The 112,749-nt window shown below is 65.7% G+C and carries 113 protein-coding genes (1 of these 113 only partly in view); 56 read left to right on the top strand and 57 right to left on the bottom strand.

All coding sequences use genetic code 11. The features are described 5' to 3' along the window. On the top strand, positions 1-968 hold the 3' portion of the coding sequence (locus ACWEO2_RS25665; RefSeq protein WP_452407635.1) for a lysylphosphatidylglycerol synthase transmembrane domain-containing protein. 148 nt of this gene lie to the left of the window's left edge; 968 of the gene's 1,116 nt are visible here — the last part of the coding sequence; its start codon lies off the left edge, out of view; the stop codon is at positions 966-968. Between the two features lie 23 nt (positions 969-991). Continuing rightward, positions 992-1,372, top strand: coding sequence for a DUF3054 domain-containing protein (locus ACWEO2_RS25670; protein WP_452407636.1), 381 nt, complete (start codon positions 992-994; stop codon positions 1,370-1,372). Between the two features lie 4 nt (positions 1,373-1,376). Here the strand turns inward: ACWEO2_RS25670 and ACWEO2_RS25675 are convergent, their stop codons facing one another. Further along, positions 1,377-3,056 (bottom strand): NTF2-like N-terminal transpeptidase domain-containing protein, encoded by a 1,680-nt coding sequence (locus ACWEO2_RS25675; RefSeq protein ID WP_452407637.1) that lies wholly within the window; start codon positions 3,054-3,056, stop codon positions 1,377-1,379. Positions 3,057-3,453: 397 nt separating this feature from the next. On the opposite strand from ACWEO2_RS25675, the gene ACWEO2_RS25680 reads away from it, so the two are divergent. Both ACWEO2_RS25680 and aroQ read left to right on the top strand, forming a co-directional pair. Next, entirely contained in the window at positions 3,454-4,059 is a 606-nt protein-coding gene (locus tag ACWEO2_RS25680) for a hypothetical protein (protein WP_452407638.1), read from the top strand. A gap of 51 nt (positions 4,060-4,110) precedes the next feature. Continuing rightward, positions 4,111-4,548, top strand: coding sequence for a type II 3-dehydroquinate dehydratase (aroQ, locus tag ACWEO2_RS25685; protein ID WP_452407639.1), 438 nt, complete (start codon positions 4,111-4,113; stop codon positions 4,546-4,548). 128 nt (positions 4,549-4,676) lie between these two features. Here the strand turns inward: aroQ and ACWEO2_RS25690 are convergent, their stop codons facing one another. Next, a complete protein-coding gene (locus ACWEO2_RS25690; protein WP_452407640.1) occupies positions 4,677-5,123 on the bottom strand; it encodes a nitroreductase/quinone reductase family protein in 447 nt (148 codons plus the stop codon). A gap of 410 nt (positions 5,124-5,533) precedes the next feature. Between ACWEO2_RS25690 and ACWEO2_RS25695 the strand changes: the two genes are divergently transcribed. From ACWEO2_RS25695 to ACWEO2_RS25705, 3 genes are read left to right on the top strand one after another with little or no spacing between them, the layout of a single operon-like run. Next, positions 5,534-6,460, top strand: a complete 927-nt coding sequence (locus ACWEO2_RS25695; RefSeq protein WP_452407641.1) for an ABC transporter ATP-binding protein — start codon at positions 5,534-5,536, stop codon at positions 6,458-6,460. Further along, the gene (locus ACWEO2_RS25700; protein WP_452407642.1) at positions 6,457-7,308 is read left to right on the top strand and encodes an ABC transporter permease; all 852 of its coding nucleotides are present in this window, start codon (positions 6,457-6,459) and stop codon (positions 7,306-7,308) included. The genes ACWEO2_RS25695 and ACWEO2_RS25700 overlap by 4 nt, the downstream gene beginning before the upstream one ends. Next, entirely contained in the window at positions 7,298-7,555 is a 258-nt protein-coding gene (locus tag ACWEO2_RS25705) for a helix-turn-helix transcriptional regulator (protein WP_354961959.1), read from the top strand. The genes ACWEO2_RS25700 and ACWEO2_RS25705 overlap by 11 nt, the downstream gene beginning before the upstream one ends. A gap of 38 nt (positions 7,556-7,593) precedes the next feature. Here the strand turns inward: ACWEO2_RS25705 and ACWEO2_RS25710 are convergent, their stop codons facing one another. Next, positions 7,594-8,475, bottom strand: a complete 882-nt coding sequence (locus ACWEO2_RS25710) for an NAD(P)-dependent oxidoreductase (RefSeq protein WP_452407643.1) — start codon at positions 8,473-8,475, stop codon at positions 7,594-7,596. Positions 8,476-8,717: 242 nt separating this feature from the next. On the opposite strand from ACWEO2_RS25710, the gene ACWEO2_RS25715 reads away from it, so the two are divergent. Then, positions 8,718-9,068, top strand: coding sequence for a winged helix-turn-helix transcriptional regulator (locus ACWEO2_RS25715; protein WP_452407644.1), 351 nt, complete (start codon positions 8,718-8,720; stop codon positions 9,066-9,068). Positions 9,069-9,321: 253 nt separating this feature from the next. Here the strand turns inward: ACWEO2_RS25715 and ACWEO2_RS25720 are convergent, their stop codons facing one another. After that, positions 9,322-10,443: a glycerate kinase gene (locus ACWEO2_RS25720; protein ID WP_452407645.1), complete on the bottom strand. Its 1,122-nt coding sequence runs from the start codon at positions 10,441-10,443 to the stop codon at positions 9,322-9,324. Between the two features lie 183 nt (positions 10,444-10,626). Then, entirely contained in the window at positions 10,627-12,240 is a 1,614-nt protein-coding gene (locus ACWEO2_RS25725; protein ID WP_452407646.1) for an alpha/beta hydrolase, read from the bottom strand. Between the two features lie 164 nt (positions 12,241-12,404). Here ACWEO2_RS25725 and ACWEO2_RS25730 point away from each other — a divergent pair, with 164 nt between their 5' ends. Beyond that, on the top strand, positions 12,405-12,716 hold the full coding sequence (locus ACWEO2_RS25730) for a GNAT family N-acetyltransferase (protein ID WP_452407647.1): 312 nt from the start codon (positions 12,405-12,407) through the stop codon (positions 12,714-12,716). A gap of 8 nt (positions 12,717-12,724) precedes the next feature. On the opposite strand, the gene ACWEO2_RS25735 is transcribed toward ACWEO2_RS25730, so the two are convergent. Continuing rightward, positions 12,725-13,486 carry a lysophospholipid acyltransferase family protein gene (locus tag ACWEO2_RS25735; RefSeq protein ID WP_354960889.1) on the bottom strand — a complete coding sequence of 254 codons (762 nt, stop codon included), beginning with the start codon at positions 13,484-13,486 and terminating at the stop codon, positions 12,725-12,727. Positions 13,487-13,557: 71 nt separating this feature from the next. Here ACWEO2_RS25735 and ACWEO2_RS25740 point away from each other — a divergent pair, with 71 nt between their 5' ends. The 3 genes from ACWEO2_RS25740 to ACWEO2_RS25750 all read left to right on the top strand — a co-directional run bounded on the left by ACWEO2_RS25740 (position 13,558) and on the right by ACWEO2_RS25750 (position 15,601). Next, positions 13,558-14,202, top strand: a complete 645-nt coding sequence (locus tag ACWEO2_RS25740) for a YqgE/AlgH family protein (protein ID WP_354960888.1) — start codon at positions 13,558-13,560, stop codon at positions 14,200-14,202. 185 nt (positions 14,203-14,387) lie between these two features. Further along, a complete protein-coding gene (locus ACWEO2_RS25745) occupies positions 14,388-14,897 on the top strand; it encodes a sigma-70 family RNA polymerase sigma factor (protein WP_354960887.1) in 510 nt (169 codons plus the stop codon). Further along, positions 14,894-15,601, top strand: coding sequence for an anti-sigma factor family protein (locus ACWEO2_RS25750; RefSeq protein ID WP_452407648.1), 708 nt, complete (start codon positions 14,894-14,896; stop codon positions 15,599-15,601). Before ACWEO2_RS25745 ends, ACWEO2_RS25750 begins: the two co-directional genes overlap by 4 nt. Positions 15,602-15,663: 62 nt before the next feature. On the opposite strand, the gene ACWEO2_RS25755 is transcribed toward ACWEO2_RS25750, so the two are convergent. The 3 genes from ACWEO2_RS25755 to ACWEO2_RS25765 all read right to left on the bottom strand — a co-directional run bounded on the left by ACWEO2_RS25755 (position 15,664) and on the right by ACWEO2_RS25765 (position 18,050). Continuing rightward, positions 15,664-16,437: an ABC transporter permease gene (locus ACWEO2_RS25755; RefSeq protein WP_452407649.1), complete on the bottom strand. Its 774-nt coding sequence runs from the start codon at positions 16,435-16,437 to the stop codon at positions 15,664-15,666. Continuing rightward, positions 16,434-17,411, bottom strand: coding sequence for an ATP-binding cassette domain-containing protein (locus ACWEO2_RS25760; protein ID WP_452407650.1), 978 nt, complete (start codon positions 17,409-17,411; stop codon positions 16,434-16,436). The genes ACWEO2_RS25755 and ACWEO2_RS25760 overlap by 4 nt, the downstream gene beginning before the upstream one ends. Before the next feature lie 123 nt (positions 17,412-17,534). Further along, a complete protein-coding gene (locus ACWEO2_RS25765) occupies positions 17,535-18,050 on the bottom strand; it encodes an EXLDI protein (RefSeq protein WP_452407651.1) in 516 nt (171 codons plus the stop codon). A gap of 157 nt (positions 18,051-18,207) precedes the next feature. On the opposite strand from ACWEO2_RS25765, the gene ACWEO2_RS25770 reads away from it, so the two are divergent. The 6 genes from ACWEO2_RS25770 to ACWEO2_RS25795 all read left to right on the top strand — a co-directional run bounded on the left by ACWEO2_RS25770 (position 18,208) and on the right by ACWEO2_RS25795 (position 23,357). Further along, positions 18,208-19,887: a thiamine pyrophosphate-binding protein gene (locus tag ACWEO2_RS25770; RefSeq protein WP_452407652.1), complete on the top strand. Its 1,680-nt coding sequence runs from the start codon at positions 18,208-18,210 to the stop codon at positions 19,885-19,887. Next, positions 19,884-20,543 (top strand): SRPBCC family protein, encoded by a 660-nt coding sequence (locus ACWEO2_RS25775; protein ID WP_354960881.1) that lies wholly within the window; start codon positions 19,884-19,886, stop codon positions 20,541-20,543. Before ACWEO2_RS25770 ends, ACWEO2_RS25775 begins: the two co-directional genes overlap by 4 nt. A 9-nt stretch (positions 20,544-20,552) precedes the next feature. Beyond that, positions 20,553-21,611: a 3-oxoacyl-ACP synthase III family protein gene (locus ACWEO2_RS25780; RefSeq protein ID WP_452407653.1), complete on the top strand. Its 1,059-nt coding sequence runs from the start codon at positions 20,553-20,555 to the stop codon at positions 21,609-21,611. Between the two features lie 2 nt (positions 21,612-21,613). Then, the gene (locus ACWEO2_RS25785; protein WP_452407730.1) at positions 21,614-22,648 is read left to right on the top strand and encodes an aminotransferase class I/II-fold pyridoxal phosphate-dependent enzyme; all 1,035 of its coding nucleotides are present in this window, start codon (positions 21,614-21,616) and stop codon (positions 22,646-22,648) included. A 146-nt stretch (positions 22,649-22,794) separates the two neighbouring features. Beyond that, positions 22,795-22,989, top strand: coding sequence for a ribbon-helix-helix protein, CopG family (locus ACWEO2_RS25790; RefSeq protein ID WP_452407654.1), 195 nt, complete (start codon positions 22,795-22,797; stop codon positions 22,987-22,989). Further along, the gene (locus ACWEO2_RS25795) at positions 22,986-23,357 is read left to right on the top strand and encodes a type II toxin-antitoxin system death-on-curing family toxin (protein WP_452407655.1); all 372 of its coding nucleotides are present in this window, start codon (positions 22,986-22,988) and stop codon (positions 23,355-23,357) included. The genes ACWEO2_RS25790 and ACWEO2_RS25795 overlap by 4 nt, the downstream gene beginning before the upstream one ends. 36 nt (positions 23,358-23,393) lie before the next feature. Here ACWEO2_RS25795 and ACWEO2_RS25800 read toward each other — a convergent pair whose 3' ends face one another. Then, entirely contained in the window at positions 23,394-23,801 is a 408-nt protein-coding gene (locus ACWEO2_RS25800; protein WP_452407656.1) for an SdpI family protein, read from the bottom strand. Positions 23,802-23,925: 124 nt separating this feature from the next. Here ACWEO2_RS25800 and leuS point away from each other — a divergent pair, with 124 nt between their 5' ends. Then, a complete protein-coding gene (gene leuS / locus ACWEO2_RS25805) occupies positions 23,926-26,775 on the top strand; it encodes a leucine--tRNA ligase (RefSeq protein ID WP_452407657.1) in 2,850 nt (949 codons plus the stop codon). A 132-nt stretch (positions 26,776-26,907) separates the two neighbouring features. Here leuS and ACWEO2_RS25810 read toward each other — a convergent pair whose 3' ends face one another. After that, entirely contained in the window at positions 26,908-27,699 is a 792-nt protein-coding gene (locus ACWEO2_RS25810; protein ID WP_452407658.1) for a polysaccharide deacetylase family protein, read from the bottom strand. A 187-nt stretch (positions 27,700-27,886) separates the two neighbouring features. Beyond that, the gene (locus tag ACWEO2_RS25815; RefSeq protein ID WP_452407659.1) at positions 27,887-28,582 is read right to left on the bottom strand and encodes an SDR family oxidoreductase; all 696 of its coding nucleotides are present in this window, start codon (positions 28,580-28,582) and stop codon (positions 27,887-27,889) included. A gap of 253 nt (positions 28,583-28,835) precedes the next feature. Here ACWEO2_RS25815 and ggh point away from each other — a divergent pair, with 253 nt between their 5' ends. Both ggh and ACWEO2_RS25825 read left to right on the top strand, forming a co-directional pair. Continuing rightward, a complete protein-coding gene (gene ggh / locus ACWEO2_RS25820; RefSeq protein ID WP_452407731.1) occupies positions 28,836-30,173 on the top strand; it encodes a glucosylglycerate hydrolase in 1,338 nt (445 codons plus the stop codon). Positions 30,174-30,342: 169 nt separating this feature from the next. Next, positions 30,343-31,074: a glycoside hydrolase family 25 protein gene (locus ACWEO2_RS25825; protein WP_452407660.1), complete on the top strand. Its 732-nt coding sequence runs from the start codon at positions 30,343-30,345 to the stop codon at positions 31,072-31,074. A 141-nt stretch (positions 31,075-31,215) separates the two neighbouring features. Here the strand turns inward: ACWEO2_RS25825 and ACWEO2_RS25830 are convergent, their stop codons facing one another. Continuing rightward, complete coding sequence (locus ACWEO2_RS25830) at positions 31,216-33,285, bottom strand: PhoX family protein (RefSeq protein ID WP_452407661.1); 2,070 nt, start codon at positions 33,283-33,285, stop codon at positions 31,216-31,218. Positions 33,286-33,457: 172 nt separating this feature from the next. On the opposite strand from ACWEO2_RS25830, the gene ACWEO2_RS25835 reads away from it, so the two are divergent. Further along, positions 33,458-33,703 (top strand): hypothetical protein, encoded by a 246-nt coding sequence (locus tag ACWEO2_RS25835; protein ID WP_452407662.1) that lies wholly within the window; start codon positions 33,458-33,460, stop codon positions 33,701-33,703. A gap of 63 nt (positions 33,704-33,766) precedes the next feature. Here ACWEO2_RS25835 and ACWEO2_RS25840 read toward each other — a convergent pair whose 3' ends face one another. Together ACWEO2_RS25840 and ACWEO2_RS25845 are read right to left on the bottom strand one after the other, a co-directional pair. Then, a complete protein-coding gene (locus ACWEO2_RS25840) occupies positions 33,767-34,570 on the bottom strand; it encodes a hypothetical protein (protein WP_452407663.1) in 804 nt (267 codons plus the stop codon). 93 nt (positions 34,571-34,663) lie between these two features. Beyond that, positions 34,664-35,215: a lipoprotein LpqH gene (locus ACWEO2_RS25845; protein ID WP_452407664.1), complete on the bottom strand. Its 552-nt coding sequence runs from the start codon at positions 35,213-35,215 to the stop codon at positions 34,664-34,666. 145 nt (positions 35,216-35,360) lie between these two features. On the opposite strand from ACWEO2_RS25845, the gene ACWEO2_RS25850 reads away from it, so the two are divergent. From ACWEO2_RS25850 to ACWEO2_RS25865, 4 genes are read left to right on the top strand one after another with little or no spacing between them, the layout of a single operon-like run. After that, complete coding sequence (locus tag ACWEO2_RS25850) at positions 35,361-36,704, top strand: hypothetical protein (protein ID WP_452407732.1); 1,344 nt, start codon at positions 35,361-35,363, stop codon at positions 36,702-36,704. After that, positions 36,704-37,738, top strand: a complete 1,035-nt coding sequence (locus ACWEO2_RS25855) for a hypothetical protein (protein WP_452407665.1) — start codon at positions 36,704-36,706, stop codon at positions 37,736-37,738. Before ACWEO2_RS25850 ends, ACWEO2_RS25855 begins: the two co-directional genes overlap by 1 nt. 1 nt (position 37,739) lies before the next feature. After that, positions 37,740-39,281: a tetratricopeptide repeat protein gene (locus ACWEO2_RS25860; protein WP_452407666.1), complete on the top strand. Its 1,542-nt coding sequence runs from the start codon at positions 37,740-37,742 to the stop codon at positions 39,279-39,281. Then, complete coding sequence (locus ACWEO2_RS25865; protein ID WP_452407667.1) at positions 39,278-40,543, top strand: CHAT domain-containing protein; 1,266 nt, start codon at positions 39,278-39,280, stop codon at positions 40,541-40,543. The genes ACWEO2_RS25860 and ACWEO2_RS25865 overlap by 4 nt, the downstream gene beginning before the upstream one ends. A gap of 7 nt (positions 40,544-40,550) precedes the next feature. Here the strand turns inward: ACWEO2_RS25865 and ACWEO2_RS25870 are convergent, their stop codons facing one another. The 11 genes from ACWEO2_RS25870 to ACWEO2_RS25920 all read right to left on the bottom strand — a co-directional run bounded on the left by ACWEO2_RS25870 (position 40,551) and on the right by ACWEO2_RS25920 (position 48,328). Further along, on the bottom strand, positions 40,551-40,799 hold the full coding sequence (locus tag ACWEO2_RS25870; RefSeq protein WP_452407668.1) for a type II toxin-antitoxin system RelE family toxin: 249 nt from the start codon (positions 40,797-40,799) through the stop codon (positions 40,551-40,553). Then, entirely contained in the window at positions 40,796-41,068 is a 273-nt protein-coding gene (locus ACWEO2_RS25875; RefSeq protein ID WP_452407669.1) for a type II toxin-antitoxin system Phd/YefM family antitoxin, read from the bottom strand. Before ACWEO2_RS25875 ends, ACWEO2_RS25870 begins: the two co-directional genes overlap by 4 nt. Before the next feature lie 59 nt (positions 41,069-41,127). Further along, positions 41,128-41,967, bottom strand: coding sequence for an alpha/beta fold hydrolase (locus tag ACWEO2_RS25880; protein ID WP_452407670.1), 840 nt, complete (start codon positions 41,965-41,967; stop codon positions 41,128-41,130). A 100-nt stretch (positions 41,968-42,067) separates the two neighbouring features. Further along, positions 42,068-42,487, bottom strand: a complete 420-nt coding sequence (locus ACWEO2_RS25885) for a hypothetical protein (RefSeq protein WP_452407671.1) — start codon at positions 42,485-42,487, stop codon at positions 42,068-42,070. A gap of 85 nt (positions 42,488-42,572) precedes the next feature. After that, positions 42,573-42,929, bottom strand: coding sequence for a nuclear transport factor 2 family protein (locus ACWEO2_RS25890; protein ID WP_452407672.1), 357 nt, complete (start codon positions 42,927-42,929; stop codon positions 42,573-42,575). A gap of 115 nt (positions 42,930-43,044) precedes the next feature. Next, complete coding sequence (locus ACWEO2_RS25895) at positions 43,045-43,734, bottom strand: DUF998 domain-containing protein (RefSeq protein WP_452407673.1); 690 nt, start codon at positions 43,732-43,734, stop codon at positions 43,045-43,047. Next, positions 43,734-44,222, bottom strand: coding sequence for an N-acetyltransferase family protein (locus tag ACWEO2_RS25900; protein WP_452407674.1), 489 nt, complete (start codon positions 44,220-44,222; stop codon positions 43,734-43,736). Before ACWEO2_RS25900 ends, ACWEO2_RS25895 begins: the two co-directional genes overlap by 1 nt. A 214-nt stretch (positions 44,223-44,436) precedes the next feature. Then, a complete protein-coding gene (locus tag ACWEO2_RS25905; RefSeq protein ID WP_452407675.1) occupies positions 44,437-44,733 on the bottom strand; it encodes a hypothetical protein in 297 nt (98 codons plus the stop codon). Positions 44,734-44,830: 97 nt separating this feature from the next. Further along, on the bottom strand, positions 44,831-45,556 hold the full coding sequence (locus ACWEO2_RS25910; RefSeq protein ID WP_452407676.1) for an amino acid ABC transporter ATP-binding protein: 726 nt from the start codon (positions 45,554-45,556) through the stop codon (positions 44,831-44,833). 2 nt (positions 45,557-45,558) lie between these two features. Further along, positions 45,559-47,349, bottom strand: a complete 1,791-nt coding sequence (locus tag ACWEO2_RS25915; protein ID WP_452407677.1) for an ABC transporter substrate-binding protein/permease — start codon at positions 47,347-47,349, stop codon at positions 45,559-45,561. A 184-nt stretch (positions 47,350-47,533) separates the two neighbouring features. Continuing rightward, on the bottom strand, positions 47,534-48,328 hold the full coding sequence (locus tag ACWEO2_RS25920; protein WP_452407678.1) for an LLM class F420-dependent oxidoreductase: 795 nt from the start codon (positions 48,326-48,328) through the stop codon (positions 47,534-47,536). Positions 48,329-48,573: 245 nt separating this feature from the next. On the opposite strand from ACWEO2_RS25920, the gene ACWEO2_RS25925 reads away from it, so the two are divergent. Both ACWEO2_RS25925 and ACWEO2_RS25930 read left to right on the top strand, forming a co-directional pair. Further along, positions 48,574-49,668, top strand: coding sequence for an ABC transporter ATP-binding protein (locus tag ACWEO2_RS25925; protein ID WP_452407679.1), 1,095 nt, complete (start codon positions 48,574-48,576; stop codon positions 49,666-49,668). Between the two features lie 437 nt (positions 49,669-50,105). Then, positions 50,106-50,753 carry an NADPH-dependent F420 reductase gene (locus ACWEO2_RS25930; RefSeq protein WP_452407680.1) on the top strand — a complete coding sequence of 216 codons (648 nt, stop codon included), beginning with the start codon at positions 50,106-50,108 and terminating at the stop codon, positions 50,751-50,753. 315 nt (positions 50,754-51,068) lie between these two features. Here the strand turns inward: ACWEO2_RS25930 and ACWEO2_RS25935 are convergent, their stop codons facing one another. Together ACWEO2_RS25935 and ACWEO2_RS25940 are read right to left on the bottom strand one after the other, a co-directional pair. Then, a complete protein-coding gene (locus ACWEO2_RS25935) occupies positions 51,069-51,197 on the bottom strand; it encodes a hypothetical protein (RefSeq protein ID WP_452407681.1) in 129 nt (42 codons plus the stop codon). 513 nt (positions 51,198-51,710) lie between these two features. Then, entirely contained in the window at positions 51,711-52,220 is a 510-nt protein-coding gene (locus ACWEO2_RS25940) for a winged helix-turn-helix transcriptional regulator (RefSeq protein WP_452407682.1), read from the bottom strand. Between the two features lie 102 nt (positions 52,221-52,322). Between ACWEO2_RS25940 and ACWEO2_RS25945 the strand changes: the two genes are divergently transcribed. Further along, positions 52,323-53,492: a thiolase family protein gene (locus ACWEO2_RS25945; protein WP_452407683.1), complete on the top strand. Its 1,170-nt coding sequence runs from the start codon at positions 52,323-52,325 to the stop codon at positions 53,490-53,492. 380 nt (positions 53,493-53,872) lie between these two features. Here the strand turns inward: ACWEO2_RS25945 and ACWEO2_RS25950 are convergent, their stop codons facing one another. After that, positions 53,873-54,130 (bottom strand): hypothetical protein, encoded by a 258-nt coding sequence (locus tag ACWEO2_RS25950; protein ID WP_452407684.1) that lies wholly within the window; start codon positions 54,128-54,130, stop codon positions 53,873-53,875. Between the two features lie 827 nt (positions 54,131-54,957). On the opposite strand from ACWEO2_RS25950, the gene ACWEO2_RS25955 reads away from it, so the two are divergent. Beyond that, positions 54,958-55,920 carry an o-succinylbenzoate synthase gene (locus tag ACWEO2_RS25955; RefSeq protein ID WP_452407685.1) on the top strand — a complete coding sequence of 321 codons (963 nt, stop codon included), beginning with the start codon at positions 54,958-54,960 and terminating at the stop codon, positions 55,918-55,920. Positions 55,921-56,678: 758 nt separating this feature from the next. On the opposite strand, the gene ACWEO2_RS25960 is transcribed toward ACWEO2_RS25955, so the two are convergent. After that, positions 56,679-57,191 carry a TIGR04338 family metallohydrolase gene (locus ACWEO2_RS25960; RefSeq protein WP_452407686.1) on the bottom strand — a complete coding sequence of 171 codons (513 nt, stop codon included), beginning with the start codon at positions 57,189-57,191 and terminating at the stop codon, positions 56,679-56,681. Between the two features lie 424 nt (positions 57,192-57,615). After that, on the bottom strand, positions 57,616-58,458 hold the full coding sequence (locus tag ACWEO2_RS25965) for a DUF2786 domain-containing protein (RefSeq protein WP_452407687.1): 843 nt from the start codon (positions 58,456-58,458) through the stop codon (positions 57,616-57,618). A gap of 159 nt (positions 58,459-58,617) precedes the next feature. On the opposite strand from ACWEO2_RS25965, the gene ACWEO2_RS25970 reads away from it, so the two are divergent. The 6 genes from ACWEO2_RS25970 (at position 58,618) to ACWEO2_RS25995 (ending at position 65,927) form a co-directional block, all read left to right on the top strand. Beyond that, the gene (locus ACWEO2_RS25970; RefSeq protein WP_355183282.1) at positions 58,618-59,919 is read left to right on the top strand and encodes an ABC transporter substrate-binding protein; all 1,302 of its coding nucleotides are present in this window, start codon (positions 58,618-58,620) and stop codon (positions 59,917-59,919) included. Positions 59,920-59,964: 45 nt separating this feature from the next. Beyond that, positions 59,965-60,969 (top strand): carbohydrate ABC transporter permease, encoded by a 1,005-nt coding sequence (locus ACWEO2_RS25975; RefSeq protein ID WP_452407688.1) that lies wholly within the window; start codon positions 59,965-59,967, stop codon positions 60,967-60,969. Beyond that, positions 60,969-61,859 carry a carbohydrate ABC transporter permease gene (locus ACWEO2_RS25980; RefSeq protein WP_452407689.1) on the top strand — a complete coding sequence of 297 codons (891 nt, stop codon included), beginning with the start codon at positions 60,969-60,971 and terminating at the stop codon, positions 61,857-61,859. The genes ACWEO2_RS25975 and ACWEO2_RS25980 overlap by 1 nt, the downstream gene beginning before the upstream one ends. A 596-nt stretch (positions 61,860-62,455) precedes the next feature. Continuing rightward, the gene (locus ACWEO2_RS25985; RefSeq protein WP_452407690.1) at positions 62,456-64,714 is read left to right on the top strand and encodes a transglycosylase domain-containing protein; all 2,259 of its coding nucleotides are present in this window, start codon (positions 62,456-62,458) and stop codon (positions 64,712-64,714) included. A 320-nt stretch (positions 64,715-65,034) separates the two neighbouring features. Then, positions 65,035-65,493: a GyrI-like domain-containing protein gene (locus ACWEO2_RS25990; protein ID WP_354959339.1), complete on the top strand. Its 459-nt coding sequence runs from the start codon at positions 65,035-65,037 to the stop codon at positions 65,491-65,493. A gap of 8 nt (positions 65,494-65,501) precedes the next feature. Beyond that, positions 65,502-65,927, top strand: a complete 426-nt coding sequence (locus ACWEO2_RS25995) for a GyrI-like domain-containing protein (protein WP_354959338.1) — start codon at positions 65,502-65,504, stop codon at positions 65,925-65,927. 380 nt (positions 65,928-66,307) lie between these two features. Here the strand turns inward: ACWEO2_RS25995 and ACWEO2_RS26000 are convergent, their stop codons facing one another. The 7 genes from ACWEO2_RS26000 to ACWEO2_RS26030 all read right to left on the bottom strand — a co-directional run bounded on the left by ACWEO2_RS26000 (position 66,308) and on the right by ACWEO2_RS26030 (position 70,246). Beyond that, positions 66,308-67,450 (bottom strand): inositol-3-phosphate synthase, encoded by a 1,143-nt coding sequence (locus tag ACWEO2_RS26000; RefSeq protein ID WP_452407691.1) that lies wholly within the window; start codon positions 67,448-67,450, stop codon positions 66,308-66,310. Beyond that, positions 67,443-67,997: a PadR family transcriptional regulator gene (locus tag ACWEO2_RS26005; RefSeq protein WP_040697429.1), complete on the bottom strand. Its 555-nt coding sequence runs from the start codon at positions 67,995-67,997 to the stop codon at positions 67,443-67,445. Before ACWEO2_RS26005 ends, ACWEO2_RS26000 begins: the two co-directional genes overlap by 8 nt. Before the next feature lie 205 nt (positions 67,998-68,202). After that, positions 68,203-68,409, bottom strand: coding sequence for a DUF397 domain-containing protein (locus ACWEO2_RS26010; protein ID WP_452407692.1), 207 nt, complete (start codon positions 68,407-68,409; stop codon positions 68,203-68,205). Positions 68,410-68,488: 79 nt separating this feature from the next. Continuing rightward, entirely contained in the window at positions 68,489-68,695 is a 207-nt protein-coding gene (locus ACWEO2_RS26015) for a DUF397 domain-containing protein (protein WP_452407693.1), read from the bottom strand. A 96-nt stretch (positions 68,696-68,791) separates the two neighbouring features. Further along, a complete protein-coding gene (locus tag ACWEO2_RS26020; RefSeq protein WP_452407694.1) occupies positions 68,792-68,998 on the bottom strand; it encodes a DUF397 domain-containing protein in 207 nt (68 codons plus the stop codon). Beyond that, positions 68,988-69,878 (bottom strand): helix-turn-helix domain-containing protein, encoded by an 891-nt coding sequence (locus ACWEO2_RS26025; protein WP_452407695.1) that lies wholly within the window; start codon positions 69,876-69,878, stop codon positions 68,988-68,990. The genes ACWEO2_RS26020 and ACWEO2_RS26025 overlap by 11 nt, the downstream gene beginning before the upstream one ends. Positions 69,879-70,084: 206 nt before the next feature. Beyond that, positions 70,085-70,246: a hypothetical protein gene (locus tag ACWEO2_RS26030; protein WP_452407696.1), complete on the bottom strand. Its 162-nt coding sequence runs from the start codon at positions 70,244-70,246 to the stop codon at positions 70,085-70,087. An 83-nt stretch (positions 70,247-70,329) separates the two neighbouring features. On the opposite strand from ACWEO2_RS26030, the gene ACWEO2_RS26035 reads away from it, so the two are divergent. Beyond that, a complete protein-coding gene (locus ACWEO2_RS26035) occupies positions 70,330-70,653 on the top strand; it encodes a hypothetical protein (RefSeq protein ID WP_452407697.1) in 324 nt (107 codons plus the stop codon). 787 nt (positions 70,654-71,440) lie between these two features. Here ACWEO2_RS26035 and ACWEO2_RS26040 read toward each other — a convergent pair. Further along, complete coding sequence (locus tag ACWEO2_RS26040; protein ID WP_452407698.1) at positions 71,441-71,854, bottom strand: DUF4240 domain-containing protein; 414 nt, start codon at positions 71,852-71,854, stop codon at positions 71,441-71,443. A 492-nt stretch (positions 71,855-72,346) separates the two neighbouring features. Between ACWEO2_RS26040 and ACWEO2_RS26045 the strand changes: the two genes are divergently transcribed. Continuing rightward, complete coding sequence (locus tag ACWEO2_RS26045; protein WP_452407699.1) at positions 72,347-73,042, top strand: endonuclease domain-containing protein; 696 nt, start codon at positions 72,347-72,349, stop codon at positions 73,040-73,042. 1,445 nt (positions 73,043-74,487) lie between these two features. Here the strand turns inward: ACWEO2_RS26045 and ACWEO2_RS26050 are convergent. Together ACWEO2_RS26050 and ACWEO2_RS26055 are read right to left on the bottom strand one after the other, a co-directional pair. Next, positions 74,488-75,285: a DUF1707 SHOCT-like domain-containing protein gene (locus tag ACWEO2_RS26050; protein ID WP_452407700.1), complete on the bottom strand. Its 798-nt coding sequence runs from the start codon at positions 75,283-75,285 to the stop codon at positions 74,488-74,490. Positions 75,286-75,292: 7 nt separating this feature from the next. Next, positions 75,293-76,402, bottom strand: coding sequence for a DUF1707 SHOCT-like domain-containing protein (locus tag ACWEO2_RS26055; protein WP_452407701.1), 1,110 nt, complete (start codon positions 76,400-76,402; stop codon positions 75,293-75,295). A 114-nt stretch (positions 76,403-76,516) separates the two neighbouring features. Between ACWEO2_RS26055 and ACWEO2_RS26060 the strand changes: the two genes are divergently transcribed. From ACWEO2_RS26060 to ACWEO2_RS26070, 3 genes are all read left to right on the top strand, one after another. After that, the gene (locus ACWEO2_RS26060; RefSeq protein WP_354959328.1) at positions 76,517-76,936 is read left to right on the top strand and encodes a DUF5318 domain-containing protein; all 420 of its coding nucleotides are present in this window, start codon (positions 76,517-76,519) and stop codon (positions 76,934-76,936) included. A gap of 439 nt (positions 76,937-77,375) precedes the next feature. Continuing rightward, entirely contained in the window at positions 77,376-79,805 is a 2,430-nt protein-coding gene (locus ACWEO2_RS26065; protein WP_452407733.1) for a transglycosylase domain-containing protein, read from the top strand. Between the two features lie 11 nt (positions 79,806-79,816). Continuing rightward, positions 79,817-81,598 (top strand): glycosyltransferase family 87 protein, encoded by a 1,782-nt coding sequence (locus ACWEO2_RS26070; RefSeq protein ID WP_452407702.1) that lies wholly within the window; start codon positions 79,817-79,819, stop codon positions 81,596-81,598. A gap of 184 nt (positions 81,599-81,782) precedes the next feature. Here ACWEO2_RS26070 and ACWEO2_RS26075 read toward each other — a convergent pair whose 3' ends face one another. Further along, positions 81,783-83,414, bottom strand: a complete 1,632-nt coding sequence (locus tag ACWEO2_RS26075; protein WP_452407703.1) for a TerD family protein — start codon at positions 83,412-83,414, stop codon at positions 81,783-81,785. A gap of 60 nt (positions 83,415-83,474) precedes the next feature. Then, on the bottom strand, positions 83,475-84,893 hold the full coding sequence (locus ACWEO2_RS26080; protein ID WP_452407704.1) for a TerD family protein: 1,419 nt from the start codon (positions 84,891-84,893) through the stop codon (positions 83,475-83,477). Positions 84,894-85,076: 183 nt separating this feature from the next. On the opposite strand from ACWEO2_RS26080, the gene ACWEO2_RS26085 reads away from it, so the two are divergent. The 5 genes from ACWEO2_RS26085 to ACWEO2_RS26105 all read left to right on the top strand — a co-directional run bounded on the left by ACWEO2_RS26085 (position 85,077) and on the right by ACWEO2_RS26105 (position 88,600). Beyond that, a complete protein-coding gene (locus ACWEO2_RS26085; RefSeq protein WP_355177169.1) occupies positions 85,077-85,700 on the top strand; it encodes an AIM24 family protein in 624 nt (207 codons plus the stop codon). Between the two features lie 11 nt (positions 85,701-85,711). Next, a complete protein-coding gene (locus tag ACWEO2_RS26090) occupies positions 85,712-86,407 on the top strand; it encodes an AIM24 family protein (RefSeq protein WP_452407705.1) in 696 nt (231 codons plus the stop codon). 3 nt (positions 86,408-86,410) lie between these two features. Next, positions 86,411-87,178 (top strand): AIM24 family protein, encoded by a 768-nt coding sequence (locus ACWEO2_RS26095; protein ID WP_354961406.1) that lies wholly within the window; start codon positions 86,411-86,413, stop codon positions 87,176-87,178. 106 nt (positions 87,179-87,284) lie between these two features. After that, positions 87,285-88,019, top strand: coding sequence for a hypothetical protein (locus ACWEO2_RS26100; RefSeq protein WP_452407706.1), 735 nt, complete (start codon positions 87,285-87,287; stop codon positions 88,017-88,019). Between the two features lie 335 nt (positions 88,020-88,354). Further along, complete coding sequence (locus ACWEO2_RS26105) at positions 88,355-88,600, top strand: hypothetical protein (protein ID WP_452407707.1); 246 nt, start codon at positions 88,355-88,357, stop codon at positions 88,598-88,600. Positions 88,601-88,859: 259 nt separating this feature from the next. Here ACWEO2_RS26105 and ACWEO2_RS26110 read toward each other — a convergent pair whose 3' ends face one another. The 5 genes from ACWEO2_RS26110 to ACWEO2_RS26130 are packed head-to-tail and all read right to left on the bottom strand — an operon-like array spanning position 88,860 to position 94,721. After that, on the bottom strand, positions 88,860-89,648 hold the full coding sequence (locus ACWEO2_RS26110; RefSeq protein WP_452407708.1) for an HAD family hydrolase: 789 nt from the start codon (positions 89,646-89,648) through the stop codon (positions 88,860-88,862). 56 nt (positions 89,649-89,704) lie between these two features. Next, positions 89,705-90,871 (bottom strand): cysteine protease StiP family protein, encoded by a 1,167-nt coding sequence (locus ACWEO2_RS26115; protein WP_452407709.1) that lies wholly within the window; start codon positions 90,869-90,871, stop codon positions 89,705-89,707. A gap of 11 nt (positions 90,872-90,882) precedes the next feature. Continuing rightward, a complete protein-coding gene (locus ACWEO2_RS26120; protein ID WP_452407710.1) occupies positions 90,883-92,247 on the bottom strand; it encodes a phosphoribosyltransferase family protein in 1,365 nt (454 codons plus the stop codon). Continuing rightward, positions 92,244-93,455, bottom strand: a complete 1,212-nt coding sequence (locus ACWEO2_RS26125) for an HpcH/HpaI aldolase/citrate lyase family protein (protein WP_355177178.1) — start codon at positions 93,453-93,455, stop codon at positions 92,244-92,246. The genes ACWEO2_RS26120 and ACWEO2_RS26125 overlap by 4 nt, the downstream gene beginning before the upstream one ends. Before the next feature lie 48 nt (positions 93,456-93,503). Further along, positions 93,504-94,721, bottom strand: a complete 1,218-nt coding sequence (locus ACWEO2_RS26130; RefSeq protein ID WP_452407711.1) for a hypothetical protein — start codon at positions 94,719-94,721, stop codon at positions 93,504-93,506. Positions 94,722-94,864: 143 nt separating this feature from the next. On the opposite strand from ACWEO2_RS26130, the gene ACWEO2_RS26135 reads away from it, so the two are divergent. Both ACWEO2_RS26135 and ACWEO2_RS26140 read left to right on the top strand, forming a co-directional pair. Next, positions 94,865-95,440 (top strand): TerD family protein, encoded by a 576-nt coding sequence (locus ACWEO2_RS26135; RefSeq protein WP_452407712.1) that lies wholly within the window; start codon positions 94,865-94,867, stop codon positions 95,438-95,440. Positions 95,441-95,646: 206 nt separating this feature from the next. Continuing rightward, complete coding sequence (locus ACWEO2_RS26140) at positions 95,647-96,756, top strand: DUF475 domain-containing protein (RefSeq protein ID WP_452407713.1); 1,110 nt, start codon at positions 95,647-95,649, stop codon at positions 96,754-96,756. A 10-nt stretch (positions 96,757-96,766) separates the two neighbouring features. On the opposite strand, the gene ACWEO2_RS26145 is transcribed toward ACWEO2_RS26140, so the two are convergent. Then, positions 96,767-97,696 carry a DMT family transporter gene (locus tag ACWEO2_RS26145; RefSeq protein WP_452407714.1) on the bottom strand — a complete coding sequence of 310 codons (930 nt, stop codon included), beginning with the start codon at positions 97,694-97,696 and terminating at the stop codon, positions 96,767-96,769. A 101-nt stretch (positions 97,697-97,797) separates the two neighbouring features. On the opposite strand from ACWEO2_RS26145, the gene ACWEO2_RS26150 reads away from it, so the two are divergent. Further along, the gene (locus ACWEO2_RS26150; protein WP_452407715.1) at positions 97,798-98,334 is read left to right on the top strand and encodes a CGNR zinc finger domain-containing protein; all 537 of its coding nucleotides are present in this window, start codon (positions 97,798-97,800) and stop codon (positions 98,332-98,334) included. A 10-nt stretch (positions 98,335-98,344) separates the two neighbouring features. On the opposite strand, the gene ACWEO2_RS26155 is transcribed toward ACWEO2_RS26150, so the two are convergent. Genes ACWEO2_RS26155 through ACWEO2_RS26170 form a run of 4 tightly spaced genes read right to left on the bottom strand, consistent with a single transcriptional unit; the run spans position 98,345 to position 103,008 of the window. Then, on the bottom strand, positions 98,345-99,028 hold the full coding sequence (locus ACWEO2_RS26155) for a response regulator transcription factor (RefSeq protein WP_452407716.1): 684 nt from the start codon (positions 99,026-99,028) through the stop codon (positions 98,345-98,347). Further along, positions 98,995-101,052: a sensor histidine kinase gene (locus tag ACWEO2_RS26160; protein ID WP_452407717.1), complete on the bottom strand. Its 2,058-nt coding sequence runs from the start codon at positions 101,050-101,052 to the stop codon at positions 98,995-98,997. Before ACWEO2_RS26160 ends, ACWEO2_RS26155 begins: the two co-directional genes overlap by 34 nt. Before the next feature lie 4 nt (positions 101,053-101,056). Further along, positions 101,057-101,557, bottom strand: a complete 501-nt coding sequence (locus tag ACWEO2_RS26165; RefSeq protein ID WP_452407718.1) for a hypothetical protein — start codon at positions 101,555-101,557, stop codon at positions 101,057-101,059. Positions 101,558-101,616: 59 nt separating this feature from the next. Then, complete coding sequence (locus ACWEO2_RS26170) at positions 101,617-103,008, bottom strand: glycosyltransferase family 87 protein (RefSeq protein WP_452407719.1); 1,392 nt, start codon at positions 103,006-103,008, stop codon at positions 101,617-101,619. Positions 103,009-103,310: 302 nt separating this feature from the next. Here ACWEO2_RS26170 and rpsF point away from each other — a divergent pair, with 302 nt between their 5' ends. The 6 genes from rpsF (at position 103,311) to dnaB (ending at position 107,584) form a co-directional block, all read left to right on the top strand. Beyond that, positions 103,311-103,598, top strand: coding sequence for a 30S ribosomal protein S6 (gene rpsF, locus ACWEO2_RS26175; RefSeq protein WP_040697500.1), 288 nt, complete (start codon positions 103,311-103,313; stop codon positions 103,596-103,598). Positions 103,599-103,679: 81 nt separating this feature from the next. Continuing rightward, positions 103,680-104,204 (top strand): single-stranded DNA-binding protein, encoded by a 525-nt coding sequence (locus tag ACWEO2_RS26180; protein ID WP_452407720.1) that lies wholly within the window; start codon positions 103,680-103,682, stop codon positions 104,202-104,204. Between the two features lie 90 nt (positions 104,205-104,294). Continuing rightward, positions 104,295-104,546, top strand: coding sequence for a 30S ribosomal protein S18 (rpsR, locus tag ACWEO2_RS26185; protein ID WP_040697505.1), 252 nt, complete (start codon positions 104,295-104,297; stop codon positions 104,544-104,546). A 16-nt stretch (positions 104,547-104,562) separates the two neighbouring features. After that, positions 104,563-105,015, top strand: a complete 453-nt coding sequence (rplI, locus tag ACWEO2_RS26190; RefSeq protein ID WP_355177188.1) for a 50S ribosomal protein L9 — start codon at positions 104,563-104,565, stop codon at positions 105,013-105,015. A gap of 88 nt (positions 105,016-105,103) precedes the next feature. Then, positions 105,104-105,376, top strand: a complete 273-nt coding sequence (locus tag ACWEO2_RS26195) for a hypothetical protein (protein WP_452407721.1) — start codon at positions 105,104-105,106, stop codon at positions 105,374-105,376. A 471-nt stretch (positions 105,377-105,847) separates the two neighbouring features. Further along, a complete protein-coding gene (gene dnaB / locus ACWEO2_RS26200) occupies positions 105,848-107,584 on the top strand; it encodes a replicative DNA helicase (protein ID WP_452407734.1) in 1,737 nt (578 codons plus the stop codon). Positions 107,585-108,251: 667 nt separating this feature from the next. Here dnaB and ACWEO2_RS26205 read toward each other — a convergent pair. From ACWEO2_RS26205 to ACWEO2_RS26220, 4 genes are all read right to left on the bottom strand, one after another. Then, positions 108,252-109,550, bottom strand: a complete 1,299-nt coding sequence (locus tag ACWEO2_RS26205; protein ID WP_452407722.1) for an MFS transporter — start codon at positions 109,548-109,550, stop codon at positions 108,252-108,254. A gap of 304 nt (positions 109,551-109,854) precedes the next feature. Next, positions 109,855-110,685 (bottom strand): SDR family NAD(P)-dependent oxidoreductase, encoded by an 831-nt coding sequence (locus ACWEO2_RS26210; RefSeq protein WP_452407723.1) that lies wholly within the window; start codon positions 110,683-110,685, stop codon positions 109,855-109,857. After that, complete coding sequence (locus ACWEO2_RS26215) at positions 110,613-111,023, bottom strand: alpha/beta fold hydrolase (RefSeq protein ID WP_452407724.1); 411 nt, start codon at positions 111,021-111,023, stop codon at positions 110,613-110,615. The genes ACWEO2_RS26210 and ACWEO2_RS26215 overlap by 73 nt, the downstream gene beginning before the upstream one ends. Next, a complete protein-coding gene (locus tag ACWEO2_RS26220; protein WP_452407725.1) occupies positions 111,023-111,451 on the bottom strand; it encodes a hypothetical protein in 429 nt (142 codons plus the stop codon). The genes ACWEO2_RS26215 and ACWEO2_RS26220 overlap by 1 nt, the downstream gene beginning before the upstream one ends. Before the next feature lie 128 nt (positions 111,452-111,579). Here ACWEO2_RS26220 and ACWEO2_RS26225 point away from each other — a divergent pair. Continuing rightward, on the top strand, positions 111,580-112,749 hold a 1,170-nt coding region (locus ACWEO2_RS26225), incomplete at its 3' end, for an AAA family ATPase (RefSeq protein ID WP_452407726.1).

Here is a 112,749-nt window from a genome sequence, read left to right on the forward strand (position 1 = left end):
AGGGTTACTACCTCTGGCCACGATTGCACGATTCCTGGAATAAGCTCACCGAAATTCACTGGGGCTGGGTCGCCGCCTGTATCTGGATGGCGGCACTGTCGATGAGCGGATTCAGCCGGGTTCAGAAACAGCTGCTGCACGCGGGCGGCGTCGATGTCCGCCAGCACAAATCCGTCGCCGTCGTCTACGGCGCCACCGCAATGTCGGTGAGTTTGCCTGCCGGACAGGTGTTTTCCACCGCCTTCACCTATCGCCAGACCCGCCGCTGGGGTGCAAATCCGATCGTCGCCTCCTGGCAGCTGGTGATCTCCGGCGTGGTGGCCACCGCCGGACTCGCCCTGCTCGGCGTCGGCGGCGCACTGCTGGTCGGCAACCAGGTCGGGCCGTTCAAACTCATTCTGTCGGTGGTCGGCGTGATCGCGCTGGTGTGGGCGGGCAACTACCTGTCGAGGAATCCGGGCGCGCTGGAGGCCGTACTGCGGCGCGGCCTCGCGCTGCTCAATCGAATCCGCAAAAGGCCAGCCGACCAGGGCATGAGCAAGATCGCCGATATGCTCTCGCAGCTGGAATCGGTGGATCTGGGCAAGCGCGACGGTGTCTTGGTCGCGGGCTGGGCGCTGGTGCACCGCTTTGCCGATGTCGCCTGCCTCGGCGCCGCCTGCTACGCGGTCGGCGCCGATCCGAAGCTGGCCGGTCTGCTCATCGCGTTCACCGCGGGCAAGGCCGTCGGTTCCATCCCGTTCGCGCCCGGCGGCATCGTCTACGTCGACGCGACCCTCATCTACGGCCTCACCGCGGGCGCCGCCCTACCCATCACCCAGGCCGTCGCCGCCGCCTTCGTCTATCGCCTGGTGAGCTTCATCCTGGTCGCGATCATCGGCTGGATCGTCTTCGCCTTCCTGTTCCGCACCCCACAGGCCGACGATGCGGAGCTCGAGAAGGAATTCGAGCAGCGCCGGACGCTGTGACATCGGGTACTACGCTGGCCCGCGTGAAGAAACTGGTGCCGTTGCTGGTCGATGCACTGCTGGTGGTCGTGTTCTGCGCGATCGGCAGGCGCAGTCATGACGAGGCGATACTCACTGGATTGCTGAAGACGTTCTGGCCGTTCGGAATCGGACTCGCAATCGGCTGGGTGGCGGCCGTCGCGGTCGCGAGCCGGATCCGCGACGACGAGGGGCGCGCCGCGCACTTCGACGGGACCGCCCTGTGGCCTACCGGAGTTCTGGTCTGGTTCGGCACGCTCTGCGGCGGCATGGTGCTGCGCGTGATCAGCGGTCAGGGCACGGCATTCAGTTTCATCATTGTCGCGGCATGCGTGCTCGCACTGTTCCTGCTCGGCTGGCGTGCGGCCATCAAGGCCGTCAACTGAGCCATCAGGGCTCCGGAGACGCCAGGTACTGGAGCATCCTGGCGGCCATCCGCGCGGTCGCATCGCCGCTGTCGGTGTCATTGATATGGATCGCGAAGGCCAGATCCCCCGCATTGGCGATGAGCCAACCGTCATTGCCCGCGGTGGCCGCGAATCCCGTGACATCGCGGAACGGCCGCAGCGGCGCAAATTCCGGTCGGCCCGCGGCATCGCGCAACAGTCCGCGCAGTCGGTCGGTCAGCTCCGGTGGCATGCCGCCGACCTGCGCGTCGGTGGTGCTCGGCCGTCCGGCCTCGATCATCGGCGGCGGCACCTGTCCGCGCGCGATGGCGGCCGCGGCGATCGCCATGCCGAAGGGGCTGGCCAGCACCGCATCCGTTCCGCCGCCCTGACGGACCTGCTCGGCACTGCGCCCCGCGACGGCGACCCGCCCGGTGACCTCATCCAGTCCGGGCACCTTGTAATCGACGCCAACACCGAGATTCGGCGCGGCCTCGGCCGCATCCGGCACCGAAACGTCCTGCGGTGCCTTGTTCTTCAGGACCGAGGCGACCGTGCGGAACAGGTCGATATTGGTGCCGACCGGATACAGCCCGGTGAAGGCGACCGAGCCGTGCTCGCTGGCCTGCGTGTTCTGTGCGACCGCGACGACCGCACCGCTGGAGGGCCGGATCGCCACGATCGAGGCGGGCGTACCGACGCTCACCACGGCATCCTCGGCGGCCCGCTGCAGGCGCTGATCCATGGTGGCCGCGATGTCCGGACCGGGCGGTCCCTGATATCCGGCGATCTGCCCGACGTAGCGACCGTCCTGTTCGAAAACCTGCACGCCCCAACCGGAATGCTGATCCTGACTGTCCTGCCACACCTTGCGCAGCGCGTCCAGCATCGGCGACCAGGTCCGGCGATCGGCGGAGATGAGCCGCGGCTGTTTCTCCATCACCACGCCGGGCACCCGGGCCATCGCGGGCTCCAGGATCGCGAAATCGGGTTCGCGCAGATTCACCGCGACGATCGGCTTGCCCTGTGCGGACGACAGTTGCTGCAGCAGCGACGGTCCGGTGATCAGCGGCGCGACCGGTGCGATGGCCTTGGCCAGTGCGTCGGTCGAGGCGACCAGATCGGTCGTCTTGGCCGGATCGAGCTTGATTACATTGATGAGCTGTTCGGTCATCAGCGCGTCGCCGACGATATCGGTGACCCGCGGTGGCGGGGTGGGTGTGGTGCGCACGAGGCGGACCGTGCGGTTGTGGTCCAGTTGCGGCATGACGACGGCGGGATCCCAGGAGATCCGCCAACCGATCGCCAACTTCCGCACATTGCCCTGCAGGCTGTACTTCCAGGTCTTGTTCTCGCCGAAGTCCCAGGCGACGTCCATGCTGAACAGTCCGCCCTCGGCGCCGAGACCGATGAATTGGGTCTTCTGGTAGTCGACCTTGCCCGGCTGCAAACCCGCGAACATTTGCTTCAGCGTTGCTGACGCGGCGGTGGGATAGGAGGTCAGCTCCGCCGCCTTGGCATAGTTCTGATTGTCGAGCAGTTCAGTGAAGCGGTCTACGACACTTTCGGCCTCATTGCGTTTCTGGTCGGTTCCACACGATCCGATCGTGATAGCCAATGCCGCCGCCCCGGCGAGTGCGATTGCGCCCCGGACGCGATAGCGGCGGGATCCCCACACATCCATGTCGCCCACTCTTTACTCTTGTCACTCCAGTAACAAGACCACCGTACCTGAAATTAGTTGTCCGCCGTGCCGCCGCAGCCCGGACGTTAGCCATGCTCAGCATCTCCGATTGTGCCCGAAACCCTTGCTTCGAGTGGCTGATCATAAGCGTTCCCCGGTCCTGCCGCGACATCCGGCGCCGCAACCGTACCGGCCGGACCGCAAAGTCGGACGAAAACGGTGTACGTCGGCGTTTCGGGGGCGAAGGACCCCGTTGACCAGCGCACACCCTCTCTGCGACATACCCGCGCCGCCCTTCGCCGAAACCGTTCGCACAGAGCGGAACCACGGACACCAATTGCGACGTAATCTTGTAATCAATGAAATACACGAGCCACAGTAAGTAGGTGATTCCCAAATGAGGCACGATCATCGGGGACGGGGTTTCGGACGACCGGGCGGCTGGCAGCAGGCCGATCTACCCGACCCAGCGGATGCCCCCGACTGGTTCGCCGGTCGGTTGCCAAGCGACTGGTTCACTGGACAGCCCGTCATCGAAATCGACCGCGACGAAATCGTGGTGATCGGTGAACTGCCGATCCCGCAGCCGGAAAAACCCGCGGTAGCGGAGCAGGGCGACGCCGATGCGCCGGCCGAGGAGGTTCCGGCCGCGACAAAGGAGGGCGCCATCGCCCGATTCCGCGAGACCACCCGCCCGGCACGGATGCGGATAGCGGATGAGGCCCAGCGCCGCTACGGGCGCAGCGTCGCCTGGGGCGTCTCGGTGGATGGTGAACGAACCATGTTCACACACTTGGCCGTTCCGGTCATGACCCGGTTGCGTCAGCCGGAGCGCAAGGTGCTCGACACCCTCGTCGATTCCGGCGTGGCCCGATCGCGGGCGGATGCGCTGGCCTGGACGGTGAAGTTGGCGGGTAAACACGCCGAGGCCTGGCTCGAGGAGTTGCGCACCGCCATGCGGAAGGTGGATGACCTGCGGTCGGAAGGTCCGCAGGGACTCTAGTTCGGATCGTCGAGCGACCTGCTAGCAGTCGCTGCGGCTAGTGTCTTGTCCATGTCGACACCTGGTCCGATCCTGGTTCTCAACGGCCCCAACCTCAATATGCTCGGCACCCGCCAGCCGGAGGTCTACGGGTCGGCCACGCTCGACGATGTCGTCGAGTTGTGCCGGCAGACCGCCGCGCGGTACGGCCGCGAGATCGATGCGTTCCAGTCGAATTCCGAAGGAGCGCTGATCGATCGGATCCATCGGGCGCGCGGCGTCGAATCCAGCATTGTCATCAATCCCGGTGGGCTGACGCACACTTCGGTGGCGCTGCGTGATGCGCTGGTGATTCCGGAACTCCCCATTGTCGAGGTGCACATCAGCAATGTGCATGCGCGCGAGGAGTTTCGGCATCACTCCTACATCTCCCCCATCGCCACCGCAGTGGTCGCCGGAATGGGAATCCAGGGCTATGCCGCCGCGATCGAATTCCTGATCAAGCGCTAGGCGGCGGTTGGGCCGGACCAGCTCGACCGACCGCCAAGCGGCATAGCCCCCCGCAACGCCGCATTCCGCGCACCCGGCGTCGCGCCAACCATTCAACGCTTCGAGTTCGACCGAATTGCGCTGTCGCACTATGCAAGCCGGAAAACCGGGAACCCAGGCGCGATCTCGGCCAACTGCGCATCGCTGGCATCCTTGGTAACCCCCTCGAAGAACTTCCCCACCTCCCACCCCCACTTCTGCAGGTAGAGCCGCAACAACGGCACCTTGTCCGCATCCGCCACCTCGGTCGCGGCAAATGCCTCGACCTTGCGCCCCAGCCGCAACTCACCACCCCCCGCAACCCGCAAATTCCGCACCCACTGCGTATGCCCCCGCGGCGCAACCAGATACCGAGTGCCATCGCTATCGGTCAACAGATTCACCATCGTCGTCCGCCACTCCCCACTCTTACGCCCCCGCACCGCCAACAACCGCGACCCCATAACACTGATCCCAAGCCGAGGCAGCCAGTTGGCAACCCGATTCATGATCGAATCAAGCCCACTGGGACCAATGTAACGAGTCCTGGCATCCATCGTTCTCTCCTACCCGTGAGCACTGCTCTCTGTTGAGATCAGTGTTCCACGCCCCCCTCCCCAAGTCAAGAGCACCGCTCTCCCTTCCTTGAAACTTTCGAGAATGCGCTCATGTGGGGGTGTTCTCGGCGTTTGCCTGCACCAACGCATGGTGATCACTTGTCCAGGCCCGGGGTTTTGAGGCTGGAGAGGATGGCGGGCCAGTCGGTGCTGATGCCTTCGAGGGCTTGGCTGCGGGGGGTGAAGCCGTTGTGGATGACGGTCAGTTTTGCGAGATCGGTTGTGGCGGGCTCGAGTTCGAAGGTGACCTTCGGGCGGGGCTCGCGTGCCGACGGTTGAGAACAGCATTGTCATGGCGAGATGTAGTAGGTATGCTACGAATCATCCCGATCTCACAACGGGAGGATGAGATGACTCTGGGTGACGGCGTCGCGCTCGACGTCGAGAAACTGCGCATGCGATACGGCACGACCGACGTCCTGCACAATGTGACGTTCCAAGCGCGACCGGGCGAGGTGCTGGTACTGCTCGGACCGAATGGCGCGGGCAAGACCACCACCATCGAAATTCTGGAGGGCTTCCGCATGCGCTCCGCGGGCCGCGTCGAGGTGCTCGGCATGGATCCCGCACGCGGTGGCGAAGCCTGGCGGGCCCGGCTCGGCGTGGTCCTGCAGTCATGGCGCGACCATGCGAAATGGCGTGTGCGTGAACTACTTTCGCATCTCGGCACCTATTACGTGCCGTACCGCACCGATACGATCCAACGGCCCTGGGACACCGACGAACTCATCGCCGCCGTCGGTCTCACCGAACAGGCGAACAGTAAGATCGGATCGCTGTCCGGCGGACAGCGTCGCCGCTTGGATGTCGCGATCGGCATCGTCGGCCGTCCCGAACTGCTATTCCTCGATGAGCCGACCGCGGGCTTCGATCCACAGGCCCGACGCGAATTCCACGATCTGGTCCATAAACTCGCCGATGACCGAACCACCATCCTGCTCACCACCCACGATCTCGATGAGGCCGAGAAGCTCGCCGACCGCATCATGATCCTGGCCGGTGGCCGGATCATCGCCGATGGCTCGGCCGACGAATTAGCGCGTCGCATCGCGGGCGAGGCCGAAATCCGGTGGACCCACCATGGACAGCGATTCGTGCACACCACCACCGAGTCGACCAAATTCGTCTACGAGCTGTTCGGGCAGCACGGCAAGGAGATCGGCGAACTGGAGGTGCGGCGCGCCTCGCTCGAGGACACCTACATGAAGCTCGTGCAGCAATACGAATCCGGCCGGCTCGACACCGAGATCCATTCACTGGAGGAGGTCGCGCGATGAATCCGATCAACGCCGCGGTCCGGGCCGGAACCCGGCGCGGACTGATCGAGCTGCGGCAAATGCTCACCACTCCCCAGGACCTGTGGAGCATGCTGTTCTGGCCGGTCGCCATGATCGTCGTGCTGTTCTTCATGCGCGATGCGAAATTCCAGGCGAGCGGCCTCGGGCTCGGATCACTGGCCCTGCCGAGCATCCTCGGCATGCTCGTTGCCTTCAATGGCATGTTCGGCATCGCCCAGGCGCTCACCATGGAGCGCGAGGACGGAACACTGTTGCGCGCCAAGGCGACACCGAACGGCATGGTGGGTTATCTGATCGGCAAGATCGTTACGACCGCGGGTTGGGTGGTCGTCCCGTTCCTGGTGATATTGATACCCGGGCTCTTCCTGGTCGACGGCACCGCGATGGACAGCGTCGGCTCCTGGCTGAGCCTGATCGGCATTGTCGCGCTCGGCATGATCGCGACAATGCCGGCCGGCGCGGTGCTCGGATCGCTGTTCAGCAATCCCCGCAATATCGGGTTCCTCTCGATGCCGGTCATGGGCATTGTCAGCATCTCCGGCATCTTCTACCCGATCACCTCGATGCCGGGCTGGCTACAGGGCATCGCGCAGGTGTTCCCGGTCTACTGGGTCGGCATCGGCATGCGCGCGGCGATGTTGCCCGGCGATGCGGTCGCCATCGAACTCGGCCACTCCTGGCGGCATCTGGAAACCATTGCTGTGCTCGGCGTTTGGGCGGTGGCCGGGTTGCTGCTGGCCCCGGTGGTGCTGCGTAGGATGGCACGTCGCGAGTCCGGGTCGAGCGTGGCAGCGCGCCGCGAGAGGGCGATTCAGCGTGCCTACTGAGGTCATCTACAACCGCATCGCCATGTTGCGGGCCGAGCGCGGCATCTCCCGGCGGGAGTTGGCCGAGGCGCTCGGCGTGCACTATCAGACGATCGGTTACCTCGAGCGCGGCGAATACAGTCCGAGCCTGCATCTCGCATTGCGGATCGCGGCGTATTTCGAAGTGGCGGTGGAGGTCATCTTCTCCACCAGCCCCTTCCCTCGGCTCGGTTCCACCGCCGAATCGGCGCGGGTCGTCGGCGATTAGCCCGACGGTTCGCTGATCCGGCTCGGGAGCACCGAGATTCAGTCCCGCGGACCGACGAACAGCTGGTACACCGGAACCGCCTTGCCCGCCTGCTCGCTGGCCGCGATGGCACGCCGCCACAGCCCCTGCGACGCGTGCGAGAGTGTCGCGTCGACGCCGACCTCCTCGCTGGCCTCGATAATGTGCTGCGCCCCAGCGTCCATCATCTTCAGGCTGGCCAGCGTGCCCCAGCCGCCCGCCTTCGCCGCGGTCGCGAAATCCTCGATGAAGTACGGGTAAGCGGCGGCCGAGCGCAGCGCGAAGGGCAGGAACTGGTCGATGCTGTGACCGGACTTCCCGATCACCGCGAGCGCCTGATCGAAGGCGAGCATCCACGGATGGAAAATGATCAGGCCGGCCTGATAGAAGACCTGCGCGAGCCCGTCGTCCACACCGAGGTATTCCTGTGGGCTCAGCGGACGCAGCAGTTCGGCGTGCGCGTCGAAAACCTGCTGGGGACCGCTGTAGAAGATGAACGACGCCGGATGCGCGATATTGTCCCCGGCCGACATGACGCCGCCGGAGATGAACTCCGCACCGTGCTCGCGCACCCAGGCCGCACCCGTGCGGGCCTTTTCCGGAGAATCCGAGGACAGATTCGCGATCACCTTGCCCTGCAGATGGTCGGTTGCCTGCCCGAGCACGTCGTACATGGCGGCGTAGTGGGTGAGGCTGAGCACGCTTACCGCATTGGCGTCCAGCGCCTCGGCGACCGTGGCGGCCCGCTTCGCGCCGAGTTGGACCATGGCATCGACCTTGTCGGTGCTGCGGTTCCACACCGTCACCTCGATACCGGCGTCCAGGAAGGCCCGGACCATGGCCTGGCCCATCGGCCCGAGGCCGAGGACGGAGACGGATCCAGCGGTGGTCTGTTCGGACATTGTGTTCCTTCGGTTCTCGTTCGATCGGTCGGCTGACCCTTTCGAGCGACCTGCGAGCAGTCGCTGCTGACCCTTTCGAGCGACCTGCGAGCAGTCGCTGCTGACCCTTTCGAGCGACCTGCGAGCAGTCGCTACGGCCGGAATCCATGGTCGTTCTCGCAGGTAGGGTCGGGAAGACCGAACGTTGAGGTGTGGTTGCTTACCTCGAGGTTCGAATTCAGCTCAGAAGGAGTGCGGTGGATATGGGCAGTGACGCGGATCACGATGTGTGCGGCATGTCGATTGCGATCGATGTCGTCGGCGGCAAATGGAAGCTGCATCTGATGTGGGTGCTCGGCGCCGGCCCGCAGCGCTTCGGTCGGATTCGCAAGCTGCTCACCGGCGTCAGTGAAAAGGTCCTCGCCGAAAACCTGCGCCATCTCGAAGCCAGCGGTGTGGTCCACCGCGAGGTCTTCCCCGAAGTCCCCCCGCGCGTCGAATACTCGCTCACCCCACTCGGCGAAGAACTCGCGGTCGCCCTGCGCCCGCTCGAGACCTGGGGCGACACACACCGCGACAAACTCCTCAGCAACCTGCTCGCCGCCGCGGGCTAGTGCCCCATCCACCTAGCTCCTGCCATATCCAGCCCTGGGCCGGGGTCCGTCGAACGAGTCGTATGGTGGTCGCCCAGGGCCCTTGGGTTCAAGGGGTCGATGCAACAACTGACGGGAGTCGAGGTGTTGCATGGTTCAGCAGGGTCCGGTGCGACCGCCATACGACTGCGCTCGGCGAGCAGTTGGGGTGGGTAGGGCAGGTATTGATCTGGAGGGGGACTGGCAGTCGGCCTTGATTCGGGTTGCGCGCGGGTCAATTTCCGATGTTGTCGACAGCTATCCGTTCGCCGACGCGGACGAGCAACTGTCCCGCATCGGCAATGCAGCGGACGGGATCCGACTCCAGATCGGCCAGGGCGTGGCAGGCGGTGAAACCCGCCGCTCGGATCTCATCGCGCGTCAACTGCGCTCGGCCGACGGCGGCCACCACCGTGACACCCGCCTTGCGCGCCGCCTCGCAGACGCCGATCGGGGCCTTGCCGTGCAGACTCTGCGCATCGAGGGCACCCTCCCCGGTGACGACGAGGGCGGCGCCGTCGAGAAGTGCTGGGAAATCGAGGAGTTCGAGAACCACCTCGATGCCACTGCGCACCTGAGCGCCGAGCACCGCCAGCGCGCCGAAGCCGGTACCGCCCGCCGCGCCCGCGCCGGGGACATCCGCGAATTCCGGTGCGACGACGGCCGCCCAGTTCGTCAGTGCCGCCTCGAGGATGAGCAGATCCTGCGGCGTCGCCCCCTTCTGGGGCGCGTATACCGCGACCGCGCCGGTCGGGCCGAGCAGTGGGTTGTCGACATCGCAGGCCAAGGTGAAATTCGCAGCCGAAATGCCCGGATGCAATCGGGTGCGATCCACTCCTGCGGCATGTACCAAAGCGGCTCCGCCCGTGGGCAATTCATTGCCGTCGGCGTCCAGGATGCGCGCACCGAGGGCCTGCAGCATGCCCGCACCGCCGTCGGTGGAGGCGCTGCCGCCCAGGCCGAGAACGATATCGGTGGCGCCGCGGTCCAATGCGTGTGCAATGACGACACCGAGTCCATAGGTGTGCGCGCCGAGCGGATCAGGTTGTCCCCCTGGCAGTTTCGTCAGTCCGACCGCCGCGGCCAATTCGATTACCGCCGTGCTCCCCTGCACCGCGTAGGCCGCGGTGTCGGCTGCTCCCGTTGGCCCCGGCGCATCGATCTCGATCCGCTCCCAGCCCGCCGCCACGAATGCGTCGACGGTTCCGTCGCCGCCGTCCGCGACCGGCACCTGCCGGATCTCCGCGTCCGGGCACGCGCGCGCGATGCCAGCCGCCAGCGCCGCCGCCACCTCGGGCGCGGTCAGCGAGCCCTTGAACTTATCCGGGGCGATCACCACCCGAAGCGCGGACTTCATCCCCACATTGTCCGGGGTGGCCCCGATGGACGCACGTCGGGCAGACGGTGGAGGCGCTGGCACCAGTCTCGCCACACCGAACCCCCAGCGCGCCAGCCGAAATACCCGCCGCCACCCACGACGAGTACGTGCCCGGTCAGCCACTGCTCCATGCGCCCCGCCTACGGGGTGATATCCACCCGCCTACTGCAGCGGCGCTTGATCTGCGTGGTCGATGGTGACCTGGCCGGTGCGCAGGTAGGTCAGCACGGCCTCGTCGACGATGGTGTTGCCGCGGCCGAAGGCACCATGGTCACCGCCCTCGACGGTGATCAGCGAGCCGCCGATGGCACGCGCCATGGCCGGGCCGCCCTCGTAGGTGGTCAGCGCGTCGTGGCGGCTCTGCAGCAGCAGCGGGCGGGTGCGCAGGTCCTTGCCGTTGATCGGCACCGGTTTGGTCACCGGTTTCCAGCTACCGCAGGCGGTTCCGGAGCGGACCAGATCGGCGCGGGCGTCCATGGCATTGCCGCCCGAGGCGATGGTTGCGAAGGCCGAGCCGATCAGCTCGAGCCGGCCGCGCACCGCGTTCTCATTGCAGGTTATGGCGGAGAAGACGAAGCGGCCGGTGGGATCGGTGCTGGTGGCACCCTCGATGGCAAGCAGCTGGCGGACGTTCTTCGGATCGATATTGGCATCGGCCATCGCCCTGGCGAAGGTCGGCCAGAAGGTGCGGGTGTAGGTGGCGACCGCGGTCGCACCGACCAGCGGCACCTGCGCGGACGCACCGCCGGTGAGCATGAGGCGCACCAGATTCTGCACCTTGCCCGCCTGCTCCACACTGCCGTTGAAGCCGTCGCGGGCGATCTCGGCGAGCGGTTCGGGCAGCGCACCCGGCAGATCGGCGACACTGGCCGGTGGCGGGGTCAGATTGGCGTACCAGCCACCGCCCTGGTCCGCGACCAGCCGCACCCAATTCTGGTAGACCTGCAATGCCGTATCCCCGAGCCGGTATTGGCCGTCGTGCTCGGCGATCCAGGCGAACAGATCATCGAGCCGCTGCTTGCCAGCGACCTGCTGCTGGGCGAACTCCTCGGTCCACACCCAATCGGGATTGACATTGGAGTCCAGCACCATACGATCCACCCGGTTCGGGAACAGCGATGCGTACACCGCGCCGAGATAGGTGCCATAGGAGGTGCCGAGATAGCTGATCCGGTCGACGCCGAGCGCGGCTCGCACCTGGTCCAGATCGCGCGCGGTGCTCTCGGTGGTGATGGTGTCGAGGTAGCCGGGCCGTGCGGCATCGCAGGCCTTCTTGATATCGTCGCGGTTACCGCCGCCGAGTGAAACCTGTTCACCGTCAGCCGATTTCGAGGTCTCGACGGCCTGGGCAGCACAGCGCAGCGGCGTGGCCCAGCGCAGTCCACGCGGCTGCACCGCGACCCGGTCGTAGTGCTCGTTGAGTTCGGCGGGCAGCGAGTCGATCCGGCGCGCCCAGTAGTCCAGCGCATCCGCGCCGGGTCCACCCGGATTGGCGACGATGACACCACGGCGCTGCGCGGTGGCGGCGATCCGGCTGACGGTGAGTTCGATACGCGCGCCTTCGGGTTCGGCGTAATTCATCGGAACGGATATCACCGCGCATTGCACGCCGCGTCCCTCGGTCACCGATGAGTCCGGGCAGGCGCCGAAGGCGGCACCGGGTGTGGCCGCAGCCTGAGCCGTGATGATCGATCCGCTGATCAGGCCGGTGGCTGCCACCGCGACCAGGACACGGGAAATACCCGGCATCTGCGAACTGCCCAGCACCCTCATCATGTTTCGTACCTCCGCCCGGCCTGTCCCTCACTCCCGGTGGAGGCGTTCGGCGCGACCAAGAGCATTCTTGCCAGCCCGGCACCGGTAGACAAGTCGAGCACCGGATCGGAGCCGATTAGTGTTGCGGTACACCGTCACCCACCCACACCGAGTAGCGTCGAGCCATGTCGACTGAGGTCCGTAACAACGCCACGCTGGAACGCTTCGAGATCTATGTCGACGGTGCGATCGCCGGATACACCGAATACCAGGACACGGCCTCCGAACGCGCGTTCGTCCACACCGAGATCTATCCGCAGCACGAAGGCCAGGGCTATGGCCGGGTGCTGGTGCAGGCCGCACTGAACGCCTCGCGCCGGGAGGGTTTCGGCATCCTGCCGATGTGCCCGATGGTCTATCACTTCATCGAGTCGCGACCGGAGTACATCGCGCTGGTCCCGCAGTGGGCGCGCGAAAAGCTGGGCCTGCCCCAGTAGGCAGGGGTTCAGTACGCGGCGACGGCCCCGTCGAGCGCCTGCTGCAGATCGGTGCGGACCAGCCGGGCGATCTCCGCGGGCTTGGCGGGCAGCTCGGTGACCGGAACCCCGAAGTACACGCTGGCCGCCTTGGCCTCTTCCTTGGTGACCGGCACCGTCGGATCCGCTCGGGGTCCGTAATTCAAAGCCATGCTGACCAGCACGGGCCGCGCACCCAACTTCATCGCACGGAACGCGATATGACCGATCCCGCTGCCCACCGGCTGTACCTCGGTGTGATCGATCTCATTGCAGGTGCCCTCCGGAAAGACCGCGATCCCATCGCCATCGGCCATGCGTTCGGCACAGATATCCATCATTCGCTGACCGGCCGCGTTCACCGCCCGCAGACCGTGGTCCTTGCCGCGGAACACCGGGATCCCACCCATCATGTCGATCCTGCGGCGCTGCTTGTCATCGAGGAACAGCTCGTCCTTGGCCAGTACCCGCACCCGCCCGATCACCGGGCGCAATTCGCTGTGCCAGGCCGCCGCGGCGACGGTGTAGGGATCGGATTCGGAGAGGTGGTTGATCGCGAGGAGCAGCGGCCTGCGCTGGCCGATCACCTCGTGCAGTAGCTTGCGCGCGCCCTCGGCGTAGGCGACGCGTGGATGGTATCGACGTCCGAGAATGGCATAGGCGCCCCACGCCTTCAGCCGGTTCTGCTGGTGTTCGCGATAGAAGTCGTACACAGTGTCCGCATTGTCGAGGAGAACCTCGGGCCGTTCCATGGCCACACAGTAACGGAATCCGCCACCCCGCTTGACCGACGAACGGCCCGCGACGGTGCGATGATGTCGGGGTGGCACGCGGAGATGACCCGGACGATCGGAAGACTCGCGGCGGACACGGTGACCGTCGGCGACGCGATTCCCGGCACGGCGAGCAGGTGGTGCGCGCCGGCACCCTGCTGGTGTCGGCGACCGACCTGGTCGAGCCGACATTTCGACGTACCGTCGTCTACATCATCGAACACAACGAGGCGGGCAGTCTCGGTGTGGTGCTCAACCGCCCGAGCGATACCGCGGTGCACGATGTACTGCCGCGCTGGACCGAGGCGGCGGCCGCGCCGCGCACGCTGTTCATCGGCGGCCCGGTCAAACGGGACGCGGCCCTATGCCTCGGCACCGTTCGGGTCGGCGCCTCGATCGACGGTGTCTCCGGCCTGCGCCGGATCGACGGCCGCGTGGTGCTCATCGACCTCGACGCGGACCCGGAACAGATCACCCCGCTGATCGAGGGGCTGCGCATATTCGCCGGCTACGCGGGCTGGACCTTCGGCCAGCTCGAAGGCGAACTGCAGAACAACGATTGGATCGTGCTCTCCGCCCTGCCCTCGGATCCGATCAGCACCGGCCGCCCGGACCTGTGGGCCCACGTCCTGCGCCGCCAGCCGCTCCCCCTGTCGCTGCTCGCGACACACCCGATTGAACTAGAACGCAACTAGGCACGTGGTCTGCATGGAGGAGGCAATACCGACATGCGACACGACACTTGATCGGGCGAACACATGGATAACTCGTCGGGGACGTCCAACAGCCGATCACCCCAACAGCCGCCGGCCGACTACGAAGCCAACCGAACACCCCAAAACCGGCAAAAGGCGCGAGGCAGCGGAGGAGCACGTGACAAATGCCCGAAGAACAAGCCGAGCTCATGCGGGCGCTCTATCAGGAACATGCCGCGGCGCTGTGGCGCTACACGCTCGGTTTGGTTCGCGACCCGGGTCGGGCCGAGGACATCGTGCAGGAGACCTTGTTGCGGGCCTGGCAGCGCCCGAATGTGCTCGACCAATCGACCACGTCGGCGCGTGCGTGGTTGTTCACCGTCGCGCGGAATCTCGCCGTGGATGAGCATCGCAGCGCGCGCAGCCGCCGCGAGTTCCGCACCGACAACCCGCCCGAGCGGGCCGCACCGGATCAGGCCGATCGGGCCCTGGACGGCTGGCTGGTCGCGGACGCGTTGGGACGGCTCAGCGCCGATCATCGCGAGGTGATCGTGCGTGCCTACTATCGAGGTCTTTCCACGCACCAGATCGCCGAGGAACTCGACATCCCGGCGGGCACGGTGAAATCCCGGTTGCACTACGGCATGCGGGCGCTACGGCTGGCACTACAGGAGATGGGGGTGACGAACCGATGACGGATATCGCCGACGACTACTCGACGTGGGACGCACCCTATGTACTCGGCTCCCTGACTCGACTCGAGCGGCAGGAGTACGAGGAGCATCTGGCTGGCTGCCCGGTCTGCCAGGCCGCGGTATCCGATCTCGCCGGACTACCCGGTCTGCTCGCCCTGGTCGAACCCGAGACCGCGCTCGCGATGATCGAGCCGCTGGAGGCCCCTGCGGCCGAAGCCGAGCCGCCCGCGCAGCTGCTGCCCCGGCTCGCCGCGGTGGCCGAAAGGCGCAGACGGCGCGGCCGGTGGGTTACCGTCGGCGCCGCGCTCGCGGCGGCCGCCGCGGCGGTGGCCATCGCGATTCCGGTGGTCACCTCGATGACCGCGACGCAAACGACGACCACCGAACAGGTTGTGGCCGAACGCAGTATGCAATCGATCAAGCCGAATCCGGTGACGGCCAGCTTCAAAGTCCTTCGCGCCGATAGCAAGGCGCGGATCGTGATGACCTGCAGCTATGGGCCGAGCGATCAGCGCTACAGCTGGAATCTCGACCTGTATGTCATCGGCACCGACGGCAGTCAGAGCAAACTCGATCAGTGGCCCGCCGGGCCGGGGACCGAGCTGACGATCGACCGGACCGTCGATAAGGCGCCGGACCAGATCCAGGCGGTGGAGATCCGGTTGGCGTCGACGGGCGAAACGCTGCTCTCCGGCACGGTCTGACGCGATTCGATCCCCTCGCCGAAGTCGGCGAGGGGATCGAACGTGTTCGGTCGCAATGCGATTCAGCGCTGTCCCGACTTGCGGAAGACCGAGGTCGACCAGAAGTATCCGACCAGCCCGAGGCCGATGCACCAGGCGACGGAGATGATGCCGCTATTGCCGATCTCCGTGCCCATGAGCAGGCCGCGGATGGTTTCGGTGATCGGGGTGAACGGCTGGTACTCGGCGAACTGACGCAGGCCGACCGGCATGGTGTCGGTACCGACCAGGCCGCTGCCCAGCAATGGCAGCATGATCAGCGGGAAGGGCATATTGCTCGCAGTCTCCGGAGTCGACGCGACCAGACCCATACCGACCGCGAGCCAGGTGAGCGCGAGTACGAGCATGGCGAGCAGTCCGAATGCGGCGATCCACTCGATCACATTCGCCGACGGCCGGAAGCCGACGAGCAGTGCGACACCGACCATCGCGGCGATGCCGAGCAGGGCCTGGATCAATGCGCCCACCACATGTCCGGCGAGAAACGAGGGCTGCGAAATCGCCATCGTGCGAAAGCGATTCACAATGCCCTTGGTGGTATCGGTGCAGACCGAGACCGCCACACCCGCGGTCATATAGGCCGGGATCAACAGCAGCATGCCCGGGGCCAGGTAGTCGATGTAGTTACCGCCGGACGACTTCTCCAATGCGCCACCGAACACGAAGTTGAAGATGAGCAGCAGCAGGATCGGCATGACGATGATGCTGATGGTCATGCTCGGGTACCGCTTCGCATGCAGCAGATTGCGCCGCAACATCGTCTTCGAGTCGGCAAGTGCGTAGGCCGTCGTGCTCATCGCACGGTCTCCTTTTCGGCGGTGGGATGTCCGGTGAGGGTGAGGAATACGTCGTCGAGGGTGGGGGTGTGCACCGAGAGTCCGGCGACCTCGATCTGCTCGTAGTCGAGCCGGTCGAGCACCGCGCGCAGCGATTTGACGCCGCCGTCACTCGGGACCGCGAGGGTGAACTCCGCCTCGCCCGCGTCATCGACAACGCGCGCCTCCGGCCCCAATGCCGTCGCCGCGGCGCTGAGTCCGATCTGGTCGGCGAACTCGAGTCGGATATGCCCGCCGGGTACCCGCCGCTTCAATTCGGCGGCCGTTCCCTCGGCGACGATCCGGCCGTGATCGAGTACGGCGATCCGGTCGGCCAGCTGATCGGCCTCCTCCAGGTATTGGGTGGTGAGGAAGACGGTCACGCTGTAGTCGTCGACGAGTGTGCGGATCATCTCCCAAATGGCCCGCCTACTGCGCGGATCCAGGCCGGTGGTCGGCTCGTCGAGGAAGATGATGCGCGGATCGCCGACCAGCGTCATGGCCAGATCCAGCCGCCGGACCATACCGCCGGAATAGGTGGCCGCGGTCTTATCGCCCGCCTCCACCAGATCGAAGCGCTCGAGCAGTTCGGCGGCAAGGCGCTTGCTCTCCCGGCGCGGCAGATGGTGCAGATCGCCCATGAGAATCAGGTTTTCGCGACCGGTCAGCAATTCGTCGACCGCGGAGAACTGACCGGTGACACCGATCGCGCTGCGCACGGCATCGGGTTCGGTGCTCAGATCATGGCCGTCGACCCGGACCTCGCCCGCATCGGGGCGCAGCAGGGTGGTGAGGATCTGCACGGTGGTGGTCTTGCCCGCACCGTTCGGACCGAGCAGCGAATAGATGGTGCCCGCCGGGACGGTGATGTCGATGCCATCGAGCACCACCTGCTCACCGAACGATTTACGCAGACCCAGCGCTGAAATGGCCGGGGCGCGATGACCGTTGGTCATGGTCGTCCTTTCGTGGAAAATTTCATTAAATAATGCGAATGACAGCATGGGTTACCCACACCGCGCCCGGAGTCCGGTGCGGCGATTCGTGGTGGTATTCGGTTGTTCGGCCGAATGATTCGGCTAGATGTCGAGTTCCTCGACCGGTGGGCGGTCGGCGATCCGGGCCACCCGCTCATACAGCTTGTCCGGAATCTTCCCCTTCAATTCGCCCAGCGAATCGACGACCTCGAAGATGAAGTCGCCCCAGTCCTGATCGCCCACGCCGAGCATGCGACGCCAGTTCGTCAGATCCTTGATCCAATTGGAATTCTGCGGGTATTCGTCCCAGTTCGAATACTGGGCGTGCATCACGAATTTGCCCTTCCGACTGCGATATACCCGGACGTGTTCGATGCGCTCTTCGTTCACGTCACGGTATTCGCCGAGCAGGGCGCCGGAGAAGCGGACCTGACGCACACCGTTGTGGCCGACCCGCAGTACTACCTCGTCGTAGCCCTCCAGCCTGCCCTCCTCCAACTCGATGAACCGCCGCAGCGCGGTGGTCACCGCTCCCGAGAGATTGCCGCCGACCAGCTCCTGCGCGCGCTGGAACAGGGGCAGATCGTCATCGGCAACATAGATCGTCTTGTTGGGCATGCCATCACTATACGTAGATGTATACGTACACACAAGCATCGCCCACATCGGGATTTTTTCGAGGTACATCTTGCGCGAGTCATTGAACCGCTCCGCGGTCCGACTCGTAGTTCACCTGTACGCGATGTGCGATCGCGCCTGTGCGAGAGGAGTGCCGATGCCGAGCAGGGTCGTGGATTATCTGGTTCGAGCGGTTTCGACCCTGGGCGTGCGACATATCTTCGGCGTCGACGGCGCGAACATCGAGGATCTCTACGACGCGCTCTTCGACACGCCCTACGACGTCACCGGAATCGTTGCCAAGCACGAGTTTTCGGCCGCGACCATGGCCGACGGCTATGCCCGCTCGACCGGCGGGCTCGGTGTCGTCGCCGCCACCTCCGGCGGCGGTGCGATGAATCTCGTTGCCGGACTTGCCGAATCGTACGCATCGCGGGTGCCGGTGCTGGCGCTGGTCGGGCAGCCGCCGACCGCATCGGCAGGGCGCGGCGCGTTCCAGGACACCAGCGGACTCGCCGGCAGCATCGACGCGGCCCGGATGTTCGCCGAGATCACCCAGTTCTGCGCCCGCGTGGAGACCGCCGCCGACCTTCCCGACATGGTGGCCAGGGCGGTCGACGGCGCCCGGCGCGGCGGGCCCGCCGTACTGCTGCTGCCCAAGGACGTGCAGCGCAGCGATATCGGCGATATCCCGCCGTTCCGGTTGACAGCGCCGCGGTACCGGCGCGATGACGGCGGACTGGCCCGGGTGCGCGCGGCGCTGATCGCGGCCCGCAAGGTGGGCAAGATCGTGATCATCGCCGGCGACCAGGTGGCCCGCGACGACGCCCGTGCCGAACTCGCCTGGCTGGCAAGGGCATTGGATGCCGCGGTCGGCGTCGCACCGGATGCGAAGGACACCTATGACAATGCCGATCCCGCGTACTGCGGTGTCGCCGGGAGCATGGGGCATGCCGAGCTTTCGGCAGCGCTGCGCTCCGCGGCCCTGTGCCTGATCGTCGGGACCCCGATGCCGGTCACCGCGCGTACCGGATTGGACGAGCTGCTGGCCGAGGGCACCGTCGCGCATATCGGAGTCACCGCGCCGTACGTGACCGCGATCCACGCCGCCAGCACCGATCTCGCGCTCGATCTGGCCGCGCTCGCCGATGAATTCAGCGGCGACCTGAGGATGTCGCGCCACGAGCGCCCACATACCCCGTTGACACCGCTGTCCGTGCCCGAGGCGACCGGTCCCGGTGTGCGCTATCGCGAGTTGGTCGAGACCATCGAAGCGCTATTGCCCGAGGGCACAGACGTATTCGCCGATGCGGGCAATACCGGTGCTGCGGTGGTGCACCACCTGCGGGTGCCGCGCGGCGGCCGATTCGTGGTCGCGCTCGGGATGGGCGGGATGGGCTACGCCTTCGGCGCCGCAATAGGTTCGACATTCGCGCGCCATCGCGGCCCCTCCGGGATCAGGCGCACCGTTGTCGTGGCCGGTGACGGCTCGTTCTACATGCACGGCATGGAATTGCATACCGCGATCGAACACGATCTGCCGGTCACGTTCATCGTGCTCAACAACAACGCGCACGCCATGTGTGTCACCCGTGAACAGCTCTATTACCAGGATCGCTACAGCTTCAACCGATTTCGGCCCACGCACCTGGGCGCGGGCATCGATGCGATGTTCCCTGAACTTCCCGCGTACTCCGTACGTACCACCGAAGACCTGGCCATCGCATTGGGGCGATGTGTCGAAACCGAAGGGCCGTCGTTCATTTCCATCGACGTCGACCCCGACGAAGTTCCACCCTTCATCCCGTTCCTCGCCACATTGGAGAAGATGCAGTGACGACCAGCGCCCTGCCCGCCCTCAGCGATATCCCCGACGCCGTCATCCCCGGAGTACTGCGGATCGAGAACTCCGATAAGGACGCCACCACCCCGATCATCATGGACATGTTGCGGTCGGTGTATCCGCACGACCAGGTCTTCGGCGAATACTGTCCGGTGCAGGCGTATATCGCCGCACCGCCGCAGGATGTGTTCGAGTACCTCGCCGATACCCGCTGCCTGGAGGAATGGACCTACAGCCTGCGCGGATTCGTCGAAACCGAGGAACCGGGGCTGTGGCTGGCCTGGGACCGGCTCGGCCCGGAGACCAAGATCTTCACCCGCACCGTCGCGCACCGCGATGCCATGACCGTCGACTACCACTGTGCCTGGGACCAGAGCAAGCACCTGTGGATGATCTACCTGCTGCGGGTGATCGACGCCCAGGTGGTGTTCAACAAGCCGGGGTCGGTGGTGCTGTGGGTCAACTGCCGTCACCCGTTCTACGAGGAAAACCCCTATCCCGAAACGGCTCCCGAAAAGCGGCCGGTGTGGGTGGGCGACTTCTGGGACATGTTCTCCGCCGGGCACCAGCTGGAGATGGACAACCTCAAGGCGATCTGCGAATACCGTGCCGCACACGGCCTTCCGATCAAACCCGACTGGATGAAGTGAGGCCACACCATGATCTCGAACTATGACGGACCCGCTACCCCCGAGGCCACTGGACTGCCGACGGTCAGCCTGGTCGACGTGGCGAGCTATCTGCCGGGCGCACCGGTCGGCACCGAGTACTTCACGCAGTACAGCCGATCCGATCGGATGGCCAAGAACGTCATGTTCCGCTCGCCCAAGGCGCGCCACCACGTGGCCGAGGACGAGACCGCGGTGGATATGGTCGAGCGCGCCGTCGTGCCGCTGATCGAACGCCACGGCGCACCAGCGATCACCGATATCGATGTGCTGATCACCCACACCCAGCTGCCGGACAATCCGGTCATGGGCTGCGGTCCGGAAGTCGCCCGACGACTCGGTATGCAGCCCCGATTCGTCTACGACATACACAATGGCGGTTGCGCGGCGTTCGTGCACATGATGGCGATGGCCAGGATGATTCTGCAGACCACCGACGCGCGCACCGCGCTCATCGCGGCAGCGCAGAACTGCGCCGGCCCGGTCTTCACCCAGACCGAGATCCGCAAACTCGCCCAGGCCCCGGTACCCGGCGATGGATGCGGGGTCGGACTGCTGGTCAAGGACGATTCCGCGCCGATCCTCGATATCGAATGCCGCACCTATCCCGAATTCGCCGGGGATATGGAGTTCTCGACCAACGGCGAGCGCAAGTACTGGCAGCCGGGCGAGGGGCAGGGCTGCGTCAGCTTCACCGAATCCAAGATCACCAAGGTGTTCGCGCGCGGCAATCGCCTGGTGCCGGAGGTGGCATTGGCGGTGTGCGAGCGGATCGGGGTCAAGGGCCGCGATATCGACACCTTCGTCACCAATCAGCCGAACCGGCTGTTCCTGCGCAACTGGCACGATGCGCTGGAACTGCCCCCTGAGCGCCATCCCGATACCTTCGACCAGTGCGGAAACCTTTTTGCCGCGGGCATTCCCGTCACGCTCGATACCGAGAACCGGGCGGGTCGGCTGCGCAATGGATCGGTTGTGCTGCTGTCGGCCTTCGCACATGCCGGTGACTTCGCCGGAGCCGCGGCGGTGCGCTGGGGTGCGGCCGGATGAGTATGCGGCTGGCCGATGAGTCGCGGCCCTCGCAGCAGCGCCGGAGTCAGAGTCAGCGGCCGCAGCTGCGGTTCGATCTGAGCCTGAGCGAAAACCCGTTTCCGCCATTGCCTTCGGTGCTGCACGCGGTGAACGGCGTACTGGCCCATGCCAACCGCTATCCGGAATTCCTGCCGCGACGGCTGCCCAGACTGATCGCGGGGCATGTCGGCGTGCATTCGGATCAGGTGGTCGTCGGGTCCGGCGCGACCGGGGTGGCCATGCAGATCATTCAGGCATTGACCACGCGCGGGGCCGGAATGGTCTACGGGGCACCGACCTTCGACGGCTATCCGATCATGGCGGAGATGGCCGATCTGGAGATCGTCCCGGTGCCCCTGGATGCCGCGGGCAATCAGGATCTCTTGGCGATGGCAAGGGCCATTGACAAGCGGACGGGTTTGGTGGTGGTCTGCCGTCCGCACAATCCGACCGGCACGGTGATTCCGGCCAGTGAGTTGAAGGCGTTCCTGTGCTCGGTGCCGCGCCGGGTGCCGGTCATCCTCGATGAGGCTTATGTCGAATTCCTCGATCTCACCGATCAGGTCGACACCGTGGCACTGTTGGATCGGCATCCGAATCTGCTGGTGCTGCGCACCTTTTCGAAGGCGTACGGGCTGGCCGGACTGCGCATCGGCTACACCTTCGGCGGACCCGAATTGATCGGGCGGGTGCGCAGGCTGCAACTGCCGTTCGGGGTGAGTTCGGCAGCGGTCGCCGCGGTCGCCGCGTCCTACGCCGCCGAACCCGAACTCGCCGCGCGCATCCTGCGCATCACCACCCAGCGCGAGGCCCTGCGCAGCGCACTGCGGCGCATGCATATCGAGGTCCCCCGCAGCAGCGCCAATTTCCTGTACCTGCCCGGGCCGGGCGTGGCAACGGCGCTACGCCGGGCGGGCATCGCGGCCAAGGCATATCCCGACGGCAGCGCCCGCATCGCCGTCGGAGATCCAGCAGCGGACAACGCCGTCCTCGAGGCACTGGGCTCCTTGCGCTAGATGGTGTCGGAGGCGGCGTTCGCGAGACTCGTGTGGTTTTCAGCTGCGCCGCCCCGTCGCTCACATCACGTCACGGCGCTCAAATACCGGCAGGTCGACTGGCATGCGATCGATCAGCGTGGTATCTGACAGGTATCATGCAGGTTATGGCGATGACCTTGCGACTCGATGATGACGACGACCGCATGCTGAGCGAGGAAGCCGCGCGCACCGGCCGCTCCAAGCAAGAGATCGCGAAGGAAGCGATCCATCTGCATCTCACCGCGAACCAGGAAGTGTTCGAGGCGATGCTGGCGCGCGCCATAGAACGGCACGCCGAATTGCTCGAGCGACTCGCGTGATCCGATACCTGACGGTCCACGAACTTCTCGTGATCGCGCGGGCCGTGAACCGCGGTATCGACGCGATCCGAGACTACGGATTGCTCGCCTCCGCCGCCGCGCGTCCGTCCACCAAGGTTTTCGGCGTCGATCCATATCCGGAATTGTTCGACAAGGCCGCCGCATTGCTGCATTCGCTTGCTCGCAATCGCGCGCTGATCGACGGCAACAAACGCACCGCGTTCCTTGCGGCAGCGCTCATGCTCGAACGCAACGGCGTGGTGCTGGCCACGCGCCCCGACGAACAGGAACCTGTCATGATCGCCGTCGCAGTCGAGGATATGGATGTGCCCGAGATCGCCGAGCACCTCCGAAAATGGAGCCGATAGCGGCACACACGACGTCGCGCTGGTCGCGACCGCGCGTCAGTTGGCAGGGGCGCAGGTGTCGCGCAACGAGCACGCACCGCAAGCGGAACCACAGCCGCCGATCTCCTGGGCCGGGACCAGAGCCTCGACCGCGCGGGCGGCGGCATTGGCACCGGCGCCCAGGGTGAACAGGGCGATGGCGGCGGTGACCACCGCGACGATGATCGCGGGGAAGCCGCCTGCGGCGAGGGCGACGAGTCCGCCCGCGAACAGCAGTGCGCCCGCGGCCACGGAGGTGGGGGCGGCGACGCGGTTGGCGATGCGGAAGGTGTCATCGTCGTGCAGTGCCGCTTCGGTATGCACTCCGATGAAGCGATTGCGGGGCAGACGGCCGGTCAGTCCGAGCACGCCGGTTGCGATGGCCACGAAGGCCAGCACGAACAGGGTGAGAGCGACGACGAACACCCAAGAAGGCTAGCGCACCGCGCCGACGGGTCGAGCCCGGCCCGATTTTCGGTGCCCGAGCCCGGACGTTCTACCCTGATAGACACATTTATGACGGGATCGGCGAGAACAAGAAGGCAGGACCGTGGCGGACACTCGTGCAACCGAAAGCGATGTACCGGAGCACAGGTACAGCGCTGGCCTTGCCGGCCGCATCGAGCGCCGGTGGCAGCGGACCTGGGATGAGCGTGGAACCTTCCACGCGCCGAACCCGGTAGGCCCGCTCGCGGGCACCACTCCGGCGGACAAACTGTTCGTCCAGGACATGTTCCCGTACCCCTCCGGCGCGGGTCTGCATGTCGGACATCCGCTCGGCTATATCGCCACCGACGTCTTCGCCCGCTATCACCGGATGCACGGACGCAATGTGCTGCACGCGCTCGGCTACGACGCGTTCGGCCTGCCCGCCGAGCAGTACGCGGTGCAGACCGGCGCGCATCCGCGCGAGACCACCGAGGCGAATATCGCCACCATGCAACGCCAGCTGGACCGGCTGGGTCTGGGCCATGATCGTCGGCGCTCGTTCGCGACCACCGATCCGGAGTACTACAAGTGGACGCAGTGGATCTTCCTGCGCATCTACAACGCCTGGTACGACGAGGAGCTGGACCGCGCCCGCCCGATCGCCCAACTGGAGGCGCAGTTCGCCTCCGGCGCCCGGCCGACCCCCAACGGTCGGGCCTGGAACGATCTGCCCGCTGCCCAGCGCGCGGCGGTGCTCGACTCGTATCGCCTGGTGTACCAGACCGATTCGGTGGTCAACTGGTGCCCCGGCCTCGGCACGGTGCTGTCCAATGAGGAGGTCACCGCCGACGGCCGCAGTGAGCGCGGCAACTTCCCGGTGTTTCGCAGGCGGCTGTGGCAGTGGATGATGCGCATCACCGCCTACTCCGACCGGCTGGTCGATGATCTCGATCGACTGGACTGGCCGGAGAACGTCAAGGCCATGCAGCGCAACTGGATCGGCCGGTCCCGTGGCGCACAGGTCAAGTTCACCGCCGACGGTCAGCACATCGAGGTCTTCACCACCCGGCCCGACACCCTGTTCGGTTCCACCTATGTGGTGTTGGCGCCCGAACACGAGCTGGTCGACCGGCTGACCGCCGCGGAATGGCCCGCTGGTGTCGATCCGCGCTGGACCTTCGATGACGCCGGAACTCCCACGGAAGCCGTTGCGGCATACCGCAAGGCGATCGCGGCCAAATCGGAGCTGGAACGTCAGGAGAACAAGGAGAAGTCCGGCGTCTTCCTGGGGGCCTATGCGACCAACCCGGTGAACGGCGCCCAGGTGCCGGTCTTCATCGCCGACTATGTGCTGTCCGGATACGGCACCGGCGCGATCATGGCGGTGCCCGGACACGATCAGCGCGACTGGGAATTCGCCTCGGTATTCGGTCTGCCGATCGTGGAAGTCATTTCCGGCGGCGACATTGCGACCGCGGCCTACACCGGCGACGGCACACTGGTGAACTCCGACTACCTCAACGGCCGGTCCGTCGAGGAGGCCAAGGCGACGGTGATCGCCCGCCTGGAGGCCGACGGCCACGGCAAGGGCACCGTCCAGTACAAGCTGCGCGACTGGCTGTTCGCCCGCCAGCGCTACTGGGGCGAGCCGTTCCCGATCGTCTACGACGAGGACGGCGCACCGCACGCGCTGCCGGAGTCCATGCTGCCGGTCGAACTTCCGGAGCTGGACGACTTCGCGCCGGTGACCTTCGATCCCGAGGACGCCGACTCCGAGCCGTCGCCGCCGCTGGCCAAGGCGACCGACTGGGTGCATGTCGAACTGGATCTGGGTGACGGACCCAAGCAGTACCGGCGCGACACCAATGTCATGCCGAACTGGGCGGGCAGCTCCTGGTATCAGCTGCGCTACGCCGACCCGACCAATCCGGACGCGTTCTGCGCCAAGGAAAACGAGCAGTACTGGCTCGGCCCGCGCACCGGGGAGCACGGCCCGCACGATCCGGGCGGTGTCGACCTGTACGTCGGCGGTGTCGAGCACGCGGTGCTGCATCTGCTCTACGCGCGGTTCTGGCAGAAGGTGCTTTTCGATCTCGGCGATGTGAGCGGTTACGAGCCGTACCGACGCCTGTTCAACCAGGGCTACATCCAGGCGCACGCCTACAAGGACGCACGTGGCGCGTATCTGCCCGCCGCCGAGATCATCGAGCGCGACGGCAAGCACTACTTCCCGGATCCGACCACCGGCATCGAGATCGAGGCGTTCCAGGAGTACGGCAAGATCGGAAAGTCGTTGAAGAACGCCATCTCGCCGGACGAGATGTGCGATATGTACGGCGCCGACACCTTCCGCCTCTACGAGATGTCGATGGGGCCGCTGGACACCTCACGGCCGTGGGCGACCAAGGATGTCGTCGGTGCGCACCGGTTCCTGCAGCGGGTCTGGCGACTGGTGGTGGACGAGGAGTCCGGCGCGACGCGGGTCACCGACGAGAAGCCGTCGGAGCAGACACTGCGCCTGCTGCACAAGACGATCGCCGGTGTGGACGACGATTACGCCGCACTGCGCGATAACACCGCGGGCGCCAAGCTGATCGAGCTGACCAACCATCTGACCAAGAGCTATCCCACGGGTGCGCCGCGCACGGTAGTGGAGCCGGTGGTGCTGATGCTGGCCCCGATGGCGCCGCATATCGCCGAGGAACTGTGGGAACGGCTGGGGCACGAACAATCCCTCGCGCACGGTCCCTTCCCGGTGGCGGATCCGGCGCTGCTGGTCGAGGAGTCGGTGGAGTACCCGATCCAGGTGAACGGCAAGGTGCGCAGCCGAATTCAGGTGCCCGCCGACGCCGATAACGCGACCATCGAGGCGGCGGCGCTGGCCGATGAGAAGATCGCGGCCGCGCTCGGTGGCAGCGCGCCGCGCAAGCTGATCGTGGTGCCGGGGCGGTTGATCAATATCGTCGCCTGAGTCACGCTTTCGCCCGGGCATCCTTCGCATGCCCGGGCGAAAGTGTCCCTGGGCGAAGATGTCTGGGAGCAAGAGCGCTATGAGTCGCCACCCCCAGATGACTTGTCGGAGTTTCGGCGCTCCAGGAAACGGTCAGCGCGGCGGCAACAGGACGTCGTTGAGGGTCACCATGGACAGATTGCGCTCCTTGATGATGTCCACCAACTGCCCATAGACATGGGTAACCGCAGGTGCGTTCGCATGCCCGATAATGATCGTCTGCGGATTGAAATACTTACGCGCGCACTGCAACAGGTACTCCTCGGTGATCACACCGGAGTCCGACAGCGACCCGTACCACATGGTCGGCACCGTATAGCCGAGATCCGCCGCCACCTTGTCGACCGTGGCATTGTGGCGGCCGAAGGGCGGGCGGTAGTACGGCGTGCCGTCTACGCCGAAGTTGTTCCGCAGGTAGGACTTCGCCCGCTCCAATTGGGAGGAGATGCCCGATGCGGACTGCTTGGTTAGATCGGCGTGGTCCCAGGTGTGGTTGCCGAGCTGGATCTGACCGGAATCGACCAAGGGCCGCAACGCATCTCGGTGAATCGCCCAGGAGTCGTAGTACGCGGTCACGAAGAAGGTGAATCGGGCGCCGGTATCCCTGGCGAACTTGATATAGGCACCGACCACTTCCGGACTCGCGCCGTCATCGACCGTGAGCGCCATGCTGGTGCCCGCACCGGGCAGCGCGGTGATCGTCTGCGCCGGAATCGGCGTCTTCGGCCCGATCGGGGGCGGCGGCAGCAGCGGCGCCGGTGCGGGCAGAATGGGCCCGCCGCCCGCCGAACCGCTGTTGAACGGCTCCCCCTCCGCCTTCACGCAGCCGGTCAATGCCGCCGCGGTCCCCGTAGCAAGCAGCGTCAGCAGCCGACGTCTATCCACGATCCAAACCCTTTTACTTCACTCGAACAGCACCCCGCCGCCCATCGGCGTAACGCGCAGGTAACAATCCACACTGTACCGAGCGAAACTGTCCGCGAGCTGAACCTCGGAACAACAAGTCGACAAAGTGACATTATTTTGCCGTTTTGTCCGTGGTGAGCACCGGCCGGAAGCACGGTGCGCCGAATCAGTAGGGTCGCAGCACGATCTCGGTGGGATGGCCGTCGCGCGGTGTGTCGATGGCGGCACGGACGGTACCCGCGACGGTCTCCGGGCGCAGGAACTCCTCCGGGCGGTATTCGCGGCCCTCGCCCGCGATGATCTCGCGCTGCATATCGGTATCGATGCGGCCGGGATGAATCGAGGTCACCCGCAGCGTCGGCTCCTCCAGCCGCAGCGCGTCACCGAAGGCGCGCAGTCCGAACTTGCTCGCCGCATAGGAGGCCCAGCCCGGATTGGCCCGCAAGCCCGCACCCGAATTGATCAGCACCACATGACCATTGGCCGCGCGCAGGGCGGGCAGCAACAGCCGGGTCAACTCCGCGACCGCGATTACGTTGGCTTCCAAGGTGTTTCGCCACTGCTGCACCGACGAATCGGCGATCGAACCGAGTTCGGCGACACCGGCATTGTGCACCAACACATCCAGCCGCCGAATCGGCGAAACCGCTTCGGCCACTGCGGAATAGTCGGTCAACTCGACCGGCCATCCGGTGGCTCCGGGCAGTTCGCCTAATATCGCGCGCAGCGCCTCGGCCGAGCGGGCGCCGAGCAAAAGATCGTGGGTCGGTGCGAGTTCGCGAGCGATCGCGGCGCCGAGCCCGCGGCTGGCGCCGGTGATCAGCGCGGTCGGCTTCGGTGTGCTGGTCACAGCGGAGGTCATGGGGCTCACCGTATCCGGCCGTGCCGAAAACCCGTCAGGGGCGGTGGCACGGCCAGCGCGGGTGGCGATGGACGCATATCGGGAACACAGAGATTCACGGACGGGGCATGCCAGAGTGAGATCCGCCGCACACCAGTCGACGATGAGCCGATCGCAAACCACTGCCGACTATCTGCCGGTGGCCCGCGACACCCAGCCCGAGACGGACGTCACTGAGCGCGCGTATCTGCGGGTGTCATCGCAGAATAAAGGGATGGCACACCCGGGTTTCACCCCAACACAGCTTGCGGCCCGCGCCGCCTATCTGCTACGGGGCAACGATCTGGGCACCATGACCAGTGCCGCGCCCCGACTGTATCCGCACATGTGGAGTTGGGACGCCGCCTTCGTCGCGGTCGGCCTCGCCCCGCTGAGTGTCGAGCGCGCGGTCATCGAACTGGACACCCTGCTCTCGGCGCAGTGGAAGAACGGGATGATCCCGCACATCGTCTTCGCCAATGGCGTGGACGGCTACTTTCCCGGCCCGGCCCGCTGGGAGTGCCGCAGACTAGCCGCCAATGCCCCGGACGGTCCGGACACCTCCGGCATCACCCAGCCGCCGGTGCACGCCATCGCGGTGCAGCGCATCCTGGACCATTCCCGACGCCACGGCCGCAGCACCCGCGCGGTGGCCGAGGAATTCCTGAACCGGCGCTGGCCGGATCTGGTGCGCTGGCATCGCTGGCTGGCCCATGCCCGCGACCCCAAGGAGAGCGGCCGGATCACGCTGTACCACGGCTGGGAATCCGGGATGGACAATTCGCCGCGCTGGGACCGGGCCTATGCGAATGTGGTCCCTGGCGACCTGCCGCCGTACGAGCGCGAAGACGTGCTGGTCGTCTCCGACCCCTCGCAGCGGCCAAGCGATCGCGAATACGACCGCTACCTGTGGCTGGTCGAGCAGATGCGCCGCGCCGGATACGACGACTATCTGCTCGCATCGACCATGAGCTTCGCGGTGGAGGACGTCTTCGTCACCGCGATCTTCGCGCTGGCCTGTGAGGTACTCGCCAATATCGGCGAGGAGTACAAGCAGCCCCATGCCGATGTCCGCGATCTGTATTCGTGGGCGGAGCGCTTCCGCGCTGGCGTGGTCGCGACCACCGACGCCCGCACCGGCGCGGCGCGCGACTTCGACGTACGCCTGCAACGCTGGATCAATACCGAAACCCTCGCCATGTTCGCCCCATTGCTGTGCGGCGGCCTGCCCCGCGATACCGAGCGCAGCCTGCTGCGCCTGTTCGAGGGACCGCGTTTCTGCGGCCACCCGGACCTGCGCTACGCCCTGCCGCCGTCGACCTCGCCGGTCTCCAAGGATTTTCGTCCGCGCGAATACTGGCGCGGCCCGGTCTGGCCGGTCATGAGCTGGCTGTTCTCCTGGGTCTTCGCCCGCCGCGGCTGGGCCGAGCGCTCCTTCATGCTCCGCGCCGAGGGGCTACGTCAGGCCAGCGACGGCAGCTTCGCCGAATACTACGAACCCTTCACCGGCGAACCGCTCGGCAGCATGCAGCAGTCCTGGACCGCGGCCTCGGTGCTGGACTGGCTCGGCTGACGCCGCGAACGGTTCGCGTACGGACGCTCGCCCGGCCACGGACGGCGGGCAATGGCTCGGCACGGGCGCTGCCGACCTGACATCGAGCAACGCTATCTAGTCAATACTGCGCAAATACCCCATACGTAACACTGGTCACACAGAGCACTAGTCGCTATCGTCGAATGGCATGGATAGCACTCGTTGGAGATCGACTCGCGCTGTGGCGCTGTCCGCGATCACTTTGGGCAGCATCCTTGTCGCAACCTCCGCCGGAACGGCGGAGGCCGACCGAACCGGGCCGGATGTGTCGTCGTGGCAGCATGTGGACGGGCGGTTCATCGACTGGTTCGCCGTGAAGCGGGCGGGACACGATTTCGCCATGGTCAAGGCGACCGAGGGATTGAGCTACCTCAATCCATATTTCGTGCCGGACAGCCTGCTGATGCGGGCGGCCGGCGTCGCGCGCGGGACATATCACTACGCACGCCCGAATCTGCCGCCGGAGGCGCAGGCGGCGCTGTATGCGACGGTCGTGCTCGGACAGAACGGGCCACTGGATCTGCCGCCGGTACTCGATCTGGAGAATACGGGCGGGCTGAATCCGGCCGGTCTGATCGACTGGACACGGCGGTATCTGAATACCGTGCAGGCGCTGACCGGGCGGGTGCCGATCGTCTACACGTATCCGAATTTCTGGAAGACGGCTATGGCGAATACCAATGAATTCACCCGGTATCCGCTCTGGATCGCCGATTACCGCGGCAATGAACAACCCGAGGTGCCCGGTGGCTGGCCGACCTGGACGTTCTGGCAAACCACCGATGGCGGCAGCATTCCCGGTATTGCGGGCCGTACCGATGTCAATGTGTACAGCGGTGCCCAAGGCGATTTCGCACGCTACGCGAATATGGCGGGCTGAGCTGTATCCAATTCGCGGCGCTCCCGGGGCCCTGCGTGGTTACGCAAGCTACCGCCTCCGGGCCCGTCGCTCACGCCGCAGCACGAAACCGCTACTCCCTGCAGGTTCGAGTAGCGGTTTCGTGTGCTGCGCGGCCCTCGGCTAGGTGCCGATCCGGCCGCCACCCTTCTTCCACACCGAAACTACGGCGGGTCGGGGCAGACTATCGCCGCCATCGGGCCAATGCGAGGCGGGCTTTTCGGCGGTCGCATCATCGCGCTCGCCTGGATGCTGGACGCAGACGGTGACCCGATGCTCCGAAACCGTCGGGCCGCAGGTCTCCGCGCCGAACGGGACGGTCAGGAATTGTTTGGTCTCACCGCGATTCGGCCCGTCGAGCACCACCGAGAACAGACCGTCATTGGCGCCGTTGGCGCGTGAGGCATCGGTGGAGATCCACAGATTGCCGTAGTCGTCGAAGGCCAGGTTGTCCGGTGCGGCGATCGGGCTGACCTTGCCCTTGTCGAATCCGGCGAAATAGGTGTCGGTGGTCTTCGGATCACCGCACAGCATCAGGATATCCCAGGTGAATTTGGTACCCGCGTGGTCGTCGTCGATTTCGAGGACCTGTCCGAACTTGTTGATATTGCGCGGATTCGCCTCGTCGACGCCGGGCTTGCCCTCCTTGCCACGCTGCTCGTTATAGGTCAGCGCGACATAGACCTTGCCGGACTTGGGATTCGCCTCGAAGTCCTCGGGACGGTCCATCTTGGTGGCGCCGACCTTATCGGCCGCCAATCGGGTGAACACCGAAACCTGTTCGGCGGTGAAGCCGTCGACCTTCGACGTCGCCTTGCCGTCTTCGCCGGTGACCAGCAGCGGAATCCATTGGCCGGTACCGGTGAAGCCCTTATCCGATGGCACGGTGCCATTGCCGTCGATCTTGTCCGGGTGGTCGCCGGTGAATTTGGCGACGTAGAGCGTGCCCGCGTCCAGGATCGTCAGATTGTGCCGCATGCTCGCCTGGCCGGTGCCGGACTGCACCTTTCGCGAGGATACGAACTTGTACATGTAGTCGAAGCGCTCATCGTCGCCCATATAGGCGACCACGGTGCCGTCCTCGGCGACGTGAATGGTCGCGGCCTCGTGCTTGAACCGGCCCAGCGCGGTGTGCTTGATCGGTGCGGCCGTGGCATCCCACGGATTCACCTCGACGACCCAGCCGAATCGGTTGGCCTCATTGGGCTCCTTGGCCAGATCGAAGCGGGGCTCGTGGATCTCCCACTTGCGCTCCGAGGTATTCGCGAAACCGTAGCGCCTCAGCCCGGCCTTCGCGGCCTCGTCAGTGACCTTGTCTGCGTTCGCGAAGTACTGGTTGATGTTCTCTTCACCGGAAAGCACAGTGCCCCAGGGAGTCATACCGCCGGAGCAGTTGTTCAGGGTGCCGAGCACCTTGGCGCCGGTCGGGTCGGCGGACGTCTTCAGAAAGACGCTGCCCGCCGCGGGGCCGGTGACGGTGAACTCGGTAGTGCCGGTGATGCGGCGGTTGTACTTGCCGAATTCCGGTGTCAGCTTTCCGGTTTCGGATTCGCCCTTGACCTGGACCACCGAGAGTCCGTGCGCGGCCAGCGCGGTCTGGTAGTGCTCCAGTGACGGGTTCGCCTTGTCGTAGCCCTTGAACATCTGCGGCTCGGTGGTGTACTCGTGATTCACCACCAGCAGATATGTGTTCGCCTGGCCTTCGATGGGCAGCAGCGCCGCGAAATCGTTGTTGAAGCCGAACTGCTTGCTTTGTGCGGCCGCAGTTTGCTTGTCCGGGTCGAATTTCGGTGCGTCCGCGAAAAGCGGGTCGCCCCAGCGGATCACGACATTGTGCTCGTAGCCCTCCGGAATGACCAGGGCGTCATCGGAATTCGACGCGACCGGCTTGAAATTGGTGCCCACCGGCACGCCGTCGACCAGCGAGCCGCCCGCCGCCAATTCGACCTTATCGTCGTCACCGCAGGCCGCGAGCACACCGGCCGCGCCGACCGCAGCCACCACACCAGCGCTGCCCTTGAGCAGACCGCGCCGCGACAGCGCCGCGCGCACCACATCACCGAAGTATTCGTTGTCCGAGGTGTTGGGCACCTCGTGGAAGCAGGCGTTACCGCACTTGTACTGGCAGGTGATGGCCGACCGCTTGGGCTGGCCGTCCCTCTTCACGAACAAGGCGAGGGGCTTGGGAGTCACGACCGCACGGTAAGCCTCTCAGGCAATCCACAGGAAACGCTCAGATGAACGTCCGACCAATTAGGTAACCCTCAACTTCCGCCCCGGTCGCGTAGCGCACTACGGCTGCCGTTGCGTTTCCGGCCCGCGGATCGATTAACTTGGAGGTAGGTATCAAGTCAGGAGCAGTGCGATGACTCGGTCCGCAGGAAAAATCCATCTCAGCCCAGAAGCGCTCGACTATCTCGATTCGATTCTCGCGGGGGCGATGGACGAGGCACGCCTCGTACTCATTTACCACGACGATTTATCCATAGAGGGAGACGGCGGCTGCAACAGGTGTACCCATCCCACCTGCGTCGGCTTCATTGCGGGCGGCGGCGCGATGTGCAAGCGTCCGACCTGCCACCACAGTTTCTTCAGCCATCGGATCTTCTAGGGTTGTGCACAAACGAATGCTGCCCCCGTTTCAGGTGAACGAGGGCAACATTTGCCGCGCGGGCTAGGCATTGATTTGCAGGGCGATCACGACCTCTTGTTCGTTCTCCGGCAGATAGTGCACCCGTAGTATGCGGCCGACCTGGACTTGGCCGACGCTGGCGGGCGGCAGAAACTTCTCCACACCGGTCGTGAAAGTCGTTCCGTCCGGGCGGGTTACGACAAGTCCGAGCTCGATTTTGGAGTGCCCGTTGCGAATTTCACCGGGGACCGACAGCGACCGCACCACGGCCTGGGCGGCGATACCGCGCTCGGCGATATCGAGTTTGGCCTTGGTGGTGAAGCCCTTTCGGATCATGGACTCGTTCATGGCGTGCTGCGCGGCCGACATATCGCCGGAGCGGTCGACCTCGACCTTATCGGTGCGATCGGGGAGATAGCGCACCGGCAGGACGACGCCGGGTTGCAGCAGGGCGAGTTCGGTGAGCGGCACGATCATCTTGGCGTGCGAGTCGAAGATCTTGCCGTCGACGCCTTCGACGCTGAAGTCGATGCGGATCTGCGGCTGGTCGTTGACGGTCAGACCGGTCTGCCGGAAGGACTTGACGGTGCCGATGCCGACCAGGCCATCGCGGAAGGCCGAGCTGTTATTGCCGGTGAAGGCCGCCATGATGCCCTCGCCGGTGAGGGCGAAGACCATCGCGACGATGGTTATGGCGATGATCGGCGGCGCCATCTGTGGTCCGACCCAGGCCAGGGTGCCGTCGTCGAAGGGGCCCGAGCTGGTGTAGGTGAGGCCGTGCCAGAGGTAGTAGCCGATCGAAAGGACGAGGAAGCCGAGGGCGAGCGAGCGGGCGATGTTCTTCATGGTATTCCCTTGTGTGTGAACGGATTTGGATCGCTCGGCCCGCTCACGCCCGGTGGCTGTGGGGCGTGAGCGGGCCGGGGTGCTTCGTCCGGATCAGCCGCCGACCACGGTCGAGCAGGCGAAGGTGATGTCGAATTTCGAGGTCTTCGGCCCCGCGGTCGGATTGGTGAGGTCGGGCGCGCCGACGCCCTCGCCGGTGACCTTGTAGGTATTGCCGTCCTTGACGACCTTGGCCGAACCGCCGGGCATGCCATTGCCGAAGCCCAGGGCGTAGGGCAGGCCATTGGAGCCGCCCTTGCTGCCCGCGACCGCGACGGCCTGGACGTTATCGGTGCCGGTGATGGAGGCGCTGACGCTCAGGGTGCCGTAGGTGGCGTTATTGGTGTCGCTGAGCGCGAGGGCGATGGTGTCGCCCTGCTTGGCGCAGGTGGTCTCGAACTTGCCGTCGAGCGCCTTGCCGTCGACCGAGGCGACCGACTTGCCCGGTGCCGGGGCGGGGGCGGGGGCCGGGGCGGCCGAGGTGCCCGGCTTGGCCGAGGTGGGCGACGAGCTGCTGGAGTTGTCGCTGCACCCGGTGACGAAGACGGCGAGAGCGGCGGCGGCTGCGGTGAGGGCGGCGGAGATGCGGACCGACTTGGTGTTCATGACTTGTTCCTTTGCTTCGTTCGGTCCCGGTGTTGGGCCGATACGAGAAAGGTAGAAATCGAACGCGCCCTACCGATCCCAGGTTTTTCGGAGTCTGAAACGGACAAACTTCCGTTAACCTGGTCGAATGCGACGGCCGCGCGCGATGGTGCTGGACGAGGTTTGGCGCCGACTCGACGGCGTCGAACCGCTCAGTGGCCCCCACGGCGGGCCGCTGCGGCGGACGGTGAAACTGATTCTGGATCCGCTGGTAATCCGTCCGGTTCAGCATCCGACGTGTGCGGGCCCGATCCTCACCGCCGACGGCGCGACCCTGCTCGCCACCCGGATACACGCCGCCGCCGATGTGCTCCGCGCGACGGCCGCCTGGTTCTCCCTGCTCAAACAGGTCCGGCGGGCGCTGCGGATCACCGAGGGCAATCCGCAGGATCTGTACTTCCAGCGGTCATTCGAACTCGCCACCACATCGGGTATGCCGGATCCGCACCGCGACCGGGCCATCGCCGAGGCGACGCTGCGCGATGTGCACGAATTCGCGGCGGGACGCACCACGCAGGCGCTCAAGGAGTACATCACCGCGGGTGCGCGGATCACCGAACTCACCGCGTTGATCGATATCGCGTGGCGACGCCGTCCGGTGGGCGGGCCGACCGGCGATCACGCCGAAATCTTCACGGCGCTGCTCGACGCGTGTGCGGCGGCCCGCGGCGGTGGGCAGGCCGACGGGCAGCCGACATTCGATCAGCTGGTCGCCACCCACGCCGGCACGCACGGAGGAATTCGACTGTGGGACAGCATATCCGCGCCGACCGCACAGCAACTCGGTCTCACCGCGCACCCGCTGCCACAATCACCCGCGCTCGGTTCCTCGGCCTCGAAGGCCAGTCTCGGGCTGCCGTTCGATCGCAGCATCTACGAACGCGTATTCACCGTGCTGCAGGCGTCGAGTGAACGGGCCGAACTGCCGCCCATTCCGGAACTGGTGACCGCCGAAATCGCCCGAAGCTGTGCGCCATGGGCGCTTTTGGACGAATCACTGCGGGTCGCGGCCACGGCCGGAACGACGCTCGCACGCGGGCTGCGGCCGATCGCCGCGCGCGCGAGCACCGATGGCGCGAGCCCGGCCGGGTCGGAGGCGGCCGAAACGGCGGCGCATCGGCTGATCAATGGCCGCTGGCAGCGGGAGGCATATGTATTGCAGGCCCGGCGGCTCACAGTGCGCGCCGATATCGACCTGCTCGATGGCCCGCTGGCCGCCATTGCCGCCGAACTGCGCACGCCATGGCGGCCCTATCTGCGACGACTGTGGGTCCGGCTGCACGGCCGCGATGTCCGGGAGGTGGGCGTCTACGAGCCGGACGAGCTGTGGGATCTGCTCGACGGCGTGGCCCGCTCGGTAATGCTGGACCACCGGATGCGGGTCAAACAGGCGCTGAGCGCGAGTTCCCTGGTCACCGAGCCGGATCCGGCGGAATCGAGGGCGAGCTGATGAGCGCGACCATGCGGATCGGACGCACCGCGGACGGCATCTGGACCGTCGTGCCCGAGGGCGCGCCGACCGTACTCGATGCCGCGGCGGCGCTCGATGCCATGGTGTTGGAGGTGGTCGGCGGTCATCTGTCCTGGAGTCTGCTTGCCGGACAGACGATTCCGGCCGCCGTTATCGACAATATCGAGCTGGCACACGACTGGCTGTGGGCGGTGTACGGCGAAGAGATCGCGGTGGCCATCGCCGATACCGAACTTACCGACGGAGCCGAATTCACCGCCGAACCAGCGTTGCCTGATCTCGTGACCGCCGCATGGCGGCTCGGATTCGCGTATTGGGCCACACGCTGGTGGCCCGCATCGACGATCGATGGCATTACCCCGCTCGACGACCGGCTGCTCGACCAGGAGATCACCGCCTTGCGCGCGGAGTGCGAACTGCTCATCGATGACGAGACCGCATCGGACGATGAGGCTGTGGATATCACCGCAGCCGTCGAAGTATCCACTCGTGCAGCCGATTACGCGCTGGCGGCCGGCGGCGGCGCGGATCGTCCGGCCGGTGCGCTGTCACTCGGACGCGGCACCGGTGGCTGGGATTGGCGGCGGTGCCCGCCGGGGCTCATCGATGCGTCCGAGCGGGCGGTGTCGTGGGAGTCGATACGGGATTCGGGGACCACGACGGTTCGCATTACCGCGGTCGCCGCACCCCAATTGGATTCGGCCGCACCGGCACATCTGCACCCACGGGCGTTCATCACCACGCCGGTCGGTACCGCGGAGGCGGAGTTGAACCTGATCGGCGATCTCTGGACCGGTGCGGCGACCACGCCATCGGATTCGGTATCGGCGGTGGATGTCTACGTGCCCGGCGTCGGCGCGACCCCGGATCCGGAGTTGGGCGGCCCGGAAATGCGTCGGCGGATCCGCGAAGTCGCGGCGGCGCGGTTGCGTCGGGCCACCGGCTCCGGTGCTGGTGTCGACGCACCGCTCCTGGCCGAGATCGCCGCCGCCGCATCGGAATCGGACTTCTGAGATGTCCGAGGATGACGGCCGTGCGCGACTGGCCGAAGGAGCCGCCGCCTACCAGCGCGGCGATGTCGGCGCGGCCAGGCGGCTGTTCGAGGAGATAGCCCGGACGAGCGCGAATGGCCTGCGGATCAGCGCGCTGGTCAACGCCGCGAGCATGTGCGATGAACTCGGCGATCATGCCGAGGCGATCGTGATGTTCCGCGCCGCGCTCGCGGAGATGCCCGACGATGCGATCGAAAAGCGAACCGCCGCACTGATCAATCTCTCCCAGGCGCTCCAGCACATCGGCGATCTCGACGGTGCGCAGCAGGCGCTGGAACAGGCGCGGGCGCTGCTCACCGAACACAATGACGAGAGCATGCAGCGGGTGGCCTGTCTGCTCTCGCTGACCGCGGTGGCGTTCCACCGCCAGAACTGGGCCTACGCCATCGAGCTGGCCACCGAATCACTGGACGCCGCAGTGCGTTTCGCGCCGCATTTGGCCGGACATCCGCTTTCGACACTCGGCGGGATCTACTTCGAGACCGGACGGCGCGAACTCGCCGTCGACTTCATGCACCAGGCGCTCGCGGCATTCGACGCGGCCGGTGACCGCAACGCCGTCGCCGAAACGGAACAGAATCTGGCCGTCATATACGTCAGATCGGACCGGTTCGACGAGGCCGAACCGCCGCTGCGGTCCAGCCAGGAGTATTTCGAGCGGGCCGGACTCGGCTATCGGGCCGGTGTCGGCCTGAAGACCATGGGCTTTCTCGCCGAGAGACGCGATGACATCGACGCGGCGGAACTGCGCTACCGCAGCAGCCTGCGGTACTTCCACGAATCGGGCGCGGTGCTCGATGCCGCCGATGTGCGCGTGCGCCTGGCCACGGTGGCCTACGCGACCGGCCGCTACGACGCGGGCGAAGTGCTCATCGCCGAGGCATTCGCCGCCTACGCCGAGCGTGGACTCGGATTGCATTGCGCCCAAATCGATTTCTGGCATGCGACGCTGCTGGAATCGGTCATCGAGGCGGCAGAAGCGCCGGATGGCGCGCTGTTGGCGCGGGCGATCGAACTCGCGGTTCCGTCGGCGCTGGCCATCGATGCTGTGCGCCACACGCTGCCCAATGGCAATCAACGCGAGCAGTGGAACCGTCAGATCGCCGATCCGGCGGTGCGGCTGGCATTCCGGTTCGCCTATCTGTCCGGCAATGGTCCGCTGATCGTGGATCTCATCGAAACACAGTGCGCGGGTACGACATTGGATATCACGAGATCAACCGCCGGTGCGCCGCCCCGGCTGCCCCTGGAATTATTCGATCCGCCAGCGGTTTCGGTCGAGGAGATGCCGAGTGTGCAGGTCGGGACCGGGCCGCAGAGTGGATCGGCACCGCAGCTCGGCACGGCGCTGGCCGAGGTCGCGGCCAGCGCCGGGCTTCCGGTGGCGCCCCCGCCGCGGGTGGCCGTGGCACCGGATGGCCATATCGCATTGGCCGCCTTTATCGATGCCGCCGAGCGACGCTACGGACAGCGGGTACGCGACAGCCGGGTATTGCCCGCATGACCGCACCGGAACAACCCACCGTCATCGTGCGGATGGCGGACGCGGGCGATCTGTACATGTCCTGGCGCTGGCTCGGAAACAGCTATGACCGGGGCGCGAGCATGTTGCCCGGTACGGCGGTCGGCGCGGCCGTCACCCAGCTGGTGGCGGCGCTGCCCCACCCCGCGGAACCCGGCGGACTCGAACGCGCCATGACGACGGGCGCTTTCGCGTCATATGACTCGGAATATCTCGTCGCGCAGGCGCTTTCTCGAGCACTTCTGCCCTACGGCCTGGCCGCGCAACTGTACGAGTTGTATGTGCGTGGCATACGCCCGCATATTCGGTTGCAGCCCTCGCCCCGCGTGGCCCAGATCCCCTGGGAGATCATCGCTCCCGATCCGGAGCTGCGCCTGGTGGATATCGCCGATATCAGCTTGCTCGCCCCGGCCAGCATTGTGCACGGCCCGGACCGGACGGCGCGCACCTGGTCCGAGACGCGGACACTGCCGGTAGTGGCGGTCCTCGACCCGCGCGTCCCCGGCTTCCGCGCCGACTCCGCACTCGGGTCGGTGCTCGGCCGGATGGATCCCGAAGCGCCACTCGCCCAACGTGTCGCCGAATATCGCGACCAAGGCAGGCTGGTACCCGCGGTCGACGATCCGATCGAAGTATTCCGGCGCACCGATATCGATCGGAGCTGGTTGAGCGAGGCGCTGCGCAGTGGCGCGAGCCGCCTCACCTATGTGGGACATGTGACCGCGGCAGCCCCCGAATCCGGCCAGAGCGAGGCCTCCGAACTACATCTGGCCTGCGCCGCCGAGGCCATCGGCTTCGCCACACCCATTCGAGCGCACCGGCCGCTCTCGGCCAAGGACCTGCTACTCGGCACCCACACCCTCACCACGGAACCCATTGCCGGACCGCAACTCTGGCCGATCCCCAGTCGGGTCGCGTTGATCGCCTGCGAAAGCGGCGGCGATATGCGCTTCAGCGAGGCCCTCGGTCTGGTGGCCGCCATGATCAACGGTGGCGCCGAACTGGTCACCGCCAGCCGCTGGCCCCTCCCCACCGACCTCGCCTTCCAACGCCTGGCCGGAGCACCCCCCGAAGCCCACCCCCTACAAGACGCCATCTGCGCCATCGACGCCGCCCACGAACACCCCGACCCCATAACCACCCTCGCCACCTGGCAACGCACCCGCCTGACTACCTGGCGCACCGAACGCACCATCGAACACTCCCCCCTCCTCTGGTCCGCCTTCGCCACCGTCCGTACGTGACCAGCGCCTATCGGTAGGCGTCCGAGCGCTTCGCGACGATGAAGACGGTCACCATCTGCTCGATATCGTCGACCCCGTAAACGATGCGGTACTGACCGATCCGAATGCGCCAGTCCTGGTTTCCAACAAGTTTTTTCGCGCCGGTGGGTCGCGGCTCCTTGCTCAGCCCGATAATGGCATGCAACGCGACCTCGAATACCTCGCGAGGAAGCTTCTGCAGTTGTTTCAGAACATCCGGATGGAATTCGACTCTCACGAGGCCAACACCGTTGCCGGGTCCACACCCAGGGCATCGAGCATCTCCGACATCGTCATCGCCTCGTACGACTCACCACGCAGCTGACGCAGTCGCAGTGCGTCCACGAGATCGGCGTGTTCGTGCAGCCGCTCATAGTCGGCCATCGAGATGATGACCGCGACTTCACTGCCACTATCGGTAATGACCGCCTCTTCACCGGTTGCGGCAACACCACGCACAATCGCCCCGAGTTGCATCCGAAGGTCTCGCAGGCTGTGTGTACTCATGTCCAACATGTTACACATTCGGCGCGATTGACGGCCTGGATGGGTAGCGGTAATCGGACCTAGGAGCGGTGGGTGAGCAGGTGTTGCATGAGTAGCCGGGTGAGGGATTCGGGGGCTTCTTCGGGGATCCAGTGGGAGATGTCTTCGAGCATTTCGAAGCGGTAGGGGGCGGTGACGTGGTTGGCGGTGCTGAGGGCGGCGGTGGAGCCGATGGCGGTGTCCTCGGTGCTCCAGACGTAGAGGGTCGGGACGGCTATCGGGGCGGTCGGACCGGCGAGCGGGAGGGCTCGGTACCAGTTCAGAGCCGCGGTGAGGGCGTCGGGGCGGGTGAGGCGGTGGATGTAGTCGTCGATGCGCTCCTGCGGGATCTTCCAGTCGAAGATCTTGCGCAGGGCGGCGGCGTCATCGGCGAGTAGGGCGCGTTCGGGGGTGCGGGGCTGGCGGAAGTAGGAGAAGTGCTTGGCGCGCTGGGCCTGGTCCTCGTCCTCGGCCATGGCCGGTAGGAAGGCGGCGGGGTGTGGCTGCGATACGGCGGTCAGGGTGCGGATCCGTGCCGGGAATTCGGCCGCAACCGCCCACGCGACGTGCGCGCCCAAGTCGTGGCCGACGAGATCGAAACGCTGCCAACCCAATTGGTCAGCAATGGCGATGACATCGCCGATCAGCTCCGCCACGCGATAGTCGGCGACCTTATCGGGGCGCACGCCGGGCGAATAACCGCGCTGATCGGGTGCCACGACATGGCAGCCCCCGCCGCCGAGCGCGGTGAGCTGGAATTCCCATGCGATGGCGGCCTCCGGAAAGCCGTGCAGCAGCATGACTTCGCGGCCACCGGGTGCGCCGCTGGTCAACGCGTCGAAGGTGCCGAACTCGGTGGGAATCGTGGTTGCCTCGAGCACGGGCTCGACTCTAGAGGGCGGTACCGACCACAAACGCCGAACGCGGCATCAGCTGGTGCTGATGCCGCGTTTCGCGGAGTTGGTCGGTTGGTTCCAAGATTCAGCGGGCCTTGCGGATGCCGAGGTACTGCAGGGCCGCGAAGCCGCCGACGGTGGCCGCCTGCATGACGGTCCAGATCGAGCCGACCAGGTTCAGTTCGAGGACGCCTTCGACGAGCGCGGCGAGACTGACCACGACCCAGGCGGCATTGGCAGCGGCGACGACAGCTGCGGCCTTGGTATTGATGCTCTTGGCCATGCCGACCAGGGCGACGCCGATGCCATAGAGGGTCAAGAAGATGCCGATCGGGATACCGATCTCGCGGTCGAGGCCGAGCAGCGATTCCAGCGGGCCCGAAAGCGCCAGGTAGGCAAGGCCGTTGACGCCGGTGATGACGGCATCCAGCCGCAGTGCGGCGCGCAGCAGGTTCTGGCCGGGGGCGAGCAGGGTGGACATGTAGGCGGGGGCGGTGGTGGTCATGGCTGTATTTCCTTCTGCGGTAACAGTTTCGGATGATCGGGGGCCGCGGCCATCGGTAGACCCGATGGCAGCGGCGGGGAGCAGGTCAGGCGGCGGCGGGAACCTTGTCGAGGAAGCCGTAGACGTTGGCGATGCGCCCGTCCTTGACGACCGCGACATCGAAGCCGATCACGACGGCAGGTGCGTCCGCGGGACCGAGTTCCCAGGTGAATCGCACCTGGTCGTGGTGGGCGTCGACCGGTCCGGCGAGGGTGAACACCCAACCCGGGAACTGGGCCTGAACCCCGGCGATGGCCGCGTCGAGCTGGTCGTGTCCGGCGACCGCGGCCAGCGGGTCGGTGTAGCTGGCGTCGGCGGTGAACACGGCTTCGATTCCGGCCTTGCGGGCGGCGGCGTCGGTGGTGTTCCAGACTTCCAGGTACTGTGCGACGAGCTCGTTCATGATGGCCTCCTAGGCTTCTGATCTGCGGTTTCTCTGTCGTTCCTGCTGACAGGAACTACGTTATGGGCAGAGCAGGGTGCGCCGAATCAGTCATCTATAAGTACTTTTCGCCGACCTATACGTATGTGGTCGGCGCGGTGCCACGTCGAGCCATCGCGAGCAGCACGACACCGGTGCCGATTCGCCACCAGACGAAGGGGTCGATGGCCAGGCGTTCGGCCGCACCGGGCGCGAAGTTCTCGCTGGTCAGCGCGGCGACCATGCCGAAAATGCTCACGGCCAGCAGGGCGAGAGTCAATGCGGTGTAACCGCGGTGCGGCCGGTACAGCCAGGCGATAATCGCCATGATCGCGATGCCGGAGAACAGTTCCAGGTATGCGCCGGTGGGATGCAGCACGGCGCGAAGGTGATTGCCATCGGGCACCTCGCGCGCACTGCCAGGGAAGACGCCGACCAACACATTGCCGAGGCAGTTGATCATGGCGAAATACGGAATCGACCTGGCCAGTGGCCTTTTCGGAAGCATCGGCGACAGCAGCACCGCGGCGGCGAGCACGAGGACGCCGAGAAGCACGAATTCTGCGGACATCAGTGCGTGCCATGGCGAGCAGATGAACCTGTCCCGCGGGGTGCCGTATCGGTGCATTTCACCGAGGCATTCGGGGACACCGAGATCGCTGATCATATTGCGTGACCAGCTGTAGTCATGCGGCGCGGGCCAGCGTGCGGCCGCGATCAGCTCGATGAGGTAGTACGAGATCGACAGGATCAGCAGTGCGGCACCGGTTTTCAGGCGGGTCGTCATCACAGCTCCAACAGCATCTCGAATTCCGGCCGTGGATCTGCGGGCCCGATCATCCCCTGTACTCCCGTGTGCACGAACCCGTGTCGCAGATACAACCGCTCGGCCACCGTGTTGCCCGCCGCAACCTCCAACCACACCTTGCGATGCCCCGTATCGACCGCCCAGTCGACCACGGCTCGCACGAGGCGATCCGAAACCCCTGTGCCCCGAGCCTTTCCAGCAACCCACATCGAAATCAGGTGCGCCCCCGACCGTTCGGGATCATCCAGCCCCGCAGCCGTCCCGACGTCGCTGCCGTCGACACTGGCCACGAACTGCGCTCGATGGGCCAGCAGCTCCCGCCAATCCTGATCGGTCCTGGCCCGCGCGTGCTCGAGTGTCGACCCGAATGCCTGCGGCGCGTCGGCCAAGGCACGCAGTCGAATACTTCGGAATACAGACCAGTCGTCGGCGGTCAGCAGCCGCACTCGGACCCCTGAATCACCCATCCGCCATGTCTACGCGAGCCCGTGTCTGCTGGCGAGCCGGTTTCGGGTGACCTGCGCCGGGCGGTATCGGACCACGTACCGAGGCGCTCCTCGATCGCGCCCTCGACCTGCTCCGGCAGCTGGCGCCACTGGTGTCGATCCGCCCCCACGCTCGCTCGCACAGCACAATCGTGCCGTGCGAGCGCCACCGGTCCCCGGTGTGCAGCGATCGAACTCAGTGGTCGTCGTAGTGGCCGTTGTGGGCGGCGTGGCGGTGACCGTCGTGCAGATAGTCGACGTGGTCACCGTGTTGGACGGCTTCGTGGCCGCAGTTGGGACCGTGGACGTGGTCGTGACCCGGGTGTTCGACGTGTGCGGTCGGTTCGCATTCGTCGTAGTGGCCGGCGTGTTCGCGGTGCAGGTGGCCGTCGTGGGCGTATTCGACGTGGTCACCGTGGACCACTTTGGTATGGCCGCAATCGGGGCCGTGGACATGCTGGTGTTCGGTGTGCTCGATATGCGCTGTGGCCATCAGACCTCCTCGTTTCCATCGCTGGACGTATAGCGCCGAGAGCGTCGACACATTAGCAGGTGCGCATCTATCGAGTTTACTAGGAGTGTGCTGTAGGTCACAGAACCTGCGAGAGAAAGCGCTGCAGGCGTGGGGTCTGCGGATCGTCGAACAGCGCGTCGGGTGTGCCGGTTTCGACGACCTGACCTGCGTCCATGAACAGCACACTGTCGGAGACGCTGCGCGCGAAACCCATTTCGTGGGTCACCACGATCATCGACATGCCCTCGGTTGCCAGATCGGCCATCAGCGCGAGGATGCCCTTCACCAGTTCCGGATCCAGCGCGGAGGTGGCCTCGTCGAAGAACATGATCTCCGGCTGCATGGCCAGCGCGCGGGCGATCGCGACGCGCTGCTGCTGACCGCCGGACAGATTCGCCGGACGCGTATCGGCCTTCGCGGCCAGGCCGACCACCTCCAGTTGTTCGACGGCCAGCGCACGTGCCGCATCCTTGGACAGCCCACGCAACTTGCGCGGCCCGAGCGCCACATTTTCGGCGACCGTCTTGTGCGGGAACAGATTGAAGTGCTGGAACACCATGCCGATGCGCTGGCGCAGCTCGTCCGGGTCCTCGGTGAGCACCGATCTGCCGTCCAGCAGCACATCGCCCTGATCGGGTTCGTGCAGGCGGTTCAGCACGCGCAGCAGCGTCGACTTGCCGGAGCCGGACGGCCCGATGACGGTGGTGGTCTTCCCCGCGTCGACGTGGATATCGACGCCGCGCAGCACATGGTTGTGGCCGAGCGTCAGATGCAGGCTGGTCCCGGTGAGGGAGGCACTCATATTTATCCGCGCCCTTCCGTAATCGTGGCCGCCTCGACCTGGTCGATGGGTTGGTCGGGTCGGCCGGTGCGCATGCGACGGTCGATGTAGTTGACCAGGTGCGTGAGCGGAATGGTCAACAGCAGGTAGACCAGGCCCGCGGCGACCAGCGGCGAGAGATTTCCGGTCTGCGCGTTGAGATCTCGGCCGACCGCGAACAGTTCGCGCTGGGTGGCGAGCAGGCCGAGGAAGTAGATCAGCGACGAATCCTTGATCAGCGCGATGAATTGGTTCATCAGCGCCGGCAGCACCCGGCGCACACCCTGCGGGATCACCACCAATGTCATTGCCTGGCGGTAGCCGAAGCCGATGGCCCGCGCGGCCTCCAGCTGCCCCGGCTCCACGGATTGGATTCCGGAACGGAAGATTTCACCGATATACGCCGAGGCCAGCAGGGCGAGTGCGATAGCGCCGAGCCAATACGGGTTGTTGCCGGTGATATTTCGCACCACCGGGCCGATGCCGAGGCCGATGATCAGGATGATCACCACGGCGGGCAGGCCGCGGAAAATATCGGTGTAGACGCGGGCGGGCCAGCGCAGCCAGCGGGTCCGGGAAATGCCCGCCACCGCGAGCAGCATGCCGAGAACGGTACCGAGAACACCCGAAACCACGGCCAGGATAAGCGTATTCGGCAGACCGGTCTTGAACAGGTCAGGAAATGCCTTGCGGTACAGCGACCAGTCGAAGAAGGTCTCCTTCAACTGCGTCAGTGTGGATTTCGGCGCGTTCGCCCCAGCGTCGGTCGGCTTCTTCTCGGCCGCAATGGCGGCGAAGTCCGGAAGTTGCGGCGCGGGTGCGGCTTTCGAACCGGGCTTCCATCCGGGCGGCAGCTGCCGCGGCACCCATTCGGTGTAGAGCTTGGCGTAGGTGCCATCGACGATCACGGCGTCCAGACCGCTATTGAGCGCGTCGATCAGCGGCTGGTTGTTCTTGGCGACCGCATAGCCGACGAAATTGTCCAGACTGAAGGTGTTCTGGATGATCGAGGTGCCATCGCCCGGCTTCACCTGGCCCTCGGCCTGCGCCGATGGCGCGACCCAGGCGTCGACCTGACCGGTCTTCAGATTCGCGTACGCGGTGGCGTAGTCCGGAAATTTCACCGGATCCAGATGCAGCTGGTTGACCACGTAATCGTCCTGCACGGTGCCCTGCACGACCGCGATTCTGGTGCCGCGCCCCAGATCCGAAAAGCCCTTGATGGCACTGCCGTTCGGGACGACCAGGGAGAAATAGCCGAAGTCGTAGCCATTGGTGAAGCCGACGCGCTCACGGCGCTCGGCAGTGGTGGTGATATTCGACGAGCCGATATCGAAGCGACCGCCGGAGACCTGCGAGAGCAGCGGCGCGAATTCGGTGCCCGAAAACTCCACCTGGAGGCCGAGTTTCGCACCGATCGCGCGCAAAAGCTCATTGTCGAAGCCGGTGAACGAGCCCGCCGAATTCAAGCAGATGCTCGGCGGTGCGTCCGAAAGCGTGCCGACGGTGAGTTTGCCCGGCGTGATCAGCCGCAGTTTGCTGGCATCGATCGCCGACAGCGGCAGGGTGCTCGCGGTGGTGTATTTGTCCGCACCCGCCGAGGCGGCCGAGCCCAGATTCGTCGGTGCGGCCGATGCCGCACTCAGCCCGGGTGGTGTGCATTGATTTCGATCGGTTGAATGGTCGCCGGAACCGCAGGCCGTGGCGGCTAGGCCGACGGCAAGCAATATCACGGCGATCAGCGCACGAGACCGCACAGCGGGCAGACCAGCCATGACGCGTAACCCTAGCGTCCGATCGGCGCTAATCGGCAGCTACCCCGGAGCGCTCGCAGTCGGTCGCAGCACACCGTCCCAGCTCACGGCCGCCGGGCGTGCGCGGACAGGGCACCATCGCCCGATCCCCGGATTCGGATCACGGTGATTCGAATCCGGCCATCGACCGGCCGTTCCGCGCCGCCTACGCCAAACCGCTGACCGGCTCCGGATTGAACTCATCACGCCACCGGATCGCCCGCTCGACCTCGCCGAGCTCGAACTTCGGCCCGCTGACCCCGACGGTGAACAGGGTCACCCCGGCCTGGACGAAGGTCGCGGCCTGCTCCGCACCGGGCCACTGCACCGAACGCTCGATCTTCGCCTGATCGGTGCCGACGGCCGCGCAATGGTCGGCGAGCACCTTGTTCTTGTGCGTGATCGCATCGAGATCGGCGAAGGTGTGCCAGATATCGGCGTACTCCGCGACCAGCCGCAGCGTCTTGCGCTCGCCACCGCCGCCGATCAGGATCGGGATATCACGGGTCGGCCGCGGGTTCAGCTTCTTCAGCCGGGCGCTGAGCCGGGCCATATTCTCCTTCAGCAGCGCCAGCCGGGTTCCCGCGGTACCGAATTCATAGCCGTACTGGTCGTAGTCCTTCTGGAACCATCCCGCGCCGATGCCGAGAATGAGTCGGCCGTCGCTGATGTGGTCCACCGTGCGCGCCATATCGGCGAGCAGATCGGGATTGCGATAGCCGCCGCCGGTGACCAGTGCGCCGATTTCGATCCGTTCGGTCTGCTCGGCCCAGGCGCCGAGCATGGTCCAGCATTCGAAATGCGCGCCGTCGGGATCGCCGGTCAGCGGGTAGAAGTGATCCCAGTTGAAGGCGATATCGACACCCGCGTCCTCCGCCCGCAGTACGGCGTCGCGCAGCAGTCCGTAGTCGGGCGCGTGCTGAGGCTGTAGCTGTACTCCGATTCGAACCGGTCGGGTCATGAGACTGCTCCTCGTCGCTCGAACTGGTTCCCCGATCGAGGCTACCGGCTGACCCCGACGAGCGACCGATAAGAAGTCGCCGATCTTCGAGCGCTTACCATTTCACCGTCGATGCGGGATCCGACCCGATTCCTGCGCGAACTCGAGCACATCGTGTGCGAAGCGAGCACATCCAGTAGTATCGCCGGTCAACCCTTACTCGGATCGTCCGGCACGTTCCCGCCGGTGATGGGATGTGATCTGTCATGGCCACCGTGACCTTCGATAGCGCGACCCGGCTGTACCCGGGCTCGTCCAAACCCGCCGTCGACAAGCTGAATCTGGAGATCGCCGACGGGGAATTCCTCGTTCTGGTCGGTCCGTCCGGCTGCGGTAAGTCGACCTCGCTGCGCATGCTCGCCGGACTCGAGGACGTCGATGACGGGCGCATTCTGATCGGCGAGAACGACGTCACACATGCCGAACCCAAGGAACGCGATATCGCGATGGTGTTCCAGAACTACGCGCTCTATCCGCATATGACCGTCGCGGAGAATATGGGCTTCGCGCTCAAACTCGCCAAGGTCGCCAAGGCGGAGAAGGAGCGGCGGGTGCTGGACGCGGCCAAACTGCTCGACCTCGAGCCGTATCTGGACCGCAAGCCGAAGGCGCTGTCCGGCGGTCAGCGCCAGCGCGTCGCGATGGGCCGGGCGATCGTGCGCCAGCCGCAGGTATTCCTCATGGACGAGCCGCTGTCGAATCTGGACGCCAAGCTGCGGGTGCAGACCCGCACGCAGATCGCCCAGCTGCAGCGTCGCCTCGGCACCACCACCGTGTATGTCACGCACGACCAGGTCGAGGCGATGACCATGGGCGATCGGGTCGCAGTGCTCAAGGACGGGCTGCTGCAGCAGTGCGCGACACCGCGCGATCTGTACCGGAATCCGGCGAATGTATTCGTTGCCGGATTCATGGGGTCGCCCGCGATGAATCTGTTCACGCTGCCGGTCGCCGACGGCGCGGTGGAACTCGGCGGGGCCGCGCTGCCGGTACCGCGGTCGGTCGCGGATGCGGCCGAGGGTTCGGTGGTGGTCGGTGTCCGGCCCGAGCACCTGGAGTTCGGAGCGGCGCTGGACAAGTCGGGCATTCAGATGGAAGTCGATGTGGTGGAGGAGCTGGGCTCCGACGCGTACATCTACGGCCGCACCATCGCCGAGGGTGCGACGAACGGCGCTGGCGAAACCATTGTGGCGCGGGCGGATTGGCGTAACCCACCGGCGAAGGGCACTCGGGTGCAGTTGACGGCCACGTCCGAGCACACGTACTTCTTCTCCGCTGTCGACGGCCGCCGCCTGGCCTGAACTGCGCTGCGCGTGCACTTTTCGCCGATTCATAAACGGCGAAAAGTGCGCGCGCAGAACAGATTCCGATCATTGGACGCCCGCCGGGACCGCTAGCGGTGTCGCAGCAGCCGCACCTTCAAGAAGCCATACGTATCGGAGTCGATCCGACGGTCTTCGGCGGTGCGGTACTGGCAAGCCGCACCTGAACCCGATGAGTAGATCGCCTTTTGGGCACGCCGTCTTGCACCAAACGCTCGAACAGGCCGGTACCGGTCGCGGCGCACAAGTCGGGCGGAGCGGCGGCTGGATGCGAGTCCTCGTACAGCGCTCGGCATGCATCGGCGCGCTCCCCGAGACAACGCCGGCGGCGTTCGCCCACGGCGGAAGGCCACGCAAAGACCGCCCCGTGTTCCTAAACTCGACGCTCGAACGGGGATCGGCGCGAGGAGCGGACGTTGAAGGTAGCGGTGCTGGGGACCGGGCAGGTCGGACGCAGGCTGGCGAGCAAGTTGGTCGAACTCGGGCATGCGGTGACGCTCGGCTCGCGCACCGCCGACAATCCGGCAGCGACCGAGTGGGCGCGCGAAACCGGTAGCGCCCATGGCACTTTCGCCGATGCCGCCGCCGATGCCGAACTGGTGATCAATGCGACGTCCGGCACCGTCTCACTGGCCGCGCTCACCGCCGCCGGTGCGGCGAATCTGAGCGGGAAAATCATTGTGGACGTTTCGAACGCACTGGATTTCTCCGCCGGATTCCCACCGAAGCTGGCCACCCCCGAGGCAGGTAGCGTCGCCGAGCAGATCCAACAGGCTTTTCCGAACGCGCGCGTGGTGAAGACCCTCAACACCATGAACAATCAACTCATGGTCGACCCGTCCCGAATCCCGGGTCGGCACAACGTCTTCCTCAGCGGCGACGACGAGTCCGCCAAATCCGAGGTCGCCGACCTCCTGAAATCCTTCGGCTGGACCGCCGAGCAGATCATCGACCTCGGCGGCGTAGTAACCGCCCGCAGCACCGAACCCCTCGTCCTGCTGTGGGTCCACCTCTACAACAAGCTCGGCACCGAGGACATCAACTACGCGGTTGTCACTGGCTGAGGGGATCTTCTGCTGATCAGCGGTACGGCGTCAGCGCGGATCGGCGGTACAGCACCAGCGCGGTCAGCGGTACGGCACCCAACATGGATCAACATGTAAAGCACCAGTACGGGCCAGCAGCGCAGCGCTAACACGAATCAACGCTACGGCCCAAACGCAGTCAGCGGAACGCCACCGCGAGTCCGCGGTACAGCACCAACGCGAGCCAGCGGCGCGAACTCGGATCAGCGGTACACGGCACCAACGAGCGGAACGGGACCAGCGCGGGTCAGCGGAACGGCGCCAACACGAATCGACGCTACGGCCCCAATGCAGTCAGCGGAACGCCACCGCGAGTCCGCGGTACAGCACCAACGCGAGCCAGCGGCGCGAACTCGGATCAGCGGTACACGGCACCAACGAGCGGTACGGGACCAGCGCGGGCCAGTGGAACGGCGCCAACACGAATCGACGCTACGGCCCAAACGCAGTCAGCGGAACGACACCCAGCACGGGCCAGCGGTACGGCGCGAACTCGGATCAGCAGTACATGGCACGAACTGCGGTACGGAACCGGCGCGGGTCGGTGGGACGGCACCAGCACGAGCCAGCGGTGCGGCGCCAACGCACCTAGCGGAACGGCACAAACACCGATCAGCAGTTGAGCACCGACACAGCACGCCGCTTCGGTCAGCGGAACGGACCAACACGGGCAAGCGATGCGGCGCGAACGCGGATCAGCGGTGTGCGGCACCAACGGGCGGTACGGGACCAGCGCGGGTCAGCGGTTCGACACCAACACGGATCGATGCTTACGGTGCCAACACGGTCACAGGAACGGCACCAAAAGCGAATCACCGGTGCAGCGCCAACGCGAGTCGGCGGTACAGCACCAGCGCGGTAGGCCGCGCGGCACCAACGTGGATCGGCGGTGTGGGCCGACGGACCGCGCTCGACGCCCGGACGACATCCGCGCGATCACTTCGCTGATCGGGTGCGTGCATAGTCGGGGTTGAGCTTGATCCCGAGTTCTTCCAGGTCGATCTCACGACCCTCATCACTGCGGACCTGAACCCGGACCGGCGCGCCGCTCGACTCCTCGACCAGCAGTAGCGGTGCGGGTCCCGGCTGCAGGTAGGTATCGCCCCACTGCATCAGCGCGAGCACAGCGGGCAGCAGGTCGCGGCCCATATCGGTGAGCACGTATTCGTGTCGGGTGCGCTTGCCCTCCTCCTGGTACGGCCGTTTGGTGAGCAGGCCCGCCTCGGTGAGCCTACGGAGCTGGCCGGAGACCGCCGCGTCGGTAATGCCGACGCGCGCCGCGAAGCCGTCGAAGCGCGTGGTGCCGTAGTAGGCCTCGCGCAGGATCAGGATCGCCGAGCGGGTGCCGACGATGTCCATTGCCTTCGCGATCGAGCATTCCGTGGGTTTCCACGCGCTCAGATCGGCCAACGATCCTTCCATTACGGCTGCCATGACGAACATCATAGCGATATCTGACTTGAGGTGACTATATCCAGACGTTAACCTGACTATAAGCCAATAGAGCCAGGCAAAAGGGGTCCGGCTCGCGGTTCGAAAGGAACCACCATGAGAGACGCGGTGATTGTCGAAGCGGTACGCACGCCGATCGGCAAGGGCAAGCCGAACGGGGCGCTGCATAACGTCAACGCGGTGGACCTGCTGGCGCACAGCCTGCGCGCGGTCGTCGACCGCAGCGGCATCGATCCGGCGCTCATCGACGATGTGATCGGCGGCATCGTCACCCAGGTCGGCGAGCAGGGCGCCAATATGACCAGGCGCGCCGCGCTGGCCGCGGGCTATCCGGAATCCGTTCCCGCGACCACGGTCGACCGCCAGTGCGGCAGCAGCCAGCAGGCCATTCACTTCGCCGCACAGGGCGTGATCGCCGGCGCCTACGACATCGTGGTCGCGGCGGGTGTCGAGTCGATGGGCCGAATTCCGATGGGCGCCAACCTGATCGGGTCCGATGACATCTCCGGCGTAGGCTTTGCCGAGCGCTACCCGGAGGGTTTGGTGCCACAGGGCATCAGCGCCGAACTGATCGCGGCGCGCTGGGGGCTGACCCGCGCCCAGCTCGACGAATTCGCCCTCGGCAGCCACGAAAAGGCCGCGCTGGCCACGAAGAACGGCGCATTCACCGGTCAGCTCGCACCCATCGCCGGATTGGAAACCGACGAGGGCATCCGGGTCGGCAGCACCCTCGAGACCCTCGGCAAACTGCGCCCCGCCTATTACGACGAGGCCATGGCCGCGCGCTTCCCGGAAATCGGCTGGCAGATCACCGCGGCGACCGCGAGCCAGGTCAGCGACGGCAGTGCCGCGGTGCTGATCATGACCAGCGAGCGCGCCAAGGAACTCGGGCTGAAGCCGCTGGCCCGGCTGCACAGCTTCGCGGTGGCCGGTGACGATCCGCTGCTCATGCTGACCGCGGTGATCCCCGCCACGCGAAAGGTCTTGCAGCGCGCCGGGTTGCAACTCTCGGATATCGATCTGGTCGAGATCAACGAGGCATTCTCGCCGGTGGTGCTGGCCTGGGCCCACGACACCGGGGCGGATCTGTCCCGGGTGAACGTCAATGGCGGCGCCATCGCCATCGGACATCCACTCGGCGCCTCCGGCGCCCGCCTGATGACCACGCTGGTGCACGCCATGCAGGAGCGCGGCGCCCGCTACGGCCTGCAAACCATGTGTGAGGCAGGCGGTCTGGCGAACGCCACCATCCTCGAACGCCTCTGACCACGGCGTTCCGCTGAGCCGGGTAGCCCGCATGCAGGTACCCGGCTCACAGCACTGGCAACCGGCCGAACTCGGCACGAACCGAGTAACCCGCGTGTGTCGCGGTGGGCTGGGACATCAAGGCGGACTCTGGCGATTCGCTCGCCCGGCTCACAACAAGGACAACCGCCCGAACTCGGCACGAACCGAGTAACCCGCGTCTGTCGCGATGGGCGGAAAGTTCAAGGCGAGCTAAGACGATTCGGTGCCCGGCTCACAGCAAGACAACCGCCCGAACTCAGCACGAACCGAGTAACCCGCGTCTGTCGCGATGGGCGGAAAGTTCAAGGCGAGCTAAGACGATTCGGTGCCCGGCTCACAGCAAGGACAACCGCCCGAGCTCAGATCGAAACCAACACCACCGCAAGCAGAAACCCGAGCAACCACGACTCGGCAACCAATGGCACCGCAACCAACGGCGCCCACGCGATCCGACGGCGATACCGAATCTTCCCGACCACCACAACCCCGACCACCACCACAGACAGCGCGATACCAACCCACGCAACGCAATACGCCACCGGCAGATACCGCACACCCCCCGCCGGATCCGCCCCCCGCCCAAGCAATTCATACAGCGGCACAAAAGCAGCCACCACCCACGCAAACCCAACCGCAATAACCGACCCGACCACCCCCCGAACAGCATTCGCCACCCGCACCCCCCAATGCCCCGATCCCATACCCCCAGCATGACGGCTCCACCCCGAGCACACCCTCTCCCCTGCACCAAAACCCCCGCACCCCACACCCGCCGTCCCACACAGACCACTCCTCCACCCCATTGACACGATGCACCCCACGCATCCCCACCCCCTCTCAACCCGCCCCAACCCCCTGGACAAACGATCACCATGCGCTCATGCAGGTAAACGTCGAGAGCACCCCTGCACCAGCGCATTCTCGGGGGACTGGGGATTTAAGGGTGTTCCGGCCTGATTCGCTGAGCGATGTTCTGCGGGGAGGTGCCGTGATGACGACACTTGATGCCGTGGCGAGGAAGAAAGAGCCGGTGCAGGCTTCGGCCGAGGAGTTGGCCGCCAGGAGTTGGTTCGGATGGCCAAGGATTCTCGGCTGACATCGGGGTTTGGTGGAAGTCGGGCTGAAGGTGTTGGCGTGGTGCAGGAGTTGCTTGGTGGCGCGCTGAACGAAAGATGCGTTGATTGTGATGCGTTGGCGGGGATCGGCTCGGAGAGTTTCGTTGCGGCGGGCGGGACACGGTGGGATGGGGTGGCCAGCCTTGTGCGGCAGCGATCGGGTTCCGGTCGTCGGTGTGGCAATGCTGGGCGGGGTCGGGCGGTGGTAGCACCCTGGGAGTGGCGGTGAAGAGGGCGGGTGGCCTCGGGCTGTCCGGGATGGTGGGGTTCACCGCTGGCGAGACGATGCCGTCGGACCGGCGGTGTCGGTGGCCTCTAGGCTGCAGGTGATGACCGATAGCTTCGTATACGCCATTCCGATGCGGACCAGGTTCCGTGGCATTACGGTGCGCGAGGGGATGTTGATCAGGGGGGCGTTGGGGTGGGGGGAGTTCTGTCCGTTTCCCGAGTACGACGATCGGGAGGCGGCGGGGTGGCTGGCGACTGCCGTCGAGCAGGTGACGGTCGGGTGGCCGGAGCCGGTGCGCGAACGGATTCCGATCAATTGCACGGTGCCAGCGGTTGATCCGGAACGGGCGCATGCGATCGTGGCCGGATCAGGGTGCCGGACGGCGAAGGTGAAGGTCGCCGACCACGCCGATTCACTGCACGAGGATCTGGCACGGGTCGAGGCAGTCCGGGATGCGCTGGGGCCGGATGGATCCGTTCGCGTGGATGCCAATGCGGTCTGGGATGTCGAGACCGCCGTTGCGCATATCGAGCAGATCGACCGTGCCGCAGGCGGTTTGGAGTACGTCGAACAACCGTGCCGCACCATCGAGGAACTGGCGGCGGTGCGGCGGCGGGTCGATGTGCGGATCGCCGCCGACGAATCCATCCGCCGCGCCGAGGATCCGCTGCGCGTCGCGGTGGCCGGAGCGGCCGATATCGCGGTACTCAAATGCACGCCTTTGGGCGGGGTGCGCCGCGCACTCCGGGTCGCCGAGGCCGCCGGACTGCCCTGCGTGGTGTCCTCGGCCCTCGAGACCAGCATCGGCCTGGCCGCCCAACTCGCCCTCGCCGCCACCTTGCCCACCCTCGAATTCGCCTGCGGCCTTGGCACTTTGTCCCTCCTCGACGGCGACCTCGTTTCCGACTCCCTCCGCCCGGTCAACGGCTTCATGCCCGTCCCAAAAACTCCCCCGATTCCCGACCCGGCCCTACTGGAGCGCTACCGCCACCCCGACCCAGCACGAACCCGCTGGTGGGAAGACCGCCTAACCCGAGTCCGCGCACTTCCCCCGCCCCGGTGATCGACGCTAGCTGAACAGCGGCTGGCACATTCGAACCGCCACTCCACTCGCTGCACCGATCGGTGCCCGTGTCGACCCGGCATTGCCGACATAGTGCGCAATCACAAGCGAAGCAGGTGAATTCGGCGGCGCCAGACGTCAGCGGAGACAACGCTCCAGCCCCAGCACTGAGTCGCCAGACCGGTACCGCGACACCCGACGACCGACTACCACTAGGCACCACCGCAGAGCCGCCACCGGTCCACGACCACCAGTCTCAACGGAAGCCAACGCCACAGCCACACACTGAGTTGTATGTCCGCTACCGCGTAATCCAGCGATCAGCAATTGACATGCGCTGCCGCGAAGACGGCCCATGTGAGGCGCGACAGGCGCCAGGTCGAGCGGACGCCCCAGTCGTGCACGCTGACTCGCATATCCGCAGCCATGATGTCTACGGGCCAGCGGCACCTGCAGCCGAACCATGCCGCAGCGGCTGGGCCCCGCCTGCCCCGCCCGCTGGCGCGCGTGGGTCGTCCTAGGCGTCCTGATGTGACCGGCGATAGCGCGAGCCGGCACCACAGCTGTACACGCCAAGACGTATGACCGGGTCGTCCAACGATCAGCTGCCAACGGGCGCTGCCGCGGGGACGCCAGGGAAGCGCGTCCGGCCCTCAGCTCAGGCGGACGCCACAGCCGTTCACGCTGGGCCGCGTGACCGGCTGCCGTGAAATCCGACGAGCGCCGCCGCAGACGGCGCACGCGAGGCATGACAGGCGTCAGTTCAGACGGACGCCACAGCTGAGCATGGACGAGCGGAGGACCAGACCTGCTTCGGGACCGATTATGCCGTCGACGAGTTCGAGGTAGCGGCTACAGAATTCGGGGCCGTGCGTGGCGACGGATGCGGCCGCTGGTTCGAGGTGGTGCGCAAGTTCGTGGAGGATCACCAGTTCGCGCAGTGCCCATGCGGTCGCGCCGGTGTGGAGGGGCACCGCCAGCACCGCTTCCGCAGCCTCATAGTGGGCCGCGGCGGTTCCGGCACGGGATCGGACCCGCACCGGCCTGGCGGCGCGCTCCCATTGCGCCCGAACCCAATTGAGACTCAGCACTTTATCGGTATAGACCTGCACCGACTCAACCGACGCGAAGCGACGCTCGATCGGCAGCGTGAGATGCGAACCGTAGATCTCTACCGTGCGATTACCGTGCTCATCCGCCCGATCGAACACCCCTCGCACCAACTGCTCGGCGTCATACACCTTGGCGCGCTGGCCATCTCGCGCACTCACCGTGCCCAGCTCATGCGCTCACCACGCGGCTGATCCGGTATCGCCCGAGCCACCACCTCGCCCCACCCAGCCCGCCGAGTCCGAGCCCGCCAACCCACCCGCAACGAAACTCCTGGCGCTCGCTCGATGCCCTCATGTCGCCCCACATCCCGGGCACTCGCGCGCCACCGAGTTCAGCAGACCCACCCACCCGCGCGGCACGCCCCACGCACAACAAAACCTCACCGGCGCACCCAACTCACTTCGACCCGCAATCCTGGCAAATTGCCCATGCGGCGCCCAGTCCGGAAGCAACCCGCCCCCGCGAGCCCGCCCCATACTCAACGAAACCGCCAGCTCACCCAACTCACCTCTGGGCAATCGCCCACGCGTGCCACCGAGTTCGGAAAACCTACCCAACCGCGCGGCACTCGACCGCCCCAACTCACTCACCCCGCCCGCCAGGCAATTCCCCACGCGCAGCCCCCAGTTCCGGCGACGTCCCCAATCGCGCCGCCCGACCCGCACGATCACCAGCCCGCCGAGCCGCCGCCGAATGTCCGGCCGAAGCCTGCGGCCCGCGCCAGGTGCCCCGGGCTTCCGAGGTCCGCTTGTAGAAATCGGTGAGCTCGATTTCCTTATTGCGCAGGGCAAGTGCGGTACCTGCGGCAGTGGTGGCGGGAACCACCTCGGCCTCGACCTCCGCCTTCACCTCGGCCAGGCGGCGGCCGATTCGGGCGGCGAAGGCCATCTGGAAGTTCAGGCGGGCGGTCACCGGGGCGACCGGGGCCTGGATCCGGCGCTGCACCGGGCGGCCCCAGCGCTTCTCCGTGACGATCTTTTCCACAGTGGCCGAACGGTATCGGCCCGACTTGATGTACTGATCCGACGCACGCACCATCTGCACGAGCAGGCTCGTGTAGAGGGCTTCACACGCATCGATATCGGAATCGAAGCCGTACGCGTAGACCTGGGTCGAGGTGCGCGCAACATCGCAGCGCACATCATTGGCCGCGGCGATCGCCACGAACAGCTGCACATAGGTGCGCAGCCCCTTCTTACCCGGTTCGCCGATCGGGATCATCCGCTGCACCGGGGTCGGCCTGCGCTCACGTCCGGCGATATGCGCGCGGGCCACCGCGAGATCGATCGAGGATCTGGTCGCCAACCGCTGGGCCGCGGCGAGAAACGCCTCGGCCTCGTGTTCGTTATCGGTCGATTCGGCTTGGCGCAGCAACCCACCGATCCGGGTCAGCATCCGGTCGGGAACCGCATTCGGCGAAGTCATCACGGCCAGCCTAACGAGCCGCTGCGACAGCGGAGCCGTGACGTCGGACCCGGCCCGTTTACGGGCGCAATCGCTGCGTCACATATAACAACCATGTATCTTGCCTTGTGCACCTGCAAGGTGTGCTGCTGCTCACGTCTCAACCTTGGAGTGTTCGCGATGGCTTTGAAGAAGGTGTCGTCCCTACGTTCGTCGCTCGTGCCCCGCGCGACGGTGGCCGCCGCCTCTGCGGCGCTGCTCATGGCGACGTTCACCAGTGCCTGCTCCAGCGATAACGGCGGTAATCCGTCCAGCCAGAACCTCACGGGTCGCGGCCCGATCACCTATGTGGAGGGCAAGGACACCACCGAGACCGGCGCGGTCAAGCAGCTGATCGAGCGCTGGAATGCCTCGCACCCGGACGAGCAGGTGACGTTCAAAGAGCAGTCCAACGACGCCTCGCAGCAGTACGACGACCTGGTCGAGCACATGCGCTCCAAGCAGTCCAGCTATGACGTGGTCGCCCTCGACGTGCCGTGGACCGCGGAATTCGCCGCGAAGGGCTGGATCCAGCCGCTCAAGGACACCTTCAAGATCGACACCTCCGCCCTGCTCTCCCCGACGGTCGCCAGCGCCACCTACAACAACACGCTCTACGCCGCGCCGCGAAACACCAACGGCGGCCTGCTGTTCTACCGCAAGGACCTGGTGCCGAATCCGCCCAAGACCTGGAGCGAGATGCTGGCGCAGTGCCCGATCGCCAAGCAGAACAACATCGGCTGCTACGCAGGCCAACTCGCACCGTACGAGGGCCTGACGGTGAACGCCGCCGAGGCCATCAACGCCTACGGCGGCACCTTCGTCGGCGCGGACGGCAAGACCCCGACCGTCAATACCCCGCAGGCGCGCGCCGGACTGAAGGTGCTGGTCGACGCGTACCGCAACGGCGATATCCCGAAGGAAGCCATCACCTTCAAGGAGCCGGAGAGCGCCAACGCCTTCAACACCGGCAAATTGCTGTTCATGCGCAACTGGCCGTCCACCTTCGGTGACGCCGGTTCGGAATCCTCCGCGGTCAAGGACAAGTTCGGGGTCGCGCCGCTGCCGGGTGAGAACGGCGTCGGCGCCTCGACGCTGGGCGGCTACAACGCGGCCATCAGCGCGTTCTCCAAGAACAAGGCCACCGCGCTGGACTTCCTGCGCTACCTGATCAGCGAGGACGCGCAGCACATCGTCGCGGCCGGTGCGCTGCCGTCGGTGCGCGCATCGATGTACGACGATCCGGCGCTCATCGCGAAGATGCCATACCTGCCCGCGCTCAAGGATTCGATCGCCAATGCGGTGCCGCGTCCGGTCACCCCGTTCTACCCGGCGGTGTCGAAGGCCATCCAGGACAACGCCTATGCTGCGTTGAACGGAACCAAGTCCGTCGACGACGCGATCACCGGTATGCAAAAGGGCATCGAGACAGCCGGATCGTAGGCTTAAGAGCAGCGGACCCGACCACCTTGTAGGAGAGTAGAAACGGTGTCGGATCCTTCGGGAACGGCCACTCCCGTGCCGAGCAAGCGCGGATTCGGTGGAGCATTGGCGTTGGAGCTGCGGCGTTCCGGTAAGGCGTGGCTATTCGTCACGCCCGTGCTGATCACCCTCGCGGTGGTCGTCGGCTATCCGGTCTTCCGCGCGCTGTACATGTCGTTCCAGAAGGACGCCGGGCTGGACCCGGCGACCGGCATGTTCGTCGAGGGCGGCAGCGCCGGATTCTCGAACTACACGCACTGGCTGCTGCAGCAGTGTCAGGCGGCGGGCGAGACGGTCTCCTGCCCGACCGGCAACCTCGGCTCGCAGTTCTGGCTGGCCATCGGTGTGACGCTGTTCTTCACGGTGATCACGGTGACCCTGGAGGCGACCCTCGGCCTCGGCATGGCCATGGTGATGGGCAAGACCTTCAAGGGCCGCGCCCTGCTGCGTGCCGCGGTGCTGGTGCCGTGGGCGATTCCGACCGCGGTCACCGCCCGGTTGTGGGAGTTCATGTTCCAGTACGACGGCGTGGTGAACCGGGTCTTCGGCACCCACATCCTGTGGACCTCGGAGGCCTGGCCCGCGCGGTTCGCGGTGATCGCCGCCGACGTCTGGAAGACCACGCCGTTCATGGCATTGCTGCTGCTGGCCGGTCTGCAGGTGATTCCGGCCGATGTATACGAGGCGGCGCGGGTCGACGGCGCGTCGGCCTGGCAGCGCTTCACCCAGATCACCCTGCCGCTGCTCAAGCCCGCGCTGTTGGTCGCGGTGCTGTTCCGCACCATGGACGGACTGCGCCTCTACGATCTGCCCGCGATCATGACACTGGGCAATCCGGCCACCCGCCCGATTTCGGCGCTGGTGGTCGAACAGGTTCGCCAGGGCCCCAATAGTGCGGCCGCCCTCTCGACGATCACCTTCCTGCTGATCTTCGCGGTGGCGTTCCTGCTGGTAAAGGTCTTGGGCGCCAATGCCGTTCGGACCCAGGAAGAACAGCGGGAGGCGCACTGATGACCACGGTGATCACCGAAAAGCCTGCGGCCCAAAAGAATGCGGCACCCACACCCTGGACCAAGCGACTGGGTCCGGTGCGGCTGTACCTGGGTGCGCTGATCGTGCTCGTATGGGGCCTTGCCCCGTTCTACTGGATGGCCGTCACGGCATTCCGCGATCCGGACTACACCTTCGACAACACCCCGTGGCCCACCCACGTCACGCTCGAGAACTTCCGCAATGCCTTCGACACCAGTCGCGGCAACGACTTCGGCAAGGCGCTGGCCAATAGCGTGATCATCGGCGCGGTGACGACGGCGGCCGCGCTGGTACTCGGCGTACTCGCCGCGTACGCGCTGGCGCGGCTGACCTTCAAGGGCAAGTACCTGGTCTCCGGACTGATCCTGTCCGCGTCGATGTTCCCGGTGGTGGTGCTGGTCACCCCGCTGTTCCAGCTGTTCACCAATCTCGGCTGGATCGGTGAATACCAGGCGATGATCATCCCGAACATCTCGTTCGTGCTGCCGATGACCGTCTACATCCTGGCCTCGTTCTTCGCCGAATTGCCTTGGGAACTCGAAGAAGCCGCGCGCATCGACGGTGCGACCAAGCTGCAGGCGTTCCGACTGGTCATGCTGCCGCTGGCCGCGCCAGCGGTCTTCACCACCGCGATCCTGGCCTTCATCGCCTCGGTCAACGAATACCTGCTGGCCCGGCTGCTCTCCAGCGACCGGACCGAACCGGTGACCGTCGCGATCGCGCGCTTCTCCGGCAACAACCCGCTCGTGCAGCCCTACGCCGCGATCATGGCGGCGGGCACGATGGTGACGATCCCGCTGGTCATCATGGTGCTGCTGTTCCAGCGCCGCATCATCTCCGGCCTCACCGCGGGCGGCGTAAAGAGCTAGTACCCCCTCCACACAGATTGCTGCGCCACCCCACTCCGACTGCTCGCCGAGCGTAGCCATAAGGCGGTCGAATACGCGCCTGCGCGACCACCATTCGGGCTACGTTCGACAGACCCCGGCCCCAGGCTGGATACGGCAGGAGGTAGCTGGACGCGGCACTAGCTCGGCTCATTTGCGGCGCATATGACGCTGGTTGTTCGCGGGCCCGAATATTCAGGATCGCGTGGCGATTCGATGAGGGGTGGCGGTCGGGCGACGGATGGGGCTTGCGTCCGGGCCGTCGAGACTCGCGCCTGCAGCTGTGCTTCGACGACTCGGCTGATTCGATGGCCGCCCCCTCGCGCGGCTGAGTTCGATGGCCGAGCCTTCACGCGGACGCGAGACGGGCCGCGGACTCCTCGCTCGTAGGACTCGCTCCATTGTGGTTGCTCCGAGCGGCAATGGATTACGTCGAAACCGCGATACGAACCCGCCCGGTGACGGAACCTCGAGTGATAGGATCCCGGGTCACCTCGGCGTGAAAAGGTATGTACCCGCCGAAGTCCCGGTTTCCGATCGTATCGTGCAGGTGAGTTTTACCGACGCTCCGGGAGGAGATGATCGTGAGCTCGTTCGGCAGGCGGCGACAACGTGGCAGCGGACGCCGGGGCAAATCGGTGTCGGCACCGTACGCATCCGTTGCCGGGTTCAACGAGCACCGCACCGGCACGGCAGGGCGAAAGGGCAGGAACAGACCCGAGAAGTCGCTGCGCGCACCGTCGCCCACACCGACCGACAGACCTCGGCGCACCCGCGCCGAACGCTTCAGACGGCTGCTGCTCGCCCTGTTCATCACCTTCGTCGCGGTGCCGTCACTGCTGTTCGTGCTCGTCTACTGGAGCGCCGAGATTCCGGATCCCGATTCGGTGCAGACCAACCAGATCGCCACCATCCTCGCCGCCGACGAGACCACCGTGATCGCGAAGGTCGTTCCGCCCGATGGCAATCGGGTTCCGATACCGCTGTCCGATGTTCCGAGGCCGGTGCGTAATGCGGTGCTCTCGGCCGAAGACCGCAACTTCTACAGCAATCCCGGCTACTCGACCTCCGCCTTCCTGCGCGCCGCCCGCGACAACATTCTCGGCAAGGGGGATGCGGGCGGCGGCTCCACCATTACCCAGCAGTATGTGAAGAATGCCTTCCTCGGCTCCGAACGCACCGTGACCAGGAAGATGCGCGAGCTGATCATCGCCGCGAAGATGGCGCGGCAGTGGAGCAAGGACGATATCCTCGCCGCCTACCTCAACACCATTTACTACGGCCGCGGCTCCTACGGCATCTCAGCGGCCGCGAAGGCGTACTTCAACAAGCCAGCGCCGGAACTGACCCTCGCCGAGGGCGCGGTGCTCGCCGCAGTCATCCGCACCCCGTCGATCCTGGATCCGGAAACCCATCTGGCCGATCTGACGGCGCGCTGGAAGTACGTGCTCGACGGCATGGTCGAGATGGGTGTGCTCGCGCCGGGTGACCGCGATGCGACGGTGTTCCCGCAGATCGTCTCGATGAACGAGATCCCGGATGTCAATGAGGCTCGCGGCCCGGAGGGGCTGATCCGCACCCAGGTGCTGCGGGAATTGCGCGCCTCCGGCATCAGCGAGCGGGAATTGAATACCGGCGCATTGCGGATAACCACCACCATCGACGCCAAGGCTCAGCAGGCCGCGCTCGGCGCGATCCACGATCGGCTCGACCCGCAGCCGCCCGAATTGCGCGGCGCGGTGGTTTCGATCGACCCGCGCTCCGGCGCGGTGCGCGCCTACTACGGCGGATCAGATGGCATCGGCTTCGATTTCGCGCAGGCACCGCTGCAAACCGGCTCCGCGTTCAAGGTGTTCGCGGTGATCGCGGCGCTGCAGCAGAACATTCCGCTCACCCGCGTGCTCGACAGTTCACCGGTGACCGATCGCGACACCAGGATCACCAACGTGGAGGGCGAATCGTGCGGTAGGTGCTCGATGTCCGAGGCGCTGAAGCGCTCACTGAACACCAGCTTCTACCGGCTGACCATGTCGATGTTCGACGGACCGAAGGCGATCGCCGACGCCGCACACGAGGCCGGGATTCCGGAGGAGATTCCCGGCGTCGCCGGCAAGGCGCTGACCGAGGAAGGCGGGCGGCCGCTCAATGGAATCGTGCTGGGCCAGTACCTGGTTCGCCCCATCGATATGGCCTCGGCCTATGCCACGATCGCGAATTCCGGTGTCTACCACCAGCCGTACTTCGTGCAGCGGGTGGTCGCGGGCGACGGCCGGGTGCTGCTCGATCGGGGCGCACCCGATCAGCAGGTCGGCAAGCAGCTCCCGGCGGGTCAGCAGCGCATCCCGCGCGGTATCGCCGACAACACCGCCGGGGCGATGATCCCGATCGCCGCGTATTCGAATGGGCACGGCCTGTCCGGCGGTCGGCCCTCCGCCGCCAAAACCGGCACCACTCAGCTCGGCGCGACCGACCAGAACAAGGATGCGTGGATGATCGGCTTCACGCCGTCGCTGTCCACCGCGGTCTGGATCGGCACCGAACAGTCCGAGCCGATCCGCACCGCGCGGGGCGCGGATATCTACGGCTCCGGCCTGCCCTCCGATATCTGGAAGCAGGTGATGGACGGCGCACTGGACGGCACGCCGAACGAGCAATTCGCGGTGTCCGCACCGCTCAGCAGCCAGCCGATTCCGAGCAAACCCTCCAGCGGCAGCTACGACGTCCTGATCCCGCCGTCGACCACCTCGACCGCACCGGTCCTCGTGATCCCGCCCGCACCTCAGCAGCCTAAGGAAGTCGAAATCTTCCCCGGATTGAGCATTCCGGTCCCAGGTTGACCGATTCGCTATGAATGTTCGTTTACCGGGGCCACGGGAACGCATGACGTGGCAACATCGTTGCCCATAGTGCAGACGATGGGCATCGGCGCCGCCCGAGAGCGCAGCGTGGCGAGGACCGAAACCAGGCCGACGCCGACGCCGCAAGATCGATGAGAGAGGATATGCGCACAAGCGACGACACGGCGGCGTGAGCGGCGGGCCCGCACGAGGCAGCGTGCGCGATCGGGCAACGCGAACGCCGCCGATCGAATACAGCGGCGCGCGATGGGCCCGGAGCGCCGCCAGATGGAGACAGACTAGACATAGGGGCAACGCCGGTGGATTTCAATGTCGTTGACCGTCCCGAGACGCTCGTGGCGGGCACAGTGCTTCGCAGCCCGGCGCTCGCGGTCGAGGGGCCGCGGCGCGCGAAGGTGGAGGAGGCGTGGAAACGCAATCTGGCACGCACTCTGCCCGGGCCGCCGACGACCGCATACGTCGACCACGCTCCGGAGATCAACTCGTACCTGACCCATATCGTCGGCTACCGCTGCCACACCCTCACGGACCTGCTCCCCGGTGACGTGCTGGCCCGGGTGCCCGCTGGCCGGTTCGCGCGGTTCACCCTCAGCGGCGACAACCTCGGCGACACCATCGTGACCATCTGGCGCGCGGTGTGGGATGCCGAGGCCGCCGGACGCTTCGTGCGCTCGTATACCGGTGACGTGGAGCATTATCCGGACGCGCGCACCGCCGAGGTGTTCGTGGCGCTGGCAGAAGAACCGGTCGACGGGTAGGAACAGCTGTGGATTTCGAAATTGTCACATTGGACGAAAGCCTGGTCGCCGGACTGACCGTCCCGCTGGCCGGGCGCGAGGTGACCGCCCGCGACCTGGACCTGGTGAATTTCACCTGGGATCGGTACCTGGCGCGCGAGAAGAATGTGCCGCGAGTGGCGGCCTATATCGGACAGAACGACCACGCCGTCGCCGTCCTGGGCTACGAGGTCGCCGAAATGGACGATATGGACGCCGGTGACGTGCTGACCCGCATTCCGTCCGGCCGCTACGCGAAATTCGTTGTCTCCGATAAGCCCTACGACCTGCTGCGCACCGCATGGGCGCAGGTCCGCAAGGCAGAGAGCGCGGGCACCATCACCCGCTCGCATACCGCCGAACTCGAGCGCTACACGGGGCCGACATCGGTCGAGGTGTACGTCTCGCTGGACTGAGTTTTCGAGGCTCGTTCGGGGCGCTTCGTCTGGGCGGCCGAAGTACGGAGTCCGGGCGGGCCGAGCAAGTCCAGACGAGCCGAGCGACCGAGTTCGGAACGGCCGAGCAACGAAATCCGAACCGGTCAAGCGACGGAATCGAAAGAGAGCCGGGCTGACGGAATTCCGTGGTTCGGCCCTCGGACATTCCCACTCACTGCAGATCAGCGAGCTGCTACACCACTCTGCCGGACACAAGTTCGGCTTGCCCGATCCCCGATGTAACAGTGCGTTCAGAAGTCGGGTCTGTCGAGCCACCATTTGGGGTGATCTGCTACCGGGCCCTGGATACCGCAAAGCCGGGCCGAAGAGTTTTCCGGCCCGGCTTTCGTGTGAGGTGACTACTCAGCCCCGATGATGAACGCTTCCAGCTGGGCGCGCGCGATATCGTCGGCCAGCTGCTTGGGCGGGGACTTCATCAGGTACGCCGAGGCCGGGAGGACGGGGCCGCCGATGCCGCGGTCCTTGGCGATCTTCGCGGCGCGCACCGCGTCGATGATGATGCCCGCCGAGTTCGGCGAATCCCAGACCTCGAGCTTGTACTCCAGGTTCAGCGGCACATCGCCGAAGGCGCGACCCTCGAGCCGGACGTAGGCCCACTTGCGGTCGTCGAGCCAGCCGACGTGATCGGACGGGCCGATGTGCACATCGTTGGCGCCCAGCTCCTTCTTGAGGTTGCTGGTGACGGCCTGGGTCTTGGAGATCTTCTTCGACTCCAGCCGCTCGCGCTCGAGCATGTTCTTGAAGTCCATGTTGCCGCCGACATTGAGCTGCATGGTGCGGTCGAGCTGCACGCCGCGGTCTTCGAACAGCTTGGCCATCACGCGGTGGGTGATGGTCGCGCCGACCTGGCTCTTGATGTCGTCACCGACGATGGGAACGCCTGCCTTGGTGAACTTTTCGGCCCACACCGGATCGGAGGCGATGAATACCGGCAGCGCGTTGACGAAGGCCACATCGGCATCGATGGCGCACTGGGCGTAGAACTTGTCCGCCTCTTCCGAGCCGACGGGCAGGTAGGAGACCAGGACGTCGACCTTGTTGTCCTTCAGCACCTTTACCACGTCGACCGGCGCGGCCTCGGACAGCTCGATGGTCTCGGCGTAGTACTTGCCGATACCGTCCAGCGTCGGACCACGCTGCACGACAACGTCGCTCGGCGGCACGTCGGAGATCTTGATGGTGTTGTTCTCGCTGGCGAAGATCGCTTCGGCCAGGTCGAAGCCGACCTTCTTGGCGTCGACGTCGAACGCGGCGACGAACTTGACGTCGCGAACGTGGTACCGGCCGAACTTGACGTGCATCAGACCGGGCACGGTCGCGGTCTCGTCCGCGTCCTTGTAGTACTGCACGCCCTGGACCAGCGAGGAAGCGCAGTTACCCACGCCGACGATGGCGACGCGGACCTCGGGGATGGCAGCCGACGAAGTCGGCGGGGTGGGCGAGGTTAAGCTGGCGTTTTCAGCCTCATTGACTTCACTCATGGCCGATATTTCCCTCTTTCTGTGGTGCCGCCTTCGTCGATTGCTCCGCCGCAATCAACTCGTTGAGCCAGCGCACTTCGCGCTCGCTTGATTCCAGACCGAGCTGGTGGAGTTGGCGGGTATAGCGATCCAGCGAGCCACTGGCCTTCTTGATCGCCTCCCGCAGACCCTCTCGGCGCTCCTCGACCTGCCGTCGCCTGCCCTCCAGAATCCGCATCCGCGCTTCCGCGGGGGTGCGGCTGAAAAACGCCAGGTGAACGCCGAAGCCGTCGTCGGTGTAGTTCTGCGGTCCGGTATCGGCGAGCAGTTCGGTGAAACGCTCACGCCCGGCCGGAGTCAGTTGATAGACCCGCCGCGCGCGACGGGTGACGCCCGCGACGTTCTCCTCCGCGATCAGCCCATCCGTCTGCATGCGACGCAGCGTCGGATAGAGCGACCCGTAGGAGAAGGCCCGAAACGGCCCGAGCAACCCGGTCAGCCGCTTGCGCAGCTCGTACCCGTGCATGGGCGCTTCGAGGAGCAGCCCGAGGATTGCCAACTCGAGCATCGGGCTTCACCCCCTGACTGTGTGTGCAGACCTAACCGATGGATGCGACTTCTCACTATATCGGAGCGATATAAACGTGCATAGTCGTTGGCGATACATAAAGCTGTTCTCCCAGGTAGAAGCTGTTGAGTCATATCGATACGACATGAAAGAAGCCCCGCCACCTCGTAAACACGCACGAGGGACGGGGCTGCTCAGCGCCCAGCTAGGACCGGTCGAACTCCCCATCCACCACCCCAGCGGTGAAGGCTTTCCACTCGCCGGGCGTGAAGACCAGCGCCGGGCCGGTCGGGTTCTTGGAGTCACGAACGCCGACCCTGCCCCCGTCGAGGAATGCCACCTCGACGCATTCCTTGGTGGCGCCGCTGCGACTGCTCTTGAACCACCTGGCGCTGGATAGATCAACGTTCACGCTGGCACTCCCTTGCCTTGTCCCGCAACAGATTTCTGCTGCTTTCATCCAGCGCTGTTTGCTGGATGCGTTTGCTCGGTCAGCGACGGTCGAACTCGCCATCCCGCACGCCAGCAGTGAATGCAGACCACTCCGCGAGCGTGAAGACCAGCGCCGGGCCGGTTGGGTTCTTGCTGTCACGCATCCCGACTATGCCGCCGTCGAGATAGGCGACCTCTACACAGTCCTTGGTCCCACCGCTGCGACTGGACTTGAACCAGCGGGCTTCGGACAGGTCAACGTTCACTCTGGTACTCCTTGCCTCGCATTTCCCCTGCATACATAGCAACCAATTTCTGCTGCCGCTCCATCACCGCTCGGCGCTGGGATGTGTCCGTACGGTTCAGTGACGATCGAACTCCCCGAGCTGCACGCCAGCAGTGAAGGCGTCCCACTCACCGGGCGTGAATACCAGCGCCGGTCCGGTCGGATTCTTGGAGTCACGAACGCCGACCCTGCCCCCGTCGAGGAATGCAACCTCCACGCATTCCTTGCTTCCGCCGCTACGGCTGCTCTTGAACCAACGGGCTTCGGACAGGTCAGCGCTCACGGTCGTGCTCCCTTGCTAGATCCCTCAACAGAATTCTGCTACTGCTGTCATCCAACGATGCGCGCCGGATGGTCTCGTACGCCTCTGTGTACCGCTGCACGGTACCGACCTTCTCGGAATACATGTCGCCGGTGTAATTCTCGGCGTACACGATGGTCGGCTCAACGGATTTACCCTGACTGTCCAGTCCGAAGTCCAGGATCACGAAGGGGCCGATCTGATCCCCGGTCGGCATCCCGGCAGAGAAGGGCAGGATCCGGACGGAGACGTTCGGGCGGGTGCTCTGATCGGCAAGGTGCCGCAGCTGCTTCACCATGATCTTGTGACTACCGATCACGCGCCGAAGAGCACCCTCGTGAAGGATCACTTCGAGACGAATCGGCCTGATTCCCCGCGTGATCAATGCTTGCCGTTGGAGCTTGAGTTGAACTCGGCTATCCAGTTCGGAATCGGTATCGCCCGGATTCGCCGCGCGTGCGAGAACTCGCACGTAGTCGGCGGTTTGGAGCAATCCGGGCACAAGGTCGGGTTGATAGGTGGTCAGAGTCTGAGCCGAGGCTTCCAGGCCCACGTACACACTGAAGTTCGCCGGAATCACATCCCCGAACTCATGCCACCACGATTTAACCGCGGCCTGCCGGGCCAACCCGATAAGTGCGGCACTGCGCTCGTCGTCGATGCCGTAGATGCGGCATAGTTCGCGGACATCGACGTCACGCACGCGATCCGACTGCCCCCGCTCCAGACGCTGAAGTGTGCTCTTTCCCCACTGCATAAGGGTGGCGGCATCTTCCAGCGTCATCCCCATTGCATCGCGCCCCTCCCTCAGATACCGCCCCAGTTGGCGTCGCGGGAGGGTGCTACTGACGTTGTCCGGCATGGCGTTCCATCCTGAGATGTCCGTGTATCCCGCATTGGGACGATCCTGACATCCACGATGGGCATGTCGCTGGGCTTTCGGCACAGTTCTTTTGGTTTCCCACAATGACCTGTTGGCCATGCACTCGATGGAGTGTGCTGAATATGCGCCCGGCAAGGAGAACGGCCAGCTGCCCCGCAGGCAGTCCGCTTCCACCCCAGGGACATTCAGGGGTTGCTGGGACCGGGCGCACTCACCGTCATCGAGGTCCGGGAGGTCGGCAGATGCCGAAGCGAAAGCTTCCACAGCGAGACCCGTTCATAGGCCCGCCAGCCGAATACAGCGGCGCCCCAGCCGAAGTGGTCGAGCTTTTCGCGACCGCCATCCACGAGTGGGCAGACCACTCAGAACCGTCCATGCGCCGGGGCAACGATTCCCCCGCTATCGGACATGCCACCGGAAAGGGGCCGTGATGCGCCGAGATTCCCTGCGAACCACGCGAACTCACGACGGCCGCAAGCTCGCCGTATGGCAACTGATCCAAAATTCCGCCCGCATCCTCCGCGTGCAATTCCCCCAAGAATCCTTCACCGCCCACCGCCTCCCCTCCCGCACCCCACTCCCCGACGCCCAACCCGGCACCATCCTCTTCGACACCACCCCAGACCTCGTCGACGCCCGCCAACTACTCCCCACCCACAACGACCTCTGGGACGCCCTACGCGACGACTACTGGACCGCCCTGATGTCTCGATCAGAACTCCCAACTCCATTGGGGCGCAACACAAATGACTGAACACAACCCGCACCGATCAGTCATCGCTCCAACAGTTGCCACCCTACTCGCCGCCTTCCACGAAGACACCCCCCTCAAACTCGAACGCGCCCCCGTAGACAGCCATCCGCTATACGAACACGCAGACGGAAAGCTATGCGAACTCACGGAGGACGGAACCCTATCCGAACTCAGCCCCGAAAGCTGACCCCGAACCCCCCACCCCAACCGCACTCCTACCCGTTCCACCACCATGCACTGACGCAGGAAAACCCCGAAAGCCCCCCACACCAGCACATTCTCACGTAGGCGCCGTGAACACCCCGTGGATGCAGTCGCCCCAGCACCTGCACTCCACCCCCGCGGCACAGTCCTGGACCGATGATCACCATGCACTGATGTAGGCAATCGTCGAGAAGACCCGTGCACCAGCGATTCTCAAGTAGCACTGGGATATAGCCGCCTGATCATCCTCGGCAGGATCGGATCCTTCCGTGGGGAGTCCTGGACGGGTGATCACCATGCGCTGGTGCAGGCAAACGCCGAGAAGACCCCTGCACCAGCGCATTCTCGGCAGTGTTGGATCTTTTGTGGTGGAGTTCTGGGCCGGTGGTCACCATGCGGTGGTGTGGGGGGACCGCCGAAAGTTCCCAATGTTGTTTGACGGGGGGGAGCCACTACGTTGCCGGTTGGGGGACCGGCAACGGTAGGTGATCCTTCGAGACGACATGTTTTAGAGCCCGCACAATGCGATCTGCCTGCTTGTGCTCCGATTCCGCGCAGGTGTCGCCAGCAGGAGCCTTTGCACCTAGCGTCGCCAAACCTCATGGTTCGAGTAGGACTCGAACGAATAGCGCGTATCGCGGTCCCATTCTTCGCCGGTTTGCCGCTCGTAGGCCCTCTGGGCGACGTAGAGCAGCGGTTCGCCCCACCGGTCAGCAAAGGCCGCGAAATTGGCGGGGTCCTCGAAAACACTCTGGTAGGCAGCGCGGCCCGCGGCCACCACCGCCGCCCGCACATAGAGGAACTGGTCGCCGGACATGTTCGCGCCGAAACACTCGAGATCGAGCCGGTACAGCGACTCGGCAAGCAACTCGCCGAACCCAGTGACTTCCGAGAGCGGCCGAGACGAGAGGAGGTGTGTCAGCCGACCGATCGATTCCATCTCGGTTCCGCCATCGAGGGTGCCGATCAACTTCCAGAACTTCTCCCAATCTGCCACCGCACATTACGCCTTGGCGCCTTCTAGACCGACAGCCTCAACCAGTAGACAGAGCAACCTGTTCCAATCTCCGAGGGCTGTCGGTGATCCGTCGACCGACAACGCGGTGATCCCCCAACCGCAGCAAACGACACCCGCACCAGCGCATGCCCGAGCGACCATCGCGGATGCAGCCGCCCGACCACGCCGCACCACCATCACACAATCCTGGACCGGTGATCACCATGCGCTGGTGCAGGCAAACGTCGAGAGCGGCCTGCACCAGCGCATTCTCGTTGGGTTGTCGGTGGTTGGTGGGAGGATGGGGGTATGGGGGATGTGTTGGGGCGGCCGTTTTGTGGGTCTTCGGCGGTGGCGGCTGGGCTTATTGGGCGGTGGGAGTTGAGTCGCGGGTTTGTGCGGTTGTATCCGGATGTTTATGCGCGGCGCGGGAGTGTGCTCGGGGCGGTTGAGTGGGCGGTGGCGGCTGGGTGTTGGGCTAAGGGGAAGGGGGTGTTGGTTGGGGGGTCGGCTGCGGCGTTGCATGGGACGCGGTGGCTGGATCCGAACCAGGCCGCTGAGATCGCGCGGGGCGATTGCACGCGGGCGCCGTGCGGAATCATCCTGCGGCAGGATGTGATTCCCGAAGTGGAGTGCTGTGAGATCGAAGGCTTTCGGGTCACGACGCCCGCGCGAACAGCCTTCGATCTCGGACGTCGGCTGCGGCGCGAGAACGCACTCGTCACACTCGATGCCCTCTGTGCCGCAACCGGTTTGCACCCACAGCAGGTCAACGAGCTGTGCGCTATCCACAGCGGCGCCCGCGGCATCACGAACCTGCGTGAAGTACTTCCGTTGGTCGACAGCGGAGCCGAATCTCCCCAAGAAACCCGCACCCGCCTACTACTGATAGACAATGGCCTACCGCGCCCAGAAACCCAGATCGTAGTCCGCGACACCGACGGATCCTTCATTGCACGAGTAGATCTCGGCTGGAAACGGTGGAAAGTAGCCGTCGAATACGACGGCGCCCAACACTGGACCGACCCGAAACAGCACTCCAAAGACATCGACCGCCTAGCCAGCCTCGCCGCCCAAAACTGGCAAATAATCCGAGTAAGCGCCCACCAACTCCGCACCCGCCCCCACACAATCCTCACCCGAGTCCGCCAAGCCCTCCACACCCAAGGCGCCCCCCTGAACCACTGACCACCAAGCACTCCCACACGCAAACCCCAAAAGCCCCCTGCACGAGGGCACTCCCGAAAGCACCAATGTGGCGGTGATACAGCTGCCCGAACTCACTCGACAGCGCACTCTCCACACCCAACACACAATCCTGAATCCCTGACCACCATGCGCCCTACAGCCAAACCCCGAAGCCCCCTGCACCAACACATTCTCCAAGGACGCCAGCAGGCGACCGCCGAGCACACTCAACAGCGCCGCGCCTCCATACCCGGGACGCATTCCTGGACCAGCGATCACCATGCACCCACACAGGCGGGCACCGAAATCCCCCTTGCACGAACGCATTCTGCCCGAATTCACTCGACCACGCCCACACCCAGCACGCAATCCTGAACCAGCGATCATCATGCACTCACGCAGGTAGACCCGAAAACACCCCTGCATGAGCGCATTCCCCGAAGGCGCCAACGCGTGGTGGGATGCTGCTCGACCGCACCTGCCCCTGCACACCCGGGACGCGATCCTGGACCAGCGATCACCATGCACTCACGCCGGCAAACGCCGAAAGCCCCCTGCATGAGAGCATTCTCGACGCTTCAACGGTCGGTGGGGGCGGGGCGCACTCAATGGCAGCCGCGCGCAGGTGGGACGCAGTCCTGGAGCGGGGACCGCTATGCGCCCATTGAGGCGGGGATCGAAAGGATGGCTGCACCAACACATTCCCGAAGGACGCCAGTGGGGGATGCATGAGCATGCTCAACCCTCCACACCCAGCATGCAATCCTGGACCAGCGATCATTGTCTACTCACGCAGGTCCCGAGGACACCCCTGCATGAGCGCATTCCCCGAAGGCGCCAACGCGTAGTGGGATGCACGGCGCTCGACCGCGCCTGCACACCGGGATGCAATCCTGGACCAGCGATCACCATGCACTCACGCCGGCAAACGCCGAAAGCCCCCTGCATGAGAGCATTCTCGATGCTTGGTCGGTGGGGATGGGCCTCGGTAGGGCGCCGGCTCGGGAGCCCGGTTACGTGATGCGGCGCCGCGAGGACTGTCGATGTATCGGCCAAAGCGTGTCGGCGAAGGTGGATTTGCCCGCCACCGCTCCACCACTGGATGTCATAGATATCGGGCACCTTACGTCGACACTCGGGCGTCGGCATGAGCGAATGGTCATACCTGTCGACTTCCGAGCGGCACAAACGCGCCAGATCGCATCGGAAGTCGACACAACCAGCACACAGAATCGGTGCTCTGAGGTGGCGCGCGTTCGTGGATCGGATCTGGACAGCGCATGGACACCGCACGCAGACCCATTGCTACCGGCACGCGGCAATCAGTGCGAAACGGCATCTACCCTTGTGGATTTGGACCGGGCACCGCACATTGCAGACAATCACGCTCACGTCTGCCGCTACCAATGGGTGCCCGATAGCAGCGAGCGTTGGTGGGTCGCGGGTCAGTGGCTGGGTGGGGAGATTCGTATGGGCTCACCTTTGACGGTCACGGTCAGGTATCCCGAGGCGTTTGTTTTGTCTGCGGCGTAGATCTCGACCACCGGGGTTTTGTCGGATGAGCTGCCCGGGGGGAATTCGATCGAGGCGTGGGTTATTGCGCCGTCGGGGACTTTGATCGTTGTCGGTGCGCCTGCCAGCAGGCCTGCGAGGGCGGGGAGGTCGATGGTGGTGAGGTCGAAGGTGCGGGCATCGGGTTTGCGTCCGGTGTTGATGGTCGGATTGCGGAAGCTGCCGTTGTAGTAGCCATCTGCGGTCGCGGTCGGGTTTCCGGGTGCTGGCCGCTTGAAGACCGCGTAGTCGGGGTACAGCGTGACCTCGTCGACAATGGTGTCGCCGAATTCGGCGCGGTATTCGTCGATGAAGTACGCGAGGCCAGCGCCGGTGGTGAGTGTCGGCACGTGTTCGGTGGGTCCGACATCACCTGCGCAGCTTGCGATGCCGCCCGCCATGGCACCGACCACCGCAGCACCGGCGATGATCGCGACAGGTGCGAGCCAGCGGCGCGGGCGACGTCGATCCACCCGAACCACGGGAGCGTCGACCAGGTTGTCCGGGATCTGCAGGTCGCCGACGATCGGGTCCAGCTCGCCGAAAGACTTGGCGGACATGGCCTTAGCGGTGCGCGCGCGGTGTTCGTCCTCGGTGAGCTGACCGTCGGCCAGTGCCGCGTCGAGCATGCCGCAGACATCCGCGCGGTCGGTATCGCGGGCCCGGATGCCGCCGTATCGAGTTGTCGCCACTATTCGGTCATCCTTCGAACGGCCAGGCCCGCACGACCTCGCCCGCGGGAGTCAGCAGCAGGCGGCCGGACTCATTGAACTTATTGCCCGCATAGACCTCGACATATGATTTGTCCTTGCCGATGCCGAAATAGCTGGTCGAACCCAAGTCGTTGACCTCGACTCCCAAATGCGTGACCACGCCATTGGGCACCTTCAGGCTGGTCGAGGCGCTGGCGAGCACATCGGAAATGGCCGCGATATTCAGCTCGCCGAGATCCACAACGGCCGTATCGGCCTTGCGCCCGCTGATCGCGCCCGATTGCTCGAAACCACCGCGATAGTCGTAATTGGCCTGACGATTCGGTTGGCCGGGGAGCGCGCGGGTGACGTGGACGTATTCATCGAATACGGTCAGCTGGTCGGCCTGCAGATCCCCGAACTTCTCCTGGTACCGCTGCAGGAACAAGGTAATGCCCGCACGAGTCAGCAGATTCGGCGTCGCCACCACGACCGGTCGTACGGACCCCAGGTCGACAGCGGGTGCGGCGCGCGGTACCGGTTCGGTATCCGACACGCCGCTGGTGAGTACAAATGCGATAACGGCCGCGCCCACCGCCGCGGATGACACGGCGGCCTGATACCAACGCCGCCGATTCGAGTGCGGTGGTCGCGGCGCCGCCGGTGCGTCATCGGGGCGCTGCAGATCGTCGACCAGGTCACCGAGGTCGCCGAGCGTCCGCGCGGATTCGGCCAATTCCGAGAGCGTCTGATGTTCCTCCTCGGTGAGCTGTCCGTCACTTCGGGCGCTATCGAGCAACTGCCTTGTGGTGTCGCGATCGGCGTCGCGGGCTCGGGTGTGATCGGGATAACGGCCCGTAGTTCCGGAGCGGCGCAAGGGGTTTCGCGGCGGTGTCGGCGCATCGGCGACCAGATCGCGCACGGCCGAAGGGAGCTGCAGATCGCTGGTGAGCCGGTCCAGGTCGGCGATTGTCTTTGCGACCTCGGCCTCGGCCGTGCGATCACGATATTCATCTGCGCCGAGCTGCCCTTCCGCATACGCCGCATCCAGCACACCGAACGCATTTGCGCGGTCGAGGTCACGCGCGCGCATACGTCCGGATGCTGCGAGGGACACAGGGAAATCGTAATGGGCCGACGCCCGGATTGTCCCAGTTCGGCCACCTATACCGGTCGGTCGATCCAGCACAGGCCAGCGCGGCCCGCGCGCGGCACCGCTACTCTGGTTCTCGTGCGAATCCAGCGGCAGGTGGTCGACTACGCCCTCCGGCGTCGGTCGCTGCTGGCTGACGTCTATGCGGGCCGTGTCGATGTCGCCGAGGTTTGTGATGCGAATCCCTATCTCTTGCGTGCGGCGAAGTTCCACGGTCGGGGGAGCGAGGTCACATGCCCTATCTGCCGGAAAGAGCAATTGACGCTCGTATCCTGGGTCTACGGCGACGGCCTCGGCCCGATGGCGGGTTCGGCTCGCACACCAGAGGAACTGATACGCCTCGCCGAGACTCGCGAGGAGTTCTCGGTCCATGTCGTCGAGGTATGCCGGAGCTGCAGCTGGAATCATCTGGTGCAGTCCTATGTGCTCGGTACCGCTCCGTCGCCGACGCGACGTCGCACGGGCACCAGGGCCAGCCGGCGCACCGCAGCCGAATGATGTGCCAGGTCATCTGCCCGTCGGGTGACACGCGGAGCCTCGACGCGTCCGCCGCGGCGACGATCGCCGCACCGCGCCCCGCAGACCGATACGAGTTATGGAGATCTTGTCAGTGAATTCGCCCTACGAGACCCCCAACGGCGATGAACCGCACGGCGGCCGAACTCAGCGAAGTTCACCTCCTCCGAACCCGTATCCCGGCCAGCGCCCGCCTGGTCCCCCACCCGGACAGCGGCCCGGCCCTGGCGCACGCCCGCCGCAGGGCGGCCAGCCGCCGCAAGGCGGCTATGGCGAGCCACGCGGACCGCAGCCGCCCCGGCGCCCCGGTCCGCCCCCGCAGGGGCGCCCGCCACAGGGTCGCCCACTACCCAATAGCGCACCTCCGGGCGCACAGTCCACGCAGAAGATCGAGCGTCCGCAGGACGGGCGCGCCGGTTCGCTGACCGATGCCGTCGCCGAACGCAACCGGCGGTCGGCCCCGCCCACCGGTCCCCGCCCCGCCAGCCCGCGTCCCGGCCAGGACCGCCCCGGCGCGCGCCGCACCAATGGCGCAAGCACCACCGGTGAGCGCCGCGCGACCGCTGGCGCACCACCATCGGGACCACCGCCGCGTCGCAACGGCGCCGACGGCAGCTCCGGCGGACCGGGCGGGCGTCGCCCCGGTGCGAAGAAGAAATCGCCGTGGAGGATCGTGCGCCGGGTCATCTATGTGCTGCTAGCCCTGTCCATCGTGCTGCCGAGCGTGGTCTTCCTGATCGCCTATTCGACGGTTTCGGTACCCCAGCCGGGCGACCTCAAAACCAACCAGGTCGCGACCATCCTCGCCAGCGATGGCACCTCGGTGATCAGCAAGGTGGTGCCGCCCGACGGCAACCGCACCGATGTGACCATCGAGCAGATTCCGCCGCATGTGCGCAATGCCGTGATCGCGGCCGAGGACCGGGACTTCTACACCAACCCGGGCTTCTCGGTCTCCGGCTTCGTGCGCGCCGCCAGGGACCAGGCGCTCAACAAGGAGAGCGCGGGCGGTGGCTCGACCATTACCCAGCAGTACGTCAAGAACGCACTGGTCGGTGACGAACACTCGCTGACCCGCAAGCTGCACGAGCTGGTCATCTCGGCGAAGATGGCGCGCCAATGGAGCAAGGACGAGATCCTCGCCGCCTACCTCAACACCATCTACTTCGGTCGCGGTGCGTACGGCATCGATGCCGCCGCCAAGGCCTACTTCGGCAAGCCGGTCCAGGATCTGACCATCGCCGAGGGCGCCGTGCTCGCCGCCACCATCCAGCAGCCCTCCGGCCTGGATCCGGAGAAGAATCCCGAGGGCGCGAAGACCCGCTGGGGCTATGTGCTCGACGGCATGGTCTCCGGCGGCAATCTGAAGGCCGAGGAGCGCCAGGCCCAGCAGTTCCCGCAGGTGGTCCCGCTGTCCACCACCAAGGACAAGGGTCTGGACTCCGGCCCCGAGGGCTTGATCAAGACCCAGGTGCTCAAGGAGCTGTCGGCCGCGGGCATCAGCGAGCAGCAGCTCAATCAGGCTGGCCTGTCGATCACCACGACGATCGATCCGAAGGCGCAGCAGGCCGCCGTCGACGCCGCGCAGAAGAAGATGCAGGGCGAGCCGGAGAAGCTGCGCGCCGCGGTGGTGTCGGTGGATCCGAAGACCGGTGCGGTGCGCGCCTACTACGGCGGTGACGACGGCCAGGGCTACGACTTCGCCAATGCCGGTCTGCAGCCGGGCTCCTCGTTCAAGGTCTTCGGTCTGGCGGAGAACCTGGAGCTGGGCAAGCCGCTGTCGGAGATGTACGACAGCTCGCCGATCACCGTGAACGGCATCAAGATCACCAACGTGGAAGGCGAGCAGTGCGGTACCTGCACCATCGCCGAGGCGCTGAAGCGCTCGCTGAACACCAGCTTCTATCGCATGGAGCTGGATATGCAGAACGGTCCGGCGAAGATCGCCGATATGGCGCACAAGCTCGGCATCCCGGACACCATCCCCGGCGTCGGCAAGTCCCTCGTCGAGCCGGACGGTTCCGCGCCGAACAACGGCATCGTGCTCGGCCAGTACCAGGCCAGGGTGCTCGATATGGCCTCCGCCTACGCGACCTTGGCCGCCTCCGGCATCTACCACGCACCGCACTTCGTCACGAAGGTGGTGACCGCCGACGGGCAGGTGCTGCTCGACCGCGGTGACGTGGCTGGCGAACGTCGCGTCTCGGAGGCGGTGGCGGATAACGTAACCGCCGCGATGAAGCCGATCGCCGCATGGTCGCGCAACCACAACCTGGCCAACGGCCGCGAGTCGGCGACCAAGACCGGTACCGCCCAGCTCGGCGACACCGGCGAGAACAAGGACGCCTGGATGGTCGGCTATACCCCGTCGCTGTCCACGGCGGTGTGGGTCGGCTCGATCGACAACTCGGCGCTGCGCAATTACAGCGGCGGCATGGTCTACGGTTCCGGCCTGCCCTCGGATATCTGGAAGGCCACCATGGACGGCGCCCTGCAGGGCACGCCCAATCAAACCTTCCCGAAGCCCGCGCCCATCAAGGGCCAGGCCGGTGTGCCCGAGTGGTCCGCGCCGTTCACCCCGCCCTCGACCACGGAGCAACCGCTGCTGCCGCCGATCCAGATCGTTCCGAACACCATCGACACGCCGTTCGGGCCGATCCAGATTCCGGGCGTGCAGCCGCAGACGCAGCAGCGCCAGCCCCAGCAACAGCAGCAGCCGGAATCGACGCCGCTACCCGGGCAGCCGACGGTGAACTCCGATGGCTCGCTGGCGACGACCACCGGGTCACCCCAACCCGGCGGCGCCGGCAATGGGAACGGCAACGGCGGCCAACCGACGCGCACCCGGTAGCCTCGGGTGCCGTGACCGAAGCGCAACTCATGGACGAGCGGACTAACGCAAGCGCGCCGCAGCCCAATGGGATGCAATCCGGTACAACGCATTCCGCCGGGGCGCAGCACCCCGGCGCCCCGGAGCAGGCGCGCGGCGCGGCACACTACATCGCGCCCGCGCCGCTCGCACCCGATCTGCGCTCGTGCGACGGCCGGGATCGGCCCAGCCGCAACGATTCCCTGACCGCGCAGCTCAGTACCGTCATCGGCGGGCCGGTCGGTGACCACGCGCTGATCGGCCGGGTCCGGTTCTGGACCCCGATGCGGGTATTGCTCGCCTTCGCGCTGGTCTTCCTCGCGCTGGGCTGGGCGAGTAAGGCGGGCTGCATCCAGCAGACGACCGCCTCGGACGGTTCGCTCACCCTGGACTGGAACAACGGCCGCCAGTACGTGGCCATGTGCTACTCGGATACGGTGCCGCTCTACGGCGCGGAACGCTTGAACGAGGGCGCGTTCCCGTACAAGAAGCAGTGGACCGAATCGACTCCGGACGGCGGCCGGGAGACCAGGTACATGGAGTATCCGGTGCTGTCCGGGCTCTATCAGTATGCGGCGATGCAGGTCGCGAAGACCTGGGACGCGTCACCGCTGCCCGGTGCGTTGCAGGTGGTCATCTACTTCAATGTGGTCGCGGTCGGCCTGGCCATGGCCTGGCTGGTCACCGTATGGGCGTCCGCGCAACTCGCGGGCCGGCGGATCTGGGATACCGCGCTGATCGCCTGCTCGCCGCTGGTGATCGTGCACATTTTCACCAACTTCGACGCACTCGCAACGGCTTTCGCCGCCACCGGCCTGCTCGCCTGGGCGCGCCGACGACCGGTACTCGCGGGTCTGCTGCTCGGACTGGGCGGCGCGGCCAAACTATATCCGCTGCTGCTGCTCGGACCGATCCTGGTGCTGTGCCTGCGCGCCGACCCACTGCAGCGGGTGCCGAGCGCACGCCTCGGCCTGCGCCTCAGCGATATCACCGGATGGCACACGGCGCTGACCTGGCTCCGCGAAACCCCGTACCGCCTGCAGTTTCTCAGCGCCCGCCCGCTCAGCGCGGCCGCGCTCACCATCGCGTCGGCGGCCAGCACCTGGCTGCTGGTGAATCTGCCGATCCTGCTGCTGTATCCGAATGGCTGGCGGGAGTTCTTCCGGCTCAACACCACTCGACACGCCGATCCGGACTCCATCTACAACGTCATCACCTCGTTCACCGGCTGGGACGGATTCGACGGCAAGATCGACCACACCCATCAGCCGACCATCCTGAACCTGGTTTCGCTGCTGGTATTCGTCCTGGCCTGTGCGGTGATCGCCTATATCGCGCTCACCGCACCGCGCCGTCCGCGCCTGGCCCAGCTGTGCTTCCTGGTGGTGGCCGCCTTCCTGCTCACCAATAAGGTGTGGAGCCCGCAGTACTCGCTGTGGCTGGTGCCGCTGGCCGTGCTCGCGCTGCCGCATCGCCGAATTCTGCTGGCGTGGATGACCATCGACGCGCTGGTCTGGGTGCCGCGCATGTTCTACTACCTCGGCTTGGACCGCAAGGGCCTGCCCGAGCAGTGGTTCACCGGCACCGTGGTGCTGCGCGATCTCGCGGTGCTCGGGTTGTGCGCCTTGATCATCCGGCAGATCTACCGGCCGGAGGAGGATCTGGTCCGGCGCGATTTCGTCGACGATCCGGTCGGCGGCATCGTCGATCGCGCGCCGGACCCGCTGCTGCCGTGGCTGCCCGAGATGCTGCGCCCCCGGGTGGCCCTGCGCTAGCGGACCCGCCCGAAAAGCCCACCAGTCCCCTGGGTCCAGACGGCTCCTGCCGCATCGCCCCCTGGACCCAGGGGGCGGTCGAAGGTAGTCAGACGGCGGTCGAATACGGCGTATTCGACCCCCGTCTGACTGCGCTCGGCGAGCAGCCTATGGGGGTGGGGCAGCCGATTTGGATGGACGGGTGCTAGCTGGTGCGCAGGAAGCGCGCCTGCCTGGCCGGTTCCCTCGGCAACAGGTCCAGATCCAGCTGCCACGCGCTGCCGGTCCACGGATCGAACAGCGGGGTGCCATCCATTGTCGGCAGATGTCGACAGGACTGCGAGAGCATGGCCAAGGTGCCGTCACTGGAATCGGATTCGTCGGTGCCGACGATAACCGTGGACAGCCCGATCAGATCGCCGCGCATCAGCAGTACGGCGATGCGCTGTGCGTCCGCGGTCTGGTAGCCGTGCGGGAAGTCGGCCGCGAGCAGCACCCGATGCTCGGTCGGCGGGGTGAAATTCCCACTGGAATACGCCAATTCGGCCAATTCGGCGGCATCGACCAGGGCCTGTAGCCGCGCCGAGATCTCACCGAAATCGGTGATCGGCGGGCCGTTCAGCACCGGGGTCAGCGGACCGACGAGCTGCGCGAACGCGCCGGTCAGATCGATCATGTCGACCAGGGTGCGCCGACCGGGATCGGCCGCGAGCAGCCGGGCCAGTAGTGCGCCGACGATCGGGGTCGCCGCTGCCGTGGTTTCGGTATCGATCCACAGCGGTCGGGTCAGCGGCACCGGCACGCAGTACGGAATGCGCAGCGGCCCACGTTCGATCGCGTAGAGCTCGCCGAGCCGGATGCCGTCGCTCGGCGTCGGCGGCCGATCCCAAGCGGGTGAATCCCAGGTGGCCAGCGACGGCGGCAGCTGCCGATCGGCATCGGCGAGTTCACGCATGAGCTGTTCGCTATCGCGCAGATGGTTGCCCTCGGCGGTGGCGATCAGATCGTCACAGCGGCGCTGTGCGGACCGACGCGCATCCTCGGCGGCCGGGGTGTTCCTGGTGGCCGGATCCGAAACCGCCGCGGACAGTTCCTGATCCAGCCGCTGCATGGCGTAATCCCGCGACGAGATGAGCGCCGCGGCCGAACGCGCGGCATCCTCGAAGATCATCCACAGCCGCTCTAGTCCGTGCGCCACCTCGAGCGGCGCCGGACCGCTCGCGCGGGAGTCGCCGGTGCCGGGACCGCTGATGGTGTCCTGACCGCTGACCCGTCCCGGAGCGCTGACCGGGTCGGCATCGCGCAGACCGGCCGCACTGGGCTGACCCGGTTGGCCGGACTGCGGCGTCGCCGGTTCGTCCACCTCGACGCCGTGCGCGGTGAGCAGCACGGCCAGACCACCCGCATAGCCCTGACCGACCGCGCGCAGCTTCCAGTCGGTCCCGCGCCGGTACACCTCCAGACAGATCAGCGCGGTCTCCCCGGCAGACGGATTGATCGCGAATTCCGCTGTCGCGACGTCGGCTACGGCGAGTGCGGCGGTGACCGCACCGAGCCCACCCGACGATGCCGGTGCGGCCGGATCGGCACTGACCACCAGCAACACCGCCTGCGCGTCGGCGCGCACCTCGGCGAGCCGGATGGTGACGCCATCCTCGGATAGCGTCACCCCCGCCGTCTCGGTCTGGTTGTAGAACACGAAATCGCCGGTATCGAAGACCCGCAGGTTCTGCGCGACGACGAGCGCGGAAACATCCAGGGCAGCCCCGGCTTTCGCGCTGAAACGAACGATATCGCCGGTCAGCAGTATATTCTGACCGGCCTTCAGCTGAATCACGTTGTCCGCCCCGTTATTTCGTGTTCTGTTCGGTTCGAGCGCAGTCGCTACGCGTATCGGTCAATTGGCGAGGAACCGGCCCAGCTGCGGAACCGCTTCGCCCGGATGTTTGGCCTGGAAGCCTTCGCCGAGGGCCTGCATCTTCCAGTCACCGCCGACCCGGAACAGCTTGGCCATCGCCATCGCGGTGAACGGCATACCACCGGCGAGGGTGTACCTGGCCAGCTCGGCATTGTTGGCGCCATCGACCAAGCGGCAGAACGCATTCTGGATCTGCTCGAAGGTGTGGCCCTTATAGGAGGTCACGATGAACAGCACCGAGCTGACGTGGGCCGGGATGCGGGTCAGGTCGACCAGGATCACCTCGTCATCGCCCTCGCCCTCACCGGTGAGGTTATCGCCCTGGTGCCGGATCGAACCGTCCTTGGAGGTCAGCTGACCGTAGTAGGCGACATCCACCACGTTCATGTCGGCGAACATCACGACCGACGCATCGAGGTCGACATCGACGGTCCGATTGCCGAACATGCCGCGGTTGCGCACCGGATCCCAGCCGAGACCCATCTTCACGAAGGTCAGCGCGGCGCCACCCTCCTTGCGCAGGGTGACCCGCTGCCCCTTGACCAGGCTGACCGGACGGTCCTTGCTCAGGCTGACCTCGGCGGGCGGCTGCTGCTGGGCCGCGGGCTGAGCGGGCGGCTGCTGCTGGGCCGCGGGCTGAGCGGGCGGCGGATAGCCCTGGCCGGGGGCGGGCTGGCCGGGCGGCGGCGGGTAACCACCGGGTCCGGGCGGGGGCGGGTAGCCGGCACCGGGCGGCGGCGGGTAGCCGGGTGCGCCCTGCGGGTAGGTCTGCTGCGGCGGGTACTGCGGCTGCTGCTGCGTCGGGTATGCGGGCGGGGCCGGCGGCGGGTAACCCTGAGTGGGCTGCGCGGGCTGATAGGTCGGTGGCGGCGGAACCTGTGTCGCGGCCGGAGATTCGTCGACGGTCACACCGTGATCGGTGACCAGCGCCGCGAAACCACCCGCGTAGCCCTGGCCGACCGCACGCACCTTCCATTCACTCTGGCGCCGGTACAGCTCGAGCGCGATCACGATCGACTCGGTGTTCAAACCGTCGATGCGGTACTCGTACAACCGATTACCCGCCGAATCCGAGACGACCGCGGTCGGCGCGGCGGAGCGGCCGAAATTGCTGGTCACGTCATCGAGGGTGATAACAGCGCGGATCTGCGCGATATCCGCTGGCACCGCATTCAGCGACACCGCCAAGGACGCTGGCTGCCCGGCCGGTGCGGGCTGCAGATTCACCCCTGGGCCACTTGGCTGGTTGAAGAAGACGAAGTCCGCATCGGAACGGACCTTCCCCGAGTCGGTGACCAGCAGTGCGGACAGATCCGCCGGTGCGGTCAGCTGGACGGAGATCACCACGTCATTGGCGGCCAGCGGGCCATTCTGACCCTTGGCGAGTGTTGCGGACAAGTTCGACCCTTCGCTTGTCGGTGCGTACGGTGCCACTCTACGAGAAACGTGCCGAACGCGATCCGAAGTAACCGCCGCTGTGGCCCGGATCGTTGCCCGGAGATCGGTTAGGGTGACGAAACGCAGTTGGAATATGGGCGATCAACACCATGTTCCCGAACGAGACGGCAGGCAAACTCCCCCATGGCGCAACTGTTCGAGCAGTCGAAAAAGGTGATCGAGGCACACCTCGCCGGAACGAGTATCCGCGCGATTTCCGGCTCGATGGTCGCCTATGAAGGAAATGTGCAGTTCAAGTCGGCCGGTTTCGGCGGAGGCGACGGCGTACTCGCCGGACTCAAGCGGCGCGCCACCGGCGAGAAACTGTCGTTGATGGAATGCGGCGGCAATGGCCGGGTCTTCTTCGCGGTGAACGGCCAGCACGTCACCGTGGTGAATCTGAACAACGAGACGCTGCAGGTCGAATCGCAGCAGCTGCTCTGCTTCGCCGGAAACCTGCGCACCGACGTACGTTTCGCCGGTCTGCGCGGCGCGTCGTCGGGCGCTGGCCTGTTCACCACCACGGTGACCGGACAGGGTCAGGTCGCATTGCTCTCGGCCGGTGGGCCGCTGATCCACCTGGAGGTTTCGCCGCAATATCCGTTGATCGTGGATCCGGATGCCTTCGTCGCCTGCCGCGGCAACCTCAATCAGTCGTTCGTGACCGATGTTTCGTGGCGCACGTTCGTCGGCCAGGATGCCGGGGAGGCGTTCTCATTGCGCTTCGACGGTCAGGGCCTGGTATTGATCCAGCCCGCGGAACGGTAAGGGGGCCTGCGATGTTCGAGAAGGTCAACGGCAAGGTCGTCAAGGTCGACGTCGGCATGGCGGGCGGTGTGGTCGCGCGCAATGGCGCGATGTTGTTCTATACCGGCGACATTTCCTTTGCGCCGCACCAGATTCCGGGCATGGCCGCGGGCATGGGCGGTGGCGGCATCATGCGAATGGCCGGGCAAATGATGGCCGGTGAGCACGAGCGCACCATGCTGGCGACCGGCAATGGCCAGGTCCACTACGGTTTTGCCGGGCTGGAAGTGCATGTGGTACAGCTGCAGCCGGGCGCGGTGCTGCGCGTGGAGGCCTCGCGGCTGCTGGCCAATACCGCCGCACTGCAGAGTTCGATTGTGTCCGTGATGAGTTCGGGCGGCGGCAGTGGCGGCGGGCTGATGGGCGCGTTGCGCGGGGCGGCGAGTGGTGCGCTGACCGGCCAGGGCATGTTCACCACGCAGCTGTCCGGACAGGGTGCGGCGGTCTTGCTCGCGCACGGCGGATTCCTGGAACTTCCGGTGGGCGGACCGCATCCGATCGTGGTGGATCCGCAGGCCTTCGTCGCCGCCTACGGCAATGTGCAGACCGAGTTGAAGACGGCGCTGAGCTGGCGCGACGCGGTCGGCCGCGGTTCCGGGGAGGCCATGCAATTGCATTGCGTCGGACAGGGTGTGGTCTATGTGCAGGCTTCGGAAGAGAAGTTGTGAGTCATGAGTGAGATTTTGAATCCGCTGAATCTCGGTGAAAGCGACAATATTCCGGGCAACAGCTACGCCTACTGCATCGACCTGAACAAGCCGTGGTTCATGCGCAAGGGCGCGATGATCGCCTACTACGGCGATATGCGGTTCCAGATGCTCACCCACGGGCTGCAGGGTGGGCTGCTGCACATGGTCTCACAGCAGTTCTCGGCACCGCTGTTCACCGGCGACTATGTGATCGCCGAGGGCCACGGCAAGCTGATCATCGGCGACCGCGGCTACGACATCAATTCCTATGACCTCGAGGACAACGGCAACCTCACCATTCGCGCCGCCAACCTGCTGGCCTTCGAACCCGGCCTATCGTTGAACCAGTCGATCGTCCCCGGCTTCCTCACCCTCATCGGCACCGGCAAGTTCCTGGCCTCCTCCAATGGCCCGGTCATGTTCGCCGAACCGCCGCTGCGCGTCGACCCGGAAGCCCTTGTCGGCTGGGCCGATTGCCCCTCCCCCAGCCATCATTACGACCAGCGCTGGGTCTCCAACTTCCTGGCCGCCGGTGCCGCCCGCTTCGGCGTGAATTCCGGTGAGGAGCGCCAGTTCGACTTCACCGGCGCCGGAACGGTTCTCATCCAATCCAGCGAGAAGATCCTCAGCGATTCGGCGCTGGTGCGCACCATCGAGGGCCAACTCCAGAGCGGTATGACCGTCGGCGGTCTGCAGCGGCTGCACGGTGTCATCACCCAGCAGTTGGGCGCACAGCAGCGCGACTACTGAACCGGATGACCTGCGGATCATCCCGGTAGTCCTACCTTAGGTGGATACGCGGCACCCGCTCGATCACTAACTTTCCCAACAGCAGTCATCGTGTTGGGAGGCACTCATGAGTATCGGACTCGTGATCGCGATCGTCGCGGTCATCGCGCTGGTGGTGAAGCGGTTCCACGGCGAACCGATGAACGCCCGCGATACCTTCGGACCGCCGGTCATCCTGTTGGCGATCGGCGGCTACAGCCTCACCAAGGTCGCGGATCTCGATGGCACCGATATCACCTGGCTGATCATCGGCGGCATCGTCGGTCTGGCCTTCGGCGCGATTCGCGGGACCACGATCGTCATCTTCACCCGCGACGGGCACCTCTGGCAGCGCTACACCAGGTGGACCGTTGTCGTATGGGGCATTTCGATGGCCGCGGGCTTCGGCATCAGCACCCTCGGCACCGCACTGGGCATGCACCACGACGCCCGCCCGACCACCCTGTCCATCGGCATCGGCATGTTCGGCGAAATGCTGACCCTCGGCCTGCGCGCCCTGTCGACCGGCGTCCCCTTCGCCCCTGATAAGAACACCTCCGCCGACCCCCGCACCGGCTCGATACTCGACCGTCTCCTGCCGCAAACCCAACCCATCCGGGCGCAATCCCCCACCCCAAAACTGCCTTTCCCGACCGATCCCGCCTACCCCCGTCCGAACCGTCCCCGCCCCGAGTACCGCGAACCCCGGTCGCAGCAGCCCGCAACCGACCCGACACCCGCCTACACCCCGCCTCCCATCCTCGACCACTCCCCCACCTTCCGCGACGCCCTCGACTGGCTCAACCAAACCCGCAACCGCTGAGGCGAACATCGCCTGCGCCACAGCCCGGGACCGATTGCGTTCTGGCAGTTGGTCGGTGCCAGCTGGGCCACCCTGGGATGTCGTGCGCGTCGTAGCATCGCTGACTGCCCTCGAATAGCTCGCGTGCACCCGCTGAGGCGCACATCGCCGCCCCGGAACCAGATCCATGTTCTGGCAGGTGGGCAGTCCCAAAGGAGCCACCTAGGATGCGGTGCGGGTCCGCGCCGCCAACCACCCTCGGCATTCTCGCCGCTGTTCTCATAAGGCACCGGGGCAACGCCCTCAGCTCGGTTGATTCGACCGCTGATTTCGGTCAGGCCCTGGACAATTGCAGAATGCCACCCTTCGCATTGTCGGATGAACGACTCGCGGCGCTGGCGAATCTGGTGCAAGACGAGGCCGCGTTCGAACAGGCCTACCCCCGGGTGGATTACCTATCGATGGCCGAGCAGTTGGCGGGGACCGGGAATGCGGTGGCGGATGCGGCATTCGATCTGCGGTTGCTGCACTTCATGAAAGGCGAATTGGGCATTGGTCGATCAGGACCCCGACTACGTCGCCTGGTGGAACCTGGCCGATAGCGCCCAGTGCTGGCGGCGCCGCTGACGCCGTCCGGCGTGCCTGACCGAGCGTCGCGGCGAGCCCGAAACGTTCGGAGAACGTCGACATTTCGTCGAACTGCTCGGCACGGTCGGCCGCCGTCGCCCCGACCACGATGCGAGTGACACCTTGTGCGGCGAACCCATCCACCCGTTCCGGCGGCATACCGATCGATCCCCAACGGGTGTACTCGAGTGCGGACGGCTCCCGTCCCGCCTCGACCGGTGTCAAGGCAAGCCCCTATTCGGCGGATCCCGGCGCAGCCTTGATGAACCAGTTGATGATCTCCTCGCCCGCCAGAATTCCCGACGCACGGGTAACGGTGAGGTTGGGATGGGTCCAGTTGAGTTGTTCGAGTTCGCCGTGGCGGGGGCGAATGGCGGAGTCGGCGGTGCGCAGCATTTCGGCGTCGAGCGCGCCGTCGCCCGCGGCGAGAGTCATTGCCGCATCGGTGAGTTCGCCATTGTCGAGCAGGCGGCGGCGGACCTCGCGGACCGCGTGGCTCTTGCAGACGGCCATGGGCATGGTGTAGATCTTGCGGCCCTGCTGGGACGCGGACCAGCCGCGCGGACGACACCACGCATCCCATTCGGCCAGGAAACCCTCCGGCACCTCCTTCGGCTTCACCACCAGATAGGTGAACAAATGGTCGGCGATACGGAATTTGGTGACCCAGGAGTCGTCGATGCGCGCGCGCAGTTCGGTATTCACCTCCGACAGCGTCGCGCCGCCGGCCCGCACCTGCGCGTCGATATCGATGCGCCAGCGCATATCCGGTATGCCGTCGACCAGAATATTGCCGCCATTGCTGGTGATGGCGTATCGCCATGGGGCGCCAGGTAGTTGGATCCGCTCGAATTGCTTGATGGTCCGAGTGGTGGTCGGGATGACGGCAGCGGGTTCGGTCAGGGTCTGCATCCGCAGGGCAGCGGTGGTCGTCATGAACGACAGGGGCGCGCCCTCCAGATGTTCCACACAGACCGTCGGCACATTGGTGGCGGCGTGGAAAGCATTGCGCGAGTAGATCATCGTCCGGTCGAGATCGGTAGCGATCAGAGCATGTCTTCGTAGTCGTCGTAAATGCATTATTGCTGCACGTCCTTGATCAATCCCATGCACGAATAGGCGAGGTCGGGTACGACCTCGACCGGAACACCGCGAGCCGCGGCGAGCAGTCGGATATGTGCGTGCTCGGGCGCGTCCGCCTCGCGCACCAGCACCCGCCACGGCAGTCGCCGCAGCAGCACCCGAGTCGTTTCGCCGACACCGGGTTTCACGAAATTCACGCTGGCCACGCCGTACGCCTCGCGGACCTGGTCCACCGAGGCCCAGCCGGTCCAGGTCGGCGTGCGGTCGCCCGCGCGCACGGCGGCCAGTTCGGCGGGCACGCGATCGCGGACGGTATCGAAGGCCGCGCTCACGGTGTCGAGCAGGCGGCCGGATACGTCATCGTCGGCCAGGTCGCGGTAGAACTTCGCGCCGTGGAACTCGCCGGGGCCGATCAGCGTGTCGTTCAGCACGGTGCGTGAAATCAGTCCGGATACCGTCGAATTCAGGCAGGCGGAGGCGATGAGAAAGTCGTCGCGGGTGCCATAGGTGCGCACACAATGTCCCGGATCGGCGAGTACGGCGAGTTCGTCATTGAATCGCGCGCCGCCCGCGGCGTAATAGGCATCGAGCGCTTCGGTGAGTTCCCGAGTGATCGCGCCCTTGCCGGTCCAGCCGTCGACGAATACCACCGACGCCGGATCATAATGGCGCGCAAGGTAGTCCAGAGCCACCGCATCGATGCCGCGATCGCGCACGATCGACACCGCGTAGTGCGGCACATCGAGGCTCGGCAGATCCGGCCCACGCCCGCTGAGCAGCCAGCGCCGCATCAGAATCCCGATCGGCGTCCCGGCCCTGGCCAATGACACCAGCACGATGTCCTGGCCGCGTTCGGCGACCACGAGTTCCGATACCGTCGCGACGGCGAGCGCCAGCCGCTCGGCACTGTCGGCGAGCACTTCGTCGAACAGCGAGCGGTACGCGGCGTCCGGTTGATATTCGATCGGCAGCGATTCCGCGTAATGCGCCGCACCGGACTGGATCCGGCGCTCACGTTCGGCGACATCGGCCTCCAGATCGACCTCCGACAGATCCTTCAGCAGCCAGGAAACCTCTTGGGCCGCATACGATCCGAAGGCCGGGCCATGCAGCGGCACCGGTACCGGCAATGCCGTTCGGGGCGAGATATTCGATTCCGGCACAGCGTTCGACCTCACAGCACTCTCGGTTCGGATACGTCGGCCACCGGCACGGCATCGCTGCGCTCGGCGTGCAGCATGCGCGGATCCGCGCCCGGCAGCACCGCCAATACGACATCGGCGCCGGATGCGGTCAACACATCGATCAGACCACCCTCGGCACGCAATTCGGCACTATCCGCTGGTGCGTCTATGACGACGACCAGCACCGGATCGTCCGCACCGAGCGCCGCCAGTTCGGACAGCGCATCCTCGATCCAGTGCGCGTTGTACAGATAACGCGGCTGCTCCTCACCGGGTTCGGGTGCGATGAACCGAAATCCGCGCCGCAGTGGATAACCGGGTTCGTCGAGTACATACGCGGGCGAGCGGGTGGTCGTCTGGTAGCGCGTCGCGATCCCGGCATCGGCGAGTTCGGCCGCCAATCGCAGCGGCAGGTACATCAACTCTTCGTGCCCGAGCACGATAACGGGGCGTCCGGCGAAACCGTCGGCGAGCCGAACCCGCAGCGCCTCGGCCGCCTTCGCGAGCGCCGCCTCGAACGCATCGGTATCCGATCGCAGCATCCCGTGCCTGCCGCCCTCCGGCACCGCAGCGGGCCAGGGCAATTCCAGCTGATCGAACGAACCACGATGTGCCGCAGTCGGATTCAATTCCGGATCCGGCATCGCGGATACCGTCTCGACCAGACCATCGGGCAGCAGGGTGCGCCCCGAAGCCAGGCATACGGTGTCGATCCGCGCACCCAATTCCGCGGCCGCCGCCTCGAAGCGTGCCCGATCGTCCGCGGTCCGCATATCAACCAGCGACGCGAGCACATAATGCGAACGCGGCGAGAACGCGTGCAGCGCCCGCACCGCATCGATCGCGGTATCCCCGGTGGAGATTTCGTCGTCGACGAGCACCAGTGGCAGATCGTTGACGAAGATATCGGCGGGCGCAGGCTGGAGCATATGCGAGGTGGCGTGCGAATGCCCCTCCTCGAATCCGGTCAATGTGGTGGCGTCGGGCACCTCGCGACGGGTCGAGTGCAGATAGCACCCGGCTCCGATCCTGGCCGCCACACAATGCCCCAATCCCGTTGCCGTCTCGGCGAATCCGAGCACCACCGCCTCGCGTGCACCGAGTACGTCACGCACCAGGTCGCCGAGCCGGTTGCCCGCGCCGAGTACCACGCGGGGATCGGTCGGCAGATGTTTGCCGAGCACGGTGGAGACCAGCAGATGCGCGCGGCGTGGATTGCGGCGCAGGCCGGGCTGGATCAGCGTCGCGATGGGCAGTTCGGCGGGCAGCACATCCACCGCAACACCGGCGCCGTGCGAGCGCTCATGCCGCAATTCGATGCCCAAATTCGCGGTCGCCCAGGCATCGGTGCTCATTCGGTCACCAACGCCGTCAGCAGATCAACGAAGGAGACACCCTTGTTCGCGACACCGAAAACCCGGGCCCGCAATAGCGTCTGGCGCGCCCAGCTGCGATGCGGCCGCATTTCGTTCATCTTGTTCCGATAGCCCGATGCCGCCACCCCGCCGACGTCGACCTGGAGAATGTCGAGCGCATCGGAATACTCTTCGTGCGTTACCACCGATAGCGCGTGCACCGCCGCCACATGCGACGGATGGATCACCGTTTTGCCCTGGATCCCATTGGCCCGGTCCAACGTGATCTCACGTAGTAGACCGTCCAGATCCCGGCTGACCAGATAGCGCCGGAACGGCACCGCATCGGATTCCTCGAACGGCGCGGTCCGCAGCAGCGGCCGGAACATCCGCTCATGGTCGGCGAAGTACTCCCAGACCGGCCCGGTGATCACGAAACCCGAACCGTCCGAACGGCCGAGGTAATTCACGATATCGGCGATGACATCGGCGACCACCCGCACGTCGTAGATCGTCAGATCCCGATCGCGCCGAATGCCGAAGGTCGAGCACATATCCGTGGCCCCGATGCGCACCGCGAGTATCCGCTCCCGGTGCTCGGCGAGTAGCGCCGCGATCTGCGTCAGCTCCTGATCCCGGGTCTGGCGGTGCACCAGCGCCGCCGATTCGAGTACCGGCATGCCGTACACCGGCCGACCCAGCCGCTCCCCGGCGGCCTCGAGCGCCGCGAGATATTTCGGCCCGCTCGCACTGTCGAACTTCGGGAAGACGAAGCCGGTCAATGCCGCCGCACCGGTGCCGAGCTGCTCGACGATCTCGCACACGGTATCCGCGTCACGAACGCGCACGAACAGCAGCGGATTCGGATCATCGTTGCCCGCAAGCAGATTCAGCGTCGCGACGGTCTGGTGTTTGGCGAACTCCAACTCGTGATCGGCGACCGCGTCCTCGAGATCGATGACCATCGAGCACACCCCGCGCGCGGCCCGTCTGCTGATGGTCATGGCGAGATCCGCCCGGGTCGCCGGTGCGTACAGGGTGGCGCCGAGTGCGATCGCCAGAAGTTCCCGATCGGCGTGATCGCCGAACGGTTCCGGTTGTCGATGGAAAAGGCGCCGTGCCTCCGGGCCGTGCAGCTGCCGGAAATGGCGTAGTGGCAATTGCTTTCGCAGGGAGATCTGTTGCTGGACGGCGATGCCCGCGGTCATCGTTGCGCTGTCCTCATCCCTTGTGGCGGTGGCCGCATACCCCTGGCCTCATTCTCGTCGTGGTCCTGCTTGTTTTCTCATTCGATCCACTACCCCGGCTACGAACTCCGCGACGGCATCCAATTCGGCCACATAGGCCCAGTAGTCGGGATGACGTCCCGACAGGTTTTCGGTGATTCGATCGATTCGGTCCACCTGTGCATCGAGCACAGATCCCCATTCGCCGACGAGCCCGCGGCTCACCGCGAGCATTTGCGCGTCCCGCAGCCGAAATCGTACGGCCTTGGCCTTTTCTTGCGGATTCGCACGGACCTCGCGCAGCAGTGTCAGCCGCTTTGTGACGGCGTCGACCTTCTGTTCGGCCTCGGCGAGGTAGCCCCGTGCGGATGTGGTCAGCTCAAGTGCAAACTCCGGATTGTTCTCGGCCGCCGCCGCACGTGCCCGGACCAGGGCGGCGTCGGCGGCATCGATGGCCCGTTGACTGTCCTGCCCATTGTTAGCCAGATCCGCCGAACTCGCAGCATTGAACTCGCGTAGCAGCTCCGAGTAGGCGGGCGCCAACCGCTCGCCGCGGGTACGCACGGCGGCGATTCTGGTGCCGACCGAGGTGATCGCATTGGCCGCGGCCCCAGCCCGGGATGGCGCCTGCGCCAACGCTTCTGCCAGCGCCTTCGTCGCCGATTCCAGGTGGCTGGCGGCCTCGCGGACGGTCGCCGCCGGCACCTCGGAGCCGAGGGCCTCCAGTGTGAGCAGCGACTCATCCACCGCCGCCGCACATTGCCGAACCGAGGGGTAGTCGGCGTATTCGGATTCGGCCGCGTGCCCGCGGACACCCGCCGCCGCGACCTTCACCTGATGAGCGAATTGCGGCACCGTGCCGAGCACCGCGACCGCGTGCTCGAGTTGCGATTGATTGCCGCGATAGAACTCATCGACCGCGCGGGCCGCATCGGTCAACTGCCGGACCAGGGGGTCCACCCGCAACTGCCCCTGCGCCATGGTAGTGCCGTCGCGCTCGGCATTGTCCAATTCCTCGGTGAATGCCAGATATGCGCCCGCGGCGTCATAGCACCGGCTGCGCACGGGTTCCCATTGCCCGCTCATCCGACGCTCCGGGAACACCTGCGCACTGGCGTGCACCGCGGCGTCGGCCACACTCTGGCGCTGATCCATATCGAGAAACGCGGCCGCCAGCGTCGACCGGGCTTGCGAAATCCATTCGGTGTTCCCGGACGACCGGAACCATCCACGCCTGCGGCCTGTCACGCCCCGATGTTAGGCGGTGTACCACTCCGCCGTGCTTAGCTCAGTTCCTACGCAAGTCCGGGGAAACCTACTACTGTCGTATGGCGTACCCGGCGATTCGGACATGCTGGGAACCACAGACGTCTATTGAAAGGGATCCCCGAATGGGTGTCAGTCTGTCCAAGGGCGGCAATGTCTCGCTGACCAAAGCGGCGCCGAACCTTACCGCTGTCTCCGTCGGGCTCGGGTGGGATATTCGTACAACCACCGGAACCGACTTCGACCTGGATGCCAGTGCGATCGCGACCGGTGCGGACAAGAAGGTTGTGTCCGACAAGCACTTCGTCTTCTTCAACAACCTCAAGTCGCCCGAAGGCTCCATCGAGCACACGGGCGACAATCTGACCGGCGAGGGCGAAGGCGATGACGAGGTCATCAAGGTCGACCTGGCCAACACCCCGCCGACCATCGAGAGCATCTTCTTCCCGGTCTCGATCTACGATGCGGACACCCGCCAGCAGTCGTTCGGCCAGGTGCGCAACGCCTACATCCGCGTGGTCGACCAGGCCAACGGCACCGAACTGGCCCGCTACGACCTGTCCGAGGATGCCTCGACCGAGACCGCCATGGTCTTCGGTGAGCTGTACCGCAATGGTGCCGAATGGAAGTTCCGCGCCATCGGACAGGGCTACGCCTCGGGTCTGGCCGGTATCGCCCGCGACTACGGCGTGAACGTCTAAGACACCAGCTGCAACAGGGGGCTCGGCAACGGGCCCCCTGTCCGCGTGCCACGGAACGATTTGCCGCAGCGCACCGTTGGACAATCGACGGTTCGGCGTCCACGCTGGAACCATCATCGCCACCGCGGGTTGCACGGCCCTCGGGTTACATCAGCTACAGGCGCGCTCGGACAAACATTCGACCGCCGCACGGAAAGGGTCTCCGCGTGGTTCTGCGAATTTTCGGGATGTCCATCGGCGTCACGGTGATATCGCTCATCGTCGCATTCCTCTACGGCGGGCCGACCGCGCTGGCGCTGGCCGCGATCCTCGGTGTGCTCGAGGTCTCACTGTCATTCGACAACGCCGTCATCAACGCCACTGTGCTGGAACGCATGAACGAGTTCTGGCAGAAGATCTTCCTCACCGTCGGTGTGGTGATCGCGGTGTTCGGTATGCGGCTGGTCTTCCCGCTGGCTATCGTATGGATCACCGCGGGCCTCGACCCGGTGAAGGCCTTCGACCTGGCACTGAACCCGCCCGCCGATGACGCACTGGTATTTCCGGACGGCAGCCCGAGCTATGAGAAGCTGCTGACCGACGCGCATCCGCAGATCGCCGCATTCGGCGGCATGTTCCTGCTGCTGCTGTTCCTGAACTTCATCTTCGAAGAGCGCGAGATCACCTGGCTGTCCTGGCTGGAGAAGCCGCTGGCCCAGCTCGGCAAGCTGGACATGCTCTCGGTGGTGGTCGCCAGCGCCGGATTGATGCTGACCGCGGAGTTCATCGCCACCGACGAGCAGCGCGCCACGGTGCTGGTCGCCGGACTGCTCGGCATGATCACCTACATCGTGGTCGACGGGCTCGGTTCGCTGTTCCACACCGAAGAATTCGAAGAAGGCACCGACGGCGGTCCGTCGCAGCTGGTCAAGGCTGCGGGCAAGGCCGCGTTCTTCCTGTTCCTGTACCTGGAGGTGCTGGACGCGTCGTTCTCCTTCGACGGTGTCATCGGCGCCTTCGCCATCACCTCCGACCCGATCATCATCGCGCTCGGCCTCGGTCTGATCGGCGCCATGTTCGTCCGCTCGATCACGGTGTACCTGGTGCGCAAGGGCACGCTGTCGGAGTACGTGTTCCTGGAGCACGGTGCGCACTGGGCGATCGGCGCGCTGGCGATCATCCTGTTCGTCTCGATCGGTGTGCACATCAACGACCTCTTCACCGGTCTCGTCGGCGTGGCGTTCATCGGCGCGGCATTCATCACCAGCATCATCAAGAACCGGCGCGAGGACGCCGACGAAGTCGACAGCGAACGAGAGCCCACCCCGGTGGGCTGAATTCCGTAGTTCACCGCACCGGCACGGGCTGGGGTCGCGCGACCACGGGCGTGGGGCGTCGCGATGCGAACACCATGCCGATCAGTCCGACGCCGAGTCCGGCGGCGGCCAAGGGACGCAGCGGCTGATCGATGAACAGCCAGGCCAGGATGGCGGTGACCGCCGGAGTCGCGAAGAACAAACGGCCGACCCGCGTTGCCTCCCAACGCTTCAGCATCGCATTCAACAGCAGGAATGCGACCATCGAATTCACCAGCACCATCCAGGTGAGCGACTCGGCGAATCGCGTCGCATCCCAGATATGCAATTGCCCGGTCGCCCATGCGAATACGCCCGCAACCGGTGCGCTCGCGGCCATATGGATCGCGGTCGCCGCGCGCGAATCAACCTGCGGGACAAAGCGTTTCTGGTAGATCGTGCCGACGCTGAGGCCGAACAAGCCGACCACGCACAGCAGCAGACCGACCAGCGACATGCTCGATTGATCGAGCACCGCCAGCCCGACGCCGATACCGCCGATACCGAAGCCGAACCACTGGCGCGCGGTGACGGTCTCGCCGATGAATCCGGCCAGCAATGCGATGACCACCGGATTCAGGCCCTGCACCAGGGCGATAATCGCGGCCGAGACGTGCAGGCTCATCGCGGTGTAGAAGGCGCCGAACTGCACGATCTGCATCAGCAGTCCCGCAATGACGACATGTTTGACCTGACCGCCGCTCGGCCAGCTGGCCCGAATCACGGTGGCATACACCGCGAGTAGCACCGCGGCGATGGCGAACCGCGCGAATAGCACCATCATCGGCGGGGCGGCACCGACGCCGACGACTCCCGCGATGAATGCGCTGCTCCACAGCACGACGAATAGTGGTTGCATGCCCGCCGCGAGCGATGGCTTGCCGGTCGCTCGGAACAACGGGTCCAAGAGCTGCGTCTTCACGTGCACTCCTCGATCGACCATGACAGGCCGGATAACCATCTAAGGCGGTTACTAACCTCGCACCTGTGCACGTAACCTGTCAAGGTGGTTACTATGAGAGGGTGTTCGCCTTCGTGAGCGGTAACCTCGCCTTGGATTTCGCAGGCACGGTCAAGGCCCGTGCCTCGACCTTCGACGACTTCCTCAGCACACCAGCGGATCTCGATACCTGGCTGCTCGCCGCCGACCTCCTCGACACCACACCGCACTGCGATCCGGCGATACTCGACCGTGCCGTGCGGCTGCGCGAAGCGGGCTACCGACTGGCCCTGGCCGCCGCCCGCGACGAACCGTTCGCCGATGCGGACCGCGAGACCGTCAACGAGTTCGCTCGCGGCGCACTCCCCCAGGTCACGTTGCGCGACGATGCGACGATCGCCCGCCACGGCGATCCGGACGCGGCACTGGCCGCGATTGCCCGCTCCGCCATCGAAATGCTCGGCGGCCCCGAACGTGGTCTGGTCAAGGAATGCGGGCGCCTCGAATGCACCCGCCTGTACCTCGACACCTCACGCGGAAAGTCGCGCCGCTGGTGCGATATGACCCTTTGCGGCAATCGCGCCAAAAGCGCCGCGTTCCGCGCCCGGCACGCCGACTGACCCGATGCGCTCAGCCGCCGAGGCCGATGCGGTGCGCGTAGGCGATGGCCTGGGCGCGGTCGCGGACCTGGAGCTTCGCGAACAGCGAACCGATATGGGTCTTGACGGTGCTGATGCCGATGAACAACTCCTTGGCGATCTCGGAGTTGTTGTGGCCCTTGGCCATCAAGGTGAGCACTTCGAGTTCACGGGCGCTGAGACCGATTTCCGGACCACTGCGCCGAGGCGACGACGGCCCGCCGGTTTGCGCCGCGAGCGCGGCGACGAGCCGCTGCCCGACCTCGGCGGCGAAGGTCGACTGGCCACCGGCGACGGACCGTACCGCCGTGGCGATCTCGCGTCGGCCCGCGTCCTTGGTCAGATAGCCGCGCGCACCCGCGCGCAGCGCACCCGCGATCGATTCGTCATCGGCGTAGGTGGTCAAGACCAGCACCGCGGTACCCGGATGGTCCGCCGCAATCGCGGCCGTCGCGGCGACACCGTCCAGCACCGGCATCCGCAGATCCATCAGGACGACATCGGGCGCACACTGCGCAACCAATTCGACCGCCTCGGCACCATCGCGCGCCTCCCCCACCACCTCGATATCCGGCAGCAGCGACAAAACCGTGGTCAACCCTTCGCGCACGATGGTCTGATCATCGGCGACAACCACCGTGATCACCTCCGCGGCACCATCATTCGCACCACCCATCGCCCACCCACCTTTCCCGCCACAACCGTCCCACCCAGCCCCCCGATCCTTTCCCGCATCCCGAGCAACCCGGCCCCCACCCCCATCCCCACCAAATCCCCAGCCCCTGAGCTGTGAGCCGTCGCCCCCTGCACCACCGCGTCCGAGGTCGCTTCACCCTGCATCACCGCGTCCGAGGTCGCCTCACCCTGCATCACCGCGTCCGAGGTCGCCTCACCCTGCATCACCACGTCCGAGGTCGCCTCACCCTGCATCACCGCGTCCGAGGTCGCCTCACCCTGCATCACCACGTCCGAGGTCGCCTCACCCTGCATCACCACGTCCGGGGTTGCCATCGTCTGCGCCGCCGCACTCTGGGCCTCCGCCCCCTTGGTCGCTGCACTGTGTGTCGCCGCTCCGTGTGTCGCCATGCCCCGGGGCGCCACCTTCTGTGCCGACCCGCCCTGCATCACCGCACCCTGAGTCGTCATTCCCCACGCTCCCGCGTCCGGCGCCGCCGCGTCCTTTGCCGCAATGGCCTGCACCTCCACGCCCTGAGTCACCGCACCCGGGGTCGCATCACCCGGCGTCGCCACATTCTGTGCCGACCCACCCTGCATCACCACGTCCCTGGTCGTCATGCCCTGCGCTCCCACGTCCGGCGCCGCCGCGTCCTGTGCCGCCACGCCCTGCATGACCACATCCTGAGTTGTCATGCCCTGCGCTCCGTCCCGCGCCGCCGTGCCCTGTGCCACCCCGGTCTGCACCTCCACGCCGTGCATCGCCGCACTCTGCGTCGCCATGTCCTGGGGCGCCACATTTTGTGCCGACCCACCCTGCATCACCACGTCCCGGGTCGTCATGCCCTGCGCTCCCACGTTCGGCGCCGCCGCGTCCTGTGCCTCCATGGCCTGCATCTCCGCACCCTGCGTCACCGCACCCTGGGTCGCCGCACCCTGCGTCACCGCACCCTGGGTCGCCGCGCTCTGCATGGCCACCCTCGCGTCCTGCATTGTCGCCCGCGCATTCGCCGACAGCAGCTTGGTTCGGCGGGGCAGGGGATTGGATGCGGTCAGCTCGACCTGGTCGGCTTCGACGCGCAGTCGTAGTTCGACCTCCGTGCCGGGTGCGTGTTTGCGGGCATTGGTCAAGGATTCCTGTGCGGCGCGCAGTAGCGCTGTGCTCACCTGTTCGTCGAGGTGGTCGGTGTTGCCCTCGCAGTGGAGTCGGAGTTGTCCGCCCGCGTCCCGGTGTTCGCGCGCCAGCCGTTCGAGTTCGGTTGGCAACGCGAATCGTTCGGCGCGCAGTGCGCCGACGACCTGCCGCGCGTCCGCCAGACCGGAGGCGGCCAGCGCCCGCGAGGACCGTACCCGAGCACCGGCTTGTTCGATCTCGCCCGCCTCTAGCAGCGCGTCCGCGGCGTCGAGCTGCAGGACGAGTCCGCCGAGCGTATGCGCCAATACGTCGTGCACCTCGCGGGCGATCCGGCCGCGTTCGGCCAGTGCGGCGGCCCGATCACGTTCGGCGCGAATCGCCCGGCTCTGTTCGACCAGCACTCGATTCTGTTCGGCGCTCACCCGAAACTGCCTGCGGTTCACCCCCATCAGCGCCACCACCGCGATGGCCGCCAGCATTGCCGCGAATACCCCCGCCGGTGCCTGGGCCACCGGATACGAAATGCTCACCGCCAGCGCCGCCGTCGCGGTGAGCAGCGCACCGAACAGCGTCGAATGCTGGACCACGGCGAACCCGCCGTAGACCGCGGCGAGCATGGCCACCGAACTGCCGCCGTACTGCGCGACGGTGAGCCCGCCGAATACCACCATCAGCGCCAATGCGATCCGGTTGAGCCGATGCCGGTCCGCGGGAGCCAGCGCCCAGGTCAGCATGCCGATACCCGCGAGCCCGACCGCGAGTAGCACGGGCACACCCAGATCAGCGAGGTGATAGCTGGGCAGGAACGCGGCCAGGGCGCCCGCCCCGACCAGGCGGAGCAGCCTGCTCAGAAGCGTCGGTGTCGATCCCGCGATCCCGCTGCCGAACATTGCCTCAGTGTGCCCGACTCATTGGCGGCGCAACGGTCGACTTCTCGGCCCGAGCGGAGATAACGGCGATCCGACCGGCCCGGTTCAGGCCGAGCAGCAGCAGAATCAGCCCCGATGATGTCGACGAGGTCGCGCCGTACCCGACGGCGATCACGTCGACGCCGACGCGCACCGCGATCGAGACCAGCCACAGCGCCGACGCCGCGGCACCGGTCCGGACCAGCAGCGCACCCACCTCATCGCGCCGGAATCGCGACATGACGCCCATCACGGCGCCGATCGCGAGCGATAACACCCCCTCGAATACCAGCAGCGCGATATCCAGCGTCCGCAGCGCACCGAGATCGGTCGATGTGCAGGCACCGATCACGCCGATGAGCCCGAGGATCACCGGCAATCGCCACATCCGAACCGGATCGAACAGCCGCCACTGGTTCTGCCGGTAGATGATCCAGCCGAGGATGGCGAGCACCAGCACCGCGGTCACTGTGTTCTGCGAGGTCATGCCCACAACGGTGCGCGGATCGCGGCGCGCGCAGTACCACCCGTGGGTGGAATCCGGTACTAGGCCACGGGTACCAGGCCGCCGGTTTCCAACCGCGGTATCGGCGGCGGCACGACCCGGGTTCCGCGCGGCACCGCCCGCACGAATACGAAGAAGAACACCACAAGGAGTACGGCACGCCCCCACACGCCGAACTGCACCACGTTCTCCATCAAATCCACCGAGCTACCGGATCCGATCGAATAGAAGTATCGGAACACCCCGATCCCGATCGTCGCATCGGCGACCAGATAGGCCCCGATCACCGGCCACGGCACCTCGAGCAGTACCAGGAACGGCACCAGCCACAGCGTGTACTGCGGCGAATGCACCTTGTGGAACAGCAGGAATCCGCACAGCATCGCGCCGCTGACCCCGATCCACGGGAAGGTGCCGGTCGAGGTGAATCGCTTCCAGCCCAACCACATCGCCAGCGCGAACGAGGTGAGCACCAGCGTCGGCGAGGCGATCGACACCGCATGCTGAAATGCGGTCTCACTATCGGCGTCCTGACCGAACATCTGCCGAAGTCCCCAGTACCAAATGGAATTTGTGGTGATATCGGCCTGCCGCAATTGCTGGAAGGTGATCGATGCGCGCCAGCCCTCATAACCCGCGAGCGCGAAAGGCAGATTCACCAGGACCACCGTGCCGATGGCGGCACCCGCGGTCATCAGCGCACCGCGCACATCCAGCCGGGACGGCGTCGGACCATCCATATTGCGCTGGCCGCCCGTCAACACATACACCAGCAGCGGCAGTACGAAAATACCCGGATACAGCTTGAGACAGAATCCGATGCCGAGCAATACGGCGGCCAGAATTCCCCTGGTACGCAACGAATATCGAGTCAGCGCGGTCACCACGTACACCGCGGCGACGGCCATGCAGACCACGGGTAGTTCCCAGTTGTGGAATGCATAGAGCACCAATGGCGGCCCCGCCGCCCACAACAGCGCCGCCCGACCGGCCAGCCGCACCAGCAGCCAGGCGGTCAACAAGGCGAACGGCGCCAACAGCAATGCCGAGTGCAGCAGGAATTCCGCGTCGTTATCGGCACCGACCGCGCCGAGCCATATCAATACACCGCTGAGCACCGGATATTCGACCGCGCCGCCGGTCAGCATGCCGTCATCGGTGATTCCGCCGTCGATATAGGGAAAGACGTGCTGGTCGATATCGCGCCCCAGCCACAGGAATTGGATATCGGAATAGCAGACATCCGAATCCTTGATCACATCGAAGATCGCACTGCGGCCGTCCTCGCCGAACGGCGCACCCGCGCAGCGCGCCTTGTTCAGATAGGCCAGCGCCAGCGTCAACCCGCACAGCAGCACCACCGCTGCGGCCAGCACTGTGGTGCGCTGTACGCGCCCAGCGATCACGTCGCTGGCGGCCGGTCGGGTCGACATGACGACCAGACTAGGTGGCCGGGGCAGACCACGCCCGCGTCCCCCACGATTGCCACCGCAACATCTGATCTCGTACGCACATGGGCAACTCACCGGGTACGCCCAGAACTCGCCCCAACGACCGGCCTCCGGCCCGCGACGCGACTATCGAGGCTCCGACGACCGGCAAAAGGCCCGGGGAGGCGGGGCAGCTTTCGCTGGTTAACAGGGGTTCATGTAGCCTTGTCGGGTTGCTGACGCAACGACCCTCCTGCCACGGACCGTCCGTGGCCGTTTCCTAGTCCACAGGAGGTGATTGGTCCGTGCGTCATTACGAAGTGATGGTTATCCTCGATCCGAGCCTGGACGAGCGCACTGTTGGTCCGTCGCTGGACAACATGTTGAGCGTCGTCAAGACCGATGGCGGCAAGGTCGACAAGGTCGACATCTGGGGCCGCCGCCGTCTCGCCTACGAGATCGCCAAGCAGGCCGAAGGCATCTACGCGGTGGTCGATCTGACCGCCGAGCCCGCTACCGTGAGCGAGCTCGACCGCCAGCTGGGTCTCAACGAGTCGGTGCTGCGCACCAAGGTTCTGCGCCACGGCAAGTGACCCTCGATTGCGTCGGTGCCTATCTCTAGGCTCTAGCGCAACAGGTGCACTGCGGACTGCATACCGAGCAGGAGGAACCACATGGCAGGCGACACGGTCATCACCGTCATCGGAAATCTGACGGCCGACCCCGAACTTCGATTCACGCCCGCGGGCGCTGCGGTGGCGAATTTCACCGTCGCATCGACTCCCCGCGTGTTCGACCGTAATTCGAACGAATGGAAAGACGGCGAAGCGCTGTTCCTGCGCTGCAACATCTGGCGTGAAGCTGCGGAGAATGTCGCTGAAAGCCTGACCCGAGGCGCCCGCGTGATCGTGAGCGGACGACTGAAGCAGCGCTCCTACGAAACCCGCGAGGGTGAGAAGCGCACGGTCGTCGAGCTCGAGGTCGACGAGGTCGGTCCCTCGCTGCGTTACGCCACCGCGAAGGTCGCCAAGGCCAGCCGCGGGGGCGGCGGCTTCGGTTCCGGCGGCGGCGGCAATTTCGCTCCTGCCGGTGGTGGTGGCGGCAGCCGTTCCGGCGGCGCCGACGACGACCCGTGGGGCAGCGCACCCGCGGCGGGCTCCTTCGGGGGCGGCCGCGTAGACGACGAACCGCCGTTCTGAGAACGACTCACCTCGGCCTGAATTGCTTTCCATAGCGACTGCTTGCAGATCGCTCGAAACGATCAGCCCATCATTTATTACGGAGTAACCATGCCTAAAGCGCCCGCGCGCGAAAAGGTGCTGAAGAAGAAGGCTTGCACCTTCTGCAAAGAAGCCAAGTCCGGCACCGTCAATATCGATTACAAGGACACCGCCCTGCTGCGGAAGTACGTCAGTGATCGCGGCAAGATCCGCGCTCGCCGGGTCACCGGCAACTGCGTGCAGCACCAGCGCGACGTCGCCGTTGCCGTCAAGAATTCGCGTGAGGTGGCCCTGCTGCCGTACGTGTCGACGGCTCGCTGAGAAGGGAGACATCGCAATGAAGTTGATTCTGACTGCTGATGTGGACAACCTCGGTGCCCCCGGTGACACCGTAGAGGTCAAGGACGGCTACGGCCGCAACTACCTGCTGCCGCGCGGCCTGGCCATTGTCGCCACCCGTGGCGCTCAGAAGCAGGTCGAGGGCATCCGTCGGGCGCAGGACGCGCGCAAGGTGCGCGACCTGGACCATGCCAACGAGCTGAAGCAGGCCATCGAGGGCCTGGAGTCGGTTTCGCTGTCGGTCAAGACCGCGGGCACCGGCAAGCTGTTCGGCTCGGTCACCCAGTCCGACATCGCCGCCGCCATCAAGTCGGCCGGTGGCCCGATCGTCGACAAGCGCAGCATCGAACTGCCGAAGTCGCACATCAAGACGGTTGGCAAGCACAACGTCGCGGTGCACCTGCACCCCGATGTGGTCGCGAAGTTCGACCTGCAGGTCGCCGCGAACTGAGTTCATTCGAAGGCCACTCTTGTGTTCCGACACAAGGGTGGCCTTCGGCTGCGCCGCCTCGGGCCCGTATGTGGTCGCGGCCTGAGCCATGGGCGTCATCCTGCAAATAGCCGAATATTTGCGAGAGGCCGGAACGGTGATCTGGACCATCCTCGGCAAATTCGGCTATCGGCTCTACCACCTGTTATTCGACTTGTGGATCGCCGAGAAAACCAACCGGCCGCTACGTGATCCGGGACATACCCGTAGTACACACTCTGTTTACCCAACACGCCCGGCTGTTCAACTGGACCGACACGCCGACACTTCATTCATCCACACGTGGATAGATTTGGAAATCGATATCTATCTGCACGTTTGAGCGGTGTGACCTGGGTTTTCCCCAAGTAGTACACAGGGGGTGCACATCGTTGGGTAAACAGTCCCCAACTTATCCACAGGTGTGTGCACAGTGCGGTTTGGCGAGTCCCCATCGGGTCGCCTAGGTTCGTCGCATTGTCATGAACGAACCTCCGGATCGTCATGATCCGGGAGCTGTCACACCGGTTTGCTGGAACCGCGGGTGAGCCCGTCAACGGGGGACTCACACACCGTGGTTCGACGCCCGATGTGTCGGTCCCCGGGAGTACAACGAGTGATCAATAGGGTCAGCCGGTAGGCGGCGGTTTCGAGCGATGTGCACGCGGTCGCCGTTTCCGAGCGGCCTTTGATGTATGTCGCTAGCGGCGAGAGAGGACGGTCGAGTCTGGTGACTACCACCGATGACCGCGGGCATACGGACTACCCGCCCGAACCGCCCGGCGAGGACTTCGGCAGACAGCCGCCACACGATATGGCGGCCGAGCAGTCCGTATTGGGCGGCATGCTGCTGAGCAAGGACGCGATCGCCGACGTCGTCGAGGTGCTGCGCCCCGGCGATTTCTACCGCCCGGCGCACCAAGCGGTCTACGACACCATCCTCGATCTCTACGGCCGCGGCGAACCGGCCGATCCGGTCACCGTCGCCGCCGGTCTCGACCGCCGCGGCGAACTCAAGCGCATCGGCGGTGCGCCCTATCTCGTCACCCTCACCCAAACGGTCCCCACCGCCGCCAATGCCGGTTACTACGCCGAAATCGTTGCGGAGAAGGCGATCCTGCGCCGCCTCGTCGAAGCGGGCACCCGCATCGTGCAATACGGCTACGCGGGTGCCGACGGCCAGGACATCGCCGAGGTCGTCGATCGCGCCCAAGCCGAGGTCTACGAGGTCACCGAACGCCGCACCACCGAAGACTTCCTCCCCCTCGAGGAACTGCTCCAGCCCACGATGGACGAAATCGACTCCATCGCCTCCCGCGGCGGCATCTCCCTCGGCGTCCCCACCGGCTTCACCGAACTGGACGAACTCACCAACGGCCTACACCCCGGCCAAATGATCATCGTCGCCGCGCGTCCCGGCGTCGGCAAGGCCTTGGCCCTCGACACCCCTCTGCCCACCCCCACCGGCTGGACCACCATGGGCGAGGTCCGCGTCGGCGACGAACTCCTCGACGCCCAAGGCCGCCCCACTCGCATCCTGGCCGCCACCGAGGTCATGACCGACCGGCCCTGCTACGAGGTCGAATTCTCCGACGGCACCGTAATCGTCGCCGACGAGCAGCACCAATGGCTCACCGAATCCGGCCTGCACAACGGCAACCGAGCCGTGCGCACCACCAGCGAAATCGTGCACACCCTGCGTGACATCGACGGCGACCTCAACCATGTCGTTCCGGGCACCCGACGGTCCGCTCCACGCCGCATTGTGGATGTCCGCAAGATCGACACCGTCCCGGTGCGGTGCGTTGAGGTGGGCAACGCGGATCACCTGTACCTGGCCGGAGCGTCGATGGTGCCCACGCACAACTCGACCCTCGGCATGGACTTCATGCGCAGCTGCTCGATCAAGCACGGTCTGGCCAGCGTTATCTTCTCGCTCGAGATGAGTCGCACGGAAATCGTGATGCGGCTGCTCTCGGCTGAGGCGAAGATCAAGCTGGGCGATATGCGTTCGGGCCGGATGAGCGACGACGACTGGACCAAACTCGCTCGCCGTATGAGCGAGATCAGTGAGGCGCCGCTGTTCGTAGACGATTCGCCGAACCTGACGATGATGGAGATCCGCGCCAAAGCGCGCCGTCTGAAGCAGCGCCACGACCTGAAACTCGTTGTGGTGGATTACCTCCAGCTGATGACTTCGGGAAAAAAGGTCGAATCTCGTCAGCAGGAAGTCTCGGATTTCTCGCGAAATTTGAAGCTGCTGGCCAAGGAGTTGGAAGTTCCGGTCATCGCGATCAGCCAGCTGAACCGCGGTCCCGAACAGCGAACAGATAAGCGTCCCATGGTGTCCGACCTGCGCGAATCCGGTTCGCTAGAACAGGATGCGGACATGGTCATCCTGTTGCATCGACCCGATGCGTTCGAGCGCGACGACCCGCGTGGTGGTGAAGCCGACCTTATCGTAGGTAAGCACCGTAATGGTCCGACTGCCACGATTACCGTTGCGCACCAACTGCATTTGAGTCGGTTCGTGGATATGGCGCGCGGCTGACAAATCTTGCAGGGTCTCAAAGGTCGTGGCCGAATCTCAAAATGTATGGCCACTCGATGGCCAATTGGCCATCGTTTTGAAACAGATTCAGCCCTGCCCGCGGCTCGGGGGGTGGTGACTCGTCTGGCTAAGTGTCTGCCGTCGCGTGCGGCAGTCTCAGACGTGAAGCGACTGGCTGTTCGAGTCCGAATCGTGCCGACCTGCGCCCGAGCAGCGGGATCGGGTCGATCCGCGTCGCGTGCGGTAGAGCCTTTCGATACATGGATAGCGCTGGTAGTTGCGTGGCGCAACGGGATCGGTCTGTCGGTTTGAAGCGTCGGAGATGGCCATCGGGTGCCATCGCCCCCGGGGCCACGGCTGTTCACACCCCTAGTCAGGCCCCACGGCCGAGTCGAGAAACAGCTCACCCTATGGGCATCCACTCGATCGTTGCGGAATGGCCAATGTTTTGAGAGGTGTGTCTGTCAGGGTGAGGGAGCGCTGGTTGGTTTGCGCCGGAGATCGGCTCGTAGTTGGTGGAGGCAACCCCATGATGCCAAATCCCCCATCCTGACCAGCGATTTCGACACCAGAAAATACCTACAAGGTCAGGGCGGGTCACCGAATAGTCGGGACTCTCCATGTGAATTCATCTCCATGCGAGGGTAAATCGGTTCTCAGAGGGCGCTCAACCGGTCCGGCGCAAACTTCGCATCGCGAGGACACCGATGACGCTGATCAGGCCGCCCATCATCAGGTACAGCGCGACGGGCCACGAGTCTCCGCCGGACCAGTGCACGAGTGCGGTTCCGACCAGCGGGACCAGGCCGCCGCCGAGAACCGCCCCGATTTGGTAGCCCAGCGACAGACCGCTGTACCGCACACGAACGTCGAACGTCTCGGTGAACGCCGCGGCCAGCGGGCCCAGCATGGCACCGGTGCCCATCTGAGCGATGCAGATCGCCAGGGTGAGGAGCAGGGGTTGCCCGGTATCCAGCAGCCAGAACAGCGGGAACGCCACCAGAGTGTTGAATACCGCTCCGCCCAGCATGATTCGCAATGCACCGTAGCGGTCGCTCCAATGCCCGAACAGCAGAGCGGAGGGCAGCAGGAGGATTTGCGCAAGCAACGTCGCGCGCTGCAGCACCGACTGCGCGATGTGCAGGGTATTCAGCCCGTAGGACAGCACGAAGGTGATGAGGGTGAAAGTCATCATGGTCAGCCCGGTATTCACGGCAGCCACGATCACAATCCGCCGCCACGCCGTTCGCCACACCTGCAGCCACGGCCAGCGCACCAGATCATCCTTGTTCCTTTGGATTTCGAATTCCGGTGTCTCCGGCAGTCCCGCGCGCACCAGCAGCGTCACCACGGTCGGCACCACGCTGAGCAGGAACGGCAAACGCCAGCCCCAGGTGATGAAGGCGGTGCCCGCCACCGTATGCGCCAGCAGGGAGGCGAGGCCGGCCAGGACCGAACCACCGACGAGAGCGGTGATGGTCCAGCTGCCGTACCAGCCACGACGACCAGGCGGCGCATGCTCGACGGCGAGCAGGATCCCGCCACCGACCTCGCCGCCGACGAAAAAGCCCTGCACAACCCGCAACAGCACCAGCATCAACGGCGCCAGCGCACCGACTGCGGCATAAGTCGGAAGCACACCGATCGCGACAGTGGCAAGCCCGCATACCCCCACCGACAGCAGCAGTACAGGCTTGCGGCCCAACCGATCACCGAGGTTTCCCAATGCCGCGGCCCCGAACACCCGCGCGACGAAACCCGCACCAAAGGTCGCGAACGACAGCAGCACACCGACCCAGGGCGCGGCCGCCGGGAAGAACAGCTTCCCGAACACACTGGCCGCCGCGAGCCCATAGCTCAGAAAGTCATAAAGCTCGATCACGCTGCCCAGCGCACCAGCCAACGCGGCCCTTCGCCCGTCCGGTGAAATCGCCACCCGCCCTGCGTCTGGGTAGGTCCGATACATTTCGATCTCCTGTTGCACTATTTCGTCGAATTCGGCACAAATCCACTGAGCTACCCGTGGGCAAGACCCGTGTCTTCCTGTCGTCGGCAAGATTGCTGCCCACGACAAGGCCGGGGTTCCTCGTCGGTATCGACATCGGTTCTGTAGCAACAGAACCGGACCTGTGCGGTCTGGCCGGTTTGCTGGTTCAAGTCTGGATCGACCAAAGTGCCAGCGGCATCGGTCAACTGACGCTGACCGCGACTCAACCGATACAGCAAAGGATTCGATCGTCCCTTCGACCAGCCCGCTCTACGGGATGCCCTCAGCTGGTGAAGCCGCCGCCGCAGATGAGGGTCTGCCCGCTGACGTAGTTGGATTCGGGGATGCAGAGCAGGTAGACGGCGCCGGCCGCCTCGCTCGGGATGCCCGCGCGGCCGAGCGGGATCATCTGCTCCATGGCGGACCACCAATTCCGGTCCGCGCCGACCTCGAGCTTGCGGCCCTCGATGTCGATGGTGCCTTTACCGCTGGCCGAGGCCTCGGTGAGGCGGGTCTTGATGAGGCCGAATGCGACGGTGTTGACGGTGACGTTGTAGCGGCCCCACTCCTTGGCAATGGTCTTGGTCAGGCCAGTGATGCCCGCTTTGGCCGCGGAGTAGTTTGCCTGTCCCACATTGCCTCCGGTGCCGACTACCGAGGAGATGTTCACGACCTTGCGGCACGGGATCGGCTCCCCCGCTTCCTTGGCCTGCTTCGCCTGCGCGGCGATCACCGGCTGAGCGGCGCGCAGAATCCGGAACGGGGCCTTGAGGTGCACATCGAGGATGGCGTCCCACTGCTCGTCGGTCATCCTCTGGATCACCGAATCCCAGGTGTAACCGGCGTTATTGATGATGATGTCGAGCCCGCCGAAGGAGTCGACCGCGGTCTGGACGAAGCGTTCGGCGAAGCCCTCCCCGATGACGCTGCCCGCACATTCGACGGCCTTACCGCCCGCGGCCTCGATCGCGGCGACGGTTTCCTTGGCGGGTCCGGTGTCGAGATCATTGACCACGACGGACGCGCCTTCGGAAGCGAGTTTCAATGCGATCTCACGGCCGATGCCGCGGCCCGCACCGGAGACAATGGCGACCTTGCCATCAAGAGTTCCCATGCTGCGCAATACCTTTCAGAGTGGTCGGTGGGCACGTCCAGATGGTCGATCAGCCGTTGCAGCGCGAGGCTGTACCGCTCGCGGGTGTAGCCGTGCGGATGGGTGGGCAGGCGGCCGGATTCGCCGGTGCCGAGCGCCTCGACGTACACCATGGTCAGGTGTTCCTCTAGCGCGGGCATGCGCAGGTAGTCCCAGAAGATCCCGGGGCCGCCGGGGTGGGCAACGCAGACGGGCCCACTGCCGTACACGTGATACCGCTGGGAGATGCCGTCGGAATCGAAGATATGGACGCCGGGTGCGAGTCGTCCGGTGTCGCGGATCGAGTGGGCCGCGGACATTACGCTGCCCGCAGCGGACCGGCGAACGACTTGCGCAGCGCGGACGGTCCGACCAGCGGCAGCAGCGCGGCCAGCAGCTTGCCCTTGAAGGCCTGCGGAGTCCGGGTCAATTCGACATCGACCCGGGTGCCGCCCGATTCCGGCGTGGCCCGGAAGACCCAGCCGCCGCCCGCGCCGAAGAGCTTGGAATCCAGGGTGGTGACGGTGACGGTGTCGCCGTCCGGATCCCACTGGTAGCGGGCGCGTTCCCAGGCGGCGGCCGTGCCTTCGGTGACCTCGGCCCAGTTCTCGCCGCGATCGTGAACGACGAAATGCTCGGCGTCGATGCTCGGCCACACCTCGGTGCGGGTGGGTCCGAAGTCGGTGAGCACCCGCACGACCTCGGCGGGAGTCAGTGTGGACAGGAGATGGAAACGTACCGTAGCCATGGAAATACCTTCGCCGTCGACAGCATGCCGCCGAATCAGTCAGTTGACGCTGGGGTGACGTAATCCTGTTTCGGTAGGGTGCGACCGGTCCCGTATGCCATAGCGGGTCCGGGAGGAGAGCGCCACACATGCCGTTGTTCGGACGCGATACCGAGCTGAAAGACCTGTCCGCCCTCGTGGACGGCCCCGGCGACCGGAGCGGCATCCTGATCGAAGGCGAACCCGGGATCGGGAAGTCGTCGCTCGTCGAGGAGACCGTCGCCGCCGCGACCGTGGCAGGCCTGCGCGTGCTCCGGACCGCGGGTGTGGAAGCCGAACACGGGCTCGTCTATGCCGGGCTGCACCGCCTGGCATATCCGCTGCGCCGCGCGTTCGATGCCCTGCCGGCACGCCAGTTCGACCCGCTGGCGACAGCTTTGGGCATGTCGGATGTCATCGGTGAGCCGAGCCCGCACCTGGTAGGGCTCGCGGTCCTGACGCTGCTCGCCGATGTGGCGGCCGAACGGCCGCTGCTGGTCGTCGCCGAGGACGTGCACTGGCTCGATCCCGCCAGCGCCGAAGTCCTCGCCTTCGTCGCACGCCGCATCGACTCCGAACCGGTCGCCATGGTCGCTACCGTGCGCGACGGCACGCACTCACCGCTACACGAGGCCGAGCTGACCACCATGCGGCTCGGCCCGCTGTCCGATGACGACGCGATTGCGCTGCTCGACAGCACCGCACCGGGGCTGCCCGCTCAGGCCCGCATTCGGGTACTCGCCGATTCGCACGGCAACCCGCTCGCGTTGACCGAACTACCCACAGCTGTAGTGGATCTCGCCGAATCCGTACCGACGCTGCCGTTGACCGAACGCCTCGAACGAGCGTTCTCGGCGCGCAGTGCGGCGCTGCCCGAGCGCACCCGATCGGCATTGCTCGTCGCCGCGCTCGACGACGGTGACTCGGTCACCGAAACACTTGCTGCCGCTGGGATTCTCCTGGGATCCCCGGTGGGAACCGAGATTCTCGCCCCCGCGATGGCGGCCCGGTTGATCGATATCGGTTCCGGCACGGTGACTTTCCGCCATCCCCTGGTCCGCTCGGCTCTCGCGGCGGCGGCCACGGCCGAGGAGCGCCGCCGCGCGCACCTGGCGCTCGCCGACCTGCTCACCGAATCCCCGGACCGTCAGGTATGGCATCGGGCGGCGGGCGTGACCGGCGCCGACGAGGAAGTAGCCGTGGCGCTCGAGGACGCCGCCGAACGGTCCCGGCATCGCGGCGGCGCGATCGCGGCGCTGGAACGCGCCGCGGCCCTCAGC

The sequence above is a fragment of the Nocardia sp. NPDC004278 genome (assembly GCF_053602975.1).

Bases quoted from the DNA above. Each gene is read 5' to 3' on its own strand.
- ACWEO2_RS25675 (WP_452407637.1), bottom strand. From the start codon at position 3,056: ATGGATGTGTGGGGATCCCGCCGCTATCGCGTCCGGGGCGCAATCGCA.
- ACWEO2_RS25680 (WP_452407638.1), top strand. From the start codon at position 3,454: ATGAGGCACGATCATCGGGGACGGGGTTTCGGACGACCGGGCGGCTGG.
- aroQ (WP_452407639.1), top strand. From the start codon at position 4,111: ATGTCGACACCTGGTCCGATCCTGGTTCTCAACGGCCCCAACCTCAAT.
- ACWEO2_RS25690 (WP_452407640.1), bottom strand. From the start codon at position 5,123: ATGGATGCCAGGACTCGTTACATTGGTCCCAGTGGGCTTGATTCGATC.
- ACWEO2_RS25695 (WP_452407641.1), top strand. From the start codon at position 5,534: ATGACTCTGGGTGACGGCGTCGCGCTCGACGTCGAGAAACTGCGCATG.
- ACWEO2_RS25700 (WP_452407642.1), top strand. From the start codon at position 6,457: ATGAATCCGATCAACGCCGCGGTCCGGGCCGGAACCCGGCGCGGACTG.
- ACWEO2_RS25710 (WP_452407643.1), bottom strand. From the start codon at position 8,475: ATGTCCGAACAGACCACCGCTGGATCCGTCTCCGTCCTCGGCCTCGGG.
- ACWEO2_RS25715 (WP_452407644.1), top strand. From the start codon at position 8,718: ATGGGCAGTGACGCGGATCACGATGTGTGCGGCATGTCGATTGCGATC.
- ACWEO2_RS25720 (WP_452407645.1), bottom strand. From the start codon at position 10,443: ATGAAGTCCGCGCTTCGGGTGGTGATCGCCCCGGATAAGTTCAAGGGC.
- ACWEO2_RS25725 (WP_452407646.1), bottom strand. From the start codon at position 12,240: ATGATGAGGGTGCTGGGCAGTTCGCAGATGCCGGGTATTTCCCGTGTC.
- ACWEO2_RS25730 (WP_452407647.1), top strand. From the start codon at position 12,405: ATGTCGACTGAGGTCCGTAACAACGCCACGCTGGAACGCTTCGAGATC.
- ACWEO2_RS25735 (WP_354960889.1), bottom strand. From the start codon at position 13,486: ATGGAACGGCCCGAGGTTCTCCTCGACAATGCGGACACTGTGTACGAC.
- ACWEO2_RS25745 (WP_354960887.1), top strand. From the start codon at position 14,388: ATGCCCGAAGAACAAGCCGAGCTCATGCGGGCGCTCTATCAGGAACAT.
- ACWEO2_RS25750 (WP_452407648.1), top strand. From the start codon at position 14,894: ATGACGGATATCGCCGACGACTACTCGACGTGGGACGCACCCTATGTA.
- ACWEO2_RS25755 (WP_452407649.1), bottom strand. From the start codon at position 16,437: ATGAGCACGACGGCCTACGCACTTGCCGACTCGAAGACGATGTTGCGG.
- ACWEO2_RS25760 (WP_452407650.1), bottom strand. From the start codon at position 17,411: ATGACCAACGGTCATCGCGCCCCGGCCATTTCAGCGCTGGGTCTGCGT.
- ACWEO2_RS25765 (WP_452407651.1), bottom strand. From the start codon at position 18,050: ATGCCCAACAAGACGATCTATGTTGCCGATGACGATCTGCCCCTGTTC.
- ACWEO2_RS25770 (WP_452407652.1), top strand. From the start codon at position 18,208: ATGCCGAGCAGGGTCGTGGATTATCTGGTTCGAGCGGTTTCGACCCTG.
- ACWEO2_RS25780 (WP_452407653.1), top strand. From the start codon at position 20,553: ATGATCTCGAACTATGACGGACCCGCTACCCCCGAGGCCACTGGACTG.
- ACWEO2_RS25785 (WP_452407730.1), top strand. From the start codon at position 21,614: ATGCGGCTGGCCGATGAGTCGCGGCCCTCGCAGCAGCGCCGGAGTCAG.
- ACWEO2_RS25790 (WP_452407654.1), top strand. From the start codon at position 22,795: ATGGCGATGACCTTGCGACTCGATGATGACGACGACCGCATGCTGAGC.
- ACWEO2_RS25815 (WP_452407659.1), bottom strand. From the start codon at position 28,582: ATGACCTCCGCTGTGACCAGCACACCGAAGCCGACCGCGCTGATCACC.
- ggh (WP_452407731.1), top strand. From the start codon at position 28,836: ATGGCACACCCGGGTTTCACCCCAACACAGCTTGCGGCCCGCGCCGCC.
- ACWEO2_RS25825 (WP_452407660.1), top strand. From the start codon at position 30,343: ATGGATAGCACTCGTTGGAGATCGACTCGCGCTGTGGCGCTGTCCGCG.
- ACWEO2_RS25835 (WP_452407662.1), top strand. From the start codon at position 33,458: ATGACTCGGTCCGCAGGAAAAATCCATCTCAGCCCAGAAGCGCTCGAC.
- ACWEO2_RS25840 (WP_452407663.1), bottom strand. From the start codon at position 34,570: ATGAAGAACATCGCCCGCTCGCTCGCCCTCGGCTTCCTCGTCCTTTCG.
- ACWEO2_RS25845 (WP_452407664.1), bottom strand. From the start codon at position 35,215: ATGAACACCAAGTCGGTCCGCATCTCCGCCGCCCTCACCGCAGCCGCC.
- ACWEO2_RS25850 (WP_452407732.1), top strand. From the start codon at position 35,361: ATGGTGCTGGACGAGGTTTGGCGCCGACTCGACGGCGTCGAACCGCTC.
- ACWEO2_RS25855 (WP_452407665.1), top strand. From the start codon at position 36,704: ATGAGCGCGACCATGCGGATCGGACGCACCGCGGACGGCATCTGGACC.
- ACWEO2_RS25860 (WP_452407666.1), top strand. From the start codon at position 37,740: ATGTCCGAGGATGACGGCCGTGCGCGACTGGCCGAAGGAGCCGCCGCC.
- ACWEO2_RS25865 (WP_452407667.1), top strand. From the start codon at position 39,278: ATGACCGCACCGGAACAACCCACCGTCATCGTGCGGATGGCGGACGCG.
- ACWEO2_RS25875 (WP_452407669.1), bottom strand. From the start codon at position 41,068: ATGAGTACACACAGCCTGCGAGACCTTCGGATGCAACTCGGGGCGATT.
- ACWEO2_RS25885 (WP_452407671.1), bottom strand. From the start codon at position 42,487: ATGACCACCACCGCCCCCGCCTACATGTCCACCCTGCTCGCCCCCGGC.
- ACWEO2_RS25890 (WP_452407672.1), bottom strand. From the start codon at position 42,929: ATGAACGAGCTCGTCGCACAGTACCTGGAAGTCTGGAACACCACCGAC.
- ACWEO2_RS25895 (WP_452407673.1), bottom strand. From the start codon at position 43,734: ATGACGACCCGCCTGAAAACCGGTGCCGCACTGCTGATCCTGTCGATC.
- ACWEO2_RS25900 (WP_452407674.1), bottom strand. From the start codon at position 44,222: ATGGGTGATTCAGGGGTCCGAGTGCGGCTGCTGACCGCCGACGACTGG.
- ACWEO2_RS25905 (WP_452407675.1), bottom strand. From the start codon at position 44,733: ATGGCCACAGCGCATATCGAGCACACCGAACACCAGCATGTCCACGGC.
- ACWEO2_RS25910 (WP_452407676.1), bottom strand. From the start codon at position 45,556: ATGAGTGCCTCCCTCACCGGGACCAGCCTGCATCTGACGCTCGGCCAC.
- ACWEO2_RS25915 (WP_452407677.1), bottom strand. From the start codon at position 47,349: ATGGCTGGTCTGCCCGCTGTGCGGTCTCGTGCGCTGATCGCCGTGATA.
- ACWEO2_RS25920 (WP_452407678.1), bottom strand. From the start codon at position 48,328: ATGACCCGACCGGTTCGAATCGGAGTACAGCTACAGCCTCAGCACGCG.
- ACWEO2_RS25925 (WP_452407679.1), top strand. From the start codon at position 48,574: ATGGCCACCGTGACCTTCGATAGCGCGACCCGGCTGTACCCGGGCTCG.
- ACWEO2_RS25940 (WP_452407682.1), bottom strand. From the start codon at position 52,220: ATGATGTTCGTCATGGCAGCCGTAATGGAAGGATCGTTGGCCGATCTG.
- ACWEO2_RS25945 (WP_452407683.1), top strand. From the start codon at position 52,323: ATGAGAGACGCGGTGATTGTCGAAGCGGTACGCACGCCGATCGGCAAG.
- ACWEO2_RS25955 (WP_452407685.1), top strand. From the start codon at position 54,958: ATGACCGATAGCTTCGTATACGCCATTCCGATGCGGACCAGGTTCCGT.
- ACWEO2_RS25965 (WP_452407687.1), bottom strand. From the start codon at position 58,458: ATGACTTCGCCGAATGCGGTTCCCGACCGGATGCTGACCCGGATCGGT.
- ACWEO2_RS25970 (WP_355183282.1), top strand. From the start codon at position 58,618: ATGGCTTTGAAGAAGGTGTCGTCCCTACGTTCGTCGCTCGTGCCCCGC.
- ACWEO2_RS25980 (WP_452407689.1), top strand. From the start codon at position 60,969: ATGACCACGGTGATCACCGAAAAGCCTGCGGCCCAAAAGAATGCGGCA.
- ACWEO2_RS25985 (WP_452407690.1), top strand. From the start codon at position 62,456: ATGATCGTGAGCTCGTTCGGCAGGCGGCGACAACGTGGCAGCGGACGC.
- ACWEO2_RS26000 (WP_452407691.1), bottom strand. From the start codon at position 67,450: ATGAGTGAAGTCAATGAGGCTGAAAACGCCAGCTTAACCTCGCCCACC.
- ACWEO2_RS26005 (WP_040697429.1), bottom strand. From the start codon at position 67,997: ATGCTCGAGTTGGCAATCCTCGGGCTGCTCCTCGAAGCGCCCATGCAC.
- ACWEO2_RS26025 (WP_452407695.1), bottom strand. From the start codon at position 69,878: ATGCCGGACAACGTCAGTAGCACCCTCCCGCGACGCCAACTGGGGCGG.
- ACWEO2_RS26035 (WP_452407697.1), top strand. From the start codon at position 70,330: ATGCGCCGAGATTCCCTGCGAACCACGCGAACTCACGACGGCCGCAAG.
- ACWEO2_RS26085 (WP_355177169.1), top strand. From the start codon at position 85,077: ATGGCGCAACTGTTCGAGCAGTCGAAAAAGGTGATCGAGGCACACCTC.
- ACWEO2_RS26090 (WP_452407705.1), top strand. From the start codon at position 85,712: ATGTTCGAGAAGGTCAACGGCAAGGTCGTCAAGGTCGACGTCGGCATG.
- ACWEO2_RS26095 (WP_354961406.1), top strand. From the start codon at position 86,411: ATGAGTGAGATTTTGAATCCGCTGAATCTCGGTGAAAGCGACAATATT.
- ACWEO2_RS26100 (WP_452407706.1), top strand. From the start codon at position 87,285: ATGAGTATCGGACTCGTGATCGCGATCGTCGCGGTCATCGCGCTGGTG.
- ACWEO2_RS26105 (WP_452407707.1), top strand. From the start codon at position 88,355: ATGCCACCCTTCGCATTGTCGGATGAACGACTCGCGGCGCTGGCGAAT.
- ACWEO2_RS26110 (WP_452407708.1), bottom strand. From the start codon at position 89,648: ATGATCTACTCGCGCAATGCTTTCCACGCCGCCACCAATGTGCCGACG.
- ACWEO2_RS26120 (WP_452407710.1), bottom strand. From the start codon at position 92,247: ATGAGCACCGATGCCTGGGCGACCGCGAATTTGGGCATCGAATTGCGG.
- ACWEO2_RS26125 (WP_355177178.1), bottom strand. From the start codon at position 93,455: ATGACCGCGGGCATCGCCGTCCAGCAACAGATCTCCCTGCGAAAGCAA.
- ACWEO2_RS26135 (WP_452407712.1), top strand. From the start codon at position 94,865: ATGGGTGTCAGTCTGTCCAAGGGCGGCAATGTCTCGCTGACCAAAGCG.
- ACWEO2_RS26155 (WP_452407716.1), bottom strand. From the start codon at position 99,028: ATGGGTGGTGCGAATGATGGTGCCGCGGAGGTGATCACGGTGGTTGTC.
- ACWEO2_RS26160 (WP_452407717.1), bottom strand. From the start codon at position 101,052: ATGTTCGGCAGCGGGATCGCGGGATCGACACCGACGCTTCTGAGCAGG.
- ACWEO2_RS26165 (WP_452407718.1), bottom strand. From the start codon at position 101,557: ATGACCTCGCAGAACACAGTGACCGCGGTGCTGGTGCTCGCCATCCTC.
- ACWEO2_RS26170 (WP_452407719.1), bottom strand. From the start codon at position 103,008: ATGTCGACCCGACCGGCCGCCAGCGACGTGATCGCTGGGCGCGTACAG.
- ACWEO2_RS26180 (WP_452407720.1), top strand. From the start codon at position 103,680: ATGGCAGGCGACACGGTCATCACCGTCATCGGAAATCTGACGGCCGAC.
- rpsR (WP_040697505.1), top strand. From the start codon at position 104,295: ATGCCTAAAGCGCCCGCGCGCGAAAAGGTGCTGAAGAAGAAGGCTTGC.
- rplI (WP_355177188.1), top strand. From the start codon at position 104,563: ATGAAGTTGATTCTGACTGCTGATGTGGACAACCTCGGTGCCCCCGGT.
- ACWEO2_RS26195 (WP_452407721.1), top strand. From the start codon at position 105,104: ATGGGCGTCATCCTGCAAATAGCCGAATATTTGCGAGAGGCCGGAACG.
- dnaB (WP_452407734.1), top strand. From the start codon at position 105,848: ATGGCGGCCGAGCAGTCCGTATTGGGCGGCATGCTGCTGAGCAAGGAC.
- ACWEO2_RS26205 (WP_452407722.1), bottom strand. From the start codon at position 109,550: ATGTATCGGACCTACCCAGACGCAGGGCGGGTGGCGATTTCACCGGAC.
- ACWEO2_RS26210 (WP_452407723.1), bottom strand. From the start codon at position 110,685: ATGGGAACTCTTGATGGCAAGGTCGCCATTGTCTCCGGTGCGGGCCGC.
- ACWEO2_RS26215 (WP_452407724.1), bottom strand. From the start codon at position 111,023: ATGTCCGCGGCCCACTCGATCCGCGACACCGGACGACTCGCACCCGGC.
- ACWEO2_RS26220 (WP_452407725.1), bottom strand. From the start codon at position 111,451: ATGGCTACGGTACGTTTCCATCTCCTGTCCACACTGACTCCCGCCGAG.